This window comes from Planctomycetia bacterium (assembly GCA_016795155.1).
Taxonomy (GTDB): Bacteria; Planctomycetota; Planctomycetia; order Gemmatales; family HRBIN36; genus JAEUIE01.
Genome location: JAEUIE010000029.1, coordinates 115,343 through 230,685, shown reverse-complemented (window position 1 = coordinate 230,685; position 115,343 = coordinate 115,343). Strand labels below are relative to the sequence as shown.

At 52.7% G+C, this 115,343-nt stretch carries 89 protein-coding genes and 1 tRNA gene (2 of these 90 running past the window's edge); 49 read left to right on the top strand and 41 right to left on the bottom strand.

Annotated features, from left to right (window positions below; translation table 11 throughout):
• The 3 genes from JNJ77_12030 to JNJ77_12020 all read left to right on the top strand — a co-directional run.
• Positions 1-115: the final stretch of a hypothetical protein gene (locus JNJ77_12030; protein MBL8823310.1), read on the top strand. 713 nt of this gene lie to the left of the window's left edge; only the last 115 of its 828 coding nucleotides appear in the window; the start codon falls outside the window, past its left edge; it ends in the stop codon at positions 113-115.
• On the top strand, positions 57-872 hold the full coding sequence (locus JNJ77_12025) for a class I SAM-dependent methyltransferase (GenBank protein ID MBL8823309.1): 816 nt from the start codon (positions 57-59) through the stop codon (positions 870-872). Before JNJ77_12030 ends, JNJ77_12025 begins: the two co-directional genes overlap by 59 nt.
• Positions 873-1,011: 139 nt before the next feature.
• The gene (locus JNJ77_12020; GenBank protein ID MBL8823308.1) at positions 1,012-2,037 is read left to right on the top strand and encodes an N-acetyl-gamma-glutamyl-phosphate reductase; all 1,026 of its coding nucleotides are present in this window, start codon (positions 1,012-1,014) and stop codon (positions 2,035-2,037) included.
• A 176-nt stretch (positions 2,038-2,213) separates the two neighbouring features.
• Here the strand turns inward: JNJ77_12020 and JNJ77_12015 are convergent, their stop codons facing one another.
• From JNJ77_12015 to cbiQ, 5 genes are all read right to left on the bottom strand, one after another.
• The gene (locus tag JNJ77_12015; protein MBL8823307.1) at positions 2,214-4,421 is read right to left on the bottom strand and encodes a hypothetical protein; all 2,208 of its coding nucleotides are present in this window, start codon (positions 4,419-4,421) and stop codon (positions 2,214-2,216) included.
• Positions 4,418-5,524, bottom strand: a complete 1,107-nt coding sequence (locus tag JNJ77_12010) for an AAA family ATPase (protein ID MBL8823306.1) — start codon at positions 5,522-5,524, stop codon at positions 4,418-4,420. Before JNJ77_12010 ends, JNJ77_12015 begins: the two co-directional genes overlap by 4 nt.
• Before the next feature lie 67 nt (positions 5,525-5,591).
• Entirely contained in the window at positions 5,592-7,076 is a 1,485-nt protein-coding gene (locus JNJ77_12005; protein ID MBL8823305.1) for a DUF2130 domain-containing protein, read from the bottom strand.
• 89 nt (positions 7,077-7,165) lie between these two features.
• Positions 7,166-7,399: a hypothetical protein gene (locus tag JNJ77_12000; protein ID MBL8823304.1), complete on the bottom strand. Its 234-nt coding sequence runs from the start codon at positions 7,397-7,399 to the stop codon at positions 7,166-7,168.
• A gap of 94 nt (positions 7,400-7,493) precedes the next feature.
• Positions 7,494-8,249 (bottom strand): cobalt ECF transporter T component CbiQ, encoded by a 756-nt coding sequence (cbiQ, locus tag JNJ77_11995; protein ID MBL8823303.1) that lies wholly within the window; start codon positions 8,247-8,249, stop codon positions 7,494-7,496.
• Positions 8,250-8,305: 56 nt separating this feature from the next.
• Here cbiQ and JNJ77_11990 point away from each other — a divergent pair, with 56 nt between their 5' ends.
• From JNJ77_11990 to JNJ77_11980, 3 genes are all read left to right on the top strand, one after another.
• Positions 8,306-9,223, top strand: coding sequence for an NAD-dependent epimerase/dehydratase family protein (locus tag JNJ77_11990; GenBank protein MBL8823302.1), 918 nt, complete (start codon positions 8,306-8,308; stop codon positions 9,221-9,223).
• A gap of 101 nt (positions 9,224-9,324) precedes the next feature.
• Positions 9,325-12,825 carry a DUF1553 domain-containing protein gene (locus JNJ77_11985; protein MBL8823301.1) on the top strand — a complete coding sequence of 1,167 codons (3,501 nt, stop codon included), beginning with the start codon at positions 9,325-9,327 and terminating at the stop codon, positions 12,823-12,825.
• Between the two features lie 14 nt (positions 12,826-12,839).
• Positions 12,840-14,159, top strand: a complete 1,320-nt coding sequence (locus JNJ77_11980) for a DUF3299 domain-containing protein (protein MBL8823300.1) — start codon at positions 12,840-12,842, stop codon at positions 14,157-14,159.
• A gap of 54 nt (positions 14,160-14,213) precedes the next feature.
• Here JNJ77_11980 and JNJ77_11975 read toward each other — a convergent pair whose 3' ends face one another.
• From JNJ77_11975 to JNJ77_11965, 3 genes are all read right to left on the bottom strand, one after another.
• Positions 14,214-15,080: a hypothetical protein gene (locus JNJ77_11975; protein ID MBL8823299.1), complete on the bottom strand. Its 867-nt coding sequence runs from the start codon at positions 15,078-15,080 to the stop codon at positions 14,214-14,216.
• A gap of 105 nt (positions 15,081-15,185) precedes the next feature.
• Entirely contained in the window at positions 15,186-15,404 is a 219-nt protein-coding gene (locus JNJ77_11970) for a hypothetical protein (GenBank protein ID MBL8823298.1), read from the bottom strand.
• A gap of 76 nt (positions 15,405-15,480) precedes the next feature.
• Complete coding sequence (locus JNJ77_11965; GenBank protein MBL8823297.1) at positions 15,481-16,725, bottom strand: VCBS repeat-containing protein; 1,245 nt, start codon at positions 16,723-16,725, stop codon at positions 15,481-15,483.
• A 134-nt stretch (positions 16,726-16,859) separates the two neighbouring features.
• On the opposite strand from JNJ77_11965, the gene JNJ77_11960 reads away from it, so the two are divergent.
• Together JNJ77_11960 and JNJ77_11955 are read left to right on the top strand one after the other, a co-directional pair.
• A complete protein-coding gene (locus JNJ77_11960) occupies positions 16,860-17,126 on the top strand; it encodes a type II toxin-antitoxin system HicA family toxin (protein MBL8823296.1) in 267 nt (88 codons plus the stop codon).
• Entirely contained in the window at positions 17,116-17,361 is a 246-nt protein-coding gene (locus JNJ77_11955; GenBank protein ID MBL8823295.1) for a type II toxin-antitoxin system HicB family antitoxin, read from the top strand. Before JNJ77_11960 ends, JNJ77_11955 begins: the two co-directional genes overlap by 11 nt.
• Positions 17,362-17,363: 2 nt before the next feature.
• On the opposite strand, the gene JNJ77_11950 is transcribed toward JNJ77_11955, so the two are convergent.
• Positions 17,364-17,576 carry a hypothetical protein gene (locus tag JNJ77_11950; protein ID MBL8823294.1) on the bottom strand — a complete coding sequence of 71 codons (213 nt, stop codon included), beginning with the start codon at positions 17,574-17,576 and terminating at the stop codon, positions 17,364-17,366.
• Positions 17,577-17,617: 41 nt separating this feature from the next.
• Between JNJ77_11950 and JNJ77_11945 the strand changes: the two genes are divergently transcribed.
• On the top strand, positions 17,618-17,788 hold the full coding sequence (locus tag JNJ77_11945) for a hypothetical protein (protein ID MBL8823293.1): 171 nt from the start codon (positions 17,618-17,620) through the stop codon (positions 17,786-17,788).
• A gap of 185 nt (positions 17,789-17,973) precedes the next feature.
• Here JNJ77_11945 and JNJ77_11940 read toward each other — a convergent pair whose 3' ends face one another.
• The 8 genes from JNJ77_11940 to JNJ77_11905 form a co-directional block, all read right to left on the bottom strand.
• Positions 17,974-20,037 carry a hypothetical protein gene (locus tag JNJ77_11940; protein ID MBL8823292.1) on the bottom strand — a complete coding sequence of 688 codons (2,064 nt, stop codon included), beginning with the start codon at positions 20,035-20,037 and terminating at the stop codon, positions 17,974-17,976.
• 108 nt (positions 20,038-20,145) lie between these two features.
• Entirely contained in the window at positions 20,146-22,590 is a 2,445-nt protein-coding gene (locus JNJ77_11935; GenBank protein ID MBL8823291.1) for a DUF1549 domain-containing protein, read from the bottom strand.
• Positions 22,591-22,621: 31 nt separating this feature from the next.
• Positions 22,622-23,212 carry a hypothetical protein gene (locus JNJ77_11930; protein MBL8823290.1) on the bottom strand — a complete coding sequence of 197 codons (591 nt, stop codon included), beginning with the start codon at positions 23,210-23,212 and terminating at the stop codon, positions 22,622-22,624.
• Between the two features lie 5 nt (positions 23,213-23,217).
• A complete protein-coding gene (locus JNJ77_11925) occupies positions 23,218-25,722 on the bottom strand; it encodes a PPC domain-containing protein (protein ID MBL8823289.1) in 2,505 nt (834 codons plus the stop codon).
• A gap of 24 nt (positions 25,723-25,746) precedes the next feature.
• The gene (locus tag JNJ77_11920) at positions 25,747-27,093 is read right to left on the bottom strand and encodes a DUF1501 domain-containing protein (protein ID MBL8823288.1); all 1,347 of its coding nucleotides are present in this window, start codon (positions 27,091-27,093) and stop codon (positions 25,747-25,749) included.
• Between the two features lie 512 nt (positions 27,094-27,605).
• Positions 27,606-28,301, bottom strand: a complete 696-nt coding sequence (locus JNJ77_11915; GenBank protein ID MBL8823287.1) for a hypothetical protein — start codon at positions 28,299-28,301, stop codon at positions 27,606-27,608.
• Positions 28,302-28,461: 160 nt separating this feature from the next.
• The gene (locus JNJ77_11910) at positions 28,462-28,608 is read right to left on the bottom strand and encodes a hypothetical protein (protein MBL8823286.1); all 147 of its coding nucleotides are present in this window, start codon (positions 28,606-28,608) and stop codon (positions 28,462-28,464) included.
• 101 nt (positions 28,609-28,709) lie between these two features.
• Positions 28,710-29,867 carry a DUF1559 domain-containing protein gene (locus JNJ77_11905; protein MBL8823285.1) on the bottom strand — a complete coding sequence of 386 codons (1,158 nt, stop codon included), beginning with the start codon at positions 29,865-29,867 and terminating at the stop codon, positions 28,710-28,712.
• Between the two features lie 205 nt (positions 29,868-30,072).
• On the opposite strand from JNJ77_11905, the gene JNJ77_11900 reads away from it, so the two are divergent.
• From JNJ77_11900 to JNJ77_11890, 3 genes are all read left to right on the top strand, one after another.
• Positions 30,073-30,567, top strand: coding sequence for a nucleoside deaminase (locus JNJ77_11900; protein ID MBL8823284.1), 495 nt, complete (start codon positions 30,073-30,075; stop codon positions 30,565-30,567).
• The gene (locus JNJ77_11895) at positions 30,568-30,840 is read left to right on the top strand and encodes a hypothetical protein (protein MBL8823283.1); all 273 of its coding nucleotides are present in this window, start codon (positions 30,568-30,570) and stop codon (positions 30,838-30,840) included.
• A gap of 290 nt (positions 30,841-31,130) precedes the next feature.
• Positions 31,131-32,246 (top strand): zinc-binding dehydrogenase, encoded by a 1,116-nt coding sequence (locus JNJ77_11890; protein ID MBL8823282.1) that lies wholly within the window; start codon positions 31,131-31,133, stop codon positions 32,244-32,246.
• 188 nt (positions 32,247-32,434) lie between these two features.
• Here JNJ77_11890 and JNJ77_11885 read toward each other — a convergent pair whose 3' ends face one another.
• The gene (locus JNJ77_11885) at positions 32,435-33,208 is read right to left on the bottom strand and encodes a PEP-CTERM sorting domain-containing protein (GenBank protein MBL8823281.1); all 774 of its coding nucleotides are present in this window, start codon (positions 33,206-33,208) and stop codon (positions 32,435-32,437) included.
• A 196-nt stretch (positions 33,209-33,404) separates the two neighbouring features.
• On the opposite strand from JNJ77_11885, the gene JNJ77_11880 reads away from it, so the two are divergent.
• The 6 genes from JNJ77_11880 (at position 33,405) to JNJ77_11855 (ending at position 39,368) form a co-directional block, all read left to right on the top strand.
• On the top strand, positions 33,405-34,445 hold the full coding sequence (locus JNJ77_11880) for a DUF1559 domain-containing protein (protein MBL8823280.1): 1,041 nt from the start codon (positions 33,405-33,407) through the stop codon (positions 34,443-34,445).
• Between the two features lie 297 nt (positions 34,446-34,742).
• Positions 34,743-34,826, top strand: a tRNA-Leu gene (locus JNJ77_11875).
• 99 nt (positions 34,827-34,925) lie between these two features.
• Positions 34,926-36,140 carry an AGE family epimerase/isomerase gene (locus JNJ77_11870; GenBank protein MBL8823279.1) on the top strand — a complete coding sequence of 405 codons (1,215 nt, stop codon included), beginning with the start codon at positions 34,926-34,928 and terminating at the stop codon, positions 36,138-36,140.
• Positions 36,137-37,168 (top strand): galactose oxidase, encoded by a 1,032-nt coding sequence (locus tag JNJ77_11865; GenBank protein MBL8823278.1) that lies wholly within the window; start codon positions 36,137-36,139, stop codon positions 37,166-37,168. The genes JNJ77_11870 and JNJ77_11865 overlap by 4 nt, the downstream gene beginning before the upstream one ends.
• Entirely contained in the window at positions 37,168-38,418 is a 1,251-nt protein-coding gene (locus JNJ77_11860) for an MFS transporter (GenBank protein ID MBL8823277.1), read from the top strand. Before JNJ77_11865 ends, JNJ77_11860 begins: the two co-directional genes overlap by 1 nt.
• 32 nt (positions 38,419-38,450) lie before the next feature.
• Positions 38,451-39,368, top strand: coding sequence for a dihydrodipicolinate synthase family protein (locus JNJ77_11855; GenBank protein MBL8823276.1), 918 nt, complete (start codon positions 38,451-38,453; stop codon positions 39,366-39,368).
• Positions 39,369-39,460: 92 nt separating this feature from the next.
• Here the strand turns inward: JNJ77_11855 and JNJ77_11850 are convergent, their stop codons facing one another.
• Positions 39,461-40,063, bottom strand: coding sequence for a hypothetical protein (locus JNJ77_11850; protein MBL8823275.1), 603 nt, complete (start codon positions 40,061-40,063; stop codon positions 39,461-39,463).
• A gap of 29 nt (positions 40,064-40,092) precedes the next feature.
• Between JNJ77_11850 and JNJ77_11845 the strand changes: the two genes are divergently transcribed.
• Both JNJ77_11845 and JNJ77_11840 read left to right on the top strand, forming a co-directional pair.
• Entirely contained in the window at positions 40,093-41,331 is a 1,239-nt protein-coding gene (locus JNJ77_11845; GenBank protein ID MBL8823274.1) for a hypothetical protein, read from the top strand.
• 188 nt (positions 41,332-41,519) lie between these two features.
• Positions 41,520-43,949 carry a hypothetical protein gene (locus tag JNJ77_11840; GenBank protein ID MBL8823273.1) on the top strand — a complete coding sequence of 810 codons (2,430 nt, stop codon included), beginning with the start codon at positions 41,520-41,522 and terminating at the stop codon, positions 43,947-43,949.
• A gap of 81 nt (positions 43,950-44,030) precedes the next feature.
• Here JNJ77_11840 and JNJ77_11835 read toward each other — a convergent pair whose 3' ends face one another.
• Positions 44,031-45,431, bottom strand: coding sequence for a sulfatase-like hydrolase/transferase (locus tag JNJ77_11835; protein ID MBL8823272.1), 1,401 nt, complete (start codon positions 45,429-45,431; stop codon positions 44,031-44,033).
• Between the two features lie 138 nt (positions 45,432-45,569).
• On the opposite strand from JNJ77_11835, the gene JNJ77_11830 reads away from it, so the two are divergent.
• The 4 genes from JNJ77_11830 to JNJ77_11815 all read left to right on the top strand — a co-directional run bounded on the left by JNJ77_11830 (position 45,570) and on the right by JNJ77_11815 (position 49,384).
• Positions 45,570-47,006: a DUF1501 domain-containing protein gene (locus JNJ77_11830; GenBank protein ID MBL8823271.1), complete on the top strand. Its 1,437-nt coding sequence runs from the start codon at positions 45,570-45,572 to the stop codon at positions 47,004-47,006.
• A gap of 104 nt (positions 47,007-47,110) precedes the next feature.
• Positions 47,111-47,482, top strand: coding sequence for a hypothetical protein (locus JNJ77_11825; protein ID MBL8823270.1), 372 nt, complete (start codon positions 47,111-47,113; stop codon positions 47,480-47,482).
• A gap of 212 nt (positions 47,483-47,694) precedes the next feature.
• Positions 47,695-48,393, top strand: a complete 699-nt coding sequence (locus tag JNJ77_11820) for an acetolactate decarboxylase (GenBank protein MBL8823269.1) — start codon at positions 47,695-47,697, stop codon at positions 48,391-48,393.
• A 187-nt stretch (positions 48,394-48,580) separates the two neighbouring features.
• Positions 48,581-49,384, top strand: coding sequence for a hypothetical protein (locus JNJ77_11815; GenBank protein ID MBL8823268.1), 804 nt, complete (start codon positions 48,581-48,583; stop codon positions 49,382-49,384).
• Between the two features lie 91 nt (positions 49,385-49,475).
• Here the strand turns inward: JNJ77_11815 and JNJ77_11810 are convergent, their stop codons facing one another.
• A complete protein-coding gene (locus JNJ77_11810) occupies positions 49,476-50,216 on the bottom strand; it encodes an enoyl-CoA hydratase/isomerase family protein (GenBank protein MBL8823267.1) in 741 nt (246 codons plus the stop codon).
• Between the two features lie 142 nt (positions 50,217-50,358).
• Between JNJ77_11810 and JNJ77_11805 the strand changes: the two genes are divergently transcribed.
• From JNJ77_11805 to eutC, 3 genes are read left to right on the top strand one after another with little or no spacing between them, the layout of a single operon-like run.
• Positions 50,359-51,765 carry an ethanolamine ammonia-lyase subunit EutB gene (locus tag JNJ77_11805; protein ID MBL8823266.1) on the top strand — a complete coding sequence of 469 codons (1,407 nt, stop codon included), beginning with the start codon at positions 50,359-50,361 and terminating at the stop codon, positions 51,763-51,765.
• A 13-nt stretch (positions 51,766-51,778) separates the two neighbouring features.
• Positions 51,779-53,344: an amino acid permease gene (locus tag JNJ77_11800; protein MBL8823265.1), complete on the top strand. Its 1,566-nt coding sequence runs from the start codon at positions 51,779-51,781 to the stop codon at positions 53,342-53,344.
• A 16-nt stretch (positions 53,345-53,360) separates the two neighbouring features.
• Positions 53,361-54,119 carry an ethanolamine ammonia-lyase subunit EutC gene (gene eutC, locus JNJ77_11795; protein MBL8823264.1) on the top strand — a complete coding sequence of 253 codons (759 nt, stop codon included), beginning with the start codon at positions 53,361-53,363 and terminating at the stop codon, positions 54,117-54,119.
• A gap of 2 nt (positions 54,120-54,121) precedes the next feature.
• Here eutC and JNJ77_11790 read toward each other — a convergent pair whose 3' ends face one another.
• From JNJ77_11790 to JNJ77_11770, 5 genes are all read right to left on the bottom strand, one after another.
• Positions 54,122-55,528: an MBL fold metallo-hydrolase gene (locus JNJ77_11790; GenBank protein MBL8823263.1), complete on the bottom strand. Its 1,407-nt coding sequence runs from the start codon at positions 55,526-55,528 to the stop codon at positions 54,122-54,124.
• 29 nt (positions 55,529-55,557) lie between these two features.
• Positions 55,558-55,947: a DUF202 domain-containing protein gene (locus JNJ77_11785; protein MBL8823262.1), complete on the bottom strand. Its 390-nt coding sequence runs from the start codon at positions 55,945-55,947 to the stop codon at positions 55,558-55,560.
• 63 nt (positions 55,948-56,010) lie between these two features.
• On the bottom strand, positions 56,011-56,283 hold the full coding sequence (locus JNJ77_11780; protein ID MBL8823261.1) for a zf-HC2 domain-containing protein: 273 nt from the start codon (positions 56,281-56,283) through the stop codon (positions 56,011-56,013).
• Positions 56,280-56,933, bottom strand: coding sequence for a sigma-70 family RNA polymerase sigma factor (locus JNJ77_11775; GenBank protein ID MBL8823260.1), 654 nt, complete (start codon positions 56,931-56,933; stop codon positions 56,280-56,282). Before JNJ77_11775 ends, JNJ77_11780 begins: the two co-directional genes overlap by 4 nt.
• Before the next feature lie 54 nt (positions 56,934-56,987).
• A complete protein-coding gene (locus JNJ77_11770; protein MBL8823259.1) occupies positions 56,988-57,383 on the bottom strand; it encodes a rhodanese-like domain-containing protein in 396 nt (131 codons plus the stop codon).
• A gap of 279 nt (positions 57,384-57,662) precedes the next feature.
• On the opposite strand from JNJ77_11770, the gene JNJ77_11765 reads away from it, so the two are divergent.
• From JNJ77_11765 to JNJ77_11755, 3 genes are all read left to right on the top strand, one after another.
• On the top strand, positions 57,663-58,067 hold the full coding sequence (locus JNJ77_11765) for a hypothetical protein (protein ID MBL8823258.1): 405 nt from the start codon (positions 57,663-57,665) through the stop codon (positions 58,065-58,067).
• A gap of 17 nt (positions 58,068-58,084) precedes the next feature.
• The gene (locus tag JNJ77_11760) at positions 58,085-58,228 is read left to right on the top strand and encodes a hypothetical protein (protein ID MBL8823257.1); all 144 of its coding nucleotides are present in this window, start codon (positions 58,085-58,087) and stop codon (positions 58,226-58,228) included.
• 253 nt (positions 58,229-58,481) lie between these two features.
• A complete protein-coding gene (locus tag JNJ77_11755; protein ID MBL8823256.1) occupies positions 58,482-58,874 on the top strand; it encodes a redoxin domain-containing protein in 393 nt (130 codons plus the stop codon).
• On the opposite strand, the gene uvsE is transcribed toward JNJ77_11755, so the two are convergent.
• From uvsE to JNJ77_11740, 3 genes are all read right to left on the bottom strand, one after another.
• Complete coding sequence (uvsE, locus tag JNJ77_11750) at positions 58,868-59,785, bottom strand: UV DNA damage repair endonuclease UvsE (GenBank protein MBL8823255.1); 918 nt, start codon at positions 59,783-59,785, stop codon at positions 58,868-58,870. The genes JNJ77_11755 and uvsE overlap by 7 nt on opposite strands.
• Entirely contained in the window at positions 59,782-61,011 is a 1,230-nt protein-coding gene (locus tag JNJ77_11745; protein MBL8823254.1) for a PQQ-binding-like beta-propeller repeat protein, read from the bottom strand. The genes uvsE and JNJ77_11745 overlap by 4 nt, the downstream gene beginning before the upstream one ends.
• A 120-nt stretch (positions 61,012-61,131) precedes the next feature.
• The gene (locus JNJ77_11740; GenBank protein ID MBL8823253.1) at positions 61,132-61,617 is read right to left on the bottom strand and encodes a fasciclin domain-containing protein; all 486 of its coding nucleotides are present in this window, start codon (positions 61,615-61,617) and stop codon (positions 61,132-61,134) included.
• Positions 61,618-61,921: 304 nt separating this feature from the next.
• Between JNJ77_11740 and JNJ77_11735 the strand changes: the two genes are divergently transcribed.
• The 8 genes from JNJ77_11735 (at position 61,922) to JNJ77_11700 (ending at position 70,244) form a co-directional block, all read left to right on the top strand.
• Complete coding sequence (locus JNJ77_11735) at positions 61,922-62,509, top strand: sigma-70 family RNA polymerase sigma factor (protein ID MBL8823252.1); 588 nt, start codon at positions 61,922-61,924, stop codon at positions 62,507-62,509.
• Between the two features lie 2 nt (positions 62,510-62,511).
• A complete protein-coding gene (locus tag JNJ77_11730; GenBank protein ID MBL8823251.1) occupies positions 62,512-63,309 on the top strand; it encodes an anti-sigma factor in 798 nt (265 codons plus the stop codon).
• A 214-nt stretch (positions 63,310-63,523) separates the two neighbouring features.
• Positions 63,524-64,831 (top strand): FAD-dependent oxidoreductase, encoded by a 1,308-nt coding sequence (locus JNJ77_11725; protein MBL8823250.1) that lies wholly within the window; start codon positions 63,524-63,526, stop codon positions 64,829-64,831.
• A complete protein-coding gene (locus tag JNJ77_11720; GenBank protein MBL8823249.1) occupies positions 64,807-65,640 on the top strand; it encodes a DUF1365 domain-containing protein in 834 nt (277 codons plus the stop codon). The genes JNJ77_11725 and JNJ77_11720 overlap by 25 nt, the downstream gene beginning before the upstream one ends.
• A 28-nt stretch (positions 65,641-65,668) precedes the next feature.
• Positions 65,669-66,937: a class I SAM-dependent methyltransferase gene (locus JNJ77_11715; GenBank protein ID MBL8823248.1), complete on the top strand. Its 1,269-nt coding sequence runs from the start codon at positions 65,669-65,671 to the stop codon at positions 66,935-66,937.
• Positions 66,934-67,977, top strand: a complete 1,044-nt coding sequence (locus tag JNJ77_11710) for a class I SAM-dependent methyltransferase (GenBank protein ID MBL8823247.1) — start codon at positions 66,934-66,936, stop codon at positions 67,975-67,977. The genes JNJ77_11715 and JNJ77_11710 overlap by 4 nt, the downstream gene beginning before the upstream one ends.
• A gap of 35 nt (positions 67,978-68,012) precedes the next feature.
• A complete protein-coding gene (locus JNJ77_11705) occupies positions 68,013-68,807 on the top strand; it encodes a DUF1295 domain-containing protein (GenBank protein MBL8823246.1) in 795 nt (264 codons plus the stop codon).
• A 54-nt stretch (positions 68,808-68,861) separates the two neighbouring features.
• Entirely contained in the window at positions 68,862-70,244 is a 1,383-nt protein-coding gene (locus JNJ77_11700; protein MBL8823245.1) for a TlpA family protein disulfide reductase, read from the top strand.
• 13 nt (positions 70,245-70,257) lie between these two features.
• Here the strand turns inward: JNJ77_11700 and JNJ77_11695 are convergent, their stop codons facing one another.
• The 5 genes from JNJ77_11695 to JNJ77_11675 are packed head-to-tail and all read right to left on the bottom strand — an operon-like array spanning position 70,258 to position 79,787.
• On the bottom strand, positions 70,258-71,631 hold the full coding sequence (locus JNJ77_11695; protein MBL8823244.1) for a DUF1501 domain-containing protein: 1,374 nt from the start codon (positions 71,629-71,631) through the stop codon (positions 70,258-70,260).
• Between the two features lie 6 nt (positions 71,632-71,637).
• Positions 71,638-74,928 (bottom strand): DUF1553 domain-containing protein, encoded by a 3,291-nt coding sequence (locus tag JNJ77_11690; GenBank protein ID MBL8823243.1) that lies wholly within the window; start codon positions 74,926-74,928, stop codon positions 71,638-71,640.
• A gap of 54 nt (positions 74,929-74,982) precedes the next feature.
• A complete protein-coding gene (locus JNJ77_11685; GenBank protein ID MBL8823242.1) occupies positions 74,983-76,215 on the bottom strand; it encodes a PQQ-binding-like beta-propeller repeat protein in 1,233 nt (410 codons plus the stop codon).
• A gap of 12 nt (positions 76,216-76,227) precedes the next feature.
• On the bottom strand, positions 76,228-77,640 hold the full coding sequence (locus tag JNJ77_11680) for a DUF1501 domain-containing protein (GenBank protein MBL8823241.1): 1,413 nt from the start codon (positions 77,638-77,640) through the stop codon (positions 76,228-76,230).
• Positions 77,637-79,787 (bottom strand): PSD1 domain-containing protein, encoded by a 2,151-nt coding sequence (locus JNJ77_11675; protein ID MBL8823240.1) that lies wholly within the window; start codon positions 79,785-79,787, stop codon positions 77,637-77,639. Before JNJ77_11675 ends, JNJ77_11680 begins: the two co-directional genes overlap by 4 nt.
• 171 nt (positions 79,788-79,958) lie before the next feature.
• On the opposite strand from JNJ77_11675, the gene JNJ77_11670 reads away from it, so the two are divergent.
• Positions 79,959-80,909 carry a hypothetical protein gene (locus JNJ77_11670; protein MBL8823239.1) on the top strand — a complete coding sequence of 317 codons (951 nt, stop codon included), beginning with the start codon at positions 79,959-79,961 and terminating at the stop codon, positions 80,907-80,909.
• Positions 80,910-80,952: 43 nt separating this feature from the next.
• A complete protein-coding gene (locus JNJ77_11665) occupies positions 80,953-81,882 on the top strand; it encodes a hypothetical protein (protein MBL8823238.1) in 930 nt (309 codons plus the stop codon).
• Positions 81,883-82,322: 440 nt separating this feature from the next.
• On the opposite strand, the gene JNJ77_11660 is transcribed toward JNJ77_11665, so the two are convergent.
• Complete coding sequence (locus JNJ77_11660) at positions 82,323-88,370, bottom strand: hypothetical protein (GenBank protein ID MBL8823237.1); 6,048 nt, start codon at positions 88,368-88,370, stop codon at positions 82,323-82,325.
• A 156-nt stretch (positions 88,371-88,526) separates the two neighbouring features.
• The gene (locus JNJ77_11655) at positions 88,527-90,779 is read right to left on the bottom strand and encodes a S9 family peptidase (protein MBL8823236.1); all 2,253 of its coding nucleotides are present in this window, start codon (positions 90,777-90,779) and stop codon (positions 88,527-88,529) included.
• Positions 90,780-90,949: 170 nt separating this feature from the next.
• Between JNJ77_11655 and JNJ77_11650 the strand changes: the two genes are divergently transcribed.
• From JNJ77_11650 to JNJ77_11640, 3 genes are all read left to right on the top strand, one after another.
• A complete protein-coding gene (locus JNJ77_11650; protein ID MBL8823235.1) occupies positions 90,950-92,053 on the top strand; it encodes a mandelate racemase/muconate lactonizing enzyme family protein in 1,104 nt (367 codons plus the stop codon).
• A 208-nt stretch (positions 92,054-92,261) separates the two neighbouring features.
• On the top strand, positions 92,262-93,413 hold the full coding sequence (locus JNJ77_11645) for a radical SAM protein (GenBank protein ID MBL8823234.1): 1,152 nt from the start codon (positions 92,262-92,264) through the stop codon (positions 93,411-93,413).
• On the top strand, positions 93,394-93,813 hold the full coding sequence (locus tag JNJ77_11640; GenBank protein ID MBL8823233.1) for a hypothetical protein: 420 nt from the start codon (positions 93,394-93,396) through the stop codon (positions 93,811-93,813). Before JNJ77_11645 ends, JNJ77_11640 begins: the two co-directional genes overlap by 20 nt.
• 84 nt (positions 93,814-93,897) lie before the next feature.
• On the opposite strand, the gene JNJ77_11635 is transcribed toward JNJ77_11640, so the two are convergent.
• Complete coding sequence (locus tag JNJ77_11635) at positions 93,898-96,057, bottom strand: hypothetical protein (GenBank protein MBL8823232.1); 2,160 nt, start codon at positions 96,055-96,057, stop codon at positions 93,898-93,900.
• 243 nt (positions 96,058-96,300) lie between these two features.
• Between JNJ77_11635 and JNJ77_11630 the strand changes: the two genes are divergently transcribed.
• Both JNJ77_11630 and JNJ77_11625 read left to right on the top strand, forming a co-directional pair.
• Positions 96,301-96,906 carry an RNA polymerase subunit sigma-70 gene (locus JNJ77_11630; GenBank protein MBL8823231.1) on the top strand — a complete coding sequence of 202 codons (606 nt, stop codon included), beginning with the start codon at positions 96,301-96,303 and terminating at the stop codon, positions 96,904-96,906.
• A gap of 292 nt (positions 96,907-97,198) precedes the next feature.
• A complete protein-coding gene (locus tag JNJ77_11625; protein MBL8823230.1) occupies positions 97,199-100,357 on the top strand; it encodes a c-type cytochrome in 3,159 nt (1,052 codons plus the stop codon).
• A 22-nt stretch (positions 100,358-100,379) separates the two neighbouring features.
• Here the strand turns inward: JNJ77_11625 and JNJ77_11620 are convergent, their stop codons facing one another.
• The 3 genes from JNJ77_11620 to JNJ77_11610 all read right to left on the bottom strand — a co-directional run bounded on the left by JNJ77_11620 (position 100,380) and on the right by JNJ77_11610 (position 106,325).
• Positions 100,380-101,807, bottom strand: a complete 1,428-nt coding sequence (locus JNJ77_11620) for a DUF1501 domain-containing protein (protein MBL8823229.1) — start codon at positions 101,805-101,807, stop codon at positions 100,380-100,382.
• Positions 101,807-104,020 carry a serine protease gene (locus JNJ77_11615; GenBank protein ID MBL8823228.1) on the bottom strand — a complete coding sequence of 738 codons (2,214 nt, stop codon included), beginning with the start codon at positions 104,018-104,020 and terminating at the stop codon, positions 101,807-101,809. The genes JNJ77_11620 and JNJ77_11615 overlap by 1 nt, the downstream gene beginning before the upstream one ends.
• A 64-nt stretch (positions 104,021-104,084) precedes the next feature.
• Positions 104,085-106,325 (bottom strand): DUF1549 domain-containing protein, encoded by a 2,241-nt coding sequence (locus tag JNJ77_11610; GenBank protein ID MBL8823227.1) that lies wholly within the window; start codon positions 106,323-106,325, stop codon positions 104,085-104,087.
• A gap of 370 nt (positions 106,326-106,695) precedes the next feature.
• Between JNJ77_11610 and JNJ77_11605 the strand changes: the two genes are divergently transcribed.
• The 4 genes from JNJ77_11605 (at position 106,696) to JNJ77_11590 (ending at position 113,713) form a co-directional block, all read left to right on the top strand.
• The gene (locus JNJ77_11605) at positions 106,696-107,853 is read left to right on the top strand and encodes a hypothetical protein (GenBank protein ID MBL8823226.1); all 1,158 of its coding nucleotides are present in this window, start codon (positions 106,696-106,698) and stop codon (positions 107,851-107,853) included.
• Between the two features lie 68 nt (positions 107,854-107,921).
• Complete coding sequence (locus JNJ77_11600) at positions 107,922-108,650, top strand: sigma-70 family RNA polymerase sigma factor (GenBank protein ID MBL8823225.1); 729 nt, start codon at positions 107,922-107,924, stop codon at positions 108,648-108,650.
• Between the two features lie 37 nt (positions 108,651-108,687).
• Positions 108,688-111,630 carry a protein kinase gene (locus tag JNJ77_11595; GenBank protein MBL8823224.1) on the top strand — a complete coding sequence of 981 codons (2,943 nt, stop codon included), beginning with the start codon at positions 108,688-108,690 and terminating at the stop codon, positions 111,628-111,630.
• A 124-nt stretch (positions 111,631-111,754) separates the two neighbouring features.
• On the top strand, positions 111,755-113,713 hold the full coding sequence (locus JNJ77_11590) for a matrixin family metalloprotease (GenBank protein MBL8823223.1): 1,959 nt from the start codon (positions 111,755-111,757) through the stop codon (positions 113,711-113,713).
• A 155-nt stretch (positions 113,714-113,868) separates the two neighbouring features.
• Here the strand turns inward: JNJ77_11590 and JNJ77_11585 are convergent, their stop codons facing one another.
• Positions 113,869-115,343: the final stretch of a tandem-95 repeat protein gene (locus JNJ77_11585; GenBank protein ID MBL8823222.1), read on the bottom strand. Its footprint extends 9,922 nt past the window's final position; only the last 1,475 of its 11,397 coding nucleotides appear in the window; its start codon lies beyond the right edge, outside the window; the stop codon is at positions 113,869-113,871.

Genomic DNA, 115,343 nt, shown 5'->3' with positions numbered 1-115,343 from the left:
TGCCATTCAGTCCGAATTAATAACACTTTCACGGCCAACGCAAGGAAGCACCAGCCATGAATCCAGCGAACACGCAGCAACAGACCGATGCCACGAATCTCTGGTTTCGGGATGAAACCGCCCAGGCGTTCTGGGATCAGTATCGTGCGTTGCCCTACCGTGAACTGCTGAACGATACCATCAGCTGGTGCAAACCGGCAGCGGGAGAAACCTGGCTCGACCTTGGTTGTGGCGGCGGACATTTGACTGCAGGCCTTTGGCACTCCAGCCAGGGGCAACTTCATCGCATCCATTCCACCGATTGTGCCGCTGCCAACGCCCAAGCCATTGAGAAACTGCGTCAGCGAATGCAGCCCATGCCTCGCCCCGATCAGATGGTTTTTGGCACAGTCGATTTCAGTCACGGTTTGCCGCAATTCCAGGATGCCTGTGCCGATGGTATTGTTTCCGGACTGGCCATTTCTTATGCAGAATCGTTTGATGAGCAGACCAAACGGTTCACCGATGCAGCGTACAACCGCCTGTATCACGAAATGCACCGCGTGCTGAAGCCGGGTGGCAAACTGGTCTTTTCGGTGAATGTGCCGAACCCCGATTTCTGGAAGATCGTCTGGAAATCGATGGGGCGTGGTTTGAAACTGGGAAAGCCGTTCCGCACGATCAAAAATGTGTTGAACATGCAGAAGCATGGTGCGTGGCTCAAGCGTGAAGCAGCCCGAGGCCGGTTTCATTTCATGAAGCTGACCGAGATTGAAAAGCGACTTCGCGATGCCGGGTTTGTTTCGTGGGAATCGAAGATGTCGTACGCCGGGCAGGCCTATGTCATTCGTGCCCGCAAGGCGATGGCAAATGAACTGAGCATGGTGGCGTGAAAAAGCTATTAGCTGTCAGCTTTCAACAAGAATACTTTGAGTTGAAGCAGTTGTTGTAAATGTGGTATCCATATTATTTATGGTGTATATCGTCTTTCCGCTGACAGCTGAAAGCTGATAGCTTCTCTCGGAAGTTTCCATGAAAATCAACGTCGCGATTCTGGGTGGTTCCGGGTACACCGCTGCGGAGTGCATTCACCTGCTGCTGCGCCATCCGCACGCGAAGATTGTCGCGGTGACATCCCGCCAAGGTGATAAAGACGCTACGCCCACGGTGGCAGAGTTGCATCCACGCCTTGCTAAATGCATTGATCTGCGTTGTCAGCCTTTCGCCATCGAGCAATTGAAATCGCAGAAAGTGGAATGTGCCTTCGGCTGCTTGCCTCATGGCGTGAGCATGGAAACCATCCCGCAACTGGTGGCTGCGGGTATCCGCGTAATCGATCTTTCTGCTGACTATCGTCTGCGTGATCCGCAAGTGTATGCCAAGTGGTATGGCCACCCGCACACCGATACAGGCAACCTGGCTCAGGCGGTGTACGGTTTGCCTGAAGTGTACGGCGAACAGTTGAAAGGCGCCAGGCTGATTGCCAATCCGGGATGCTATCCGCAAACGGGCATTCTGGGGCTGGCTCCGCTGGTCGCGAATAAACTTATTCATCTGAAGGATATCATCATCGACAGCAAGAGTGGCGTTTCCGGTGGTGGCCGGTCACCTTCGCTGACATTCCATTTCCCAGAATGCAACGAGAGCGTATCAGCCTACGGCGTGGGAACGCATCGGCATACGCCGGAGATTGAACAGACGCTCGCCCACCTGGCAGGTGAGCCAGTAGAAGTGATCTTCACGCCTCACTTGATTCCCATGGATCGTGGCATTTTTTCGACAATCTATGCTACGCCGACGAAATCGCACACCCAGGCGGAATTGCTCGAACTGTATCGCAAGTATTATGCGAAGGCGCCATTCATCCGCGTGGTAGATCGGCTGCCTGCCAGCAAGGATACGGTGGATACGAACTTCCTGGATATCACGGTTCGCATCGTCAAGAATCGCATCGTCGTGCTAGCCTGCGAAGACAACCTGGTCCGCGGTGCATCGGGGGTCGCAGTTCAGAACTTCAATCGGATGTATGATTTTGATGAGACGCTGGGGTTGGTGTAGGTGGAACACGATTTCATCTTTTCATTGGACATTATGCGCTGAAGTACCGCATGGCGTTGTCACGATACAATCGTGACCCACGGATTGTGTGGAATAGGCTTCCAAACCTGTTCGCGGTGACAATACGCCATCTCTGCTCGACGCTGTCACGATACAATCGTGACCCACGAAAAACCTCACCCTTGCAATATCTTCTTCAAAATCGGCAACACCAATCTCGCCCTTTCGAGGTCGAGTTGTTGAGCTGATGTTTGCGGGGCAGGTGCGGTTGGTTCACTTCCAAGATGCCTGACCTTCTCCCCCATCGAGCGGCGTTCCGGGCCGGTGAAGTCGGCAAAAGCTCGACGCAGTAACGGCAATTGTTCCTGAAAAGTTGCATCATTCAAACCCATCAGCCAACGATCAAGAATATGCCAGAGTTCATCCTGATGTAGCAATAACATGGCTGAGCCGCGTAACAGGCCTGTCAGCCAGTGGGCAACTTTCACCGGCTCCACGGCACGCGACAGTGACAGGCTGGCGGTGCGGTGAAAATCTTCTTCACTCAGTTTGTTTTTGTCGAGCAGTTGCCTGGTCGCCCAGCCTCGCAGCAGGCCGTGCATTTCGCTCTGCATCATTTTACCCAGCAATGCATGCCATTCTTCCTGCAGATCGGTTCGCTGCAAAAGATGTAGTGCCGGTTCCACTTTCTCCAAAGCATCCAGCATGACCTGGGCAGCCTCATCATCCAGAGCGTGGCAGGCAGGGATGACGCCAACGACGATGCGTTCAAACATTCCTTCGAGGATGGGGATGACAGCAGCAGCCTGGGTTTGCCTGACGTCGCTGTAGCGTGCCATGCTGGCGAGCGTGGGCAAGGACTTCATCAGTTGTTGCACATCGGTAGCCAGGGCAGCCTGGTTCTGCAGCAAATGCAGAATGGGATCAACGGCTTCCGGCAAACGTGCCAGCAATACGTTGTTCAAAAGTTGGGACAGCAACTTGATGTCGCTGCTTTTACTTGCCTGATCGATAGCAAATATGCAGGCAGCCTGCTCCACCGTGTTGCCCCACAGGCTGGCTTCAATGACCTGCACCGCCAGTTCGGGTTTCCAGACCAGTTGCCAGGGTTCATGAAACGTCGAAATGTTGTTCATTCCGTCGAGTAGGCAGGCCCATTCGATGCGGAGCAGATCGAGCCTATGAAACAGGGCACTGCGAGCCTGGTCGTTCGGCTTGCGAAGATCGAGATCATACGTTTTCTTTTCGCTGGAACGCTTCAGTCGCAAGGTGCGTGTCTGCTGTTCCAGGTCGCGTGACAAAGGCACATCGGCCAGTTCATCAGGCACCTCGCCAACGACATCGCCCACTTCCAACTGTTCGCGTATCAGCTTCAGCGGAGCGGCATGTCCCTGGCAAAGCACCGTCTCAATCGCATCGTTCAGTTCAACCAGGCCAGGCGAACGAAGTTCACGCATGGCAGCCAGCGTTTCAGCCAGACGCAGCGTTTCCACCGTGCTGGCCGCAGAAGCCTCCAGGTCTTTTTGTCGCATCAGCCTGGCCGCCTGCGTGATCCAATGCTTGGCGGTTGCATCTGGCGTTTTCCAGACGGTGGCATACCAGCCGGGCGAATGCATGCCTGCACCGTAGCCACTGCGGTAGCTGAGCCGCGAGTACGACCAGGGAATCCAGCTTGCTACCACTTTGGTTTTGGGCAACCCCTTGAGCCGGGCTGCATCTTCTTTCATGGGAAACTGTTTCAATGCCGCTTCCGTAAGCACCGGTGCATGGTAGGCACCGCAGATGATGGCGGCTCGTTCGGGAAACAGCTTTCTGATCTGCCGGAGTGTCTGCCTCATCCAGGCTTCCCGTAGTTGATCACGTGCAGAAGTCTCAGGATATTCTTCCCGAACGGCTGACATCGCTTCGAGAATGCCTTGAAACAGGCCAACGGCATTCTGTCTGCGTTCAATCTGCTCTTCCCACCAGAGTTCGTGGTCAGCAAATCCGGCAGCCTGGGCGAGCACGGCAATAGGATCGGTTCGCCAGGCGGGTGATGCCTCGTCTTCAGTTTCTTTCTTTTCTTGTTCTGCAAGCTGATGCGACTGGGGCAAATCCATCAGGCGGATTTTGACTTGATGCCGATGTGCCCATTGCATGGCTTGCCATTCGGGAGAGAACTCAGCCAGCGGATAATAGACGCCCCGACGAGGTTCATCGGGTGGATAGAGCAGCATGGCGACGGGTGGTTTCAGTTCGGTATGTGCCGCCTGGCTGAGGATGCCTTCCGCATCAGCCGGCCCTTCCATCACAATGAGATCAGGCTGCAATTCGTCCAGGGCAGTCACCAGGCTTCGGGCACAACCGGGACCATGATGACGGATACCCAGGACAGACCAGATCATTCAGACACCTCGCGGCTCGCGCGGTACAGGTCTTTCCAGCCTTCGCGTTCCTTCACCACGGTTTGCAGATATTCATTCCAGACGATGCGATCCTGCACGGGGTCTTTGATGACGGCACCAATCAGGCCACTGACCATATCGCCCGCCCGCAGCACGCCATCGCCATAGTAGGCAGCGAGTGCCATGCCGCCATTGACCACCGAAATAGCCTCAGCGGTGGAAAGCGTGCCGCTGGGCGTCTTGATTCTGGTTTTGCCATCCTCGGTAACACCGCTGCGCAGTTCGCGGAAGATGGTGACAATACGACGGATTTCTTCGAGTGCCGGTTTCTCAGCAGGCAGTTCCAGCGCTTTGCCTAGCTGTGCCGAGCGCTGTTCCACAATCGTGAGTTCATCCTCCAAACGATCAGGCACGGGTAGCACCACGGTGTTGAACCGTCGCATCAACGCGCTGCTGAGTTCGTTGACACCTTTATCGCGGTTGTTGGCGGTTGCGATGACATTGAACCCTTTGTTTGCCTGCACCTGGGAACCGAGTTCAGGAATGGGCAACAGTTTTTCAGAGAGAATGGTGATGAGGGCATCCTGCACTTCGCTCGGAATACGGGTGAGTTCTTCGACTCGTGTAATACGGCCAGATTCCATCGCTACCATGATGGGGCTGGGAACGAGGGCATTACGCGAAGGGCCTTCCGCCAGCAGCCGGGCGTAGTTCCAGCCGTAGCGTATCGCGCCATCATCGGTGCCTGCGGTACCCTGAATGAGCAGCGTCGAGGTGCCTGAAATGGCAGCAGAGAGATGTTCGCTCACCCAACTCTTGGCGGTGCCGGGCAAGCCGTATAGCAGCAAAGCCCGGTCGGTTGCCAGCGTGGCCACTGCCATTTCAATCAGCCTGGCCTGGCCAATGTACTTTGGCGTAATGACAAACCCGTTGGGAAGAGTGCCACCGAGCAGGTAAGTTTTGACAGCCCAAGGGGAGAGCTTCCAGTTGGGTGGTTTTTGTCTGTCATCCGTTTTGGCGAGTTCAACCAGTTCTTCGGCAAACTGCTGTTCTGCCTGCTGCCGCAGTACTTGATTCAAAGATTTGTCCTGAGCTTTCGACATGTAGCTCTCTCGGTGTAGTTTCATCAAATGCGAGAGACATTGTAGAAGAGCAGACGGGAAGGTTCAGCTACTCCTCCAGCGCCAGTTTTTCGATACCATCGGCTTCCAGAATATTAGTCCCTGCGATAGCCTGCAGATCGCCGCTGAGGCCGGTAGTTGCAAAGAGAACCTGTTCCAACTGTTTCTCGCGCTTGGACCATTGTTTAGTGATGGCTTTTTTTTCTTTCAGCAGATCGTCCTGCATGTCGTTGAATGCTTCCACAATCGCCTGCATTTTCTGCTTGAACTGCGTGCCCATCAGGTATTGATAGACCATACCCATCTTGGTCTGCAAGCCTTCGTTCGACTGGCGAACTTCGTGCAGATCGAGCAGAGACTGTCTGAGTGCAAGGCAGACAGGCAGAAATGTTTTCCGGCTGGTGACCCAGACGCCTTCCACCAGATCAAAGGTATCGATGCCTTTGGGAAGAGTCTGCGAAACGATGACTGCTATATCACTTTTGGCGATACGTTGATCTTCTCTGAGCTTGGCAAGCCAGCCATCGCTCCAGGTTTTGGTGCGTTTGGATTCCCAGAGAATGCTGCCACAGGGTTTTCCGAAGCCGTTGAATACCCGTTGCAGGGTGTCGCCGCCATGTTCCCCCTTGGCAACAGGCTCGATGCTATCGTGGGGGAAACGTTTCCGCAAGTGCTCTTCGAGATCGAGTTCCTGCACTTCACCCTGCAACTGCTGCGAGCCTTGTTCCGCCTTGCGCTTCAGTTCCTCGATTTTGTTCTGCATGTCGGCAATGGTCAGTTCTCGTTCCTTGATTTTCAAGTTCAGTTCATCTTCCGCCTGCCGTTTAGCTTTTTCATGAATCTGCTGGGAGGATTCTGTAACACGTTTCTCGATGGTCAATTCCATCTCACGCCTGGCATCCTCCAGGCTGCGCTTCATCCGCTCCAGTTCCGCCTGGGCCTTGTTGGCTTCTTCGAGTTTGTGATCGCGTTCGAGAATCAGTTTCTGCAATTCTTCCAGTTTTGCATCCCGGTCTTTTACCTGCAGGCTCAGTTCCTGCTCAACCTGCCTGCGAGCCTGCTCGCGAATTTCTTTTGCAGAATCAGTCACCCGCTTTTCAATGGTCAATTCCATTTCCCGACGTGCATCTTCCATTTCCCGCTTGAGTTTAAGCAAGTTTGCTTCGGCCTGGGATGCCTTTTCAAGCCTGGCGTCACGATCTTGAATCAGTTCCTGCAGATCGGTCAGTTTTTTCTGCTGTTGTTCGATTTCGTTTTTGAAGAGTTCCTTCAGTCGTTTTTCTTCAGCGGCTGCGATGGCGGTTTTTTCACGCTTGACCAGTTCATCGACCTGGCGCTGAATGCCTTCCTTTGCTGCAGCTAGTTCGGTCTGCTGTTGCTGCAGTTTCTGCTCGCGGCTATTGAACTCGGTTTCCTTATCAGCCAGTCTCTGGTCGAATTGCTTACGGGCCGATTCCAGCAACGGCGCAGCAAGCGATTCAGTCAGTTTGATGGGATGACGACATTGCGGGCAGGGAATAATAGGATCGGTCATCAGCAGCTCGTGGTGAAGGAAGCTAAACTGTTTGACCTATTGTAGCTTGAATGGGCGAGATGGAGTTGGCTGCTGACACTTCTTTTTGACTAACAATCCATATCCTTTGGGCGATGGCGGGTGCCCATGATGCGTTCGATTTCTTCGGCCGAACGGCCTTGAGCTACGAGCTCTCGACGCAAATTCATCTCCGCTTCCAACATGCGGTACTTTGCCGAGGCACCGATGGACGATTTAATGCCCCACATGAGAACAGGCAGGCCGAAGATGAAGAAGGTCGTCAGAATGGCTGGATGACACAACCGTTCGATGAGAGTTTCCATTGCATAGGCCCTTGGCTCAGATACTGCATTTATTCGTACCATGATTCATGGCATTTAGCCAGCAAATCATTTTTTACGCATCTACACGTCGATATCATCCAATGATATTCACCACGATAAGGAGTGCAATTCCCATCAGTATGAAAGAAAAATAGAAGATGTCCTTACCGGTGGTTTGAAAATGCTGTAGAGTCTCAATTTTTCCATGGTAGCCTCGTGCCCGCATGGCATGGATGACGTGCTCGGTATGATCGAAGCCAAGCACGAAAAGGGTGCCTACTACGTTAGCAATGGTACGGTAGGTTTGCCAATGCACGCGGTTGCGAAAGCCTCGAAGACGCAATGCAATTCGAAAGTGATCAATAGTTTCATACATCACGCGGACATAGCGCCAGGCGACGACCATCACCCTCAAGACAGGTTGAGGCAATCCCAGTCTGGTAGCGGCGTGAAGTAATACTTCCATGCTGGTAGTGCCAGTCAGAAACAATGTCAGGCAGACAGCGGCCAATGCCTTGAGCACCATGGTAACTGCCAGCGTGGTTCCTTTTTGCGAAATGGAGACGCCCCAGACATTCCAGTATGGCTCACTCATCGTCAAGGGTAGCACGATAACAAAGAGCAGCAGGAACACCGCCACGGTGAGCAGGCGATCACGCCACCAGGTGAAAGGCAGCCGGGCACTGAGCAGCAACGCAAAACTGAGAACATTTGCCAACCATGCACTGTGCCAGGTAGTGAGCCACGGGATGACAAGCAATGCCATCAGAACTGCCACCAGTTTCCAGCGAGCGTCCATCCGGTGCCAGACCGAATTGCCCAGTGTGGATGGGGGTAGAACCGATTGCATGATTGGTGTACAGTGCTGCCTTCAGGAACGACATACCCAATATAGTGAGGAAGGCTGTGCAGCCTGTACGAATTCTGGTAACTGGTGCTAGGGGCTGCCTGGGTAGGCATTTATGCCAGGCTTTACAGCAGCGGTCTACGTGCGAGTTACGGGCAGCATCGCGAAGCATTCTCAATCTGCGCGATCCTGAGCAAACGCAGCGTGTTGTACAACAGTTTCAGCCTCAGCAAATCTATCACCTGGCGGGCAACATTCATGCAGGTCGGGGGAGCAATAGCAGCCATCGTGATGCCTGGGAGGATAATCTCACAGGCACGCTTAATCTACTCGATACCTGTCTGACACTTTCGGAAAAGCCTCGCGTGTTGTTTGCCAGCACAGGCGCCATCTATGGCGAAACGGCAGGCAAGCTGATTACGGAAACGACACCACTGCAGCCTTTGAATAGTTATGCAGCGAGCAAAGCTGCAGCAGACTTGGTGGTATTTCACTACTATGCCAGTTTTGGTTTACCAACTGTTCGAGCCCGGCTCTTCAATTATTTGGCAGCCGATCAGGATGATTCGACGGCACTCAGCCGGTTTGCCAGGCAATTACGAGAGTTGAAGCAACACACCGTCAGTGGCCCTTTGCCTGTATTAAAAACCGGCAGCCTTGATGCTGAACGGGATTTTCTGGATGTTGCCGACATGGTGGAAGGCATGATGCTGCTGATGGAGCATGGCCAGCCCGGCGAAGCCTACAACGTAGCATCAGGAACGAGTCAGCCGATGCGATGGTATCTTGATCGATTGATCGCACTCTCCGGCATGCAGGTAAAGGTGGAAAGCACGCCTGATCCCTTGCGAAGAGAAGCCAAGCGGCTGAAAGTGGATGTGAGCAAACTGCAAACGCTGACAGGCTGGAAGGTACGGGTGAAGATTGAGGAGGCACTGGGAATGTTGTTAAGGCGTAAATCAGAACCGAAGGATTAACCGCAGAGTGCAGCATATGAGAAGTCCACTTTTTCCCTCCTGACACAGCCAATGGATCGCGGTAGAGTATAATTCCCTCAAGAAGCCTTCCTGCCTGGGTGATGTGTCGCATGGTTCCACTTCGTTTACTTTGCAGCCTGTTGATGATGTTCTGCGTGGTGGCAGCGATGCAGGGTTGGCATGGTGATACACCTGCCTCAAGCAAGGTTGAATACAACCGCGACATCAGGCCGATCCTGGCGAAGAACTGTTTCAGTTGTCATGGCAGCGATGAAGGAAAGCGAAGTGCCGGGCTCAGGCTGGATCAGCGTGATTCTGCCATTACGCCTGGCAAGAAACGGCCAGCAGCCATTGTGCCGGGGAAAGTGGATGAAAGTACGCTAATTGCCCGCATTACCACTGAGGATGCAAGCGAACGGATGCCACCCGAAGAGACCGGTAATCATCTCACTCCATCTCAAATTCAGTTGCTCAAGCAATGGGTCAAGGAGGGGGCGAACTATCAGCAGCATTGGGCGTTTGTCAAGCCTGCTGCTGCTTCGCTGCCAGTTGTCAAACAAACAGCCTGGCCCAGACAACCGCTCGATCATTTCATACTTGCAGGCCTAGAGCAAGCGGGGTTGTCTCCCTCTCTGCAGGCAGATCGCTATGCGCTACTGCGAAGGCTCAGTCTCGATCTGCGCGGGTTGCCGCCGAGCATGGAAGAAATTAACGCGTGGGAAAAGAACACTTCGCCACAGGCATATGAACAATTGGTTGATGCATTCCTGGCTGACCCGGCTTATGGCGAACGCTGGGCACGGGTCTGGCTAGATCTGGCCCGTTATGCTGACTCAGCAGGATATGGCTCTGATCCTCTCCGCCCCAATATGTGGCGTTACCGTGACTGGGTCATTGATGCGTTCAACAAGAACATGCCTTATGATCAATTCACCATGGAGCAACTCGCTGGTGACCTGTTGCCTGGTGCGACTATGGAACAGCGGATGGCGACGGCGTTTCATCGCAACACCATGACCAATACCGAAGGTGGCACCGATGATGAAGAGTTCCGCGTGGCAGCGGTGAAGGATCGCATCAATACGACGATGCAGGTGTGGATGGGACTTACAATGGGCTGTGCCAGTTGCCATAGCCACAAGTATGATCCCATTTCGCATGCTGAGTATTACCAGGCGTATGCCATCTTCAACCAGACAGCGGATAACGATCAGCCTAACGAAGTGCCGACGATGCCGGCTCCGACCGAGGAACAGAAGCAGCGAACGATGCAGTTGGATAAACGCATCGCAGGCATTCAGCAATGGATGGAGTTGCCTTCGCTTAATCTGGTTTATCAGCAAGCGGTCTGGGAACATCGCCTGCGAGGCAACACGACATGGGTTCCGTTCAAACCTTCCATGGCCACCATCGATAAGTTTGCTCAAGTCAAGGAGCATGCGGATGCAACCATTCAGGTACAACCCTATTTCAAGAACATGACCAATGCGACGATCACCGTTACAGGCAATCGTACGCCTGGTGTGGTGACTGGACTGCGACTGGAAACCGTGCCAGGCAAAATTCGCGTAGGTAAAGGCGCTGGCCTGAACAAGGATGGCGATTTCGTCCTGAGCCGGGTGACAGCCAACATTCGCAAGAAAGATGCCAAGCCGCCGGTAGCGAGGTTTGTCCGAATTCAGTTGCCTGGCGGCGATCGTATCCTGTCGCTGGCGGAAGTGCAGGTGTATTCCGGCAAACAAAATATTGCCTTGGGAAGCGATGTCTCGCAATCCTCCACGGATTTTCTCGGCAATGCAGCACGAGCGGTAGATGGCAACACCGATGGTGACTTCTTCAAGAGCAATTCAGTGACTCACACCCGGCAGGAAAGCGATCCGTGGTGGGAAGTGAAGTTACCTGCAGAATCATCCATAGATCGCATTGTCATCTGGAACCGGACGCTGGGTGTCGAGAATCGCCTGCAGGGGGTGATGGTACAACTGCTGGATATGAACCATCAGGTTATCTGGGAACAGAAGTTGCCTGAAGTGCCGTTGCCGGTGGCAGAGATTGAAACGACAGGAAAACGGCTCGACTTTGCGCAAGCAGTTGCTGATTACAGCCAGCCTGAATTTGATGTGGAAAACCTGATTCGGAACAAGGATCTCACCCGCAAGGGTTGGGCGGTGGGTCCTCGGATCGCTGAGCCACACCAGGCACAATTGATTTTCAAGGAACCTGTCAAGCTGGAAGCGGATGATGAACTCGTCATCCAACTGGAACACCGGTTTCATCATCCTGATATGGTGCTGGGCAGTTTCCGACTGAGCACGACGAATGATCCGCGACTGGGACAACGGGCCATCGTACCTGCCAAGATTCTAGCCCTGATTGACAAGACCGGCGAACGCAACGAAATCGACATGCATTCTCTGAGCAGTTATTATCGCAGCATCGCGCCGTCGCTGAAACCCTGGCGGGATGAAATCGCCCGATTGGAAAAATCGAAGCCTACTATCTCGCAGTTGCCAGTGATGGAGGAGTTGCCTGAGAAAATGAGACGGGCAACGCACATCATGCACAAAGGCAACTTCCTGGCTCCCGGCGATGCGGTGCAACCAGGTTTGCCTGCACTGTTCAAGGCGGAAGTTTCATCGGCCAAGCCTGTCAATCGGCTCGATCTGGCTCGCTGGCTGGTGCATTCCGATAACCCACTTACGGCTCGCGTAGCAGTCAACCGCATCTGGGCACAGCTCTTTGGCACCGGCCTGGTCGAAAGCGAAGAAGATTTTGGCACGCAGGGAGAGTTGCCCAGCCACCCTGCCTTGCTCGATTACCTTGCTACTCATTTTCAACATGAGCTGAAGTGGAATACCAAGGCATTGATCAAATCCATCGTGATGTCGGCGAGTTATCAGCAGTCGAGCAAGGTGACTCCAGAGTTATTGCAGAAAGACCCGCGAAACCGGCTGATCAGTCGTGGGCCGCGTTATCGCCTGGAGGCGGAAATGGTGCGTGACCAGGCGCTGGCTCTGAGCGGTTTGCTTTATCCGAAGATTGGTGGCCCTTCGGTTTTCCCCAGGCAGCCTGATGGATTGTGGCAGGCAGCATTCAATGGTGAACGCACCTGGACGACGAGCCGGGGGCAGGATCGATACCGGCGAGGGTTGTACACCTTCTGGCGGCGAACGATCCCTTACCCTTCGATGGCAGCTTTCGATGCACCCAGCCGTGAATTATGTCAGGTCAAACGGGTTCGCAGCAACACCCCGGTACAGGCCTTTGTGACGCTGAATGATCCGGTGTATGTGGAAGCCGCCCAGGGGCTGGCTCGTCGCATTGTCAAGGAAGGGGGTAGCAGCCTGGACGATCGATTGAAGTTTGCGTTGAAGCTGACGCTAGCCCGACCTGCAGATGAAGCACAACTGGCTCCACTACGAAATCTGTTTGAGAGGGAACGTGCTCGTTACCTGCAACAGAAAGATGCAGCAGTGAAACTGGCAACGGAGCCACTGGGGCCACCTGCTGGTTCGGTATCAACGGAACAGATGGCAGAACTTGCCGCCTGGACGGTGGTGGCTAACGTGCTGCTGAATCTGGATGGCGTGTTGATGAAGTAGTTTATTGAGGAACCATGGTGATCAAGCGATTGCGTGGCTTGGCAGCCCTTGTGCTAGGACTATCGTTCGGCAACTTGACAGCCCATGCCACGATACATTATTCAGGTGAGCGATATGCTCCCCTGCCCGCCACATGGAATGGATTCCTGGCGGACCATCGCATGCTCAGGATGATTGCCCAGCCACCTTCGCCGCAGACTCCGCCATCACTGAAAAGACAGGAGTACCAGTCTGCAGTCAAAGGGTTGGAATCGCGACGAGCCAATCTATCAGCCGATGAAGCTTCTGACCTTGGTGCACTGTATCTTCGTCTGGGACAGATTGACCAGGCCATCAGTTCACTGGGGCCTGCAGCCCGGAAGTTCCCGAAACATTTTGCTGTGCATGCCAACCTGGGAAGTGCCTGGCAACTGGCAGGTGACTTAACTCAAGCAGCAGAACACTTGCAGGTTGCTGTCGCACTAGCCTCACCTGAGAACAAGCCAGTGGAAGCTCTGCATTTGAAGCTGGTGCAGTCACGCATGCGGAGGAACAACGGGCTGGATGAACTCTTTCCACTGAAACTGACGACTGCCGATGGGCAATCACGACGGGGACAGTTTACTGCCGAGGAACGCCAGCAACTGCCCGGCAACAGCATTGCCCTGACACAACGGCTGGCATTATCCCTGCCTCACGATGCTCGGCTACTTTGGCAATTGGGAGAACTGGCTGGAGTGTATGGCGATGCTGCCACGGCTGCTCAACTGCTCGAACTCTGCGTGGGGGAATATGCCTTATCAAATGCTGCTCTGAGACAATCACGAGCGACATACCTTGCAGCCAGCGAAAATCGTGGTGGTATTGTTCCCATTGAAAGGCAGGAAAAGCATATAAACCATGCTGCGGGCATGAAGCTGGAATTCAAATCGCGCAGGCCACTGATTCAGGAACCGTTTGATATCAACAAACTGGCCAGCCAGGCAGGCGATGCAGGGCTGTTAGCCTGGCCGGTGCTGGCGGAGACCGCCCGCGATGCACGGGAGTTCAAGCTGACGTTTCATCCATATCTCAAAAAGCTGGAAAACAAACCTGTTACGCTTACCGGCTTTCTGCATCCACTGACCGATGACCTCGATTGCACCAGTTTCGTATTGGTGGAAAACCCGATAGGCTGCTGGTACTGCACTGCACCTGATCTCACTGGCATCGTCTTTGTCAGCATGAAGCCAGGCAGCACGGCCCGGTTTACCAGGAATGTCATTACTGTGACTGGATCACTCAAGTTAAATGCAAGCGATCCGAACGAGTTTCTGTTTACGATTCAGGATGCGAGCGTCAGTACGCCTCAATAAAAAAACTCACGACTCAGCAGAAGCCGTGAGTTGGAAATGTCAGCAAAGTCTTTTTCATACAGTTAAAGTTGGCACAACAGGTGTTGCATCGTTTGATGCAACTGTTTCGGAAGCTATCTCAGTTTTCTTCTGTTCTTTGCTGCTCTTACGGTAAGTGTAGACCGCTCCTCCGAGGAGAAGCATGAGGCCAATCATCATATAAGTGCTCATTTCGGGAACAGCCAACTGCAGGAAGTTGATAGCCAGATCGCCTCCGAGTAATCCACCTGAGTAGCTGGCGGAGAAGCTGATAGCGTCGATATCAGCCCAATTGGGTGCACCAGCACCCACCAGGAAATTGATGCGGGCAATATCGAGTAATACGCCTGACTGATTAGAAGTTACTGAGCCCTCGAAGTAATTGCTGGCGTTATTGGTATAGGCACGAACGGTGTAGGTCCAATCGCGATTATCAGCATTGATAACTGACCATTGGAAGTAAAAGTTTGGGTCGGTCAGGATGGTGTTGAAATCCAGATTCCCCAATCCGAAGCTGGCAGGGTGTGATGTAATTGGGTTAGTGCCCGGTGTGGTGGTATTACCTTGCCAGATAATCTGCCCTCCAGAACGGGTGTCGAAGGGATTATCGATGCTGAACACGCCAGAACCCACTCGGGTAGCATTATTGAGGTATGGTGGCGAACTGCCAGGATCAACTTCAGTAAGGTAGTTGCCCATCACACGGTTACTGCCCAAAACTCCTGTTAATGGGCCAAACCCCAACCAGGCAGCAGTACCATTGATAGTACTGTCATTTACCGCATCACTGGGTGAATTGATCGTGTTATTGAAGGTATCTATAATAAATACACTGACCGGTTGAGCCCAGACAGTTGAGTGAATGCATATCACTGTAAACAAAGCGAATAGTATTCGCATCATGCAAATCCTCTCGATGCCAATCAAGATGTATGAAAGTTAAGTTACGTAAGGTGTAATGCTATGTCAACCAATAAATTACATTCGCAGCATAATTCCTGTCCGAGATCAGGGTTCTTCTTTCTCAACCTGTGCACAAGCTAAGTCTTCAATTCGTTTGATTCCTTCGGGAAGCTGTGCATCTTCGATGACCAGATTAGGATAGCCTTCCCTGGTGAAAGAAAAGACTGCACCGCAGCGAGTGCAGATCAGGTGATTATCTTCCACTTTGAGAGGGGCTTTGCCTAGCGGGCAGACAAGGATGTCGAGGAGTTGCTGATCGATCATGGTGGAATTTCGTAGTTGATGTGGAGTTATCGCGTGAACCCGCCCCCGGCTTGAAGAGCCGGGGGCTAAATAGGGTTTATTTTTTACGAACTTGTTCGTGGAGGGAGACACCCTTCTTGTTGGAGATGACGATATCGAGCAAGCCATCGCCATTGACATCGCCTACCGCAAACTGGGTGCCTACGCCGGAATCGGTATCGATGATATAAGGCGTGAAGTCGATCATGCCATCCTTGCTTTTTTTCGCCTTGAACCAGTAGAGCATGGCGGGCCAGTCTGAGCCTGGTTCGCTGCGGCCATGCGACCACCAGCGTTTGCCGGTAACCAGATCTTTCAGACCATCACCATCGATATCCACAAAATGGGCAGCGTGAGTTTCCGAAGTGTACTGGGGGAACAAGTCGCGGCGTTCGAATGCTCCATCGCCCCGCTGTTTGTGCCACCAGATGCCGAACTGATGAGCGGAAGTGGAAACAATGTCCGCCTTCGTGTCATTGTCGATGTCGATGGCAAACATGTCGGCACAGGCAGGGCCCAAGTTGGCAGCACGAAACTTCCATGGGGTAGTGCCATCGGCCTTCTCAGGCTGTTCCCACCATCCACCAGTGCAGATGACATCGAGCCGACCATCGCCATTGATATCGCCAACACCCAGGCCATGTGAGAAACGCTGGGTCCCGGGAATCATGTGCCCGGTGCCGGGCACCGGCTTGCCATCCTTCATTTTGGGAGCAACGCTTTCACTGGAGATGGGGTGCATGTCCCATTCCTTATACGGATCACCATTGGGAGTGAAGTAGGCCATCCGCCCTTCGTTATCGACGCCAGGCTTTTCCCTGGGTTGAAATCCCATGATGAGTACACGCTTGCCGGTGCCGAACAGATCGACATATTGAGGTGTTTCATTGCAGGCGCTGTGCCAGATGGGATGCTTTTTCCAATGGCCTGACTGCCCTTTGGGGTTTTCGAGCCAGTAGCAGGGGGCGCCAGGGAAATCAACCACGATGAGATCAGTATATCCATCGCCATTGAGGTCTTCACCCCAACAACAGAAGACCTTGCTGTAGCTGCGCTGACCGTCGCCATAGTTGCCTGGCGTCTGCAATTCATGCCGTTTCCAATCGGGAGCTTCGTACCAGAATTCGCCGACGAGGATATCTTTCTTGCCGTCCTTGTTGACATCGAAGAAGGTTACGCCTTCGGAGCGAAAGGCGGTGTCGATGACGGTTTTCTTCCAACTAATGGGACCGGGTTGGGGGGGCTGAGCGATCAGGTACCCGGCACACGAGAGCAAGAGTCCAACGGCAAGGAAACGGTACATCGATCACAACTCCGGTGAGAGAGACGGGCAGAGGGTTAGTATCGCCGGAGAGTGGCAGGGAAGCAAGGAGGGATTGTATTTTCGTGTTATGTTGTAAGAATAGGATTGCTCATAAAGTATGATCGAGATTGCCTGTGAAGAAAGTACTCAAGACATTAATGACAGTTCTCCGTGGCAATGCTGATAACAATATTCGATTCATAGAATTGTGTAAAATGCTGGAGTACCTTGGTTTTGAAGTTCGTGTGCGAGGTGATCATCACATATTCACGATAGAAGGCATCCCTGAAATCATCAATCTTCAACCAAAGAAGGGCAAAGCAAAAGCATATCAGGTGAAGCAAGTGAGAGAACTCATTACAACCTATCGTTTAGTTCAAGAGAACGATCATGAAGAATAAGAATGGGAAACCACGCGCAAGCAGAAAAATTCAGTACGAGATCATTCTCTACTGGAGCAAAGAAGATCAAGCATTTATTGCTGAGGTGCCAGAATTACCGGGTTGTATGTCTGACGGAAAAACCTACCACGAGGCATTGAAGAATGTTGAAGTAATCATTGAAGAATGGATTGCAACAGCCAAAGAACTTGGACGGCCCATACCTGAACCCAAGGGGCGATTGATGTTTGCCTGAGATCAGGCCAGATTAATGAGCGAACAGCCCGAACCAAGGAATTGCCAAGTCAGAAAACTAATGTGCGAGGCAGCGACGAACGGCCAGGGATAATATTCTTTGCCTTTCTCGTAGTTAGCCTGACTGGAATGATGTTGTTCCATCAGTCGGCTTACCAGCATTGGAATAAACGTGGAACAGGCAAAAGAATCGTGTTCGACGAACGGGGCAGACATACTGCCTTCTTGAATGGTGTCTGGGATATCGCTACCAACTCATGGGAGTACTGATCCACGAAGAAGTACAATGGCTCGACCGCGTGGAAATGGCTGGGCTGCCTGGCGGATATATGCCGTGGATGATTGGATTCGGAATCCTGGGCGGCGGGCTCATGAGCGCAGGTGTATGGGTGATCGCATCTCGTAAAGCTGCTGTGCAGGAAAAATAATTCACGTCTAACGACGGAAAAATACCGAATGGGGCAGGTGGTGTATCTGGATGACAGCACTCTCAAAGTAGAAGCGGCATCTTGCCGCTTCTGCAATCGCTGGCGGTTAGACTTGTTAAGCCAGAGTTTCTGGGCTGTAACATGGACTCTCACGGTTGATGACGCGGCAGGATGCCGCGTCTACATTATCGGCTGGCAGTAGTTTTGGCGCCTGCTGCTTTCTGGGCTTCGCTGGCTTTCTGCATGCGGGCGACTGAAGCTTGCACCTGTTGCAGTTCAGCAGTGGCAGCCTGGGCTGCAGCCTGCACGGGAGGCATTTGATCTTGTGCTGCTTTTAAGGCAGCCTGCTTGGCGGGCAGTTGCTGGGCTACCGTGTTATTGGCGACTTGGGCCTTGCCCAGTTCCGCATGAGCTGCAGCCAGGCGATCCTGTGCGGGCTTGGCGGCGGCGAGCATCTGCTGGGCATACTGCTTCGCTGCGATAAGTTCCGTAGCGTGCTTGCTGGCCAGTGCCTGGCTCTGCAGGGCGAATGCCGAGAGTTCGGCACTGTTGCCAATCTTATCAGCAGCTTCTTTGGCTTTCACAGCGGCTTCGTTCAGTTTGGCCACTGCCTGCTCCTTGTTCGGGACAGCATCCTGGGCAGACTTGGCTGCGGAGAGGGTCGGATCGGTGGCAGCCTGGTTGACCGTATCCTGCCACTGCTTGACTGCAGCTGCAGTATCGGCTGCCTGCTTCTGAAGCGTGGTGAATTCCGCGGTCGCTTTCTGCATGTTTGCCGTGGCAGCAGCCAGTTGAGCAGCAGTCTGAGTCTGTTTCACTTTCACCGCATCCAGCTTTTTGACAGCTTCTGCTAATCGTTGTCCCAGTCCAGGCGGGTTGCTGACGACAAATCCTATTTCCTTGCCATCAGCTACGGTGTAGGCATGTACCTGGCCAATCCAGTCGCCGGTCAGGACTTTGCTGCCATCATGTGCCCATGCAGTTTTGAGAGCGACATCGGGTGTCGCCGGGGTCTGCTTCTGCAAAGCACCGTTGCCATCCCATATTTTGGTGACACGATCGCGGCCGGTGCTAACGATGCGTCCATCGTGATGGTAGCGAACGCTGAGTGCGCCGCCACCGTGTGCGCCCCAGGCTTTCACCTGGTTGCCATTTTCCATTTCAAAGAGACGAATCTGGGTATCTTCACTGCTGACGGCGAGCATGTTGCCATCAGGCCGCCAACTGACTTCGCTGACAGCCAGTTGTGGACCACGAATCTGGATGAACTCTTGGCCGGATCCAGCTTCCCATACTGCCAGCCCGCCGTTGCGATCACCCGTGGCAAGCAACACGCCATCGGGGCTGTATTCGAGTGCAGTCACCCAATCGGTGTGCTTCTTCAGGGTGTAAAGAACGGTTCCTTCCCTGGTGGAATAGATGCGTACCATCTTGGAGGAGTTGCCGAGAGCAATCTGCGATTGATCGGGGCTGATATCGGCAGCGAGAATGGCATCCGTTTCTTCGCCCACTTCGATGACACGGTTGCCTGTCTTGACATCGAATACGATGGCTTTGCCTAACTGCCCTCCTCGTCCGCCTGCAGCAAGGAGCATGCTGCCATTGCGACTGAACTTGAGGACATTTACCTGGCCTTCGGGGAACGGCAGGATACCGATGACATCCTGCGAATCGGTATGGTAAAGGACGATGGACTTGGCGCTGGCGACAGCTGCCACCGGAGCCCAGGGGCTGGTGGCCAGTGCAGTGATGGCATTACCTCGTGGGGTTTTGATGGCGGGATCGAGCATCAGCGTCTCGCCGGGCATGGGAGGCGGGCCTTCGGGCTTGCCACGAGCCGCCGTCTTCAGACTCATATCGACTTTGGGCTTTTTGATGTTCGCTGTGCTGCCTGAGCTTTCGAGCGCTCCACCCTTGATCCAGTTGGAAACCAGCACCAAGTCTTTATCGGGGAGCTTGGGCGACTTCGGCGGCATGAAGGGCTGTTCCTGATGTGCCATCAGGAGGTAGAGCGAACTCTGGTCAGGATCGCCTGGCTCAACGATTTTGCCACGCGAACTACCTTCCATGAGTGCGGTGTAGTTCACGACATTCAGGCCACCCTGCTTCTTATCGGGGTTATGGCAACTGGCACATTTCTCCCGCAAGAGGGGGAGAATATCATCCTGGTAGGTGATCTTCTTCTTGTCATCCGCAAAGACCAACCCTGCCAGGGTGAACATCATCGTGATGGTGATTGTCAGACGCATACACAGACTCCGAACCGACTGTTATTCTGAATTCTGTACCCAGGGCTATGCCCTGGGCTAAGTTGTCCTGCTCCTTTGGAGCAATTGCTGATAGCTGACAGCTGAAAGCTAGTGATTAAACAAAAACTCCCGGCTGTTGAGGATGCCCCAGAAGACATCTTCGAGGGCTTTTGTTTTGTCAGCAGCGGTGTTGACGATGGAACACAGGGCGTTCAGCTCCTCACGCGTCGCCTTGCGGTTTAGACACCGAAGATAGAGATCCTCTATGATTTCCGAAGGTGTTTTCTTAACAGCGAGTGCCCTGGTAATGACACCACCTGATACTACACGGCTGGTGACCGTATCGCCATTGAGCAGGTGCAGGGCCTGGGAGAGATTCGGCTCCATTTTCACTTCGCAGGAGCAAACGGTTTCGCGGGTGGCTCTGCCGAAAGTAGTAAGGAAGTAGGTGCTGGCCTGGCCGTCAGCAATCTGCACGGCCCTGGCACCTAGAGGCAGACCTTGAAACTTGTTCTTGGTTTCTGTGACTTGCGATACCACATCGAGCAGCACTTCCGCACGAAGCCGGCGAACTGAGGCACGGGCGAAATTACGGCTATCCAGTTCGTTGGTTTCATTCGGCTGGGTTACCAACTGATAGGTTCGCGAGGTGCAGATATCGCGGATCAGCTTGCGGAAATCGTACTTATTAGCACTAAACCGTTTGGCCAGTTCCTGGAGAAGTTCATCGTTGGCGGCAGGATTGCTGACACGCACATCATCGACAGGTTCGACAATGCCTTTGCCAAAGAAATGCGTCCAGACAATGTTCGCGAGGTTGGTGGCGAAGTAGGGATTCTTGTCGGAAGCGAGCCAGCCGGCGAGCACTTCACGGCGATCTTTGCCGGGCGCATTGGGTGTTTCGCCGCCGAGGAATTTGGGAGGCAACGGTCTGCCCTTAGTGGGGTGATTCAGTTCACCACCACCGGCATTGAAGATGATCAGTTCGCGGGGGTCTTCTCCACCTTTGCGGCCTACCTGCGTAAAGAAGGAGGCGAAGCTGTAGTAGTCGTCCATCGTCCAGCGGTCGAACGGATGATTATGGCACTGGGCACACTGGATACGCATGCCCATGAAGACCTGGGCCACGTTTTCGGTGAGCTTGAGCGTATCGGTTTCCACCTGATAGAAGTTAGTAGCCGGGTTGGCAAAGGTGCCTCCCTTGGAGGAGAGGAGTTCCCGCACCATTTCATCCATAGGCACGTTGTTGGAAATGCGATCCTGCAGCCAGTTGAAATAGAGCAGCGTCGATTTGTAGCTGACATTGATGTTGGAACGAATCTGGAGCAGTTCGGCCCATTTCATCACCCACATTTCGACGAACTCCTTGCGGGTGAGCAGTTCATCGACGAGCTTTTCACGTTTTTTGGGGTCCTGATCATCCAGGAATTTGCGGGTTTCTTCCGCAGTAGGCACGGTACCCACGATATCGAGATAAACGCGACGCAGGAAAGTTGGATCGTCGCAGAGGCCTGAAGGCGACATGCGAAGTTTCTTCAGTTTGTTGAAGACCAGCGTGTCGATGTAGTTGTTTTCAGGCACATTGGGGAAAGTGAACTGCAAGCCCTTGGGCAACACGATGAAGGGCGACCCGACGTTGAAGGTTTCAAACCGGGCGGAGACGAATGCTTCGCCCCGTTCGCCTGCGGTGACAATGCCTTCCTGCGAGACAGCGGCAGAGCGATCATTATTCGACATGAAGTAAGCCAGATGGGTGACGTCGCGATCCGTGCCATCGGAGTACTTGGCCCGTACTGTCAGTTTCTGGGTAGCGCCTTTGCCATCGAGCACGGCAGTTTTGGGGTATAGTTCCACGCTGGTAGGCACCGCCACGGTAGCAGGATCGGAAGGAGCGCCGGCATTGAGCCAACGTACAACTTCGTTGTAGAGTTCGCTGCCCTCTTCCATTTTCTTGCCGCCGGTGTGTGGAACTTTTCCAGTAGCTTTTTCGAGCAGCATGCTTTCCTGAGGCACCGCCAGGTTCAAACGCCTGCCGTTGAGTTCGCGCGTCAGGCGATGATGATCGCCATCGGCATCAAAGCCGAAGAGGGACAGGCGAAAGCCATCCTTGCCACGAGCCGCACCGTGACAACTGCCTACGTTGCAGCCGGTTTTCATGAAGACGGGCATCACATCGAGCTTGAAGCTGATGGGCCGGTCGGCAGCAGCGTCTTTCACGCTCACCGGAACGACGACTGATTTGCCACCGTAGGTGATGGAGAACTCAGTGCTGCCATCTTTGGCCGGGTAGAGGGTGTTCTTATCGAGCTTGACGAGCGAGCCATCTTTCAGGGCTGGTTTGACTTCGCTGGTGACATCACGGGTAATGCCATCACTGAAGGTTGCCTGAACGATGAATGACTGACGATCGCGAGCAGTGTTCAGCTGCACGTTAGCAGGGAACACGGCAAGCTGCGTGAGCGTGGGGGCCGTCGGTGCGGAGACCGGTTCGCCGGCCTTGCTGCAAGTCGCCAGAAAAATCAGGCATCCGTATGTCAAAACGCTTCTCATCATGAATCTCACGTCGTGTACAAACAAGTTACGATCAGATGACGCTCTGAGGGTTATCCAGCAAATGCTGCAAGTTCTTTGCCAACTCAGGCGGATACTTGCTCAGCCAAGAGGCATCGATCATACCCAAATCAATGAAATCTCGCAGGTGTGTACGATCCTTGTCTCGAAAAGCTGTGAGTTTGATCTGCACCAACTTCTCCAGTGTCAGGACGTAAAAACCTTCCGGTGTTAACTTCGATTCAGTTACATCTGGGTTGAGAACGGTTTCATGGGCTTTCACTTTCTCATTGGCAAAGACAACTTGAATGGCTGACCTTGGACTGTCTTTCTCCCCTTCAAGAAACATATCCACACCTGCCACACAGCGGTGATAGAAGCCGATCTTATCCAATGAAGCAATCGCGTGCTGAAGATCGTCACGACGCAGGAGAATATCAACATCCTTCGTTGAGCGGACAGCCTCGGCATCAACAGTAGATACCCATGCCATCACAGCATTTCCGCCTACGACAGCATAGGGAATCTGGTCAGCATTCAACTGAGAAGTTGCGCGCAGCAGCTTTTGCCGAACTTTTTCCACGGCGTTCACCATCCTTTCCAGACTGATGGCCCCAGCTGACATGGCTATTACTTCCCTCCTGCGGCGGCTTTTTCTTTTTCGGCCTGTTCGAGTCTGAGTTTCTCCAAACGTGACAACTTCTTTTCAGTTTTGGCTGGTGCAGCAGGTGGGGGCGCGGCGGCTACTGCAGCAGGCTGATTGGGCTTGGGCGGAGGTGGTGCATCAATGCGAAGCACGGTGCCACCGACCTGGTGCAGCATCTGCTCTCCCTTTTCGGGAATATAGACTTGGGCAAAGATGCCCTGATGCTGGCCGGGCGGGCTGTCCTTCTGAGTGGTCAGTTTTACCACCACTTCCTTGGTGTCTTTGTTGATATCCATCACTGGCGCTTTGACATTGTGAGGCAGTCCCACCACATGAACTTTGCCTACCCCTTCAAAAGGCTTGCTGATAGTCAGCTTGCACAGCAGTTCCGTTTCCTTGCCCTGCTCTACGGCTGGGCGATCCATGCTCATCGCCATGTAGGGTGCAGCGACATCGAGCGTGATGAGCTGCGAGGAAACCCAGGCCGGGCCGAAACCAGTCTCGGCGAAAGCAATCACGCAAATTTTCCATTTGCGTACCTGGGCATTGGGGGCGGCATTGATCGGATAATCGCCTTCGGGCTTGTCACCTGGAATGGTGATGCCACTGGCTGATCCGATTCCAGGTGGGTTCCAGAGCATGTAGACATTGACGGGTTGTTTGAAATCCTTATGGCGTTCCACCTTCACTTTCAGATTCATGGCGCCGTTCTGAACCAGGGGAGCCTTGGGTTCCACCAGAGAAACGGTGAAGGGCACGGCTTGGGTAACCGCTATGGCTGCCTTGTTGGTGAACAAGCGGATGTAGCTGCCGACGTTCTGCACATAGACCAGATCAGCGGCAAGGTTCATGCCGCCATCAATGGCAACCTTGGGATCGACATGCTTGGCCCGCAGGTCGATCAGCCCGCCCGCCACCGGAGCATCAGCAGCAGCACTGAGAACGACGGGTACAGCATCGACATTGTCTGCCATCACATCGCTTTCCAGCGTCATACCCTTGGGCAGGTTAGTGGCGTAGACCTGAAGCGGGCCACCAAAATTGGCCCGGCTGGCATAGGTCAGCACTGCCATGCGGTTGCCCTGAGGAACCGCGACGGCCTGTCTATCCTGATTTGGAAGATTGTTTCCATCGGCTTTAGGAAAGAAAAGGCTCAGGCTGGGCACCACGGGAGTAAATTCGACGCGGTAGCTGAATGCCGGGCCACCTTTCTGCAGATGGTCGTGCAGTTGCAGTACATATTCCTTGTCTTCGGGTGCGGTGAAGCGGAAGTAGCAATCGGGTTTGATGGCATCATCATCACCCTGGAGGTAGCCACCTTCCCCTTTGTGAATATGCATGACCGGGTCGAGGCCGGAACGTATGCGTCGTGCATAACAGTGTACATCGAAGACCTGGCCTTTTTTCGCCTTGAAGCGGTACCAGTCGTTTTCGCCCGGTGCACTGATGATGCCATTGATGGCCTGGGTATTGGGATCGAACACATTGGCTTTGCCGAATTCACTGGGACCGGTTTCGACAACGTTGCTGAGGGTGCTTAACCGGAAAGGCAGTGGTGATGGAGTAATGCCGGTGGCATCCTGCACGAACAGGCCGAACTCAGGATCGGGCTTGGTGGGTAATTTCACTTTCTGCTTGATGGGGCCGGCAGCATCGCCAATGAAAGTGACTTCAATCTCTTCGCCGAGTTTACCGCCCGCGGGAATGCAGGCGATGGGCCGTGGAAAGTTGCCTACATGCAGTCGATAGCGGCATTCGCCGTTACCGCCATAACTGGTTTCACGCACCATGATGGTGTAGGTTCCATCTTCGGGAATCATCACGCTGCATACACCATCCTGAGCACCATAGGCACTGTCATCAGAGGCAGCAATTTCAAAACGTTTACTGTTGAGGATGGCAATGGCGGGATCGAAAACAGTTTGATTTGCCAATCGCATGGCTTCGATTTCGACCGATAGTCTTTGTCCCTTCTTGCAATCAACGGAGAAATAATCGACATCTTCGTTTTCAATGGTTCCGTTAACGGTGACATTGAGCGGAATTTTCTGTGGGGTTTTGAACTCGCTGTTGGGTTCCTTCTCCACGATTTCAGGCAGTGCACCGACGAAGATGGTTTTCAAATCACTGATGCCGGTGGCGGTACGCAAACGAACGCTGTGTTGTCCCAATCGTGCATCGGGAGCGATTTTGATTTTCGCTTTCACGACGTTGTCATTGACGACCTCGATTTTGCCTGCGGTGAAGCCGGGCGAATACCAGAGTATTTCCTGTGCATCTTTCAGTCGGGCTCCGTGGAAAGTAAATTCCACTTCTGTGCCACGCTGTCCGCCACGTGGCGTGATCACGCCAAGAAAGGGCGAAGCAGCCCAGGACAACGTGGGTACGAACAAGGTGAGAAGCAGTGTCAGATGTCGCATGATCAAACCTTCGTGAATCCAACCCGGAACAGCTACCGGTGGTATCGCTTCGCTCCACCACCGGATCACTATATTTCATCCCTTACGGATGATTTAAGCCAGCAGTTCCTTCTTCACATCGCCGCCGTCGACGACGCGGATGGGGCGACTGCCAGGGGCGAGAAGTTGTTTCTTCGGATCAACACCTAGCAGCGAGTAGATGGTGGTTGACCAGTCATCGATGCTAAGGGGATCATCCTGAGGCTCGGCTGCAGTGGAATCGGAGGAGCCAAAGACGCTGCCTCGCTTGACGCCACCGCCAGCCATCACAATGCTGAAGACTTTTGGCCAGTGATCGCGACCGGCGTTGCCATTGATCTTCGGTGTGCGGCCAAACTCGGTGGTAATCATGACCAGGGTGGAATCGAGCAGACCACGCTGATCGAGATCGGTAATCAATCGTGCAAAAGCCTGATCGAACGCGGGCATCTGGCCTTCAGTGCCACCCTTGATGTTGTTGTGCAAATCCCATCCGCCGTAAGTCATGGAGACAAACCGCACGCCAGCTTCCACCAGTCGGCGGGCGAGCAACATGCGCTGGCCTGCAGTGTTGCGGCCATACTCATCCCGCAGCTTGGCAGGTTCAGCATTGATATTGAACGCTTCCTTAGCCTTCTGAGAAGAGAGCAAGCCGTAAGCACGCTGATAGAAGGTATCCATCGCGGCAATGTTGTCTGACTTTTCCTTGGCAGCGAAGTGAGCATTGACAGCTTCGAGCACGGAACGACGGGTCTCGAACCGTTTTTCATCGACACCACCTGGCAGATTCAAATCCTGCACGGTGAAGTTGCCGTTAGCAGGATCGCTACCCAGGCTGAAGGGAGCGTAGGCTGCACTGAGGTAACCGGTGCCTGCGTAGTTCGTCGGCAAGCTGGGAATGCAGACATACGGAGGCAGGTTGTTGCGGACGCCAAACTCATGGCTGACAACCGAACCGAAGCTGGGGTATTCCAGTGCCGGGCTGGGACGATAGCCGGTGAACATGTTATGGGTGCCCCGTTCGTGGGCAGCTTCGCCATGCGTCATCGAACGAATGATGGTGATCTTGTCAGCAATCTGGGCGGTTCGCGACAGTGCGGAATTGATGAACACGCCGGGCAACTTGGTGGGCACCGAACCCATTTCGCCACGATATTCAATAGGGGCGTTGGGCTTGGGATCAAACGATTCCTGATGTGCCATGCCGCCAGGCATGAATATCTGGATAACCGACTTGGCTTTCCCTTCCTTGCTCACAGGCTGGTAATAGCCATCAGCTCGTGCTGTTGATTGCAGTCGCAGATACTGTTCGAGTGTTAAACCCAGGCAACCGAGAAAGCCCACATGCAGGAATGATCGCCTGCTGGGTTTCTTGAAATGTGCAGGATCAGCAAACCAGGTACCTGGTTGAATAACAGACATCGATAAACTCCTTCATGGAGCGAAAAACAGGTTAAGTTTAAATTAGGTGATCTAGCAGGTGGGAATCAAGCAGCTTGGTCAAAAATGACCAATTAATGGGGGGTTATTTCTATCATACATGATGAATGATGAAAGAAAAGGGGAAAGAGTCGATTCCCAGTGCTTACGCCATTCCATGTATACCAGCTAATTGGATACCAACGACGGCTGAATATTCCCGGAATTATGATTTTTGGGATAAGTGCATTACCAACATCAAATGGCATTCATTTTCGGATTCGGAAAACAATTGCGCTCGAGAATGCCCAACGAAATAGGCAATCTGCAATGAATTAGAGCCGTTGCACATCTTCCCTGGTTTGTGCCACGGGCTGCCAATTGCATAAGTGCGTAAGTGCGTATGGTCGACATTCATTAGCCACAAAGAAACCCATCCCGAAAACGGACCAGACCCATGATTTGCATCACGGGCCTGGCCCACCACCACCCTAACTCCCCGAAAGGAGTCTGCTTCAATTCGTTACTTTTTCATCGCCAAACTCGGCACTGGAAGGATGTGGTACAAAGATCCACGAGAGCCGTTCAGCAGTATGACGTACAAATAGTTCTCGGAATTGTGACAGGCTCAAATCTGCATCGGTCATGGGCTTCACGCCGGAAGGAAACCGCATGGAATAGGTTTGTGGCCCCCAGATAGGAATGGCTTCATCCTGCTCGGTGCCGACACGATGTATGGTAACTGCTGCTTCGCAATTTCCCTTGTAAAACTGGGTCCAGCCTTCCTTTTCATAGAAGCTGATGCGACGCAGTTCGATGAATACCACATGGTCGGCACCCAGACCTCGACCGATATCGTAAGGCGTTTTCCAGTCGGGATGTTCGTCCATCCACTGATGTACTTTGCCAGCGAGAATAATATCAGGCTTCTTGCTGAGATAACCTGCCACCTTCATGGATAGCAAGCTGTTGACATCACGATTAAAGTGGCCGACATCAATCTGATGATGCTTGCCCAAATGCACGACGATAGCAACCCGCTTGGCATCCTTCGGGAAGGTGTATTGAATATTGGCTTTGTCACCGACACCCATCATATCCATGGGCAAGAGAATCAGGGCGAGCGGATTGCACCCCACCAGGCCTGCAACCACGATGGCTGACAGAAGGCAACAGAGCGTGGTCTGTCGAATGATTCGATGAATGTGCATCGCAATTTCCCCCGTACTGTGAAAACCTGGATTATGCAGGGTTTCACCCAGACGAGGCGGGACGATAGCGAGAATCTGAAGTGATGCAAGGGCAATTTGGCGTGGAATGAAAATGGCGAGAGCTACTGCTCTCGCCAAATATGAAATGACGCAGCTTGTGCTATTTAGCAGGCCCTGCTCCGCCTCCCATGTTAATGGGTGGGGTTGTCGGGGCAGGCTTGGTGTCCTTGGGAACTTCCAGTTTCTCCTTGGAGGAACAACCTGCCAGGGCACTGAGCAATGCTAACATCATGAAACAGCGTAACATCGAAACTCCAATCGGGGTATGGTGTAAGTATCTGTAGTATCTACAGGGTCGAGCTTTTGTACAAATACGACCCTGTATAGCTACTTGAATTCAAATGACAACTAGTCAAGCAAGCCAGAGGTATCAAGCTGCAGGCCATCGCGTCGACCACCCAATTGCTGGAAGACCAACCAATCGGCAGGCAGTGGAACCACCAACCCGGCAGGTGCTGCATTGTTGATGGCTGCTGAAGTGCCCTTGCGAACACCACGCGTTGAACCATCAGCAAAGGCAAACATGACCGAGGTGGGATGCATGCTGCCAAAGCCCCACCAGGGAGTCATGCGGTTCTGCACTAGACCACCAATGGTGGGGATAGAACCGGCGCCCATCCAGCAGGTTTCATAGTGGCGAGTATTGACCGGCTGGGAAGCAAAGGGGGCATTCAGTGGCTCATTGCCCACATTCGATTCACCAAAAAGCAGAGTGTTGGAGGTGCCATCCTGCACAGCAAGCTGACCCAGCGTGTGCTCGCTGCGATTGGTCATAATGCCTTCGAATCTTGAAATGCTGTAGCCAACCAGTGGTGCAGGCTGGAATGGAGGATTGAAAAAGGGATGTGCAGTGTTGGTACCGCGACCTGACATACCAGCGACACCAGCATAGTTGGCACGTCCGAGATTCGGAATAGCCGGGCTGGCTGTCAAAGGATATGCCTGGGCTGCAATACTGTAGCCGTTGCCTGAGTTGGTGTTGTAGTAGTGAGACGAAACGCCGATCGCTACCTGGGCGTCGCCCTGGGTATCGCTCGGACAGAGGAACATTTTGATCTTGGTTTGCGCGACAGCAAAGTTGGGATTGCTGGGTACGGGCAGGTGCCATGGCAAACCAACGGTACGGAGACCCAATTGCATCAAGCCAAAAGGAGCAACGGGATCGACAACCAGCTTCGCTATGTTGTCTGCTTCCATGTAGGGAAGAAGAATAGTCAACACGCCAACTTGCTGACAATTGTTAGGCAGAGGAGTGAAAACGTTTGGCAAACCTTGTTCATTCACCGGGTATGGTCCGAGGTAGCCTGGAGGCAGTCTGGAAAAGTCGCCATGGTAATTATGTGATGCGATGGCGATCTGACGCAGATTACTTCCACACAACATTCGATTAGCAGCTTCACGGACTTTTTGAATGGCAGGCAGTAACAAAGCCATCAATAGTGCGATAATGGCAATAACCACCAGCAATTCTATCAGTGTGAACCCTTGACGGGTGCGTTTCAACATAGAGAGTACTCCCAAAATGGGTAAAACAGATTATCATCAATTTCTGATGATAGATGAAACCAAGTCTTGATGCAAGCGATGTAAATAATCTGGTACATTATTTCTTGATGAGTGATTTTTGAAAGCACTTCGTACAACTTTGAAATGCGCTTGCTTCATCACAAGGATATATCGACCACCCATGCAATATTACGACCTGCATGACATGCCATTAAGCGATCTGCGTGATCCACGGCATCCGTTTCACCTGTTCCACATGGAGATGGCGCTGGAAGAAGCAGAACAGGCGCGTGAAGAGGATGAAGTACCAGTGGGTGCTGTCATCGTCTCGCTGGATCGGGGTGTGATTGCCCGGGCGCACAATCAGCGGGAACAGTTGCATGACCCGACGGCCCATGCGGAGATGATTGCCCTCACTCAGGCGGCGCAGGCGCTGCAACACTGGCGACTTCTCAACTGCATTTTGTATGTGACACTCGAACCATGCCCGATGTGTGCCGGTGCAGTGGTGCAGGCGCGCTTGCCAATGCTGGTGTATGGAGCCACAGATGCCAAAGCAGGAGCGTGTCATTCGCTGTATGAGCTAACCAATGACGCGAGGCTGAATCATCGAGTGGAAGTGCTGGCAGGCGTGCAGGCGGGGGCATGTGGCGGGATTCTATCAGAGTTCTTCCGCAAGAAACGCTTGCGGATGAACTGAGTGAGTTTAGTTACGTGTCGTTCGCTGGGCGATACGATGACCGACCTTGGCGCTGGAAACTGGTTTAAGCTGAACATCATCCGTCGGGAGTTTCAGAGAACGTCGGCAGCGCGGGCAGGACGAAATGGTCCCGGCGCGTTCCGGACGGAAGCGAATCTTCTGCTGACAATGCTGGCAGCGTACATGCATGTTGACCGGCTCGCTTTCGCCGCGCCACCAGTCGATAAGTTGCTTGACTATCATGATCGAGTACCTCGCTTCTTCACTTACTAGACGAACGTGCTTCAAGTTTCGTTTGGACGAACCTATTTGATTAACCCCGGCAAAGTAGATCAGGTTTCACTTTTCATTTCGATCTCACCACTGCTCTGCAAAGGATAATCTCTCTTCGGTATTTGCCTAGCTCTATTTAGCTAAGGACACTGAGAACCGGATGATAATGCCGTGAAATATGGATGAAAGTAACAGTGCTCCAGATAAAGAGGATGAACTGGAGGACTTGGTTCACCTGATGAGTACAATTTCATTCAGGCCACATCAAAACTCACTCTGGAATTCAGATCATGCCAGAAACCGGATTCGTTGCAGCCATGACAGGAGTACGTCAACCGTTTCAACTGGTTGAGTATCCTGTTCCTGATCCGGAACCTGGCGCGATACTGGTGAAGGTTACGCAGGCCAACATCTGTGGCAGCGATCTGCATCTCTGGCGAGGCGAGTACATTCCTAGCGACACAGGCCGCAGCAACTTTCGCAGTGTTGGCCACGAGATGTGTGGCGAAGTGGCCAGGCTGGGTGAAGGCGTTATGACCGATTCAACGGGCAAGCCACTCAAGGTGGGTGACCGTATCGCATATCGTTACTTTGTCGCATGTGGCAGATGCCGGGCTTGTCTGCGTGGTTTCACGCCACGTTGTCCGCATGGCATGCGGTTTCGTCATCCGCCCGATGTCTGGCCTCACTTCAATGCAGCGTATGGACAGTACTATTATCTGCGCCCCGGGCAGGTGGTGTTCAAGATACCTGAAGGCGTTCCTGAAGATCTGGCAGCACCTGCCAACTGCGCGCTGGCCCAGGTGGTCTACAGTTTCTATCTGGCAAAGGTGGGAGTAGGCGATCATGTGGTGGTGCAAGGCGCTGGAGGGCTGGGTGTACTTGCAGCTGCGGTGGCCAAGGAACGTGGCGCTGCCAGCGTTACGGTAATAGATGGCATTGATGATCGATTGGTACTCGCGAAAGAGTTTGGCGCCGATCATCTCATTGATCTGAAGCAGCACAACAGTTCGCAATCACGCATCCAACGTGTCAAGCAACTGACCGATGGTTGGGGTGCAGATGTTGTTCTGGAAGTGGTGGGTAAAGCAGCAGCAGTTCCCGAAGGTGTCGAGATGCTCGGCAACGGCGGCACTTATGCCATGGTAGGCTGCATCTGTGGTGGCGATGTCTGTTCGTTTGATCCATCGAGCCTGGTGCTGCCCGGCAAGAATGTTCTGGGCATCATGTGGTACGATGCACCGAGCCTGTTGTTTTCACTCGAGTTCCTGGCCAAGCATCAACAGAAATATCCGTTCCACAAGCTGATTTCACATCGTTATCCGCTGAGCGCGATTAATGATGCGTTTGAAGCACAGGATGCGGGGTTGGCGCAGCGATCAGCTTTGTTGCCGTGGGCAAAGTAACCCATTTAGCCCACGGCTCTTTAAGCCGTGGGCGGGCTCTCGCGCTGTGTATTACGTATTTCGCGATGGAATGACGATTGAAACTTGCGGTTTGCTTTGTGCATAGCACAAGCCGGTAACGTAATGGACGATTCAAGTCCGCGCGCACACGCCCCCGGCTTGAAGAGCCGGGGGCTAATTGTTTTATCTTATTTTGCTGCTTTCAGTGACAACTCGCCCATCTTCTTCAGGCGATTGCGGCGATAGCGGTGGGTGGCGTAACCAGCCAGGCCGATGCCGGCGATGAGGACATAGGTAGCAGGTTCGGGCACTGCATTGATGGTGATATTGTCGAAGATGTAACCTTCCTGATTGGAGGTGGCATTGATGAAGACGCGGTCGAACGGCACTGCATCGTGGATGCCATAGTAGAAGGTGGCATCGAAGTTTCGTCCCTGGAAGGGAGTGCCACTGTTGATCAGAAAGTTTCTTGGTGTGCCTGCAACTCCATCCTGCAAGGTGATGCTGAGCACGTTCGAATTGCTCAAGTCGCCTACGTTCACGAAGAAGGCACCGAAGGCATTGATGCGATCGCTGAAGACGAAACTGGTCACCAGATTGGCCCCGATAGGCTGTCCATTAATATCCAGAATCAGACTGCTGGAAAGAAACTGGGGAGCAGAAACCGAGAAGGAACCTTGTTGCTGCGTATCAATACCAACAAACGTGGCATCGGTGGAAACAGTTGTCGGAAGACCAGGGAAACCCATCGCACCGGGAGGCGGCAAAAATGGTGTATAACTGTCGAAGTTGTTGGTACCTGATGCTCCAATGAAACTAAGGAAAGAAGCCTGAGTGGAAAGGGGCACGGTCAAATCGCGGGGGAAGGCATTGCTATCACCATAAAAAGTGGTGACTTGAGCCGATGCGCTGCTTTGGATCAGCAACAAGGTGAGGCTTGTCAGGTATACAAATCGCTTCACGAATACACTCCATGGATATATCGAGACGGACAGAGTATCTGACTTATTCAACATAAAGTGCGAAAAATAGGCAAGATAACATCGACCATAATTTATACTTATGAGTAATAGATGAACTGTGGCCTCTACCTCTTGAACCCCTACGTTCATCGGTCACAATAATTGGAAAGAAACACAACGCAATGAGTTAGATTCCATGAAGCGTCGCCACGGATTTACGTTGATAGAACTTCTGGTGGTAATTGCCATCATAGCATTGCTGATGGCTCTACTGCTCCCCGCCATTCAGCGGGTTCGTGAAGCTGCGAACAAGATGATCTGTGCCAGCAATCTGCGGCAGATCGCTATTGCAATCCACCATTTCCACAATGATTACGAACGCCTGCCACCGGGAATACTAGGGCCCTCGGGCAACATCACCCCAGCACAAGCTCAATATGTAGGTACCCTGCCTTTCCTACTTCCTTATCTGGAGAAGGATAATCTTTACAAGCGGTTTGCGAATGTGCCATCAGCTGGTGTTAACCTGGCATTGAATCAGGGCGATGCATTCTGGTGGACACGGTCTGCCTGTTATGGCGTTGCACAATCGCGACTGAAAATGTTTTACTGCCCATCGGATGATGTTGCTTCATCGGACATTTTCTCTCTGATCCTGATGATTTATGCAGATCAGGGAAACTTCCCGGCCTTCGCCCGTTTTGCTCCCGGTGATGAACTGGTAGGTCGCACGAATTATCTGGGTGTAGCCGGCCTGGGTGGCAGTTTCAATGTTACGGTGCTGGCACCTAATCCTCTGGGACTGACTCCGGCACCAACCTTTGGTGGCTATGAAGGGGTGATGCTTAACCGGGTGAAAGTCACACTAGGTCAGATGACTGTGCAGGATGGCACCAGTAACACGCTGATGTTTGGCGAAGGCCTGGGGGGCAACGGCGTGGGCCAGCGTGGTTCAGCCTACGCCTGGTTTGGTGCAGGCGGCATGGGCACTGGCCTGGGGCTGGGCAAAGGTAACACAGGTGGAGTCGATGCAGGCGGTGCTGCTTACTGGCGGTTCTCCAGCCGACATACCGCCGGTGTACAGTTTGCGTTCGGCGATGCCTCAGTGCGAACCGTGAGGTTTGGCAACACAGCCTGGCTGGGCTTTGGCCCGGTGAAAAATGACTGGGCCCTGCTGCAGCAACTGGCTGGCCGACGTGATGGTTACATCAACGATACTTCGTCAATTCTGGAATAACGCGTTGCAATCGCAATCCACCACTTATTACTGTTTGATTTGCGGAAAATTGCTGAACTTCGCTGGATCGGTAGGAGGCGGCGCGGGTTTGCTGGGAGTGACGACTGCTGCTGAGCCACAACCAGCCATTAGAAATACCAACATGAGTAATCGCATATTGTTGCACTCGCTGGGATCTGCTTATCCGTGCTGATTATAGGGAAATGCAGGTTCATAAATTGAACAGCGAACCTTGCCGTATGATAGTGGTCATTTAGAATGGTATTCCAGTCCTTGATTCATAAGGGCAGACTCCGCGCCGGAGTGGTGGAATTGGCAGACACGCCAGCTTGAGGGGCTGGTTCGGGCAACCGAGTGCAGGTTCAAGTCCTGTCTCCGGCACTTCGTTGTAACGCTTGCGTCTCACAGGTGCAGGCGTTTTTTCATTTCATTTTCGTGTCAGCCAGCATACCTTACCGGTAACACCGGAGTGAAAAACCATTGGATGTAGCCACACCTGAGGGCTGTCAAGCTCTCGCTTCGTTTTACCGTCATGCCCTGCTCGATGATGTAATTCCCTTCTGGCTGAGGCATGGAATAGACCGTGAACACGGTGGATTTCTCTCCGCACTTGACCGCGATGGCACGGTGATCGATACCGACAAGTCGATCTGGATTCAGGGTCGAGGAGCGTGGATGTTTGCAACGCTCTACAACACGGTTGAGAAAAAAAGTGAATGGCTGGAAGCTACCCGCAGTGGCGTGGAATTTCTTCGTCGTCATGGCAGCTGCGGGGACAAGCTTTACTTCACTGTTACACGTGAAGGCAAGCCGTTACGGATGCGTCGGTATGTTTACAGTGAATCATTCGCTGCCATTGCCAGTGCCGCTTATGCACGTTCCACCGGCGAGGCGCAGGCTGCTGAGGAGGCAGTCAGATATTTTGAAACGTATCTGCATCATTCGTTCGATGCAGGTGTGATGCCGCCCAAGGTGGAACCTGCCACCCGGCCGATGATGGGCATTGGCCCGCTGATGATCGGCATCGCCACCGCGCAGGAACTTCGCGAAAACCTGGGTGATGTGGTTGTCAGGCAACGCACGTGTACCGAATGGATTGACTGGGCCATCGACCGCATCGAGCGTTACTTTCTCAAGCACGAACATGAAGCAGTGATGGAAATAGTTGGGCCTGCGGGAGAAATCCTCAACCATTTTGACGGCAGGCAACTGAACCCCGGCCATGCTATTGAAGCAGCATGGTTCATTCTTCACGAAGAGCGACTCCGAACCGACCAGCGTCTCATCCAACTCGGCTTAACCATGCTGGACTGGATGTGGAAGCGGGGCTGGGATGAAGAGCTTGGCGGTCTCTTCTATTTTCGCGACCTGCATCATCTGCCCGTGCAGGAATACTGGCATGACATGAAATTCTGGTGGCCACATTGTGAGGCCATCATCGCAACGCTTCTGGCATGGCAACTCACTGGTGATAAGAAATATGCCCGCTGGCACAACATGGTGCATGCGTGGAGCTTTCAGCATTTCCCCGATGCTGAGTTCGGCGAGTGGTTTGGCTATCTTCATCGTGATGGCCGTCTGTCAACCCGACTCAAAGGCAATCTGTGGAAAGGACCTTTTCACCTGCCTCGGATGTTGTGGTACTGTTGGAGGCTGTTGGAAAATCACAGTAAGCACCTGGGACAACAACCATGAAACCATTCCTGATTCTGTTCACGCTTCTGACAAGTACCTGCATACTGGCAGACGACTGGAAGCAGCTGGCAACGATGCCGGGTAAGGAGGGTTTTGCAGGGACCTTTGCCGGGGTCAGTCAGGGTAAACTGCTGGTTGCTGGTGGTGCCAATTTCCCTGAAGCGAAACCCTGGGCAGGTGGCAAGAAGCGCTGGTATGCCAGCATATTCATACTGGATCAGCCCGATGGGAGGTGGCGGAATGCAGGGAAGCTACCTCGTTCTCTGGGTTATGGCATCAGTGTAACTCATGCAACGGGTATCATTTGTGCTGGTGGCAGCGATGGGCAGCGGCATTATGCCGACGCTTTTCGATTGGAAAGCCATGCTGAGCATGTGATCATCAGCAGCCTGCCGGCATTACCGAAGCCGCTGGCGTATGCCTGTGCAGCTATCGTGGGTGAAGTGCTCTATGTTGCCGGGGGACAGGAGAAACCAGATGCGAACAGCACAGTGAAGAATGTGTGGAACTTTGACCTCACAGCCGATTTTACCAACTGGAAAGAGGTTGAAGGATTTCCCGGAACAGGGCGCATGCTGGCGGTGGCAGCCAGTTTCGATGGAGCATTCTGGTTGATAGGCGGTGTCGATCTGGTCACAGACAAGAACGGCAAAATCGAGAGACACTATTTGAAAGATGCCTACCGGTATGATCCTAGCAAAGGGTGGACGCGCGTCGCAGACCTGCCTCATCCCGTGGCGGCGGCGCCTTCGCCTTGCCCAACTGATGTAAACGGTTTCACCATTCTCGGCGGTGATGATGGCAGCCAGGTCAGCATCAATCCAGAGAAGCATACTGGTTTCAACAGCACTGTCTTGCATTATGATGCGAAATCAGGTACGTGGAGTGCAACAGGCAAGCTGCCTGCACCACGGGTAACCGTGCCTTGCGTCAACTGGAACAAGGCATGGGTGATGCCGAGCGGTGAAGTGCGACCGGGGGTTCGCTCGCCGGAAGTCTGGATGTATTCGCCTGGAAAGAAACCATGATGGGTTCTGCACAACCAAACACCACTTCTGTTTCCCGCACCGCCTGGTTGGTGGTAGTGTTGCTGATGCCGGTGGCTCTGCTGAATTATCTCGACCGGCAGATGCTGGCCTCGATGCAGCCTTCAGTGATGGCCTCCATTCCGAGCCTGGGTGGAGCTGCCAACCGGGAGGAACTCTGGGGCATTATGCTCGGGCAGTTCAAATGGGTGTATGCCGTCTTCAGCCTGGTGGGTGGATATGTGGCAGATCGATTCAGCCGACGTTTTACCATCTGTGCGAGTCTGTTTGTGTGGTCGGGCGTGACATGGTGGACGGGACAGGTGACCACCTATCAGGAACTGCTCTGGGCACGCTCCCTAATGGGTATCAGTGAAGCATTCTATATTCCTGCGGCACTTGCCTTGATTACCGATCATCACACCGGCCATACACGTTCACGCGCTGTCGGGCTACACCAGTTGGCGATCTACCTTGGCGTAATCGTGGGTGGGTTCGGCGGTTATGCAGCGGCTGATCCCAACATAGGTTGGCGGATGGTGTTCACCGTTTGCGGCATCGTCGGGATGCTGTATGCCGTTCCACTGGTTTTGCTGCTGCGGGAACCGCGTCAGGCACAGGAACAACCATCCATGCCACGCCTTTCGCCGTTCCATGCAGTCCGGGAGTTGTTGTCTTCCTTTTCGTTTATCCTGCTGGTTCTCTACTTCACACTGCCAGCGATGGCGGGGTGGGTGGTGCGCGACTGGATGCCTGCCATTCTTCTGAAGCGTTTTTCAATCCCTCAGGGACAGGCAGGGGTAGCTGCCACGCTGCCCTGGCAACTGGCAGCGATCCTGGGCGTGGTGGCTGGGGGTTGGCTTGCCGATCGCTGGATGAAGACCAGCCAGCGTGGCCGGATTTATGTCAGCGCCATCGGCATGTGCCTGATTGTGCCCGCCATCTTTGGTGTGGGAAATGCAGGTACGTTAACTATGGCGATCCTGTTTCTCATTCTGTTTGGCATAGGCTGGGGCTTTTTCGACTGCAACAACATGCCTATCCTCTCGCAGATTGTGCGGCCTGAGTTGCGGGCGACCGGTTATGGCATCATGAACTTTGTCAGTATCAGCATGGGTGGAGTGGCCGACTGGGGATTTGGCATTTTGCATGACCGGCAGGTTCCGCTGAATGTGATCTTCGGAGCGTTTGCCAGCACTGCTATCGTTTCGATTGTACTGGTACTTCTGATCCGTCCGCGGAAGGATTTGTAACTGGCATTTACACCGAAAGAGCGAACAACTGCATGACTACGAAGCTGACGGGACTGGTGGCAGCCACACATACGCCCATGAGTGCCAGTGGTGAGTTGAATCTCAGCATCATCGAAAAGCAGGCTGAGTTTCTGTTACAACTGGGAATCAAATCGGTCTTTATTGGTGGCACCACGGGGGAAAGCCATTCCTTGACGGTGGTGGAGCGATTGGCACTGGCCCAGCGATGGAGCGAAGTAGTCCGCAGCACCGGACAGCGATTGATTGTTCATGTGGGAGCGAATTGCCTGGCCGATGCCCGTATGCTGGCTGCCCAGGCACAGACGCTGGGCGCCTCCGCCATCGCAGCCTTATCCCCCAGTTATTTCAAACCGAAGTCGCTGGATACACTGATTGCCTGCTGTGCAGAGTTTGCTGATGCAGCGCCGCAGACGCCTTTCTACTTTTACGACATACCCGTGCTGACTGGTGTATCGTTCCCGATGTCGGATTTTCTTCGCCTGGCTACCGAGCGTATCCCAAACCTGGCAGGCATCAAGTTCACCAACCCGGATCTGATGGCATACCAGAACTGCCTGCAGGTGGAGCATGGCCGGTATGACATCCCCTGGGGCGTGGACGAGTATCTGCTGGCGGCACTGTCGCTGGGAGCGGTGGGCGGCGTGGGCAGCAGTTATAACTTTGCTGCGCCGATCTATCATCGCATGATGGCAGCGTTTGAACGTGGTGATCTGGAAACAGCCCGCCGGGAACAGTTTCGCTCGGTGCAGTTGATCGAGTTGCTGGCCGGGTTTGGTTACATGGGTGCCGCCAAGGCGGTCATGGGCTTTCTGGGGGTAGAGGTCGGTCCACCACGCTTGCCGAATGTTGCGCTGGATCAGGTGCAGATGAATCAGTTGCGTACGGGGTTGGATCGTCTGGGTTTTTTCGACTGGATACAGAAAGGGTAGTTCACCAGGCCCTGTTGGACCTGGTACAAAGTCGGTGAATCCTTTGGAAACGAAAAAAAAAAGGGCCACGCATTCAGCATGGCCCGTGTCGTTTACTTACTCTTCTTCTTATCTTCCTTCTTCAGTCCTTCGATTTTAGCGCCTTTGAGTGACTCGAGTTTCTTTTTCTGATCTGGGGTCAGCATGGCTTCGATGTCGTTGGCAGCGTTCTTGCGAAGCCTAACTACGCCTTCGCGCATTTTTTCCTGATCGCCTTCTGATTGGTGGAAGACATCGCGCATGGCGTCATTCATGTTGGTGACCGCTTCAGTGATCTTTTTGGATTGTTCTTCCTTGAGGCCGACATCTTTGGCCAGGGTTGTGTCAGTCAATGCCATCGGACCGTTGAGTTGGATCCAGGCTTGTCGCAGGCGTTTGCGCTGAGTGTCGTTCAATACTTTGAGAACATCTTTTTCAACTTCCTCCAAATCCACCTGGCCACGCACGATGAGTCTTTTCTCGCCTTCGACAGTCTGAACCATGTCGCCAAATATGTCATCAATCTGTTTCTGCTGATCTGCAGTGAGTTTCAACTCTTTCACTGCAGCCTCGTTAATGAGCAAAGCGAATTGCGGTGCATTGAGTTTTATTTCCTGAGCATCCAGAGACGAAATGCTTGCGAATAAGAGACTCAGCAACGCGATGCAGGTACGCATGGAGGTGTTCCTTGTATCAAGGTGACAAAATGGGTAAGTTCCTGTGGGAGAAGTCTACACCTAAAAATTTAGGAGTCTATAGGTTTGTCCAGAAAACTGGCTGGTTTCATGAAGATTTAAGAGATGCGTTGAATTCACTACTACTTCTGCTTGCCAAAGTGTTCTCGTTGGAGTATCTGGCCCCAACGAACTACCTGCGGCTGAGTTACTCCATGCAGAGCATCAGAATATGCTTCATTTGTCTGCTTTCGTTGCCTTCTCATGCCTGGTCACAGGAAGAGATCAAGTCGGTGCAGAATGAAGTGTCGCCAACCTATCAGCCGGTGAATGTTTTCGAGAGAGAAACGCGGGACACTACTGCGCAACAACGCGATCTGGGATTTATGCGGCCTGGCGGCAACGAAGGTGGGCCTGGTTATTTTCTTCAATATCAGCCGCTGGCACAAGTTGATGGGCAGAACACGGAACTGGGATTCATCCGGCAGCAGCTTCGACTGGGTGCACCGATCTATCGCGATGATATTAACTCGGTGATTCTCAGTGGCGGTGTGCAGAATCATCTTTTTCAGGGTTCTGCCGTTTTCCCTGATTCGGGACGAGCATTTCCTGAATCATTGTGGAACATTCGACTGAGCACCATGTATATGCGGAAGCTGGAAGATGGCTGGATGCTGGGCCTGATGGGTGGCGTGACGATAGCCAGTGACGAACCATTCACACAGAGCCGGGATGTGAATGCCAACGTGATGGCATTTCTGCGCGTTCCGCAGAGTGATACCTCAGCATGGCTGTTCTCAGTCTTTTACGCACCGATGAGCGAATTACGATTTCCGGTTCCGGGCATTGCGTATCAGTGGCAACCTAACGAACATTGGTCGCTGAACCTGGGTATCCCTTTTAGTGTTACCTATCGGCCTACACAAGACTGGACGCTGGAGGCGAACTGGATGCCGGTTCGCAATTTCCGAACGCAGGCGATGTATCAGTTGGCGGAAAAGGTTTCGCTGTTTGCCCGCTGGCAATGGATCAATGAAAGCTGGTTTCTGGATGATCGCAGCGACTGGCGCGAACGGCTGTTCTATTACGAGATGTCTGTCACCGGTGGTGTGCGGTATCAACTGTTCGATCGAGTGTTTGCTGAACTTGGTGCAGGCTATGCGTTTAACCGTTTTTATTTCAACGGTAGAAACTTTGATGATCGCAACTATGACCGTATTAATCTGGGGTCGGGATTGATAATCAATGCAGCGTTGAGCTTACGGTTTTAGGAGAACTTAAAGTTTGATTTGGTTTCTCATTTTGCATCAGGTGTAACTATTCCATGAAAAGGCACGGTTAGCGTGAAGACACGCAAAGCGTGGCATCCGGCTCATCGAGAATCATTTCCCAAGTGTGAAATTCTTCGATAGGTTTCTAACGCTGCTGGTTTCTCGCGCGCAGCTTCTAAAATAGTCGCATGTTATTTGAATACCTCACTAAAGGTCTGACCCTGAGCATTCTGGGCTGCCTTGGCTGGCATAACAAGATACCAGCGACACTGATAGTTCTCGGTCTGATGCTGCTGGGACTCATTGTTGCGTTCGTGCTGGCTGCCAGGCAGGCGGCCTTGCAGAAGATTAAGCCCAGGACTTCGTGGCCACAGTACCTCATCTACCTGATGCTGGAATACCCACGCATGATCTATGTGGGTGTGCTGGCTGGGTTGCTTACGGGTGTACTGCTGATCACATTGGTTTTTTCCTACTGGTCGTTCCTCGATTTGAGTATTGCACTGGCAGTTGGTGTCGGCATGGGCTGCCTGCTGATTGCTTTACGGCTGATTCCACAGAAACTGGTGCGACGCATCATTATTGGGGCGCTGGTGATCAGTGGCACCGTGTTTCTCTACATGTACTGGGGCAAGCAGGGGTGGAGTCTGGGCGAGGGCACCAGCCCAATAACTCTGGGCGTGCATCTGCTGCTCGCAGTGCCCCTGCTCTATCTGCTGACGATCGCTGGTCGAACCGAAGAAACCGAGATTGAAATCGGTCTGGTGTGTGCGTTGCTGGGAATAGCCCTACTGGTGCTCGTTGGGCCGTCATTCCAGATCATGGCGATTCTGTTGCCTACGGTGATATATCTGGGTTACACCCATTATCTGCTCAAGGATATGCAGGCATTCAAAGCATTGCTTAGAGGCATGGGGCATGCAAAACAGGGTGCCACGGCAGAAGCCCTGACTTCATTCCGGCGAGCACTCCATTTTTCGCCGCAACACCGGCTGGCCAGGCAGGAGCTCTGGAAAGTGCATCGGCAGATTGACCTGCGACAAGTGCATCAGGATGAACGGCTGCTCAAGCTGATTGATTTTGATCTGTGCCTGCAGCGAGCACGTGATTTACTGTTTGCCGATGCCCCCACGGCTGAACAGATTGCGGAAGCCAAACAGTTGCTCGATCTGGTACTGGTGCAGAAGCCCGCGCTGCGGCCTGCCGTTTTTTATTACCGGGCGGTGGCACACACTCATGCCCGTGAATACGACAAAGCAGCGACAGTACTTCGAGAACTGCTGGATGCCAGCCAATTTGGCCCGGATGAACAGACCAGCCGAGATGGCATACTCCTTCCCGCATGGCAACTTGCTCTGATGCAGCATGATGAGCTGCGCAAACGAGTGGGTGATCCGCTGCTGATCTCCGGACAGTTGATGACTGCGATTGCGGTGACCGAGAAGGCATCCAGGGAAAATCCTGACGCTACCGATGTGAAACAACTCAAAGCGCGACTGTACAACGATATTACCCTGGCGGATTACAACCGCGAAGCAGGCGATTCGCCCACCCAGCAGGCCAGCGATTTCGATCACAAGTACGTTTATGAAATGGGGGTGGAACGACTCGATCTTCCCACAGCGTATCGTCGAGGCGTGGAGCTACTGGCGATTGCGGTTCGTGGCCAGCCGAAACATGCACCGGCGGTATGGAAGCTGGCAGCTGATGCTGCTATGAAGCACGATGACCCTGCCCTGCTCAAGCAGGCTCAAAACGAAGTGAAAGCCTGGACTAAACTACTCGGTGTGAAAGAAATGAGCGAAGAGAGTAAGGTGGCCTATTTTGCCACGGTCAAGCAGATGGGTGAGCAGGCCTATCATGAAGGCAGGCTGGATGATGCCTTGGAAAACCTGATCCTGGCGAGCGAAGCACCGCAAAGTGGTGCTGATACGCTGCGCATGATTGCTGAGCTGTACGAAAAGCAAGGCAACGTCGTTCAGACGATGCATTACAACGAGCAGTGCCTGCTCTACGATGCCAAGAATCCGCAGTACTTGGAACGGAGAGATCGTTGCTACATTTCGCTCACGCCGGATGACATTAATGCACATCGGGAAAAGCTTGGCAAGTTGATCGACCAGTCGTATCTGCTGAAAAAGTCGCGTGAAATTCTCGATGCCAAGAACTCCGGAGTCGAACAGTATGAATGGGCTAAGCATCTTTCGGAGCTCTTGACCGCCATCGCTCCAGAACGGGTAGCAGGCTGGGCGCTCATCGGCCGCTGTTTCCTGCGAATGGGGCAAAGCGAAAATGGCGTAAAAGCTCTGGAATATGCTTATCATTTGGGAACGCAGAACAAGCCGAGCGGTGATGATCTGGAACAGTGGTATTTAGCCAGCAGAATTCTGGGTGATTTTTATCTGAAGGAGCAACGTTTCGCGGAAGCAATGGAATGTTTCAAGTCTTTCAGTCAATCGACCAAGAGCGGTGCGGATACGCATTACAAGCTGGGCCAATGTGCTGAAGGCCTGGGACAGCTTGCCCAAGCGAAGAAGCACTACCACAGCGCCAACATGTTCGATCATCCGCAAAAGTATGAAGTAAGCCAGGCGCTGGAGAGGTTGGGAAGTAGTTAAGCCATTCAGTTTACTGCCAGGCTGAATCGCTGATTGATTCCAAGCAGGCACATCATGACAATGAGTTAGCGCATTCGGATCTTATTTCCTGTTGGCATTTCCAGGTACAAGAGGAGACCATGCTGCAGGCAGAGGCTTTTCAACCTGCAAAGGTTCTTTGTCATCGAACGCTTTCTGCAGCCTGGCTAATTGTGCTGACATACCGGCAACACGCACTGCCTGCTCAGGTTGCAGCGACAGATTGTGTTTTTCATCAGAATCGGTTTGAAGATTGAACAGTTGAATGATATTGACCTTTGGATAGCGGATGAGTTTCCATTGTCCCTGCCTGATGGCACGTTGATACTGGCGGTAGGCGAAGAGTAATTCTGAGCGAGCACTTTGCCTGGGATCACGCAGTACCGATAACAGTGATATGCCCTGGCTGGTGAAAGGTGCTTTCACCCGACAGAGTTCGCCCAGGGTGGGAAACACATCGAAAAGATAGCACATAGCCTGCGTTTGCTGGCCGGTGGCAATCCCCGGACCGGTGATGATAAGTGGCACGCGAATGGAATGCTCGTAGAGGTTCTGCTTGCCGATCAGCCCGTGGCTGCCACGGGCTACGCCGGAATCAGCAGCGAATACCACAATGGTGTTGGATGCGTGAGGCGATTTTTCGAGAGCATCGAGAATGCGACCTACCTGGGCATCGAGATGCGAAACATAGCGATAGTACTCTGCCAGCATCTCCCTGATCTGCTGTGGTGTGCGTGGCCAAGGTAACAGCTTTTCATCACGCACCACCATTTCCCCATTATCAAAGGGATGCTGAGGAAGAAAGTTGGCAGGTACTGGCAGGCTGGCGGGATCATAGTGAACTGGAAAATCATCGGGCACGATGTGCGGATCATGAGGTGCATCGAAGGGCACATAGCAGAGAAACGGACTACCCTGATGCTGTGAAATGAACCGGATAGCTTCATCGGCAAAGACTTCGCAGGCGTGTTTGGGTGCCAACTGAGGCGCTGTCATTTTTCCCTGTTCCAGATGAATGAGCTTTGCCTGCAAGGGATTAGTCATGCCGCCTGCAAAGATGGAACGGGCCTGCTGAAAACTGAACGGGATGGAATCAGCGTTGTTGTGCCATTTGCCGGTGATGAATGTGGTGTATCCTGCCTGCCCGAAGGCATAGGGCCAGGTCGGATGTTGTTTCAGACGTTCATCGATGTGAAAGAGTGACCTGCCGGAAAGCAGCATGGCACGGGACGGAATGCAGGTGGCGCCATGCATGCCTCCCTGCATGTAGGCCTGATCAAAACTGATGCCTCGCTGCACCAGCCGATCGAGGTTCGGTGTTTTGATATGCCTGTTGCCCAGGGCTGCAATGGTATCGGCCCGCTGATCGTCGGCGAAGAGGAAGAGGATGTTAGGCCTTGTGGGTTCCCCACTCTGCACGGTTTGCAAAAGGAGCAGCATGATAACCAGGGAAATCATTCGCATTTTCGGGCTTCCATCGGCTTCAACTGGAACAACAGAGTCTGCCATCCCACCGATAACAAAGCAACAGTTTGTTGCATTCAATGCTTACCTCGTGTAAGCTTGCATACTTCCCTGCCAGTTTTCCCGCCTTGATTGGTTATGCATCAGCATGGTCATGCTTTCGGGTTGTTCGATCCCCATACGCGGGAAGGGTTGACGTATTCCACCCGGCGGAATTTTCTGAAGGCAGGTTTAGCCGGCTTGGGTGGATTGACGGTACCAGGATTGTTGCAGCACCGGGCACAAGCCATCGAAAAGGGCAAACGCAGTCCAGGGCAGAAAAGTGTCATACTGCTCTGGATGACGGGTGGCCCCAGCCACATTGATACGTGGGATCCCAAACCGACGCGGCCACTGCAGAACCGTGGGCCGTTCGGCGTCATCCGCACCAATGTGCCCGGCGTATTCATCTGCGAACATCTGCCTAAACAGGCGGCGATGATGGATCACTTCACGCTGATCCGCTCGGTGGATGCTCGCAACAGCAATCACGAACCAAACCGCGTGTTTCAGACCGGGCACCTGGAAGCGGAGCCTCGCTTGAACCCGGTCGGGCATCTTTATCCTGCTATCGGTTCGATTATTTCGAAGTATCGCGGGGCCAATGCACCGGGGATGCCTGCATATGTTTCGTTTCACAAATCACGGTCGCATGTTGCCTTCGGCGGCTACCTCGGCATGGAGTTTGATCCGTTCCCCGGCAACCTGGCAGCGAGTCTGCCTATCTATACAGATGTGGGCAAAGATTCCGGCAAGGTAACGCAGGCTAATCTGTTTCGAGGAGCGAAGGGGATTACTACGGCGGACATGACGCAGCGGCTGAGTTTGTCGCAACAGCTAGATGTGCTTCGCAGGGAGATTGATGATAGTGGGGCCATGAGTGCGATGGATCGCTATCAGCAGCAGGCGGTGGAACTGGTGCTGGGCGGCAAGGCACGAGCCGCGTTCAATCTCGATCTGGAGCCTGCCAAAGTTCGCGAGCAGTACGGCAAACATCTCTGGTGCCAGCAGGCACTGCTCGCTCGTCGACTGGTGCAGGCTGGGGTTGCCTTTGTCACGCTCGATTTGAGTTACCATTCCGCTTCGGGCACGTGGGATACGCATGGCGACAATATTCCGCCGTATGGAGGCATTAGTAAGGGACTCAAGCCGCTTTTGCCTTTATTTGATCATCTGCTGACGACGCTAGTCAGCGATTTGAAAGCCCACGATCTGCTCGATGATGTGCTGGTAATTGCGATGGGCGAGTTTGGCCGCACTCCAATCATGGGTACGCAGGAAAGTACCGATGGGCGCGACCATTGGCCTGTAGTTGCATCCATGTGCTTGGCAGGAGGCGGCTTGCGGCATGGACAAGTGATTGGTGAGACAGAACACGACGGTGGAGCTATCAAGAGCAATCCGGTAACCCCCGGCGACCTGGCCGCAACCATCTACCAGTACATGGGAGTGCCACTCGATGCGACCTATCTGGATAACACGGGGAGACCGCGGCCGATTATTGAGATTGGCAAGCCGGTAAAGGAGTTGTTTTAGTAGTCATCTCGCTCCGAGAGATGACACGGCGATGAGTGTTTACACGCGTTTTGAATGCAGGTCTCCGGAGACCTGTTGATACCTGCGACCAAATGAGTGATAGCATGAATCAATTTGGACATAGGGACGATAATCTTTTTGACTTCGAGGCACGGCATGTAAGATTTCTTGGCCCGCAGGAAGGTGTAGCCGAAACAGTATTTACAAGCAAAATAGCTCACCTATTCTCAAAGCACAGCATCAAGTGTCGTGCCTATCTTGCAAGAGTCGATTATGACGACGGATCCGGAGTAAATATAGCCTTGTGCATTTTCCTCGGTGAAAGTACAGATTCAAATTTGGTAGAGGAATTAATTGGAATCACTTTTAGCAATATGTTCAATTCAAACGAACACTTGGATACATACATGATTACAAAAGAACGAGATCAGGAATTGCATGAAATGGCCGATCCGTTTTACGATAATATTCAGTAGCAGCATTGTTCCAGTGACATGCCAGATAAATCACTGAACAAAAGTCAGCCTACTCCGAGGGATGACACAACAATGAGCGACATCGCCTCTCTATAAAAGTCTACAGTTGAATCGGAAGTATCGAGACGGGCACAAGTCACCGTGTCATCTCGCGGAGCGAGATGACTACAATCTTCACAGGTTGATCTATACCCCGCGAGTAAGGATACAGAATGGCATTCCTCTTGTTTTCAATAGTGACAGTATTCCTGCAGGATAGCCGCACCTCCGGTTATGAAGTGCATCACGTTGGCGAGATGCGCAAGGTGATGCGTGAAGGCGACCTGACTGGCACTATCGAGTTGCAGAAACTGGCCAGGATGCCTCATCTGTATGCATTGGGGCCGCTGGAAAATCTGCGTGGCGAAGTCACCATCTGGGATAGTACTCCTTCCATTTCCTCGATTGATAAGAGGAAGATCAGCATCAGCGAAACGCTCAACCACAAAGCCTGTTTCCTGGTGTATGCAAGCGTGAAGGAATGGAAGTCCATTCCTTTTCCGAAGTCCGTCAACGACGAAAAAACTTTCGAAGCATGGCTGGGGAAAATCGCAGCGGAACAGGGCATTCAGGTGAATCGACCTTTCCCTTTCCTAATCCGGGATACGCCCGGCAAGTTGCAGTTTCACATCGTCAACAAAACCGATGACAGTCCGCACACGCCAGCCAAACATGAGGCTATCAAGGTGAAATTCACACTGGAGAAAACAGCCTGCCAAGTGCTCGGCTTCTACTCAGACAGCCATCATGGTGTTTTTACGCATCATGATTCCAACATTCATATGCATATGATCACAGCGGATAAAAAGCAGTCGGGACATGTAGAAACCGCGCAGTTCAGTCACAATGCTGTGTTATTGCTGCCTCGTTGAGAACGACTCATTAAATCTCATTTTTTGAGGACTTCGTAAAAGGTTCAATTAGCCTGAAATGCATAGTTCATAATCAGAAGAAGTCAAAAATAATTTTCCGGAAAAAGTTTGACTGTGTAGGTTCAAGCCAGTAAATTTGTGACATCGCCTAAAACCACACACTCTTAGACAACAAGAGGAGATGGCTATGCAAGCTCGAGGATGGAGTGCAGGAGGGTTGAGAAGCCTTCTGCTGATTACTGGTTTTTTAATCAGTAGCTCGTATGTGACTGCAGGTGACGTGCACTTGGACCATAGAAGCGTTCAAGGTCAGGTAGGGACAGCAGGAAAATACACTTTTACTCAAATTGGTGGATCACCGACTCTACCTACCTATGGAAATTACGGAGGTAGTGGACGGGTTGAAACTTTTTGTATCAGTCTTGCAACCACCATCCTTGATCCAGGTTGGTATACCACCACGGATGATATAACCAATCTCCCTACTCCTAATGGGCCTATGGGGTTATTGACGGCACGCAGGATCTCTGTGCTGGTCAATGAAGTTTTAAATGGTAACAAATTTGGAACAGGTGATGACTACAATGATGCTGGTACCCCAACTAACGGTTGGGCTTCTGTACAAGGCGCCATCTGGAGGTTAATTAATCCACTTGCGAACATACCTGGTGGTCTGGCTGTATCGGATGTCAATAATCTAATCAGTGGAGCAACTACCATTCTTGCCGGGTATGGTAACGATTTAGCTGCTTACTATGCTGGCACTGGTTACCTCAATAATTATTACATTCATGGTTTGGATGCATATAAGCTGAACAGCAATGGTTCTAAGAATTACCGTCTTGGGCAAGATCAGATTTACTGGGATACGAATCCTAATTTCATCATTCAAGTCCCCGTTCCTGCTGGCGTAGTGTTGGCTGGTATGGGCATGATCTGCCTGGGTGGCTTTAACCTTTATCGCCGTCGCAAGATAGTAATTGCTGCCTGATAGAGTGAACAAAAAAATAAGCAGCGGAGACTTTCGGTCTTCGCTGCTTTTTTGTCGCCTTAAAGATTCTGAAATGGAATACTGAACTAAGTCATCTTTTCATCCTGTTCGCTAACTCGATCAAGCAGCCACGGATGACTTCGAGGGATACGCCCAGCGACTTGCTGGTATCGGGTACTGTTGCCAGGGTGGCTCGTTTGGCGCCCCGGAGTACCGTGGCGGAGCGTTTCAGTAACACTGATACCAAGACATCTACACGTTGTTGCAGTTCAGCACTGGGAACTACTTCATTGAGCAATCCCCAGCGGAGGGCTTCCTGAGCGTCGATTTTTCTCGCGGTGGTGATCAAATCCATCGCGCGGCCATAGCCCACGATTTCGGGTAACAGCGAACAGCCACCCAGATCGGGGATGATGCCGAACTCTACTTCAGGCAAAGCGAATATGGAGCCTTCGGCGGCCAATCGCATATCGCACCAGAGGGCAATCTCCAGGCCGGCGCCAATGGCATATTTCTCGATGGCAGCAATGGTGATGAAGCGATCGGAGCGCAGCCAGGAGAAGGCAGCCTGTATTTCTCTGCCATCGACATTGCCGGAGAGCAGCTCGCCGGTGGTGAAGATGGAGGTATCGACGCCGCTGGAGAAGCAGCCCCCTGCCCCGCTGACGACGATGACTTTCAGTTCGCCGGGATTGGTGCTGAGTTGCTGGCCAAGCTCGGCAAGTTCCCGCCACATCTGCAGAGTCTGGGCATTTCGTTTATCGGGTCGGTTCAGAACGAGGTGACCTACCGCACCCTGTTGATCGAAAGTGATCTGCGTTGGTTGGCTCATAATATGTAACTCCACAGTTATCACTATGCTATGAAACCCATCGAGTCGTCAAAAAGCAATTTGATTTCAGCTAATCGGGTTAACAGTAACAGCTAATTCTGGTTACACTGGGTACGAACACTGCTGTCTATTCCATTGCCACATGCCTTATTCCCATGTTGTTCGTCAAGAACGGTTTGTCTTTGCCACGCTCGCTGAGCTGTTGGCCAAAGCCAATGAACGCAAGTCAGGCGATGAGTTGGCAGGGCTGGCAGCAGGCAGCGAGCAGGAACGAGTTGCAGCCAAATGTGCCTTGTCGGATGTAACACTGAAAGAAATCGCAGATCAGCCTGTGATTGATCCTGATCGGGATGATGTCTCTCGATTGATACTGGAAAGCCATGATCAGAATCGTTTTGCAGAAATCTGCAGCCTGACAGTGGGTCAGTTTCGAGAGTGGCTGCTGGAATCGATCCCTGAGCCACAGAAGCTGCAAGAGGTAGCATGGGCAATTACTCCGGAGATGGCTGCTGCTGTTGCCAAGTTGATGTCTAACCAGGAACTGGTTGCTGTCAGCTCGAAGATTCGTATCGTGACTCGCCTGCGAAACACGATGGGGGAGCATGGCGTTCTAGGTATCCGTGTACAACCCAATCACCCCATGGATGACCTCAAAGGAATCCTGCTTTCAGCATTGGATGGACTACTCTTTGGTTGTGGCGATGCAGTGATTGGCGTCAACCCGGCTACTGATTCGAAAGAAACGGTTTCCAGCATATTGCATGGACTGGATCGCTTGATTTCTCACTATGCCATTCCAACACAAGCGTGCTGCCTGGCTCATATCACAACACAACTGGCATGCCTGGAGCAAGGCGCACCGGTGGACCTGCTCTTTCAATCAATTGCGGGCACACAGGCCGCCAATGCAAGCTTCGGAATCACTGTGGAAATGTTACGCGAAGGGCAGCAACGTACACAGGAATCACATCAAAACAGGCCTGGCCCCTGGCTGGGCAAGCAAGTGATGTATTTTGAAACCGGCCAGGGCAGCGCACTCTCTGCTGATGCACATCATGGCATCGATCAGTTAACGCTTGAAGCGCGTGCCTATGGACTTGCCCGCTTGTTTGATCCGTTTCTGGTCAACAGCGTGGTCGGATTTATCGGGCCTGAATATCTGTTCGATGAAAGACAGATTATCCGGGCAGGCCTGGAAGATCACTTCATGGGCAAACTGCTGGGATTGCCCATGGGAGTTGATGTCTGTTACACCAATCACGCGGAAGCAGATCAGAACTCAGCTGACAACCTGATGATGCTGCTGGCGCTGGCGGGCTGCAATTACTTCATGGGCGTGCCCTGTGCTGATGATATCATGTTGAATTATCAATCGACCAGTTATCATGATGCAGCGCAAGTGCGTGATCTGCTGCAGCTACGGCCTGCCCCAGAATTTCACAATTGGCTTGAAGCACAAGGCATCTATCAAGAAGGCCGACTGGCACCATTGACAACTGATTCACGTCCGTTGTTACTTCAATCGTTCAACACATTACTGAAACTCTGACCTGGAAAAGTGCATGGAGAATTCTTCGCCAGAAAAGACCTCTTCAACAATTACTGAGGATATTCAGATACTGCACCGACTGGGATATGCTCAGGAACTGGCGCGGTGCCTGAATGGCTTTTCCAACTTTGCAATCTCTTTGTCGATCATCTGCATCCTGGCAGGCGGACTGACTTCATTCCATATCGGCTATGGCAGCGTGGGTGGAGCAGCGATAGGTATTGGCTGGCCCCTGGCGTGTCTGTTCTCGCTCGCTGTGGCGTTAACCATGGGTCAAATTGCATCAGCCTTCCCGACAGCAGGTGGTCTCTATCACTGGGCAGCCATTCTAGGTGGAAGGGGTTGGGGTTGGCTGACCGCCTGGTTCAACCTGGCTGGGCTGGTCACGGTGCTGGCAGCGATTAATGTTGGAACCGTTCAATTCATGTTTGGAGCATTCTGGCCTGAAGTGCCCTGCACTCCCATGATTCAATTATCGCTCGTCCTGGCCATCACCCTCACCCAGACTGTTTTCAATCACCTCGGCATGCGGGTGACCAGAATACTGACTGATTTCAGCGGCTACTGGATACTGATCATCTCACTGGCACTGACCGCCTGTCTGCTTTTCAGTTGCGATACCTGGGATGTTTCCAGACTGTTTACTTTCTCGAATATGAGTGGTCAGCCTGCAGATGCACCGGTCTGGCCGAAATCGGAATCGCAGTTGTGGCTGTTCGCCTTGGGCTTACTGTTGCCTGCATATACCATCACGGGCTTTGATGCATCGGCCCATGCTTCGGAAGAAACGATTGGAGCAGCACGAAATGTGCCTCGGGGTATTGTTCGTTCGGTGCTGGTATCCGGCTTATTTGGCTGGGTGATGTTGATAGCTGTGGTTCTTGCCATGAAAGATCCAGCACAGGCGATTGAGCAAGGGGATAAGATCTTTTTCGGAACGCTTTTGAAAGCGTTGCCTTCTGCATTGGCAACTTGGCTATGTGTCGGGATCACGATTGCGCAATATTTATGCGGATTGGCTACAGTAACTTCGGCATCAAGAATGACGTTTGCCTTTGCACGTGATGGTGGTTTGCCCTTTTCATCAGCCATCCGCACAGTTTCGCCACGATTTCGCACGCCTGCAATTGCCATCTGGCTGGTGGCAACCGTTGCAGTCGGGTTCACGGCATACACACCGATTTATTCGACCATCACCGCAGTGTGTGTCATCTTCCTTTACATTTCGTATGTTCTTCCCACGGTGCTTGGCATGCTCGCACTTGGTAACCGTTGGAAAACTCTCGGCCCCTGGCATCTGGGAAGCTGGTTCAAACCGTTGGCGCTAGTAAGTATTTTGTGGTGCGTCGGGCTTATCGTCATTGGCATGCAGCCGCCAAATGATAAGGCAGCGATCGTTGTACCCGGTGTACTGCTGTTTCTGGGAGCCTACTGGTTCTTTGCTGCACGCCATCATTTTCCCGGACCACCAGTGGGAGTACTGACTCAGCAACAGCGGGATGCGATTACTGCAGCCGAGGTGGCTGTTCACGAGCCCACACATGTGCCGGTTGAAGCAAGGGGAACAACCAGTGAATGAAGCCGCGAACCAAGTAATGCCTCATGAACTGGATGAAGTTGATCAGACGCTACAATGCACTTCAGCCCGGTTATTCACAGGCCGTGCAGGACTGGGATATCGAACTGCCACCGCATTGAAACTGCGTGCTGATCATGCTGCAGCACGCGATGCGGTTTACCAGTTCATCGATCTGAAACGAGATATTGGCGAAGAGCGTCTTCAACGGTGGGGATTGTTCGGAGTAACTACGCAGGTACGTTCACGAACTGAATACCTGATGCGACCTGATCGCGGCAGGGTATTCGATGTCGAATCGCAAGAAACCATCAAGAAAGAATGTACCAACTCGCCCACATTGCAGATTGTTCTGGGGGATGGACTATCAGCAGCAGCAGTGATTCATCATGGAGTTGAACTGCTGGATCTTCTCCATGACAAGGCAAAAGACCTGTCCTGGTCAGTAGGCAAACCATTCTGCATTCGCTTCTGCAGAGTAGGCATCATGAGCGAGATAGGCCGACTACTCAACCCTGAATTGGTAATATTGCTGATAGGCGAACGCCCTGGGCTTGCTCATGCTGATTCTCTCTCCGCCTACCTGGCATACCGGCCACAAGCAGGACATACCGATGCCCAGCGGAACCTGATATCCAATATTCATGCCCAAGGTATTCCAACAGCAGTAGCCGCTGAACGGATCATGGAACTGGCCATTCGCATGCGTGAAGCACAATACAGCGGCGTGATGCTGAAAGAACAAGCAGGGAACAAGCTCCTGAGTCAGCAGAGTTGAGTTCAGACGACAGGTAACTCCGCAGCTTTCCAAGCTGTCATGCCACCTAGCACATTGGTGACGTTGGTCAAACCTTCCCGAAGCAGAATGGAACCTGCGATGGAACCACGGTAGCCTGTGCCACACACCACTGCAACCGGTTTCTTGCGATTAATCGAATTGATATTCTTCTGCAACAGGCCAGCATGAATGTGCTGTGCGCCTTCGATGTGCCCGCTTTGCCATTCGCGAGGAGTTCGGACATCGAGCACGGTCAACTCGCCAGCCTTGCTTTTCAGTTGTCGATGCAGATCGTGAACGCTTTGGACGGATAAGGTAGCTACAGGCAGGCCTGCGTTTTCCCAGGCTTCCATGCCACCATCGAGTGTGCCTTGGATATTATCAAACCCGATGCGGATCAGGTGTGTGATGGCTTCCTGCACTTTGTTCATGTCTTCCATCACCAGGTACAGAGGCTGATCGTAGGGGACCACCCAGCCTGCCCACGAGGATACATTACTGGCCAGCGGAATGCTGAGGGCATTGGGAATATGTGCCGCTGCAAAGGCTTCCTTGCTGCGCAGATCAAGTACCAATCCACCTTTGCTGGTCTGCATTTGAAACTGTTTGGCAGACAAGCGGCGTTGGCCGGGCCATTCGTGTCCCAGTACCTGCGGCCCGGCAGCATTGACCGCTTTCATCTTGAGAAAGTAAGGCGGCGCAGTGGGCATGCCTTCGAGCAACTGGTTGATCCAGGCCTGTTCGGTCGATGTTTTCAAAGCATCGTTGAAACGGCGTTCGAAGCCGAGCGTCGATGAGCCTCGTGTGCCGAGAGCTTTGCCACAGAGTGAACCAGCACCGTGACCAGGATAGAACTCGGTGAAGTCTGCCAGTGCAGGCATTGTTTTGAAGACGCTCTGGTAGAGCTGGCTGGCGAGTTGTTTGCGGGCTTCTTCGCCGAGCAAATCGGGACGGCCTACATCACCCACAAACAGGAAATCGCCGGAGAACATCATCCAGGGAGTATCCTGGCTGCGCGTGTGATCGAATACCAGCCAGACCAGATGTTCTGGTGTGTGCCCTGGTGTGTGCATTGCTTTAATGCGAATGGAACCCATGACAACTTCATCGCCATCCTTAACCACATGATCGGCATAGGGTGGTGTCCATTCTTTGCCACCCATGCCTGAGGCATGGATCTGTGCTTTGCCACCGGTGCGGTGTTTGACTTCGACGGAGCCGGAAACATAGTCAGCATGAACATGGGTTTCGAGAATGTGATTGATCTGCATACCTTCTTCGTGAGCCATCTGAAAGTAGGCATCGATATCACGTGCCGGGTCGATGACGGCACATTCGCGAGTCTTTTCATCGCCGATCAGGTAGGAATAGATCGCCAGCCCAGGAATGAAGCGTTGTCGGAAAAACATGTGAACAGCCCTCGGGAGAGTTAGAGTTGTCAGCCTGTCATGCCGAGCAGATGCACGGTCATGACGATACCGATGATGGCAACGCACAGGGCAATCACCATCACCAGTGAAAAGAGTGACGGCTTGTACGTGAATCCTTTTTCCAATCGTCGCAGCAGCCTGAAGTGCCCAACGGCGGCCAGGAGGTTGATGGCAATGCCCAGAATAACCATGCCGGCACCGATATAGAGCGACTTGCTGTACTCCGGATGCTGGGCATGATCAGCGGGATGCAGTTCGCGGAGAAATACACCGAAACGTGCGACGACGAAGCCGAAGCCCATCATGGCCAAGCCAGTGCGAATCCAGGCGAGCAAGGTGCGTTCCGCCGCCAGGGGAACGCGAATATCATCGAGTAGGTTGCTGTTTTCGCCTGGCATATCTGTTACCCTTCCCGATTCTGATTATCAACTGTTGAAGATGAATATGTGCAATCGAACAGATCATCTTGCTGCATGAAATTTCTCACGCCAGCGACTGGCCAGGGCAGCATTGAGCCGTTTTGCGAATTCTGGCGGAATGGGGTATGGCTTGCCATTCTGAAACAACTTAATGGTGTTTCGGATGTTATCGACGACAATCTGACAGGGATTACAACCCGCCAGATGTTCAGCAAATGCCTGGCAGGCAGCTGAAAGCGAATCGTTATCAACATAATCATTGAGCGCTTTCAATAACTCGTCGCAGGACATGCCTTGATGTGTATGCTCGTTCATGATGCGTAACCTGTGTTTGCAGCATGATGTTGATGATCAGGTATGACACGCAATGCCTGATCGCCCAGAACTGCAGTCAATCGTTCACGCAGTGACAATCTGGCTCGGAGCAGGCGAACTTTAACATTAGCCTCACTGATCCCCAGTAGCTCTGCTGATTCCTTCACTGAAAATCCTTCTATATCGCGAAGCACGAATACTTCCCGTAAGCCGGAGTTGATTTCGCGCAGGGCCTCATGAATCAGTTTGCTGGTTTCGGCCTGTTCCGCCAGCACACCCGGTTGCTCACGCCAGGGCGCAATAAACTCCGGATGAGGCATGCCGCCTGAAGGCTCCACCGGCAAACCTCTCCTTTTACGAAGTAGCTTCAAGGCATGATTGGCAGCGATTCGCATCACCCAGGTGCTCACGCGGGATTCGCCTCGAAAACTATCCAGATGTTCGATCAGGCTCAGGAACGTTTGCTGTGTGATATCTTCGGCATCATGTGTTTCTCCCAGCATGCGATAGGCCAAGCCGTAGACCCGATGCTGCAATTGATTGATCAATTGTCCGAAGGCCGAGAAATCACCCGTTTGTGCCTGCCTGAGCAAAGACAGGCACTCATCGGTTGATTCGGTGGCACCAGCATGTGGCTGATCAAGTTGCATGATCCTGAATCACGAAGGAAACGCTATCAGCATAGCCGAACCTCCCACCGGATACTAGGGTGCATTCTCAAAACCGGCACGAACCAAAGCTTCGTAACCTGGCTTGAGTGCTCTGACGTCTATTCCCTGTTTCTTCAGCAAGTCAGCAGCTTTCAGGCACCGACCACCGGCAGCACAGTACAGATAGATGATTTTGCCTTCAGGCAGGACCTGCTTCAGTTGTTCCTTATTCACGCCCTTCTGCAGTTGTGATAAAGGCAGATGCTTTGCCCCCTTGATATGTCCCTCTTTCCATTCATCGTTTTCACGGACATCAACCAGCAATGCTTTCTGGGATGCTACTCCCTGCTTGACGGTCTGCAAAGAATCCTTGGTATGATCACCCGCTCGACTGGTACCTGTCAGACTTAGGAACAAGATTGCACAACTACAGAGGTAACGCATTACCATCCTCCTGATTGGAATTTTCCATCAGCACCTGTCTGATGCAGAACTTTTGATCCCGTATACGGAAAAAGGTTACAGCGCGTTTCCCGAAATCACTTGTAACTTTTACCAGGTAACTGGATCAACGCTGCGGAAGATACCAACGAGGATTCAAACATGCGAAGAACGATGGCATTATCCGTGACGACTACCTGTATGCTGTTCCTGGGTGCTCATACAGCGACCCTAGCACTAGGGCCGACATCCGAAGGAATGCCCAGACAAGGTCGGAAAGATGAACGGATGAAAAAAGATCAGGAAGATTTTCAATTCCTTCTATCTCATCACACCGAAATTACGCGGGATGTTACAAAACGGAAAAACGGCGTTGAGACAATTACTGAATCCACCAAGCCCCAGGTTGCCGAAAAAATTAAAGAGCATGTGGAAGCGATGCATCGTCGCGTTAAGGAAGGACGTGGCATTCACCTGCGTGATCCACTGTTCGCCGCTGTCTTTCGAAATAGTTCTAAAATAACGATGTCTGTGGAAAAAACGGAAAAAGGTGTAAAGGTGATTGAAACTTCTGATGATCCGTTTACTGCCAGGCTGATTGAGGCTCACGCAGATGTAGTAAGCCTCTTCGTTAAAAACGGGCATGCTGAAGTACGCAAGAATCATGCAGCACCCGAGCAACCAAGAAAATAATCTCAGGAAGCAAAACGATGGATACTTCACCTGATCAGAACACAACGATAACTCCCAAACGGAAAAATCCGATGATGGACCTGCTGATGCTGGCTGGATTAATCGGTGCTTACTTTGCCCTGCAACTCTGGATACTGCCGAGCATGGGTGTTCAGACCTGACTGAGTGGAGCATGTACGCCGCGGTCGCGGCCTGTCGAGAATCCGGTCATCGAAACCCATCCAGTCCCCCCTGCAGCAGCAACTAAAGCTGTAGAACACTGATATGATCAAACTGGGAGACATGGTAACTGACCTCGTATTTCATCAACCTGATGGAACACAGGTAACCATATCGCAGTTGTCCCCCGGATCAGCTCTGCTAATATACTTTCGCCATCTGATGTGAATCCTCTGCCAGGCACACCTCGGCGAGGTGCAGAAACATCTGGAAGAGATTCGTTCACTCGGCGCAAAGTTGATCGTCGTAACGCAAAGCAAACCACAGAACTTAATAGTCTGGCTCGAAGATAATCCAAAGCCGTTTCCTGTAGTATGTGACCCGGAACGAATGACTTACAAGGCACTGGGGTTGCAGCCAGGCAGCGTCTGGATGTTCTTATCTCCCAAAGTGCTCGGCAGTTATTTTTCCCACATGTTCCGTGGCTGGAGAATCAGGCGACCAGTGAAGCAGGAAGATTTGCTGCAACTGGGTGGCGACTTTATCGTCGACCGATCTCGTAAGTTAATCTATGCCCATCGCAGTACTGATCCGTCAGACCGCCCTACGGTAACAGATATTATGTTGGCATTGCGACGCAGTCAGTGAGTAGCGACTTGGATTTTCCTCACAGTAAGCTGGCTGCTTAATTTCAGAACAGCTTTCTCCTTGGCACGGGCTTCCACTTCAACGGTCAGGTTATGTTTCAGCCAGCAGCGAGGAAAATCGCTGATGTTGATATAGTCGTGATGGCGCTGTGGCTTTGGTCCCTTCCATCCTTCACAGGGTGAGGAAATGTGGAACAAGGGTTCCCGATTCCAGGTGGCAATCGCCTGTTTGGTAGCCTCCTCCACACGTAGGTTATCGGGGTGACAGCGATGGTGATGAACATCGTACACGAGTGGAATCTGATACGACTGACACAGAGGCAGAAGGTCAGAAGGAGAATAGATCCTGTCATCGTTCTCCAGAGTTAAGCGTTTTCTGACTGCAGGGGAAAGTCGCTGCAGGCATTGGGCGAATGCATCGAGCGCCCTGGGCTTGTCGCCAAACGCACCGCCGCCGTGAATGTTGATGACATCAGCGCCAATCCACTCTGCTACTTCAGCCTGGTATTCCAGTTCACGAATGGAAGCATTCACCACTTCGGGTTTAGGCGAGTTCAGAACGACGAACTGATCGGGATGAAAGCAGGTTCTGATGCCCAACTTACCTGCGAAAGCACCAGCCTGCAGAAACAGCAATTTGATCTCCTTGCCCTGCGGGAGATCGGCAATTTCATAACCATGTGTCGGATGTGTTTTGAGTGGAAGTATCTGGCTCAGCACACGGAAACAACCGATTCCATTTTCGCTGCAATAGCTGAGAGCGGCGATCAGTGAGTGGGCATTAGCAAGAGCCAGATTGCCCAGTTTCTCCAGTGCCGCCTGGCGTGCCAGTCGACTGATGGCAGCAGCAGTTGTCGTGGAGAAGCGTATAGGCTCATCAGAGAAACAACAGCATAAGCCCAGGCGAATCATTTGCTTGCTGCTGCGGTAGGCGATTTCCAGCGATAGGCGGTAATACCCTGGAGATCGCGAATATAGATTTCATCACCGCAGACAGCCAGATGGGCCCAGCATTCCTGTTCAGATACCTTTCGAGTATCGAGCAGTTCAAACTTTTCCGGGTTTGCCTTGATGAGCAGCAGATCGCCCCGTTCATCGAGAGCCAGCATTTTGTCCTTGGCGGCGACCATGCTCCAGTATTTGCCAAATGTCTTGGTGGTCGTCCAGGTCGGATTGCCGGTTTTAATATCAATGCAACTGAAGCGCTGGTTTTTCATGTGCAGATAAGCGTAATCACCAATAACGATTGGTGAAGACATGTATCCTTCATATCGTTTTTTCCAGACTTCCTGAACGGCATTGTTGCTGGCAGCGGCACGAAACAGAAAAGCTCCGCCTGAATGACTCGCGGTGAAGATCGCATCACCCACCAGTGTAGGTGGCAGGATATTCATGCCTCGGAAAGCGGGGATTTCCTGTGACCAATTGACTTTGCCGGTCTCCGGCTCCACCGATGCCAGTTTGGTACGTGTCTGTACCAGCAACTGAGGCTTTTGATTCAGCGTACAGAAGATGGGCGATGAGAAGGCGCTACCCATCATGCCACCGCCATCCTGGAGCGTGCGCCAGAGGATTTTTCCGGTTTTTTTCTCGAGTTTGACGAAGCCACCGCCTGCCTGCACGTAAACATGATCGCCTACAACGAGTGGAGAACAAACGAAGCCGAAGTCAGGCAATGGAGTATTCAATTCCTTGACAAAATCAACTCGCCAGCGTTCGCTACCAGTGTTGACATCAAGACAGACCAGCACATCGCGCATGCCAGCTACATAGAGAGAGTCACCGTCAAGGGTGGGTGTACTGCGAATCCAGTCGCCATTGGCACGTGCAAAAAAGGGAACCGTCATGGCTCCTGCCCATTCCCGCGACCAGAGAATCTTGCCTGTTTTTCTGTCGAGAGCACGGGTTGTTTCGGTCTTCTTATTCAGTGTCTCGGTGATAAAGACCTTCTCTCCAGCAATGATTGGGCCAGAGTAACTTGGCCCCAGTTCAACCCGCCAGAGTTTTTCAAGTACGTTGCCCTGCAGAGTATCAGGCCAGGTAAAGTTACCCGAAGCCATGCCATCACGAGTGGGACCACGCCACTGCGGCCAGGTCGCAGGTTCCTGGGTCATCGCACTTGATATTGTTAAAAACATGCAGAAAAAACAACAGCCAAGTCGTCGATACATAGCTGAATACTTTCAGGTAAATCGGATTCCGATAATGCAGAAAATCCAGCTTCACAGTTGAAGCTGGATTTCTGAAGAACAGTTTGATTAGCTCTTGGGCAGAATTACAGTGTCAATTACGTGAATGACGCCGTTGCGGCACTTGATATCGGTCTTAACAACCTTGGCGTCACCAATCCAGACCTGACCATCTTTGACCTTGATGGGGAACTTGCCATTGAGGGTTTCAACCATTTCGCCATCGAGTTTGACGACGTCAGCGGCCATGACATTGCCTTTGACAACGTGTGCTTTAAGAATGCCAGTCAGCTTGGGCTTATCAGCGAGAACGGCCTTGATCGTATCTTCACCCAGCTTTTCGAAAGCAGCGTTAGTGGGGGCGAAGACTGTGAATGGGCCATCACTATTAAGAACATCGACGAGTTCAGCAGCTTTGACAGCAGCGACCAGTGTGCTGAAATTCTTGTTGCCAGCAGCAGTAGCTACGATAGTCTCATTGTCGACGCGAGCAGCAGCAACAGTAGTTGCAACAATCAGGCCTAAAGCCAGCATACCAATGGTGTAACGAATCATGCTTGTTATCCTTGATGTAAACGATGTGGTGCTGGCACCATGCCATCACCTTTCAATATGTCAGTTGCAGGAAGCCGATCGTACTTCCTACAGGAGCCTTGTACGGGAGAGGGAGGATATCGGATTCAATTCGAGTAACGATTTTGCAGAATGTTTTTGAGAGTCAACAATTGAGTCTGGAATTTGTCAATTTTGAATCTGTGTTCTTCAATAGGTTGAATATAATGAGTGACTGTACGTGCATCTTGCCTGGCAGCAATGCTCGTCTTTCACGTTAACCCAACCTGTACGGAACCAGACCTGGATGGTAGTCAATCCGTTACTTCCACGAATAGCCCGAGGAGAACAATCTGCAGTGGCAGAGTGTCTTTCGCGTTATGGTGGAATGGTGTGGTCGCTGGCCCGCCGCTTTCTGGGCGATGCGACTGAAGCGGAAGACGCCGTCCAGGACATCTTTGTTGAACTGTGGAAAAACGCAGATCGATACAACTCGGCATTATCCAGTGAAGCAACGTTTATCACGATGGTAGCTCGACGTCGGTTGATTGATCGTCGGCGGAAACTGGGTCGCCGGGCAGAACATGTGACACTACCCGAATCGGTCCCCGAGCCACAATCAGGTTCGGTGAGCACGAGAATGGAAATCGCGGATGAAGCAGCCAAGGCCATTGCTGCCTTGTCGGAATTACGTCCCGAACAACAAGAGGTACTGAAACTGGCCGTTTATCATGGGATGACCCATGAACAGATTGCCCTGTCAACCGGATTGCCGCTGGGAACGGTGAAAACCCATGCCCGGCGAGGCTTGATGCGATTGAGAGAACTTCTGGGAATGCACCGCGCTGGCATGCTTTCCCCTTTGCCTAACCCTGCTCTGGCGGGAGGGCTTTAACCATGCAAGAAAAATACACTCCTCTGGAACATATACAGGCACTGCTGGCTGACCGGGCTTTGCAGGGTGCTGATCCTGCCGAACAGGCCGGGATTGACTGCCTGCTTCAACACCACCCTGATCTCAGTCAGGAAAGTTTTGAACTCACCGCTGCTGCACTCGATATGGCTTACTCAACCACCGAGCATGACCCCATTCCTGCTCACCTGCTGAGCAAACTTCAGACGCAGGGTGAAGCGATCGCTGCAGATAACTCGCAGCGCAAGCGTGTGGAACCGATGGTCACTGCCGTCGGCAAACCGATGACTGGCTCGCGATTGAAATGGTCGCAGGCTCTGGGTTACGCAGGCTGGGTGGCTGCAGCAACACTCCTGGTAGCATTCTTCATCCCCAAGCCTGATATCAGTAACGAGTCAGCTTACCTCAACTTGAAGCAAAAGGGCGCCCTGGAAGTGAGAGGGCAGGCTGGTCCCGGTGATGAGAAGAAGCAGATCGCCGGTGAAGTGCTCTGGGATGACAATCTACAGACAGGCTACATGAAACTTCGGGGCATGCCAGTAAACGATCCCGGTAAATCGCAATATCAGCTCTGGATTTTCGATTCCAAACCTTTCTCCAAGGAAAATCCGACTGATGGTGGCGTATTTGATGTGAACAAGGATGGCGAATTGATTATCCCCATCAAGGCGAATCTGAAGGTAACCAAGCCTGAGTTGTTTGCCATCACCGTGGAACAGCCTGGTGGCGTGATGGTATCCAAACGCGAAAAGATTGTGTTTATGGCTTCGGTTTCGAAGTAATTGAAATCTGGTTTTCAGACAGTGGGGTTGTTCGGCACCCCGAATGACCTAGGCTGATGTACAATAATTGCTTGTACCCACAAGTCCACACAAGAATTCTTGCATACCCTCCCTCATCATTCCAGATTGCACTAGATACTTCCAAGTGCATCCAGGTCTATGTACCAGACGAATATCTGACTTCATCAATGTCTTTGGCTGACAGGAGTTGCACTTGCGACTTGCGATAATTGGATCGGGAATTTCGGGGCTTGTCTGTGCCTATCGATTGCATCAGCAACACCATGTCACCCTCTTTGAAGCAAATGATTACATCGGCGGGCATACGCACACGATCAAGACGCCTGCAGGGCATGAGGTGGATACGGGGTTCATCGTGTTCAACCGGGAGAATTATCCCCATTTCTGCAGATTGCTTGACGAACTCGGCGTTACGAGCCAGCCTACTTCAATGAGTTTCAGCGGACGCTGTGATGCAACCGGGCTGGAATACAGCACGGCATCAGTCAATGATCTGTTTGCCCAGCGCAGGAATCTGGTGAAACCGGCGTTTTACCAGATGCTGCGTGATATCCTCCGCTTCAATCGACAGGTTGCCACCCTGGGAAATACCCTGAGTCAGCAGGTGACGGTTCGCGAGTTTCTTGAAAGCCAGCGTTATTCCAGATCGTTCACACGGAATTTTCTCTATCCCATCAGTGTTGCTCTGTGGTCGTGTCCGCAGGAAACTATTGACCGGTTTCCCATGCGGTTCATACTGGAATTTTACCTGCACCACGGGATGCACAAGCTGCTGGGTCAGCCGGGCTGGCATGTCATTCAAGGTGGATCACATCAATATGTCAAGAAACTGATTCAGCCTTTTGCAAATCAGATACGTGTTTCCTGTCCGGTGCAGAGTGTCAGGCGGTTGGCTCATGAAGTTCGCATTCAGTCTCGTGCGGGCAGTGAAGTATTTGATGAAGTGATCTTTGCGTGTCATAGCGACCAGGCACTGCGGATTCTTGGGAACGATGCGAGGCCGGTGGAACGTGAGTTGCTCGGTGCATTCCCATATACTTCCAATGCAGTCACACTGCACACCGATACCAGCGTGCTGCCTCGCAACCGCCGGGCGTGGGCATCGTGGAATGCCAGCATTGATGCCACCCCTGCCCCGTGTGCACGGGTGACGTACCATATGAACCGGCTGCAGGGCCTGAAAACCAGCGAGCAGTATTGCGTTTCTCTCAATCAGGATGAGAAAATTGATCAGAAGAAGATGATTACCCGATTGCATTACGATCACCCGCAGTTTAACCTGCAACGGAGCGAGGCCCAGAGTCGGCATCGCGAGGTGATCCGGCAACACCGGACCTCTTTCTGCGGAGCTTACTGGGGCAACGGTTTTCACGAAGCGGGTGTGGTCAGCGCCCTGACTGTATGTGAAGCGTTTGCAGGTCATGAAGTTCCTGTGCAGACGATCATGCCGGTTTCCAGCAGAGAAACTGAAGGGGCATGGGCAGGATATTATCCGGTATGAAATCTTCCGCCAAGTCTCTGAACAGTTGCATTTACCGCGGCGTGGTTCAGCATGCCCGTTATCAGCCGCACGTACATCGCTTTCAGTATCAGTTGTTCATGATGTATCTGGACCTGGATGAACTGGACGTGGTATTCCGCACCCAGTGGGCCTGGTCGACGCGATGGCCTTCGCTGGCATGGTTTCGCCGTCGCGATCACCTGGGTGATCCGACTCGTCCCCTGGCCGATTGCGTGCGGGAACTGGTACTGATGCAGACCGGCATCAAGGTAGAAGGCCCGATCCGCCTGCTAACCCAACTGCGGTATTTTGGTTATGTGATGAACCCGGTGAGTTACTACTACTGCTATGATGATACAGGTACGGAACTGCAGGCAGTGGTAGCGGAAATCAACAATACACCCTGGGGCGAACGACACTGCTATGTCATTCCGCAGCAGACAGGTACCCATTTCGGAGAAACAGCACGTATCAGCTATGAGCATGCGAAGGATTTTCATGTTTCCCCCTTTATGCCGATGGAGCTGAATTACCGCTGGAATTTTTCAATGCCCGGCCGGGAACTGTCGGTTGATGTCGCTCTGCTGCGTGAAAGCGAAAAAATGTTTGATGCCAGGCTTTTGCTGCAGAAGAAGCCAATTACTTCGACTAACCTTATGCAGACCCTGCTGCGGTTCCCGTGCATGACAGCATCTGTTATTACCGCTATCTACTGGCAGGCGCTCAAGTTGTGGCTGAAAAAGACGCCTTATTATCCACATCCAAAAAGTGAAATAGAGCGAATCACACCCCATGGGACATCGGTATAATGAAATAAAGGATACTGGTATCCAGAATATGACTACGCTCAACAGCCCCGGACAGCTTTCACGCCCAACAAGCATCAGCCAGGCAACCGGCAACATCAAGCCGGTAAGCTGGTATGAAAGGCAACTGCGCCATCGCATCGTGCGACTATTTGATCAGTTGCCCGGCGATCTGGCATTGATCTTCCAGGATGGCGATGGCCAGCATGAGCTCGGCAACCCGTTGCGTGCCAGCCATGTTGGTTCCATCACCGTGCATGATCCCAGTCTGTATCGCATGATGGTCTGGCAGGGAAGTCTGGGTGCCTGCGAAGCGTATCTGCAAGGCAAGTGGACGACACCGGACCTGTTCAAAACGCTGTGTCTGTTTTCACGCATTTTCGATACCATCAATGCCATGGACACCGGCTCAGCCTGGTGGTTCAATCGCCTGCAGAAACTGCTCGAAAGCCTCCGCTTCAATTCCAGAAAAGGCAGCAGGAAGAACATTGCCGGACATTATGATCTGAGCAATCAGTTTTTCGCCTTGTTCCTGGACAGTACCATGATGTACTCCAGTGCCTGCTATGACGAGCCGGATATGACGCTGGAAGATGCCTCAAGGAACAAACTTCGCAAGATGTGCCGTAAGCTGCAACTGGAATCTAATGATCACTTGCTGGAGATCGGAACAGGCTGGGGTGGCATGGCGATCCATGCTGCACGCGAGACAGGTTGCCGTGTTACCACGACAACGATTTCCAGTGCACAGCATCAGTTTGCGTCACAACGTATACGTGAAGCAGGTCTGGAAGATCGCATCAAACTGCTGCAGCAGGATTATCGTGACTTGCGGGGTTCTTTCGACAAACTGGTTTCCATCGAAATGATTGAAGCGGTTGGCCAGAAGTATCTGGTCGATTATTTCCGCTGCTGTGATCGTCTGCTCAAGCCGGGCGGACGCATGGTCATCCAGGCAATTGTCATTCCGGAACAACGTGAAGCAGTCTACGCCCGATCCGTTGATTTCATTCAACGGTATATTTTCCCCGGCAGTTTTCTTCCCTCCATCGCCCAGTTACAGCATGCTGTGGGAGCAGCGACCCGCCTGCGCATGGTGCAACTGCAGGATTACACTCCGAGCTATGTCTTGACTCTCCGAGAATGGCGGAAGCGCTTTCATGCCCAGCTTGCGGAAGTCAGGCAACTCGGCTTTGATGAGCGGTTCATCCGCATGTGGGATTTCTATCTTGCCAGTTGCGAAGCGGTCTTTCACGAACGGGCCGCCGGGCTCGTCCAGATTGAGTGGGTCAAGCAGTGAGCACGCTGTTTCGCACCGGACTGAAACTGGCAGAAACAGGCTGGCTGCCTGATTTTCTGATCCGCTGGGGGATTCGCCGCGTTGCCGGCAAAAGGTTGCAACAGATTGAGCAGAGTTCCTGTGAAAAGCTGCAGGAGGAGTTCAACGAGTTTTTGCAGATGTGCAGGTCCAGCCCGCTGGCAGCGGCGCCTGTCGAATCCAACCAGCAGCATTATGAAGTGCCCACCGAGTTCTTTCGCTGGGTGCTCGGAAAACACCGCAAATACAGCAGTTGTTTCTGGAATGCCTCCACAACAACACTGGATGAAGCCGAGGCGCTGGCCTTGCAGATCACTTGTGAACGGGCCGAACTGGCAGATGGGCAGTCGATCCTGGAACTTGGCTGCGGCTGGGGTTCGCTGTCACTATGGATGGCTGAACATTATCCACGCAGCCAGATTACTGTTGTCTCGCATTCGCGAACTCAGAAAAAGTACATCGAGGAAACTGCCGAAGCGCGCGGGCTGACCAATCTGACTGTGATCTGCTCGGATATCAACGATCTTCGTCTGGATCAGAGCTTCGACCGCATTGTTTCGGTTGAGATGTTTGAGCATCTCCGCAACCATCAGCAACTGTTTCACCAGTTGTCGCATTGGTTGAACGAGGCTGGCAAGGTGTTTATCCATGTCTTCTGCCAGGCTCAACAGCCTGCGCTGTATGAAAGCCATGGGCCGAAAGACTGGATAACCGATTATTTCTTCACGGGCGGCATGATGCCAAGCGATCATCTGTTTGTGTACTATCAGGATGATCTGCGTCTGCTGCGCCACTGGCGATGGAGTGGCACGCATTACCAGCGCACCAGCGATGCCTGGCTGCAAAACCTCGATCAGCGTCATTCCGAGGTGATGCCGATTCTGGAACAGACTTATGGCCAGGCACAAGCCAGGTTGTGGCTGCAGCGGTGGCGCATGTTCTTCATGGCGTGTGCAGAAACGTTCGGCTACCAGTCGGGCAACCAGTGGTGGGTTGCTCATTATCTGTTTGAGAAACGGTAGGTTGCATAGCATTCTGACTGCAGGGATATCATCTCATGGAATTACCCAGCCTGCTGTTGATCAATGCGTTACTGGTTTCCGGCTGGCTGTTTCTGTTCTGGCTGATGAGCATCCCCCTTCGCAACGTCGCTATTGTTGACATTGCCTGGGGCATGGGGTTTGTGCTGATCAGCTGGTGCTCAGCATGGTGTACTTCACACGAAGGCATCAATCGCTGGCTGCTGCCTGTCCTGGTGACGCTTTGGGGGTTGCGGCTGAGCCTCTATCTCTTATGGCGAAATCACAACAAGCCGGAAGACAAGCGTTACCGAGCCATGCGGGAACATCGGGGCCAGACATTTGTCTATTCCAGTCTCTGGATCGTGTTTGGTCTGCAGGCGCTGCTCATCTGGATAGTCTCGTTGCCGGTGCAGTTTGGTATTTTTCATGCATCCCCAGAGTGGTCTGTTCTGCATATCATCGGAGTCGTGTTGTGGTTGATCGGTTTTCTTTTTGAAACGGTGGGCGATTATCAACTGGCCCGTTTTCTGGCGACACGGGAAAACAATCAGGAGGTGATGGATCGGGGATTGTGGAAATACACCAGACATCCCAACTACTTTGGTGATTTTCTGGCCTGGTGGGGCTTTTACTTCATCAGCCTGGCTGGAGTTGCCGAGTTCGTCTGGTGGACAGTCATCGGGCCGGTGATCATGTCGATTCTACTAATGCGGGTTTCGGGCGTGACGCTGCTGGAACAGACGCTGCGACAAAGCCGCCCGTCTTATGATGCCTATTGCCGACGCACCAGCAGTTTTTTTCCGTGGTTTCCGCGGACGGGGATTGAGTGAAGTTTGACGGCGTTTTGACCTTTCCACAAATCCGTTGATTGATGGAACAACAGATTGTACGATGCATTGTTCCTCTATCAGGAAGCCAGGGTCATATCGATGCTCCTTCTGATGCTTGCCGTCTGCAGTTTTCCAGTTGAAACGCCTCAGTACAAGCTCGAACCAGGGCTGGAACTGAACTACCAGGCAACCTACCAGATTCCCGCGGATGAAAAGAACAAACAGCAGGCCAGGGAGCATCACACCGCCTGGCAGATTTACGTGCTGAAGAAGAACCCGGACGGAAGTTATCAGGTGGTCCTTCTCTCGCAGATGGGAACTGAACCGAACATCCAACATGAAAGTCGCCGAGTTGATCTTTTCCCCGATGGCCGGGTGAAGCAGGAATCCGAACCGCTGAATTCCTTCATGCCATTGCTTCTGCCACCGCTGGCTGGCCCGGGTGAAAAAGAGTGGATTATGAAACTGCCTCGCGACAGTGTCACTTCGCGGTTTACAGTCCTGCCCTCCACCGGCGATAAGTACCTGTTTCGAGAAGAGCGAACGGGCGGCATCCTTACGATCTACGATGCGATGGGCACCTTCGATTACACCTTCGATCCTGCACAGGGCTGCATTACTTCGATTACAGGCAAGCGCAAACCCTGCGATGATCCTGATCATGTGCCTTACCAGCACAGTTCCAGCACGAATGCAACCTACACGGTGCTACTGAAGAAACGGCACGTGCATCCGGCAGATCGGCTGCAGCAAATCATCCGGGAAAGTGATCTGTACTTCACCTTGAAGGATGACAACCTGAAAAACTATGTCTCAGCACGACAGAAACCAGTGGAAGAAGCCAAAAAGATGATGGAAGCCATGGCTGCACGCTGGGAAAAAGCCAAGGCGGATTTTACCATTCCCGGCTATGTGGGGCAGGTGGAAAATGGCATCAAGAATGGAAAGAATTATGTTCGGTGGGTCACACAGGATGCCCAACGCTGGTCAGAACTGATCGGCAAACCGGTGCCCGCGTGGGAAGCACGGGATTTCGAAGGTCAGACCTATTCCTCGGAATCGCTCAAGGGCAAAGTAGTCATTCTTGATTTCTGGTACCGAGGCTGCCTGTGGTGCTTGCGGGCGATGCCTCAGGTCAACGAGCTGGCGTCTGACTTCAAAAATCAGCCCGTGGTCATAATCGGAGTGAATATTGATGAAAATCCCGAGGATGCCCGATTGGTTATCCGCCGGTTTAAATTGAATTATCCCAACCTTGATTTCAACAAGGTCATGAAACAATCGGAGAAACACCATCCACTGCTGACCTGTACGTTTGGTTACCCCACGCTGCTGGTGATTGATCCGCAAGGCAAACTGGTTGACATCCATGCAGGCTATTCTGCAACACTGCGGGAAGAGGTGACTGCTTCGATCAAACGGGCGATGGGGAAATAGGCAGCAGCCTTAGTCACGCCAGCACTTCTCTGATGACTTTGCCGGAAACATCGGTCAGACGCATATCGCGACCCTGGTGGCGGTAGGTGAGTCTGAGGTGATCGAGGCCGAGAAGGTGCAGAAGTGTAGCATGGAAATCGGGGACGGTGGTTTTACCGGCGATGGCCCGGTGGCCAAAGTCATCGGTTTCACCATGCGAAACGCCTGGTCTGGTGCCGCCGCCACACATCCAGGTAAGGAAACCATGCGGGTTGTGATCGCGGCCGTTGCCATCCTGCGACATGGGCATGCGGCCAAACTCAGCGCCCCAGATCACCAGCGTGCTCTCAAGTAATCCACGCTTTCGCAAATCGGTCAATAAGCCTGCAATCGGTTTATCCGTTTCTTCGCAGAGTTGGCGGTGGTTCTTTTCCAGATCCTGATGAGCATCCCAGTTCAGACGAGTACCGCCGCTGTAAATCTGAATGAAGCGAACGCCCTGCTCGACCAGTCTGCGGGCAATCAGCAGTTGTGAACCAAACGGTTTGGTCTTATCGCTGTCCATGCCATAAAGCTCTCGCGTTGCTGCGGTTTCCTTACTCAGGTCTACCACCTGTGGAGCCTCCATCTGCATCCGGAAAGCGAGTTCATAGCTGGCGATGCGGGCTTCGAGTTCAGCCGCTGACTCGGCACTCTGCGATTGCAGGTGATGCTGATTCAAATCGCGGAGCAGATCGAGTTGTGCCCGCTGCCGGTTTTCGCTCACCTCAGGCAGACGTTGTGAGTAGAGCAATGGTGTATCACTAGGACGGAACGTCACGCCCTGATAACGGGCGGGCAGAAAGCCACTGCCCCAGTTAGGCGGGCCAGCGACTGGTACACTGCGATGATCATACATCACGATGTATCCCGGCAGGTTCTGGTTGGCGCTGCCCAGGCCATAAGTGACCCAGGCGCCGGCGCTGGGGTGACCAACACGGGTGATGCCAGTGTTCATCTGCAGGCAGGCGGGGGCATGGTTGTTGGAATCGGCAGTGCAACCCTTCAGGAAGGTCAATTGATCGACTTGCTGAGCCAGGTGGGGGAAGAGTTCCGAGACCCAGCGGCCTGTCTGCCCATACTGCTTGAACTGGAAGGGTGACTTCATCAGCGGACCGGGGTTGCCAAAGAGCACTTCCGGCGGATTGGGCAGCCTTTCGCCATCGCGTTTCTGCAGTTCGGGCTTGTAATCAAACGTATCCATGCCGCTGGGAGCACCATACATGTAGAGCCAGATAATGCTTTTGGCTTTGGGAGTATGATGAGGCTTCTTCTCCTGTGCCTGAAGATGGAGCAGATCGGCCAGGCCGAGCATGCCCAGCCCGCCTCCGGCCTGTTTCAGAAATGTTCGTCGAGTAGCAGTCATCATGGCAGACTACTCCACATAAAGAAATTCATTGGTCATGAAGAGGGTGTGACAGATATCTGTCATAGCCTCTTCGAGAGCGACCGAGGAACTGATTGGTTCACGCGATCTGATAAACTGCAGTACCCGCTGCAACTCAACCGTGGTTACTTCCCGGCTCAATAACTGGCGATAGACCAGCCGAACCGCTTCCGCAGGATTGATGGCTGTTTTCTCGAGTGCCTGGCGGGCAGCATGCCGGGCTTGATGGCGGATGAAGGGATTATTGAACAGCGCCAGCGACTGGGTGGGGGTAGTTGAAGATACCCGGCAGGCACAACTGCTGGCTGCATCGGGGGCATCGAAAAGCTGCAGGAACGGGACAGGGTTAGATCGCTTGCGGTAAATGTAAAGACTGCGTCGCCAGACATCGGGTTGTTCAGGAACGACAGCAGGCCAGACCTCGCCATGCTTGGGGGCGGTGGCGAAAATCGCCTCGGCAGGAATAGCAGGTTTGATGCTGGGGCCAAACAGTTCGCGATTGAGTTGCCCAGTCAGCATCAGGATGGAATCGCGCACTTCTTCAGCAGTGAGCCGTTGCATGATTCGCCGACCATAGAGCATGTTATCCGGATCAGCTTTTTTCAGCTCTTCACTGGGCAGCTGGCTCAACTGCCAGGTGTGGCTCGTGACGATGAGTTGATGAATCGGTTTGAGTTTCCAGCCATTCTGGATCAGTTGCCGGGCAAGGTAATCGAGCAGTTCGGGATGTGTTGGCGGGGTGCCGGTGATGCCGAAATCGTTGGCGGTTTTGACCAGGCCGACCCCGAAGTGCATTTGCCAGAGGCGGTTGACGATGACGCGGGCAACCTGATGCCCTGCCCCGGCATCGGTATCGGTAAGCCAGTTGGCCAAAGCGGATCGTGGAGATATACCCCAGGCCTGCCAGGTTGCCTGTTGCCAGACTGGGCGAGAAGGTGTCAGCGCTGTCAGAAAACCGGGCGGTACCGTGTGCCGGGCACGGTCGGGATCGCCACGATCAAGAAAGCTGGCAGGTTCTGTCCTGCTGCCGAGGTAGATCAGCCCCTTGGCGGGTGCCGGGGGCAGTTTGCTTTCTTCTTCCTGAATTTTCTGTGCCAGTTCATCCCAGGCCGCTGCATGCTGTTCCTCGCAGGCCTGCCTGGCTTCATCGGTAGTGACCTGCAGCAGATAATCGTAGCGCCTGAGTAAGCTTACCTGAAAGCCGTTGTCCGGATCGTGCGGCAACTTCAAGACCGCTTTTTCACGAGGTTCAATCATCAATGCAGCGATTTTCTGATGCCTTACTTTTTCACGTGCCGGTGCGGTGAGATCAGCAAACTCTTGCAGCAGTTTGGCGAGGGGTTCCCGCTGCTGGTCATACATTCGCCCGGCTTCGGTATCGAGATAATCGACTTTTCGACGACTGCCGTGGAACACGCTGACCATGCGATAGTATTCGTGCTGGGTGACAGGATCATGCTTGTGATCGTGGCAGCGGGCACAGCCAACGGTCATGCCCATGAAGGCAACGCTGCTGGTGGTAACGATGTCATCGAGTTCATCGTAACGATCCTTCTTCTTGGCAAAGAAAGTCTGAAACGGACCAGCCGCCAGGAAGCCAGTGGCAGCGCGGGCGTCGGATTGCAGCGGGGCAAGTTCATCGCCTGCAAGCTGCCAGCGCAGGAACTGGTCGAATGGCAAGTCATCGTTGAATGCCCGAATGAGGAAATCGCGATAGTGATAGGCTTCCGGGCGGTTGTTATCGTCTTCGTAGCCATCGCTCTCGGCAAAACGAACAAGATCGAGCCACATGCGGGCCATGTGTTCGCCATAGTGGCTGCTCTTCAGGAGTTGTTCCACCTGTTGCTCGTGGGTCCCCTGTTGATCGGCGGCGGGCGGCAAGCCGGTCAAGGTGTACGCCAGGCGACGGCGAAGAACGGGTGCAGAAGCATCAGGTGCGGGGGACAGTTTTCTGCTCTCGAGTTTGCTGAGGATGAAGGCATCGGTATCGTTGCGTTTCCAGTCAGCTTGCTTGATGTCTGGCGCTTTAACTGCCGACAAGGGCTGGAAGAACCAGTGGCTGGCGATGAGAAGAGCATGGTCTGGTGCGGAGGCCTGCTGTTTGCGAAGTGCATAGTCTGGTGGATACTCTGCACCGTGGTTCAGCCATTCTGTCAGAATGCGGATTTCCTCGGCATGCAGTGTTGGGCCTTTGGGAGGCATGCGCTGATCATCATCTGCAGTAAGTCGATGAAGCAAAGCGCTTTTGAGTGGATCGTTGGGGAGAAAGACCGGGCCATGTTCTCCCCCTGCTTTCAAACCGGTTGAACAGGTCAGATCGAGTTGGCCTTTGGTGGATTCTCCACCGTGACATTTCCAGCAGTGCTTTTTCAGAATGGTTGCAGCAGAGGCGAGTACAGCCTGGCGGGGCCAGACCTGCTGCTGCAGGATCGCCAACTCGACGGGCTGCTCCATTTTCACCAGCGATAGTTCATCCTGATGCACCACCTGCACATTGAGAATGGTGAGCCTGGTTTCGGGAGCATTGCTGCCATCGACCCGCGGCGCGGTGCACAAACGCTCAACAACTTCCATACCTGCTTCGACTTCGCCGAAGATAGTATACTGCCCATCAAGATGGGGTGCATCGCCCAGGAGAATGGAGAAGGAGGTTCGGGCACTATCGGGTTTGCCATCGTCGCGGCCCATGGAGAGGACGCCTTTGCGGTGTTTCAGCGTGGTACTGAACTCGCCGGGAATGGTGCCCAGGCTCTGCTGCTGTGCTGGCGTGAACGGTATGATCCGATCCTCTGCCAGTGATGTCTGCAGCACAAAACCTGGTTCAAGCCGGCTGAAATGGGTGGTGTCGAAAACGCCAAGCCTGGCCCATGTCAGTATCTGTTTCACGGTTTTGGGTGCAACATCGGGATAGAGTGCCAGAAGGATATCACCTCCCACGGTGTGCAGCAGCAGCATTTCTGGAGCCAGGCGATGAGGCGACTGTTTCGGCTTGGAAGGCATACGTACAGACTGGTGTGCAGTAGTTGCAGGTGAAACTGTTTTTGTCGGCCCATTTCCCACTTCGTTAACTGGTTCCAGAAGCAGTACGACAGGTGCTGCAGCCTGTTCCACCTGGAAGCCGGTGTTCCGGGTGGAATGGTCAATCATCGTGTTGAAGTAGCTGTAAATGTAGCGTATGCCGAGCCAGAAGAGTGCCAGGAAAGCGAACGAAGCGAGCCAGATTTTCCAGGCTGATTGCCGGCGAGGCTTCTCGGGCGGTGTAGAGATGTGCGCTTTCATGGATGAACTTGATGACATGGCCATCACAATCAAAACATAGCTCAGTATTTGAGGTTATTTGATTCCATAGAGCATGTTCTCGGTGCGTATGAACAGCATACCCTGGCTGGCCGCCGGAGATGCGAGGGTTTGTCCGGGAAGTGTGTTTTTTGCTTTTTCCTGATATTTTTCGCCTGTGCGAATGACATAGCAGGTACCATTTTCATTGAGACAGTAGAGATGCTGATTAGCCAGCAGTGGCGAAGCAGAGAAGTTACCATTCAAGCGTTGTTGACCACGGTATTGACCAGTTGCTGCATCGAGAGCACTGAGTATACCGTTATCAGACAACACATGCAGTGTGTTTCCTTCGAGCACTGGCGTGGGAGTCAGTGGCATATTGCGTGTGGCTTCCCAGGCCAGATGCGTTTTGGTCACATCGCCTTTTCCATCGGTGCGGATGGCGAGCAGTTTGGGAGTATCGAAGCCGGTACAGACATAGATGAGGCCATTGCCTGCTACAGGCTGTGGAGTCTGTGAATAGCCGGTGTATTTGAATCGCCAGAGTTCCTGACCGGTGAGCGGATCAAGCGACATGACCACGTCACTGCCTGCTGAGACGACCTGTACCTGGTCTTTCACCTTGATCGCCAGCGGGGTACCGAAGGAAAATAGTCTGCCGGGCGAGGCGTTGCGATCTGTTTTCCATCGTGTTTTGCCGGTGCTTACATCGAGGCCGACTACCATTTGTTTGTCATCGCCATCACAGGAAAAGATAACGACATCCTGCACGAGCAACGGCGTGCCTCCATTGCCATGCACCGGCTTATAGCGGTGTTCCTGATTACGCCAGAGAATTTTCCCCGTGGTATCGAGGGCAGCGGTGCCCTGATGGCCGAAATGCACGATGATGCGGTTACCCGCGATAATCGGCGTGGGGCTGGCGTGGCTGTTTTTATTGTGTATGGCAGGTGCGTCACTGGGCTGCTTGAAGACTTCGACATTCCAGAGGATCTCACCTGTCTGGGCGTTCAGGTACAGGCAGCGCAGCGAGTAGCCATCGCCATCGTCAGGGTCGGCAGCGGTGGTGAGCGCCACCTTACTTGCTGCAACCACGGGTGAAGACCAGCCTTTGCCTGGAATCTCAGCAGACCAGACGATGTTTTTCTCTTCGCTCCATTCCAGCGGCAAGGAACCAGTTGCGTGCCCCTGTGTTGGCCCGCGGAAGACGGGCCAATCATCAGCATGGAGCATCGAACTGAAAGAAAGTCCCCATGCCAGGAAGCAGAACAGGAAGCGTACCATCATGCAGAAATTCCATCAAAGGAGAAGCGAGTTGACCAGTTTGCCTCCCTGGTCAGTCAGGCGATGATTGAGCCCACGAAACAGATACGTAAGCCGGGTATGGTCGAAGCCGAACAGGTGCAGCAGCGTGGCATGAAAATCATGCAGGTGAACGGGATCCTGCTCGATTTTCCAGCCCAATTCATCGGTGCTGCCGAGGGTGATACCGCCTCGCACGCCGCCACCGGCCACCCACTGGCTGTAGGCAAACGGATGATGATCGCGGCCTGCGTGCGGGCCGGGGGCGACATTTTCGGTAAACGGCGTCCGGCCAAACTCGGTAGCAAAGACCACCAGCGTTGAATCGAGCAGACCACGGGTTTTCAAGTCTTTCAGCAGGGCGCCGATGGGCTGATCGATTTCCCGGCACACGCCCGGATAGAATTCGTTCAGATCTTTATGATGATCCCACTTGCGGTGTAGGATGGAAACAAACCTCACGCCCCGTTCCACGAGTCTGCGGGCGAGCAGACAGTTGCGGGCGAAGTGGCCTTCATCTCCCGAACGCTGTGTGCCGTAGGCTTCGCGGGTGGCTTGCGATTCCTGACGGTAATCGGTCAATTCGGGTGCGGATCGCTGCATGCGAAAGGCGAGTTCATAGTTGGCGATGCGGGCATCAATGGACTGATCGCCGGTGCGTTCCTTCTGCATCTGATCGAGTTTGGCCAGGGCATCGAGTTGCTCTCGACGAGCCTCGCGGGAAACACCTGGCATGTTGCCCAAGTTCAAGATGGGTTCGCCTTCGTTGCGGAACAGCACGCCGGCATGGGAAGCAGGCAGGTACCCGGCACCCCAGGTTAAGGAACGTGCCACCGGTGCAGCACCAGTCACCAGTGTGACATAGGCAGGAAGTTCCTGAGAACTGTTGCCCAAGCCATAGCTCAGCCAGGCCCCGTTGGTGGGGTGTCCTGCCTGATCCCGACCAGTGAGCGTGAACAGTTCAGCCTGTGCGTGGGCGAAGGCATGATGATGCATAGACCGAATGATCGCGATGTCATCAGCACTGTCCGCAATATGGGGCAGCAGTTCCGAGATTTCCGCTCCGCACTTGCCCCACTTTTTGAAGGCAAAGGGGGAACGCATCAGAAATGATTTCTTCGGATCGGTAAAGGCAAAACGTACGCCATCGACCATGGAGGCAGGGACCGGTTTGCCGTGCAGGTCGTTGAGTTTGGTCTTGGGATCAAACAAATCCACCTGGCTGGTGCCACCTGCCAGGAAGATATAGATGCAGTTTTTGGCTTTGGCGGGGAAGTGAGGTTTCAACTCCGTGCCAGGTTTTTCCTCGGCTTCCAGCAGTGTGGCGAGCGAAACCATGCCCAGAAACCCGGCAGCACTTTGCAGGTAGCTTCGGCGATTCAGTGATGTTGGCCAGGATTGCATGCTCATTCCCGCGTGGTAAATCCTTCCAGATTCAGCAGCACACTGGCGAAGCCAAGCCAGGGTGCATCAGCCATGCTTTTTTCCAGTCGCTTTACCAGATCGAGGAGGATTGCGACTTCCTGTTTTACAGGCTCCCGCCCCAGACAGAGTTTGAACCCGAATCGAATGCGTTGTTCCGGTGCATCGGCATGTTCCCTGATCCGGTTCTGGAGTTGCTCACAGCATTCCTGGAAAATAGGATCGTTCAGCATCATGAGAGCCTGTGCCGGGGTACGTGCCTGTTCCCGCATGGCACAACTGATACTGCTGTCGGGAGCATGGAAAGTTGCCAGAAACGGATGCTGGTAAGTACGCTGCACCTGCAGGTAGATACCCCGGCGGTAGCGATCATACGTTTCTGAAGTTTCCATCAGTCGATTATTTTTGATCAGGTTCAATTCGAGTTGTGTCGGGAGAGGTGGCTGAAAAGATGGCCCGCCGATTTCTTCCAATTGCAGCATGCCAGCCACCTGCAGCGAGATATCGTAAATGTTTTCCGCATCGAGTGGAAAACGATTCTGCCTGGCCAGCAAGCGATTCAGCGGATCAAGCTGTTTCAGTTCAGGTCGGATATGGGAACTCTGACGATAGGTGGAAGAGAGTACCATCTTCCTGATGATCGGCTTGCGTTTCCATCCATTATCACGTAGTTCAAGAGCAAGCCAGTCGAGGAGTTCGGGATGACTGGGTGATTGTCCGTGGTTACCGAAGTCATCAGGTGAGGTCACCAGACCGCTGCCGAAGAGTTGTTTCCAGATGCGGTTGACTTCCACGCGGGGTGTGAGCGGATTGTCTTTCTGCACCAGCCAGCGGGCCAGATCGAGCCGGGTGGCGTGTTTGTCCGCAGGCTTCCATGCAGGTAATGCTGCTGGTATACCAGGCCGCATCTTCGGGCCGGGCATGGCAGGGTTGCCTCGCTGATGCAGAAAAGCATCGCGAGTGATGTGCTCGAACGTGGCAATCTGCTTGTCTTCGGAAAGTCCGACCACACGTTCCTGGGCATCGTTGAAAACTGCATAAAGCCGGTAGTAATCTTCTTGTGAAACGGGATCGTACTTGTGATCGTGACATTCTGCGCAGCCAATGGTCATGCCGAGCCAGACCATGCCGGTGGTGCTGACCCGATCCTTGACCGTGGTGATCCGAAAATCTTCCGCGAACATTTCAGCGGTGTTATGCCGCATGGTCTGGCGATGGAAACCGCTGGCAATCCATTGCGATTCGGTGGGAGCAGGCAATAAATCTCCCGCGAGTTGCTCCAGGGTGAACTGATCAAAGGGCATATCCTGATTGAAGGCTTTGATCACCCAGTCGCGAAAGTGATAGGCATGCGGGCGCGGTTCATCGTGTTCGTAGCCATCGCTATCGGCATAGCGGGCGAGATCAAGCCAGGCCCTGCCCCACTTCTCGCCAAAGTGTTTGGAAGCAAGAAGTCGATCAACGAGTTTTTCATAGGCATCAGGCCGATTATCCTCCCGGTAGGCTTGAACTTCTTCCGGTGTGGGCAGCAAGCCGAGCAGATCGAGATAGAGCCGACGCATTAAGATTAGACGGTCTGCAACGGGTGACGGGGTAATACCCTTCTGTTCCAGCCTGGCAAGGATGAAGGCATCGATGGGGGAGCAGACCCATTCAGCCTGGCGAACTTTCGGGATGCCGGGTTTTGAAATGGGTTGATAAGACCAGGGTACCGGCTTGCCGGAAGTATTCGACGAGATGCTACCTTTTTCCAGAGCGAGAATCCATTGCCTGATGGTATCCGCTTCCGCTTTAGAGAGTGCAGGCTTTTCGGGAGGCATGCGTTCCTGATCATTAGCGCTGATGATGCGCTGGTAGAGCAGGCTGGCATCGGCATTGCCGGGCGCGAGCACTCCGTGTTTGACAGATGTCACCTCGGTGGTGAGCTTATCCAGCCGCAGTCCTGCTTTGGATTTGGTTTCCAGGTGACAGGCCAGACAATGCTGGTTGATGATGCCCTGAACCTGCTGGCTGAGTGAAGGCTGGCTGCGTGGCTTGTCCTGTGTGAAGCTTGCAGCGTGCCCAATCAGCCCGAAGATAACTGAGAGGATAATCAGGACGAATCCTCTCCGCCTGGGCACTTGATTAATGTTCATTACTGGGCAACGTAATTCCATACCTGACTATAGCTTGCGGTCAGCTAATCTCAAAACAGGAATATATGGAAAGCCAGGCAATCTTTCAGAAATAGTGCTAATCAGGAATTTTCTGAAAGAAATCGGATAGCGATGGATACCTGATGTAACGATTTCTTCTGGGAGTGCGTGATGACTCGACGTTCTCTACTTGTCGTGATGTTTTGCTGGATTGGTTCCACCCAGTTATGGGCACAGGAAAATGATCAAGCTATTCTTGATCATGCTGCACGGCTCAAAGAGATCGGCAATGCACTACAGCGGCCTGAGACCATTGCATCCCAGCCTGAAAAGCATTTGGAAAACTTGCGCGTGTTGCGACAGTACCGTCTCAATATAGATGAACTGGGCAAAAAGTATGGTGTCCAGATGCGTACCAACCAGAGGCCGTGGAGCGATCTTTCCACTGCCTGGAATTATGCTTCCAGAGAACTGAAAGAGTATGAGCGTTATGCCGGGATGTTTGCATCGGTTCCCGAAATCGATGCTTTGCTGATTCGTATCTTGGATGGTGCAAAGCGAGGAGTGGAATACAAGGCACCAGCTTATTTCAAACCCGGGAACGACATCCAACTTGGCTTTATCAAAGCAGAGCAGATGCTGCTTGCACTGGAAGCACTCGACCCGGAAAACCGAGAACTGGCCAGACTCAAAGCCGAGTTGATAAAAATCCGCAGCGAAGTGAACTCCCTCGCTGCGACTATGCGAAACGACATCATCGCAGGCAATACTCCGCCACCCGATGAATATCGGAATTCAGATCGAGCCGCACTGCTACAACTGCTTCAGGAGAAGTGGAGCAAGGAAGGAAACGGACAAAAGGTACTGAAAGCCGGTATTATTACTAGCCAATGGACTCGCAGCATTACCTGGCAAAGGGTCGGCAGCGAATGGCAGAGATCTGATAAGAGCAGGATTCAGGGCTATGTCATCACCCAGCTTGATAATCAACTTGCAGTGCGACATACCTTGAACCTGTCGAAGGATCATCTCTCCCATGATAAAATCAGCGTGTCGTTGCTGAATGACCCGAAAGCAGAACCTGAACTGATCAACCTGTTGTCAATCAGCAAGGTTAAGTGATACCCCAACCCGTAAACGTAGGTACTGAAACCAAGGAGCTCAAATGTCCCGTTTGCTATGGAGTCTGGTTCTTTGTTTAATCCCTCAATTGACTGTGGCACAGGAGGCATCATTGGCCACCGTGGAAGAAGCAGCCAAGCTGCTTGATCTGCGAACCGTGCCAATGCATAGCAAGGCAGCTGGAACTATTATCAGATCAGTGGCGACGCAGATGTATGAACTGCCAGCCACCGAAGATGCCAAGGAAGTGTTTGGGTTTATCCAGAAGGAATTAGCTGACCGTGGCTGGAAGGATACAGCTAATCCTCCTTTTCTGAGTCCCAAATCGTGTTCGGCTACTTTTACCAGAAATGGTTATTCACTGGCGGTAACCGTTTTTGAAGCAAGCGGAAAGGATGGCAAAGTTATCAAAGTCGTGATGACGAATCAGGGCAACCTGGATGTGAGTAAGTTGTACGTACCCAAGACGGGCAAGAAGCTGATTGGTGCGCAATCCTCCATGGTATATGCAGTTGAATCGTCAATTGAAGACGCCAGGAAAGAAGTACGTGATGCTCTGATCAAGGACCAATGGGAACCTTACGGCATGGCGGGCAGTACCCAAATTTTCCGAAAGAACGCAATCAAACTCGACGTTGGCATTTACGCTGGTTCTCGAGACAAGAAGACTAATGTTTCGTACATGACCCGATTGCTGCCTTTTGAACTTCCTGCACCAACGGAGGCTCGCCTGGTCACTGTCAGCGATTCGCCTGCCCAGCTATTTGCTGTAACCAAAGGCAACTCGCAGGAAATTGCATCCTGGTTTGAAAAGAAGCTGACAGCGATGGGCTGGAAATCGCAAGGTGCACCGAAGGCCAACGGTATCATGCTGACTCAGCAATTCGAAAAAACCAGCGGAGAAAAACTCACTGCGGAATATGCTTACTTGAAAAATAAAGAAGAGACCAATGCGACGCTGAAGCTGAAGTAGAAGTCGGTCAATTGTGGCAGGGTTATTCGGTACTCCGAATGACCCTGGCACAACTTAAGAGTTTCGTTTGACGCGCTTAACCCGGATAAAACTTCTTTGTGTTCTGATGGCGATGCACAGGACAGACTGGAGCAGTCTCGTCTGGTTCAGAACTTTCATGTTGACAACAATCACAACCAGTTTCTGTCTTGTTGCTGGTTTCGTTCGATGGAATCGCCTGACAGCAAGCATGCAGTCGACATGCCGGCACATGCATGTGCAGGATGGCAAAAATCAACAGACCTCGAAGGAACTTGGCAGACATGATTGAATTATACTTCATACAGGTCTTTACACAATCCCATCTCAACTGTTTTGAAGCGTGCCAGAACTATTCCGGGGCAGCAAAAACACTGACCGGAGTAGTGGTGATTCCCAAAGTGAAAGCTGAATAAAATGCCTTACTTCACCTCCAGCATGATGCTTTCCGAATGGCTGTTGAACTCTGGAGCATACATGCATTCGATGTGTGCCATGCCGGTAGGGTATTTACCCTGATGCTGGACACGAACAGCGTATTCAAAGACATAGGTACCCTTGGGCAGGTAGTCGATGAAGAAGTGGCTGGCAGTGTCTTTGGTTGATTCATAGTATCCCAGGCCATCCTGGTACTTATACTGGCTAAGGACATTAGTGGGTTCGGTGCCGCTGCCTCGATGATCCTTCATGTGGACAAACTCCATGTCGCGATCGGTTCGGAGCACGATACGGACGACGATTTCATCGCCTACGCTGACAGTCCCCTGCACCGCTTCGAGCACTGGTCCTTTTTTGGTGTAGGTGCGTTTGAACAACTGCTTCTGCAGTTTCAGAGGCGTGCCTTCGTGTGGTGTTACCTTGCTGATGTCTTCCAGGTATTGCCAGTGGATGCTGCCCCAGGCAACGCCGGCGTCTGTCTTCTTGAGTTCGATTTTGCCGAATTCAGGTTTGACTTCGCCACGGACAAACTTCTGTTCATAGAAGCCGGTGCCTGCTTCCACTTTCTCCGGCTTGATGGCAGTGCCAGCCAGGGACATTTCTACCAAAGCATCGGATGCAAGCAGGTTGTCGCCTCGGAGCAGAAGGCTGTAAACGGCATCGGCGGTAGACTTGGTCGTCTTCCAGTTTTGTGTCTGCTTCTGCTTAAGTAACCAGACTTTGCAGTCTTCTACTGCCTGAGCATCGTTCATCACTTCATCAAAGGCTTCAATCATGAGTGCCTGGGTTTCGATGGGTGCGTGATACCACCAGTAACTGAGTTCGGTGTCGCGCCAGAAGCGGCCCAGTTCCTCATTGGTGACCGAGCGTTCCTTGATCGAGTTCATGATAGCTTGCGGTGTTTCCCTGTCGCCCCAGCGTTTGAGAGCTATAGCCAGGTGAGCCTGCGATTGGCGGTTGGCTAGTTGCAACCAGTATTTTTTTGCCTGGGCCAGCCAGTAGTTGAAGGCTTCCTTGTACGGGTCTGCCACCTTTTGGTCTTCGACGAAAAAGCTGCGCCCATAGAGATAGAGTGCCACGGTCGAGGTGAGATGGTTCTTGTCTTTGTTAGCAGCATCGTGACGGAGAATATCGCGATACATGCGATCCATCCAGGCGTCCAGGCGGTTGAGCGATTTGAGGGCTGGCGCCATATCGGGCTTCAGCCCCAAATGCCGCATGCGGCCAAAGCCGGTGGTGATGTAGAGCGTGATGTATTCGCTATCCGGACCGCCGGGGAACCAGCTCCAGGCGCCGGTGGCGTTCTGCAGTTCGGAGAGTTTGCGGAACGCTCGGTTCATCTCATCCTGCAAACGGTTATCGTCGAAGAGAATGCCGACATTGCGACGAGATTCGCTTTCCTTGTTGGCCTGCCGGAGCCAGGGAGTTTCCTCGATCATCACCGCTTTAAGGTCCTGGTTCTTTTCGAGCGGACTATCGAGAGCTGGAGTGTTCTTCCACTGGTCGAAGACTTTACGGATGCGAGCATCTGAGAGGGCAATGTGTCTGGCCAGACTGTTGGCATAGAAGCGATTAAAGGTCTGCTCGGAACATTCGTGAGGGTATTCCATCAGGTAAGGCAATGCCATGACAGCATACCACGATGGGTTGGAAACCATCTGTACAGTGAGTGACTGATGCTGGAGGGTATTCGACTTGCCTGATTCGAGGAGTTTCGTGAAGTTTAATATTTTGTCCTGTTTGCCACGAATCGGTAGAGGCAGCGATTCCTGAACCAGTACTCGTCTGGAAAGGACCGGCAGCATGCCTTCTTCGCCATCGGAAAGTCTGTCGGTAGCGCCGACAGCCTTGTAGGTGATGGGGCCGAGGTTATCGGGCACGGACAACTTCCAGGAGAAGCTGCGTGATTCCTTCGATGCAATATCGAATGCCTGATCGAGGTCTTTGTTGCCCAGATCAGCATCAATGGATTTGCCGGTGCGGGAATCGGTCAGGGTCAAACGCACTTTGCCGGCCTGACGGGTGGCAGACTGGTTGCTTACCTTGACGGTGAATTCGAGGATGTCGCCTTCGCGGAGGAAGCGAGGCGGGTTGGGCTGCACCATCAGATCTTTGGCAGTGACGACAGTATCTTCGAGATAGCCTGACTTCAGTTCCTTATCGTGTGCGAAGCCCATGAATTTCCACTTGGTAAGCGCTTCGGGCATCGTGAATTCGAGCTTCACCGTGCCATTTTCGTCAGCCAGCAGATGTGGAAAGAAGAAAGCAGTTTCGTTGAGGTTGGTACGGGTAGCAACATTTTCAAGATTTGGGCCTACCGATGGGGCTACAGGTTCGCCTGGCACTCGCTTGTCGAATTTTTCGTTCATCCTTTCGGCGCCCCAACTCATGGCAGAATCGGCTTTGCCTTCCGCTATACCTGCTGCAACTGCACGCATTGCAGGCGCTGGCGACCCTGGTGCCATCCGTCCACTTGAAACACGCATGACTTGTCCGGCTTCCAGGTAACCATATTGCCACAAGTTGACGGTGATATCCTGCGGGTATGCTCGATAGCGGAAATCTCCAGACCGGTATTGGTGTGGGAACATGCCGACGTAATGATGCATCTGCAACTGATAATTCTGGAACTGCTGGCTCCAGTAGGAACGATCCTGATAGAAAACGTTGATGGCCTGCTGCCAATGGTGAGGCAGATAGGCATCAAGCGAAGCGTCGTAGCAGGCTGCTGCCATCTCTGCGACAGCTTTCTTCGCATCGGGACCGGTGATGACTGCTGTCCAGGTTTCCTTTTTCCCCGGTTCGAGCTTCGAGACGAAGTGTTCCCACTTTACCTTCAGCTCCTTGTTCGACCAGGGCACATCGACATGGCGTGATTCGGTGTAGACACGGTTTTCACGGACATAGGTCACGCGGACATTGAAGCCGCCCCGCATCTGTTCGTTAACGGCCTGTTTGATGAGTTGCTGCGTCTTGTCGCCACTGGTCCAGAAGCTGGAAATGATGTTCTGGCGATGTTCAATTTCGACGTAGGCTTTGCCTGAATCGTAGCCGGTGCCCCAGAGCGCGGAGAATTCCTCGCCCGGTTCGAGTTGCCATTTCGGGGCGGCAAAGAAATGGGGGATTTTCAGGGCAAGTTTAATGGCACTTGGGTCAACGACCTGGAACTGCAGCATGGCTTTCACCGGTTTGCCGAACCGATCCTGCGTTTCGAGCATGGCCCGGTAGATGCCAACACCCAGTTTGACTGGTGATTCCAATTCCCCTTTATCAGTCGTGGTAAACTCGGATGTTGCAACCTGTTCGCCCAGTTCCCAGGTGCGTGGATCGGCAGGATCGGGCGTGGGCTGTGTCGAGGTGGCGGGTTGCGGCCGACCCGGTGCACGTCGGATTGGCCGGGGGCTAGGGCGACCAAATAGCCCTGCACGCATTACTTTTTCAGGCTGCTTCAACTGATACACCTTGAGGCTGCCTTTGGCTGTTGTGCCCTGGCCATCGATGGTACTGGTGCCAATTTTCAATTTGACGGGTTCGCTCGAAGTTTGCCACTCGTTAGCGGTGAGACTGGCCTGCAAGGCGGTGTAGCCTACCTGCAGAGAACGTGAACCGCTACGGGTTTCACCTGTAGTATCGGTGACATCGACCGATGCAGAATAGGTGAAGACCGGTTCATCCTTCTCAGCGACTGTTGGATCGGGCTTGGCAGTGAAAGTGATGGAGAATGTGCCATCTGGTTCGGTGGTTGCAGTTCCGTGAGCAATTTCCTGGGCAGCACCGAGATTGGGAGGCATCCGCCACCAGTAGTAATAGCCCCACCAGGCAGGGAAACGTACCTGTCTGGTAATACGATAACGAAGCTTGGCATTGCTCACCGCGGCACCGGAATAGCCCATGGCCTTGCCGGTGAGTTTGACGGCATCGTTGAGTTTGGGTGAATCCTTCGGAGCATCTACGGTCACTTCAAACTTGGGTCGTTTGTATTCTTCCACATTGAAGTGTGACGAGCCATGCGGGCCTGTGGCTTGGATCATCATTTGTCCCATCAAGCGGTCGCGGGGTGCAGTGAAAGAGCCGCTGAATGAACCTACCTGGTTCGTCACCAGTTGCAGCTTGCTGATTTCCTTGCCGTTGGGATCGTTGAACTGAACCGTGATGGTTCGATTTGCCAGCGTCTGATAGTTCAGTTTTTCATTGTCACCCCGGAGCGCGATGCCTTTGAACCGAATAGGCTGTCCGGGACGATAGAGAGAACGATCCGTGAAGAAGATCACCTGTTCAAATGCCTGCTGAATCTGGCCGCCGCCCTGTCTGTGCATCTCGTTATCGTTGGAGATGGCATGGCCGTTTGACTTGGCAAGGAAGATGACAGGCTGATTACTCGGACCGGTGTACTGAAAGAGGCCGTTCTTGTCGGTGGTCAGTTCGGCACCAACATCCAACCGGTTCTGTTGATAATTGCGGACGTAAGGAGTGACTCTGGCACCGACAATCGGTTCGCCGGTGTTCGAGTTGAGGACAAACCCTTCAAGCCTGCCGCGATAGTGTTCCTGCCGGAGAACCAGCGCCAGATCACTGACCCAGAAATGGGATTGCGTAAGAGGCAGGCCGTTGATCTTAAATCGGTTATCTGGACAGGCAACGACAAAATAAAACCCGGCTGGCAGGTTGTCTGGTGGCGTTACTTCTTCGCTTCGTTGCTGGTAATCTTCCGTTGCTGGCAGATCGACTGACCATTCCGCAACGGGCTTATGCCCAAGCATTTCACTGCGTTGGTTATCATCCATCTGCGAGGGGTGGCTGTGGACGTTTCTCTTCAACTGCTTTTCCCAGTCAGCCTGGTAAATGCGGAAATAGAGTCTGGTCAGATTCTTGTATTCGACATGCAGCTTGGCCAGCGGATTGGCCCACACTCGCTCAATCTGCACCTGGTAATGAGGCTGCTCAATAGCCACGACGATGTTATGACAGTTGATACCTCCCTGACTTTGCGGGAACTGATTCTTTCCCTGAATTGCAACCTCGCGTGCTTCGACCAGTTTGTTTTCGGACTGGTACACACCGGCCAGGGTAGCCAAAGCCAGGGCGCTGAGTTCATGCTGTTTGTTTTCATCGGCAAACTGTTTCAATGCTTTCTTGTAGAGTGCGTTCTTCTCTTCTCCAAAAGCGTGTGCAAACCCGAAGCGCAAACGATGCAAATCAGCATCCAACAGGGCTGAACCGTCATCATCATTCTGATGGATCTGAAGCAACTTCTGGTAGAGCTGGATGGCTTTCAGCTTGGGAGAATCGGCATCTGATGTATCGGGCTTCCAAGTCAGGAATGCTTCACGACTGCCGAGCACTGGACTGTTCGCCTCAAATTCAAACGCATCCTCAGCCTTGGCTGCTGCCAACTCGCCGGAGCCATAAAAGTTCAATGCGTCAAAGGCGAGGAAATCGTAGAGCGTTGGCCGATAGCTATCGGGTAGCGTTCCTTTATCGATCAGAGAGTCATAATCCTTAATGGGAATCTTTTTGAGTTTTTCTTCATGGCTCAGTGCTTTGGTAAACTGGCTGTCGATTTCCTTGAATAAGCGGGACAGATCCCAGGTGGTAAAGTCTTCTGAAGGGGCTGCTGCTGTTGCGGTTCGCTGCATGAACCGCCAGCGATTCTGAAGAAAATAATGCCAGTACCATTGGGCCAGCACTGATTCCATCACCGGCTTCATTTCGTCGGGCGCTTTGGCTATTTCAGCCTTCATCCGTGTAATGCGTTCTTCAGGCTTGTTTCCCTGGACCATGGCCTCGTAGGCGATTTTCTTGGCGATGGCCTTGATGGCTTCGGGATAAGCCTTTTCGTCGATAGCTGACTTGATGATCGGTTCGATTTCCTTGATGGCTGATTGAGGCAACCCCTTGTTGATGGCATCATTTACTTTGGCCCACTGGGCATCGCGTTGCTTCTGATCCATGTGTATTGACCGGTTCCATGCAAACAGAATACCGAGAAGGCACACCAGTAGTGTAACAGAGAGTATGATCCGGTTTCGCATGGTATTTCTCTGGAAAGTGATATCTCTCAACATAATCTGAGTACCGTTCTGTTGTCAAAGGTTGAGACGTACCAACCCCTGATATGGTTGTAACTTAAAGTTAATTTTATTTTCAGACGTGGGATTACCTATTTTGGCTAACTTGTATTTACTGACTCACGGTTTGGGTCCGGCAGGCAGGTGTTCATTGAGAAAGCGAGTGAGCAACGTGTAAAGATGCCTGGTGGTGTTTTTTCTTTCATGAATGGAGTGAGAGCGGTTGGGATAGGGCATGACTGTGAATGCCTTGTTCAGTTCAATGAGTTTATCAAGCAGTTTTTCTGTCCCCTGGTAATGGCAGTTATCATCGCCTGTGCCATGTACGATCAAAAGGTTGCCTTTCAGGCCTGCAGCGTGGGTGATGGGTGAGCCTTGTAAGTAGTCTTCGGCATTCTCTTTCGGCAAGCCCATATATCGTTCCTGATAAATGGTGTCGTACAGGCGCATGTCCGGGACTGGCGCCACGGCCATACCAGTGCGATAAATTTCGGGATGCCGAAACATCAGGTTCAGCGTCATCGAGCCGCCGCCACTCCAACCCCAAACGCCAACACGGTCCGCATCGAGCCAGGGTCGCATGAGCAGTTCGCGGGCAGCAACTGACTGATCGTGCGAAGCGAGTGTGCCAATTTTTCGATAGACACTTTTGCGCCAGTCACGGCCACGCGGGCAAGGCGTTCCGCGGTTATCGACACAAGCCACCACATAGCCTTGCTGTGCCAGCATCAGGTGCCAGAGGTACTGGCCTCCACCCCAACGGTCGGTAACCGTCTGCCCCCAGGGTTCACCATAAACATGAAACATCAGGGGATATTTCTTTGACGAATCAAAGTTAGCAGGTTTGATCATCCAGCCATCGAGTTTGATTCCCTCTCCAATCTCGGTGCGGAAAAATTCCGTAGGGGTCCGTTCGAGTTGTGCGAGTTTTTCTCGGAGCTTGTCATTGGTTGCCAGCGTTCGGGCAACTTTATGCTCAGGCAGTGTGATCACTTCCACGCGGGGCGGCTTACCAAATGAGGAATAGGTGTGCAACGCGGTAGTGCCATCCTCAGAGATATCGTAATCATGCCAACCTGGTTGATTGGCGGGTGTGAGCCGTTCGGGTTTGCCGGTACCGGAGAATGATGTGCGGTAAAGATAATGTTGCGTTGGATTTTCGGGTGAAGCGTAGAAGTAAACCCAGCCAGCTTTTTCATCGACATGGAGAAGCTTGATCACATCGTATTCGCCTGGTGTGATGCATCGCTGGTTGCTTCCATCGCGTGAAACGATGTAGAGATGCCGCCAGCCATCCCGTTCACTGATCCAGGTGAATGCCTTCCCGTTCTCCATCCATTGCAAAGCATCATCATGAATATCGACCCAGGTGCTGTCACGTTCAGTGAGAATGGTTTTGACCGAACACGTAGCGACATCAGCCAGCATGACATCAACGGCATTCTGCAGGCGATTGATCCGGCGAATCACCAGTTCCTGCGAATTGCCTGCCCATTCCATGCGAGGAAGATAGAAATCCGTACTGGTATCGCCGGGAATCTGCATCCATCGGGTATCACCCCCCTGCACTGCTACTACGCCGATACGGCAGGATGCATTACGCTCCCCTGTTTTCGGATACGCAAATGTCTTCATCGTCTGGTACTTGCCTGCGGTGTTATCTACCAGGGTGAAGGTTTTGACATCGCGGGTATTGAGTTGCCAGTAGGCAATCTGCTTGCTGTCTGGGCTGAATCGCCAGCCGACTCTGCAGAAGAATTCTTCTTCATACACCCAATCGAAGGTGCCGTTGATAATGTCGCTGGAACCATCGCTGGTTAGTCTGGTTGGTATACCGCCTTCCGCAGGTTCGACGTAGAGATTGTTATCCCGGACGTAGCCGACAGTAGCGCCATCGGGGGATAGTTTGGCAAACATCATGGTGGAAGGCTTGGTATCGCCACCGAGTCTGGTGAGTTTTCCGGTAGATCGACGGAAGGTCCAGTAGTCGCCTCGGGTATTGGTGCGCCAGACGCGGGCAGAGTTGGTGTAGATCAGCACCAGATCGAAGTCTTTCGAGAATTCGAACGCTTCAATGTTGAGAGGTTCTTTAGATTGAGGCGGTATGAGTTTATCGGCAGGGACCAAAACCTCGCTCTGGCCTTGGACATCGGTACGCACGATATCCCTTCCTGAAGTATGTGCTTTCGAAGGCTGCAGTGACAGGTATGCACCCCCAGGCAGCCACTTATCAATCGGCACTGCTTCGGTGCGAAATTCATCTGAAGCAAAGATGCGATCAACTGTGAGACGGGACTGCTTGGCAGTCTGCTGCTGGGCAGCCAATGGTGTTACAGCCAGCAGCAATAATAGAAACGAGGGGCAGCGAAGCATATCAGACTCCGAATGTTATGGAGTACATACTGTTCAAGTTGAGAGTGATTGACAAGCATTATCATACCGATGTTGCAGAATCATTTTTTACCGGCAAGAAAGTAATTGATCATGTATAACGAAACTTGCTAGAACACTGGTTCAATTTATCCCTGTTGAATGATGTCATCATGAAAATAAAACGCATTTTTGCCCACCGCGTGGAATTGCCTCTGCATGAGGGAACTTACAAGTGGTCGGGTGGCAAATCGGTATCGGTGTTTGACAGCACCATTGTTGGCGTGGAAACCGATACCGGCCTGATCGGTTACGGCGAAGTCTGCCCACTGGGGCCTTTCTATCTGCCCGCTTATGCCGAAGGAGTGCGAGCAGGTCTGCGAGAACTGGCTCCCCATGTATTGGGGTTCGATCCACGGGAACTGGCTAAGCTGAATGATCGGATGGATGCAGCCCTTAAGGGCCATTCTTATGTGAAATCAGGCATTGATATTGCCTGTTGGGATATTCTTGGCCAGGCTACCGGATTGCCTGTCTGCGTGTTGATGGGAGGTCGTTTTGGTGACAGGATTCGACTCTACCGTGCCATTTCGCAGGAATCGCCTGAGGATATGGCGAAGAAAGTGGCAGGCTACCGTGCTGAAGGCTACACTCGATTTCAACTCAAAGTGGGCGGCGACCCTGATGTGGATATCGAACGTATCCGTGCGGTCCGAGCGATGCTGCTCCCCACGGATCGATTGGTTGCTGATGCCAACACCGGCTGGAAACAGCATGAGGCAATGCGGGTGGTGCGTGCGGTTGTAGATGTAGATGTCTACATCGAACAGCCTTGCCTGAGCTATGAAGAGTGCCTGGCGGTGCGGCGAAACTGCACCCACCCGTTTGTGTTGGATGAAAATGTTGACAGCCTGGACATGCTTCTCCGTGCCCGGAGCGACCTGGCCATGGATGTGGTCAATCTGAAGATCAGCAAACTGGGCGGACTGACGAAAACGAAGCAGGCACGCGATCTCTGTGTGAGCATGGGAATTGCCATGACACTGGAAGACAGTTGGGGAGGTGACATTACCACGGCTGCGATTGCTCATCTGGCCCACAGCACACCGGAGGAGTTCCGCTTCACGAGCACCGATTTCAACAGCTATGTTACGGTCAGCACGGCTGAAGGTGCACCTCAGCGCCAGCAGGGGTTCATGACTACCACATCCAAACCAGGCCTGGGCGTTTCTCCGAGGATGAGTGTTCTGGGCAAAAGAGTAGTTGATGTTTCGTAGCTGCTGGTAAATGCGTTATGGACTTGTTCTCGACCATTGTACAGTAGCGTGCTGGGAATTCACACAGCGAGCATCAGTGGCTCACTGTTCTTATCGAATCGTTTACTTCAGAGAGAAATCCGGATAAGCTTGCCTGATCGATAATCTGATTCATGAAATACCTCTGTCATGCTGGTGCACCATCAAGCCTATCATTTCACGTTTCAACATGGTGGTCTGGGAGTTAACACTTCGCTGTAACCTGGCGTGCGGTCATTGTGGCTCACGGGCAGGCAAGGTCAGACAACGGGAACTGACGACAGAAGAAGCATTACGTGTTGTGCAACAACTGGGTGAGTGCGATGTTCGTGAAGTGGCACTGATCGGAGGCGAAGCATACCTGCGACAAGACTGGGAATGTATCGCCCGCGCGATCAGCGAGCATGGCATGTATTGTTCGATGGTGACTGGTGGTCGCGGTCTGGATGCAGATTTGGCAAGACGAATCAAGCAAGCGGGAATAGTCAGCGTTGCAGTATCGATGGATGGATTACAGAGTGCCCATGATCTGCAGCGGGGGATGACGGGCAGTTACCAGGCCGCCCTGTCAGCATTGGATCATCTGCACCGTGAAGGAGTTAAGGTTTCCGTCAATACACAGATCAACCATCTTTCACTGCCTGACCTGGAAAGTCTGCTTGATGTATTACTGGAGCAGCATATTTGGGCATGGGGGGTGCAGTTAACAGTTGCCATGGGACGTGCTGCCGATCACTCTGACTGGTTGCTGCAGCCTTATGATTTGCTAAACCTCTTTCCCCGACTTGTTGCCTTGAAACAACGTTGTGTTCAATCCGGCGTTCGATTTGTTCCGGGCAACAACATTGGTTACTTTGGCCCCTTTGAACAAATACTCCGCGGTGGGGCTTCTGGAAACGGATATTGGGATGGTTGCCAGGCAGGTGAGCAGACATTAGGTATTGAGGCAGATGGAACGCTCAAAGGGTGCCCTTCCCTTCCTACCACTCCTTATGCTGGTGGCAGCTTGCGGGAAAAATCATTGAAAGAACTCCTGCGTGAACCGGCTTTACGTGTCATTCAGGAACGCAGCATGGCCGACCTGTGGGGTTTTTGTCGAGATTGTTATTATGCCGACGTTTGCCGAGCCGGCTGTACTTGGACCAGCCATGTACTTTTCGGTAAGGCAGGCAATAATCCTTATTGTCACTATCGTGCATTACAACACCAGAAGCAGGGACTGCAGGAAAGACTGGTCAGGATCAGTCCTGCTCCAGGTGTCCCATTCGATCATGGAATCTTCAGCATCGTAGTGGAACCTGCTGGAACAAGGGAGGCATCACATGTTCCCTCAAAAAGATGATTCTCTTAAGTCATGTCCAAAGTGTGGTCAGCATTATCGAGTAGGAGAAGATTCATGCCCGCACTGCAAAGCATCCTTGGATAGTTCGAACTCCACACCACCCGGAAATCAGTCAGCCTTACAAAAACTTGGACGCGTGATGTATGGACCCAGCCGAATCGACCTTGATCAGGAGGGTGAACCTGATGATAGAAAATCTGCAATGGAAGATAAGCAAGACGAGGACCGCAAGAAATGGACGCAGAAGTTATCTGAAGATGATTCAGAATTGCGTGTCATGTATGGCCCGCCATCATATATACCGGGGAAGGAAAGCGCCTCTTGGCATGGGATAACCTACTTTTTCTGGGTTGCAATTGTTCTGCTGATCTCGCTACTAGTCTGGTTCTTGCTGAAATAATCCGTTGATTGTTGAGCTAGACTATGAGAGTTACTGAGTGATGGGCCATCACAACAAACCTGCCACTATTCTGCGCAGCAGAATTCACTCCTCTGAATCTTCCTCCATGCTGACGGGATCCACCGTATTCAGGTCGTTCTCTATGGTTGCTGTTTTGATGAGAATGGAATCGAATAGTTCACATAGAACGGAAAGTTCCTCTGAGTAGCGTACTGGTTGCGTGTTCTTGTGAGTAAGAAATCGGTTGATGCCCCACTTATGTTTTTCAAAGAGTTCTTTCGGTTTTAACTCAGGATGAACCTGGGCATACATTTCGATTTCAGGATGGCTGGAGGCAATCCACGAGTTCGATGTGGTCAGATGTGCATCATTCTCAAAGTGGCTGACGAATTCGAAGGACAGGTAACCCATGGCAGAGGCAGTGATTATCGCATAGGTTTGCTTATCCTCGCTGAGAAAATAACGTAGCACATAGTCACGCAGCTTTTTACAGACGAAATCTCCTATCCACTTGAAACCGAGTTCGGCTAAGGCCGCTTCGAAGGCTTTGCGAGGAGCAGCTTCCAGCACCGTCCAACTGGCCATATCCGATTTCCAGTAGGTACTGGCCTTGCCTCGGTAGATAACCTTTGATTTGTCTATGGGCGGCGAGCGATCCTTCCGATTTTTGACGAGTGCTCGCCGCATTTTCTGTTCTTCTTTTCGGCGTCTGTTGTATTGCTGTTCAACAAACTCCAGAACAGGCTTGAAATCCCAGATGTGACTGTAACGATGACGCATCATCAACACAGCCAGATTGCCGATATCCAGCTCACAAATAATATGATTGCCATTGCGTTGAACTTCCATGTTGTAGAGATAACCATCGCGAGACACGGCATGCATGATGGCATCAGCTTCCGCCTCATCACGCAGAACCCATTCCTCATCCTCCCGATTTCGCGCGAGATCCAGAACCTCCTGCAGGGTATCCCGGTCTACGGCTGGCCAGGCTGATTCGATCAGCCATTTACCCTGTGCAACAGGTCCTGAGAAGCGTAATTGTGTGCTGGGATAATCGGGATGGCCTGTACGGTAATCAAGATGGCTTCCATCAGGTGGAGAACGTAAGATCGCAGCTAGTGGTTCGCCCAGGTACGTTCTCAGCAGATCTTCTCTCCATGCTGATTCCTCTGACTCTGGAGCAAAATAATCGAGTGTTTTCAAACCGATCTGCCAGCCTTGCGGACAGGGTCGGACTTCAATGTCGGTGCAGTGGGATATTGGAACCTCCAGTTGTGTGGGATCTGTGGGAGACGGGAAGATTAGTGTCAAAACTGAGAAGGGCTGAGAGCCAACTGTGAGAGAATCCTTGATGAAATCCAGTAATGGAATGTCGACAAACTCGCATTCGAGCGGGCCGTTTTTAACAGGCAGCAACGAACAGGATTCTGTAGCCTTGATGGCTTGCGAGATGAATTCATCGCTGCCGTATGGATTACCCGCCTTGGCAGATTCTGCAGTCTGTTCCGAATCTTCCAGCTCAACAGGGTCGGGATTTTTAAAAAAATCAGCTATGGATCCGTGCAGGCCCAATGCGAGAAGAACCCGAGGAAGATTACCTATATCCGCATCGTCTTCCCGGTCCGTGGTGGATTTCCAAAGCAAGGCATCGAGCAGAGGCTGCCTATCAATAGCCAAGCCTGCCTGTGTAAACGCATCAGCCAAACGATTGGCTTCGTAAAGTCGAAATGCATTGACAGCCTGGCCATAGGTCATGTGTTGAACTGAGTCAAGAAAGGCATCAGCAATTGGCGCGCCCATCTCGGCATAGGAATTTGCAACCTGATCAAATGGTGACCAGGGACGACTTGGCTGGGGGTCTGGATCTGGCTGGAGAAATGCCAGGCGAGGATCGATTTCTTCCTCCTCAGATGGTTCCACATTCTGCTGCGGATCACATTCCCTGCGGAAGATATAGAATTCGTGCAGAAATCTGAGTGGTGGCTGGCGTGGCTGCATAAGCGTGAGATGCCAGCGCGATGCGTCTTCCGTTGTAGCTAGCAATCCTGTGTGGTGTAGCTTTTCGAGCCCTTGGATCAAATTGGCACGATCCACACCCCAATCATTGGCAGTGAAAAAGCTCCAAGGCGGCGTCGATTCAATCCTGATTTTTTCAAATACATCTCCAAGTATTTCGCGGAAGACATTCCTGATTTCCTTTTCAGTAGCCACGGTTGCTGCCACATGTATACGCACTGCCATAGTTGCCTCAATTCAGAATTTCAGGGCAAGTTCTGGTGGACAACACCGTGATCTCATCTGCTTTTGGCCCAGTAAATCCCATATTGTTACCATGGAGGTTATTGGCGATCAAGCAGTAGCATGGAGATTGTCCACAACTGAATTGTCTTTCATGGCTTGCTTCCCCACTAAATTAAATTATCTTTTCTGCCTTAAGCTTGAATCATACACGGTAATCCAATGGATCAGATAAACAGAGATTCCATGGTCGATTTACTGGAGAAGATCAAGCAAGGTCGTGATCAGGCTGCAGAACAGGAACTCTGGAACAGGTATTTTGATCAATTGATGGTGGCGTCCAGACAACAACTGCAGGCGCGGGCTCGTCGTGTCAGAGATGAAGAAGATATTGCACTGAGTGTTATGAACAGTTTCTTTCGAGGGGCAGCTGAGGGAAGGTTTGTCCAGTTGAATGATCGGAGCGATCTGTGGCTCATCCTTCGTGTACTGACTAAACGGAAAACTGTTGATCACCTTCGACGGATTCATGCTCAGAAACGGGGTGGCGATGCCGTTCGTGGCGAATCGGTGTTCTTCAATTCAAATGAATCTTCACCGGGCAGCCCAGATGTGATGCCTGGCAAACAGGTCGAGCCTGACTTAGCTGCGATCTTCACTGAAGAGTGCGAACGACTATTTGCAGCATTGCGCGATAAGGAACTCTCCCAGGTTGCTTTGCTTCGACTGGAAGGTTACTCCAATGAGGAAATGGCTCAGCAACTCGGTAGATCGGTGCGTTCCATCGAAAGGAAACTGAAAACCATTCGGGCAATCTGGTTGATGAAGATGAAGGAAGATGAGGAAGATTGATAATTCTCTGGGATAAGGAGAGAAGAGAGGTAATCAAACCCAATGATCATCATGTCCATTCATATCCATTGGATGACCCTGATTTTCACGTAGGATGCCACTGGCTACTAGATGAGTAGCGATAAATGAACAGGCTCGTCTCAGCTGTCCTGTTTTCACAGTGATGCCATGTGCGAACATTGGTGATGGTCAGGGTAGTATGATCCTTTGCATGAAAGCGCTGGATACTATCTAAAGGATAGATTAGCATCTTTAACTTAAGACATGCACCAGGGCTGATTCGGAGAAATGAATGCACATGGGAAGGCTGTTTGTCGTTAGCTTGATGCTGTATTCCACTTCTCTGGTACATGTCGATGATCAGCCCACGCTGCAGCAGAAACTGAGCAAGGAACCCCTCTCCAGCCTGATCAATGACGTTAAGTCTCGTGGCGATGCAGCCCGTGGAGCAGTATTGTTCTTCCAGCCGTTTCTCACTTGTGCCAAATGCCACGATGCCCAAGCAGGAACTCAACTGGGGCCAGACCTTGCCAAAATCGGGAAGGATGGAACCGCAGAGCATCTCATTGAATCCGTGCTTGCACCATCGAAGGTTATCAGAAAGGGGTACGAAACGGTCACCATCACCACCCGCGATGGCCGAACCCACACGGGCCTCTTCGTGAGTGACAAGAACGGCGACATTACCCTCATCGACCCGGCAGCGCAGGGTAAACAGATCCAGGTTGCCAGTGCTGAGATCGACGAGCGCAAGATCAGCCAGCAATCGCTGATGCCCGATGGTCTGGTCAATCTGCTTTCAGACAGGCAGCAGTTTCTGGACCTGGCGAAGTACCTCATCGAAATCGCAAAACAAGGGCCTCGTCGTGCCAGTGAACTGCGGCCTGCCCAGACGGCACTCGTGATTCCCGAGTATGAGAAGGAGATCAATCATGCCGGGTTCCTCCGCTCACTGGATGAGAAAGCATTTCGCCGAGGCGAAGCCATCTATACCCGTGTTTGTGCCAACTGTCATGGAACCAAGGATGCCTTCGGCTCCATGCCAACATCGCTACGATTTGCTGTCGACAAGTTCAAGAACGGCAGCGACCCCTACAGCCTGTATCAAACGCTCACCCACGGCTATGGCATGATGGCCCCGCAAACGTGGATGGTGCCTCGACAGAAGTATGATGTCATCCACTACCTCCGCGAAACGTATCTCAAGAATGACAACAAGTCTCAATATGCGAGCATTGATCAGGGTTACCTAGAGAAACTTCCGAAGGGAACAATCTTCGGTCCGCCGGCGGCAACGGTGGAACCATGGGTGACCATGGACTACGGCCCCAGCCTGATGAACACTTACGAAGTTAGTGGGACGGGACCGAACATCGCCTACAAGGGTATTGCTGTACGGCTTGATGCAGGACCGGGTGGTGTATCACGAGGCAACCGCTGGGCGCTCTTTGATCACGACACCATGCGATTCGCAGCGGCCTGGAGTGGCAACGGATTTATTGACTGGAAAGGCATCCACTTCAACGGTCAGCATCAAGTCCATCCCAAGCTGATGGGCGATGTTCAGGTGGTGAATCCAGTCGGTCCCGGTTGGGCCAATCCTGAAACGGGTAGTTTCGACGATCCACGCCTCACTGGTCGCGATGGCAAGCCTTATGGGCCACTACCGAAATCGTGGGCGCAGTACCGGGGCACCTACCAGTTCGGCAATCAAACGATCCTCTCATACACCGTTGGTGGTGCCAGTGTATTCGAGTCGTTCGGTGTAGAGACGGATGCCAAACAACCAGCCACAGTGATCTATACTCGTACGCTGGAAATCGGTCCATCCTCCAAAGAACTGTTAGCTCGGATCGCGCCAGCCGATATTGCAGTAAAGGTGGTGGGTGATGCCCAGGCATCGCTCATCAAGCGAGATGGCTTCACGCTGCTCAAGATACCTGTCTCGACAACAACGATGCGCATCAAGCTCCTGATGGCTAAGACCACCCAGCAGATGCTTGATGGCTATGCCAGCACTGCCCCAAGTTCCTTGAAACTACTCACTGAAGGTGGGCCGAAGCGTTGGCCAGAGATTCTGAAAACGATGACAACGCTAGGCAAGAACGATGGGCCGTTTGCAGTCGATACCTTCGTACTTCCAGAAAAGAACCCATGGAACGCTCAATTGCGACTGACGGGGTTCGACTTCTTTCCCGATGGTAAACGGGCAGCAGTCTGCTCCTGGGATGGCGATGTCTGGATGGTCACCGGGTTCGATCAACCAGCTAGTGGGCTAACCTGGCAGCGCATCGCAACTGGGCTCTTTCAGCCACTTGGCCTGAAGCTGCGCGAGGGGAATATCTATGTCTGCTGTCGCGATCAAATCGTGCGGCTGCACGATCTAAACAACGATGCCGAGATGGATTACTACGAGTGCTTCAATAACGATCATCAGGTGACCGAGCATTTCCATGAGTTTGCCATGGGCTTGCAGACCGATCCGGAAGGCAACTTCTACTACGCCAAGAGTGGTCGTCATGCACTGCCTGCACTCGTTCCTCACCATGGTACGCTTCTGAAAGTGAGCAAGGACGGCTCCACGACGGAGATACTCGCGACCGGCTTCCGGGCAGCCAATGGCGTGTGCTTGAATCCCGATGGCACCTTCTTCGTCACCGATCAGGAAGGATTCTGGACGCCGAAGAACCGTATCAACCTGGTGGAGAAAAGTGGGTTCTATGGCAACATGTGGGGATACACGGACATCACCGAAACCTCCAACTCTGCCATGAAGCAGCCACTCTGCTGGATCACGAACAACTTTGATCGTTCGCCGGCTGAGTTGCTGTGGGTGAACAGTGACAAGTGGGGATCACTTGCAGGTTCGCTGCTGAATATCTCCTACGGGCATGGGAAGATCTACGTCGTGCCTCATGAGAAAGTGAATGGACAGGTACAAGGTGGCATGTGCTCGCTGCCTTTGCCGCCGTTTCCGACAGGCATCATGCGTGGCAGATTTCATCCTGTCGATGGCCAGCTTTATACCCTGGGCATGTTCGCCTGGGCGGGGAATCAGACTGGCTCAGGCGGCTTCTATCGGGTTCGATATACCGAAAAGCCTGCCGACTTGCCTGTTGGTCTGAAGGCCAGGTCGGGTGGAGTGGAAGTGACCTTCACTGATCCGATCGATCCATCCAGTGCAGCTGATATCAAGAACTACGAAGTCACTGTCTGGGGTCTACTTCGCAGCAAAAATTATGGCTCGAAGCATCTCAACGAACATGCCCTGATGATATCGAAAGCTGTGCTTCTGCCCGATGGGAAAACGGTGCGCCTGGAGAGTAAAGACCTGGCACCCACCTGGGGCATGGAGATCAAGTATCGTCTGAAAGGAACCGACGGACGTGCCATCGTTGGCACGATTCACAATACCATTCATGCCATCAGTGACGCACCAGCTAAACCATGAGGTCTGCGGCACGGCAAGCTAGCTAGCCGATCAATTCGGGAATCGCTTTGCCATGATCAACGATGGGTGTGGGGCGACCGTTGAAGTCTTTGATCATCGTCTTGGCGTAGTCGATGCCGAGGTGGTGGTAGATGGTGGCGAGGAAATCGCCTGGTCCGCAGACACGATCGATGGCATTTTCGCCTCGCTTATCGGTGGCCCCAACAAAGCGGCCGGTCGAGATGCCTCCACCTGCCCAGATATTGGAGAACCCTGCAGGCCAATGGTCGCGACCTGGTTGGGTGGTGCCTGCCGGTGCGCTGGCATCGCCTGCTCCGGTGCTGGGGGCGTAGCTGATCTTGGGAGTGCGCCCGAATTCACCTGTGACGACGACCAGCACTCGCTTATCCAACCCACGCAAGTAAATGTCCTCGATCAGAGCGGATACGGCCTGATCGTAAGCCGGCGAGCGGAACTTCATGGCATCGAACACATGCTGGTTGACGGCATGATCGTCCCAGTTGCCTACTCGTCCACAGAGCGGGCCGCTGAGGCTGGTTGTCAGCACATCAACGCCTGCTTCCACCAGTCGTCGGGCCAGTAATAGTTGCTGTCCCCAGGCGTTGCGGCCGTAACGGTCTCGGGTCCGGGGGTCTTCACGGTTCAGATCAAAGGCAACCTTGGTCTGTGGGTTCGTCAGCAAGGTCATGGCCTGCGATTCAAACTCATCAAGTGCAGCCAGTTCCCGGGCATGATCGAAACTGCGTTCCAGGGTGTCAAGCTTCTGACGGAGCGAAGAACGTCGACCTAGCCGTTGCACTTCGTCAGCATTGGTCAAGCCAATATTGGGTACAGAGAAAGTAGGGGCGTTGGGATCACCCGAGACGACAAACGGTGAGTACGAATCACCCAGGTAAGCGGGGCCGTTGTATTCAAGAGGCGGATTGAGGCCGACATAGGAAGGTAGCGGATTCTGCCGGGGGCCTTGCTGGCCCAGCATGTAGTTGGCAACAGTCATCCAGTCGGGGTATTTGGGCTTGGGCTTATCGCGAGTGTCGGGGTCGCCTGAAAGCAGTTGCATGGAACCAGCGGGGTGACCGCCTGCAGACTGCCGCATCGAACGTACTACAACGAGCTTGTCTGCGATCGCAGCCTGCTTCGGCATCAATTCGGTGAACTGCATCCCCGGGACTTTAGTGGGGATGAGTTTGAACGGGCCACGGTAGTCGCTGCCTGCGTTCGGCTTGGGATCGTAAGAATCAAGGTGAGACAACCCGCCGGGCAGCCAGACCATGATCACCGCTTTCTTCTCGGTGTTGTTCTTCCCCAACGAAGCAGCGCTGGCACGTTGCAGTTTCAGGATGTTGGGCAGGCTCAGCGAAGCGAACCCGGCCAGGCCCGCTTGCAGAAACGCACGACGACCGGTGGCACCAAACTGAATCGGCCCGCGACAGTTGTAACCGTGTGACATTACTTCTTCTCCGCAGGCTTGATGCGAATCGTGAATGGCTCGCAGACCACAATATCGACGATATCTCGTGGCTGTGCTGCCTGCTTTACCTGATTGAGCTGCTGTCTGGTAGCATTCAAAGCTTCGGTCGCAGCTTTCATCCTGGCACTGACTGCAGCCAGGGTCTTGGTCATTTGTTCTTTCTTCGCTGCGGGTGCTTTCTGGGCATCGGCTGTTACCTTCTTCACCTCGTCTTCGAGTGCCTTCACTTCAGACAACTTCTTTTCAGAAGCAGCTTCTACCGCAGTGACCAGTTCAGGCCGATGGCGATACTTGACAACACCACCACCCAGGAACGACACTCGATACTCGCCTGGTGGAACATTAAGGGCTTTCAGATCGAGCACCACTTGGGAAGTGTCTGCTTTGACGGGTAGATCAAAGGTAGGGGCCTTCTCAAAGCCAGCACCGATGGCTTTCATCTGGATCGTATCGCCGGAGAAATCGCTGGTTCGCTTGTGCAATAGGGGAACGGTCAGCTTCTGGCCGACGGTTGCTTCGATCACCGGAGTCTTCGTCGTGATGGTCAGCGGAGCCACATCGCTGCCACCGACGGAAACGGGCACATCAGCCAGCAAACGCGGACTGGGAATCTCGCCCCAGGAATCGGGGATGGGCCAAGAGACCGAAGCGAGGTGACAGGGGCGTGTCACTGCTTTGCCAGCGACTGTTGCTTTGCCGATGAATGCAGCATTGGCGTAGCCCCTGGGTGCATTGGCCTGAGCGGTGATCAACATCATGCCACGTGATTGGCCGGCGGGGATTTTCAAACCATGGGCGATGACCCCTTGAGGCAGCCCTTCCATCACCAGTTCAATCTCGCCATCGAACCCATCACGTCGAAATGCAACCACTTCGAGCGCCATCGTAGCGCCACCACGCAAAGCAATGGGCTTGGACAAAGCATTACGATCACCATTTCGAAGCTCCATGTGCAACGCCCAGGCGACCAGAGCGAAGTCAGGAGCAGCCTTGCGGATGATGAGACGATAGTGGTTGCCTGGTTCACTGCGTGTGCCGCCGAACAAATCGGAGACTTGCACACGATACAGGCCATCTTCCTTGATCACTAACTTGCCCAACAGGTCGGAAGTGCCAGCGTTGTAGGGTGGGCCATCGTAGGCGTAGCCGTTACTGGAAACTTTTACCGGACTGGGAATGTCGCTCAACTCGAGAACATCGATCAACTTCTCGGCTGCATCTTTCTCGCCTTTGACCACCCGCTGAACCAGGAGTGTTGGATCAGTGCGAAGTCCAAACCGTTCGGATGCCATCTCGATCCACCATTCCTCACCTTTCCTGGCAGCGAACTCGTAGACATCAACATCAGCAGCAGGGAAGAACTTGCCTGCCACATCGCAAGGCAGGCTGATCTTCTGAGCGTGCTTGCTATCATTGTTGGGTTCCACTTCGTTCTGTGCTGCCTGTGCAGGCAATCCTGTGGGTGGCCAGGAGAAAGCATGAACAGGCTTCGTGGAGGGCTGCCTGACGATAGCGGTGCCGGGCGGCTGTTCCCAGATGCCCAGGCGGTAGTAGAACGCCGGGCCACCTTTGAAGGTCAGTTCATGAATCTTGATGACGTAAGTACCATCGCTGGGTGGAGTGAAATCGATCACGCCACCTCGACGTTCAACGACAAGATCGCGACCTGCTGCATCACCAATGATTACGGTGGCATGCAACTTGGAATCGATGCCAATGGTGGCACAATCGACGATGAGGCGTTGCCCTTTCCTGGCTTTGACGGCGTAGTAGTCGATGGAACGGTCAGCAGTAGCGCCGTTGCAGACGCAGTTCACTGACAGTTCCTGTGCTGTGGCCAATGTTCGGTTCGGTTTGGTCTGCACCACTTCGTTCAGTGTGCCCACCGCAAATATGCGTGAGGACGAGATGCCTAGCCGAGTCATCACTCGAGCTTCATACAATCCAACGGGACAGTCTTTCGCGATGGCGACCGTGTACTGATTGGCTATCGGTGTGCCTGCTGCATCGAGCTTGCGCTTGGCAGTGATGCGAGGATCGGAAAAGATCAAGTCGCTCGCATCATCAAGATGTTCGCCGGTGATGGTGACATCGATTGCTGTTCCCACCTTGCCACCCATCGGCATCGTGGTGAGCAGCCGAGGTGCAGGCAGACCGACTTCTTGTGCATGGACGAACGTGAGGCAACCCAGGACTAGTGCCCAGGTAACCGCAGTTCGAGAGTAGTGCCGAGTGAGGAGCATGAAGGGCATACCCTTAATGGTTAAAGAGGAATTCCTTGGTGGAAATGATGGCCCAGAGGAGGTCTTGGAAATTCTCACGGGCTGCTGTGTGGGGATCAAGTTTCTGACCGGCTGCATTCACTCGTGGCTCGTTCAAGTAGGCCAGCGCTGCCTTCAGTTCATCAGCACGAGGTTCGCGAGCGAAAGCATGTAGGTACAACTCTTTGACCTTGGCTTCCGCCGGGCGGGGATCCTTGGCGAGCAGTTCGGCACGACCATTGGCGTGAGCGAGCTTGCCACGGATATCACCAGCATTGATCAGGTGCAGGCTCTGGGCCAGGTTCGATGACTGCACCCGTTCGCACTCGCAGACACTTTCCCCCTCAGGCCGACCGAATACCCGCAGGAACGGGGACGAACGGTTGTAGCTGTTGTCAGGCAGTGCCACCGCACGGGTACCTGCAGGCAAATTCGCGAAATCAGTCTGCGTGCCCGCCAACTGGTCGATGGCATCCAGCATCACTTCCGCAGAAAGGCGGCGTGGATAATAGCGTGAATAATTCTGGCGGTCGCCCACATTGTACTGGTTAGGAATCGCGCTCAACTGATAGGCGCTGGAGCGAGTGATAGCACGCACCAGTTCTTTCAAATCGTAGCCGCTTTCAATGAAGTGCTTCTCAAGTGCAGCCAGCAGTTCCGGATTGGATGCGGGGTTCGACTCGCGGATGTCATCTTCCGGTTCGATGAGCCCACGCTGGAAGAAGTGCTTCCAGTACCGGTTCACCAGGGCCTTGGCGAAGAAGGGATTCTTCGGCGATTTCATCCAGTCGGCCAACTTTAACCGGGGATCTTCATCGGGTGCAATCGCAGAAACCTGATCGCCGAACGCTGCAGGCTTGAGTGCTGCACGAGTCTTGAGATTGGTAGCGGTCGCCATGCCCCGCTTGTGGAAGATCAAATCCTCACCACGAGTGCCAGAGGGCTTTCGTCCGACCTGCCCGAAGAATGCAGCCAATGAATAGTAGTCGTCCTGGCTCCAGCGTTCAAACGGGTGATGATGACACTGGGCACACTGCATCCGCACGCCCAGGAAGAGTTGTGCGACATCCTCAATCTGATCCTTCGGCTCCTTCACCCGCTTGTACCAGGCTACCGGCGGGTTATCGATGACGGTACCGGTCGCTGCCAGTAGTTCACGGACAAACTGGTCGTAAGGCTTGTTCGAAAGCAGACTGTCACGCACCCAGGCATGGAAAGCGAAGTTAGAAAGCAGGTCGCTGGTATCATCCCGCCGGTTCTTCAGCACTGCTGTCCATTTGCTGGCGAAGAAGTCAGCATAGTCCGGACTCTTGAGTAGTTCATCGATCCACAGGTTACGCTTGTCGGGGTTCTTACTCGAGCGAAACGCTTGTGCTTCCTTCTCGGTGGGGATGCGGCCCGCAATGTCGAGGGTGACACGGCGCAGGAAGGTAGCATCATCACACACGGGGGATGGGGGTATCCCCAGTTCTTTCAGATTGGCAAAGACCGCGGTATCGACGAAGTTGTTTGAACGAGGCAGACTTTCGACAGTAGCTCCCAGAGGAATAGCTGCATTGAACACCGCCACCAGCCCCTGATAGCGAACCATGACCGAAACCTTGCCGGGCAAGTCGGCCACCTTGACCAGGCCAGTGCTGGAGACTTCAGCCAGTGCTTTGTCGTTCGATTCGAAAAGAGACATATTGGTGACATCACGAATGCTGCCATCAGAGTAACGTGCCAAGGCTTTCAGTTGTTGAGTAGCCTGTCGGTGCAGCACGCCCTTCTTTGGTTCAAGCTCGACCGAGACCAGTTTCGGACTCGTCGCAGTATCTTTCGGCACCCCCTGGCTGATCCAGTCGCGGATAGTCGCATATCCTTCTGAAGTCTTAGGCAATCGGTTCCCGCCACCATGTCTCACCTGACCGGACGCTTTGAGTAGCAGCAGGCTCTGGGAGGGATTACCGAACAACAGTCGTCGACCACGACTCTCGTACACGATGTGTTCATAGTCTTCCGCTGGTTCAAATCCTAACAGCGAGAGTTGAAAGCCATTCTGACCACCACCAGCTTTGGCGTGGCAGACGCCGGCATTGCACCCCGCCTTGGTGAGGATGGGTACGACATCGTTATTAAAGCTGATGAACCTCTCGTCAGCTCGAATGGATGCAGTTGAATTGAGCGCCATGAACAGCAGAATGAGCCGCGACAAATTCAGGAATAGGTGCCTGAATCGGCACGAAGCACGTTTCATCTCGACATCAACTCCGGCAACGTGTCTCAGGTGGGAAATAAGCAGGAAGCAAGGCAGGAAATAAACTGACAGATGCTTGAGTATGATCTAAGCCCGCGCCTTATGCAACCCTGAATGTTAAAAAAGTACGAAGGAAACAATCGCAGAAACAAGGTACTTTATTTGATTGATAACCTTTTATGATTGCCCAAGAGAACCGCTGCATAATTCGGAAGGACACACTCATTTCCAAGGAAATCTGAGCAAAATGGGAATCTATCCAACATTGGTGCATTAACTGCAATTGTGGAATTTCACAAATTATTCTGGCGGACGCTGGTTGCGGATTCTACTCCTCCCATTGACCGGATAACCATCTCAGGAGCTTTCCATGAAACGATTAGTAAATTTCTTACGCACGAAAATTGACCGTTCTGCCGGCAAACCTCGTCAGACACGCCTTTCTGTTGAATCTCTCGGTGAACGTATCGTTCCCGCAACGGGCATTCTTCGCAATTCGCTGGGCATCGTCACTATTGAAGGAACAACCCAGGATGATAGCTCCACAATCTCTGTTTCTGGCAGGGATGTGACGATCAGTTTGAACAGTACTTCCGTCACCTTCCCTCTGTCCAAAGTGCGCGGTTTGGTCTTCAAGGGATTGGATGGTAATGATTCCTTCACTAACAACAGCAGCATTGGCTCAACCGCTTATGGCGGCAATGGTAACGATGTGCTGACTGGCGGTGCAGCAGCCGATACATTCTTTGGTGGCTTGGGTGATGATCGTCTGACTGGAAACAGCGGTAATGATCGCATGACAGGTGAAGCTGGTGATGATCGACTGCTCGGCGATTCAGGAAACGATCTGATACGCGGCGGTAGTGGCAACGATGATGTCAATGGCGGGTCAGGCAACGATTCGCTCTCAGGTGAAGACGGCGATGACCGTTTGAACGGCGATCTGGGAGTAGATCGCATCAGCGGAGGTAGAGGCCTGGATAACACTATTCGCGACAGCCGCGACAGTTTCAATGACTGTGATCGCAACGAAGGTATTCAGCAGGTCGATGGACTGGTCAGAGTGGAAGGCACGCTGACTGCCATCGATGGAAACAGCGTCACCATTCAGACAGTATCGGGTGTCGATGTCCAGTTCTTCGTAACGGCATCTACGGTACTCGAGAAAAATGGGGTACATGTACCCCTGAGTGCTTTCACCATTGGTGATCCGGCTGAAGCCCGTTTTGATGGAACTACACGAAATGCCTTCAAGCTGGAATCAGGCGAAGATGGTGATGACCATGGTGGTGGCGGCAGCCAAACGGGCCAGTCCCGCGTGGAAGGCATCATCACTTCTGTCACATCGAACAGTGTTTCGATCCGTCAGCAGAACGGCAATATCGTAACCGTACTGGTGGATGGCAATACGAAAATTGAACGAAACGACATCCATGTGCCGCTTAGCGCCTTCCAGGTTGGAGACCGCGGAGAAGCTCGATTTACCGCTTCAACCATGGTAGCCAGCAAGGTAGAAGCCGTCGGTTAACCAGGATGGTTCAACCGGAATCAAGGCACGATAGTGGTATCGTGCCTTGTCTATGGTGACTTAACCAGATGCAAACGGTGCAGCATCGAATACCAACTGAAAACGAAAGAGGTGGCCGAGAACGGGCTGGATACACCTATACTAATCGACATGGAACTGAATGGGTGCGCATCCAGACACCGGAGTTAGCCATGTCGCAGGATGAAACGGAGTTGTCGAAGAAAGCAACATCCGACCGTTCTCTGCTGATCGAACTGCATCGTGGACAGGACGATGCAGCAACCCAGTTGTATCTCCGCTATGCCGATCGACTCCGCAACCTCGCCACTCGACAAACCGCTGGTGATCTGCGAACACGCATTGATCCGGAAGATATCGTACAGTCCGTCTTTCGCACCTTCTTTCGGCGAGCCGCTGAAGGCCATTACCATGTACCCGAAGGAGACGAACTCTGGAAGCTGTTTCTGGTTATTGCACTTAACAAAATACGCAGAACCGGAGCCTGGCATCACGCTTCCAGGAGAGACAGTAGAGCGACCCAGGGGAGTGATGTGCTTCAGAATGCAGTGCAACAGCCTGGCGAAGGCGATGAGGTCTCGCTGTCCATCCTGAACATGGTGATCGACGAGACTCTTTCAAGCATGCCCTCCACTACGCGAGACATCATCCAGCATCGCATCGAAGGACATGAAGTTCAGGATATTGCACAAAAAACAGGACGATCCAAGCGATCGGTAGAACGAGTTCTTCAGGAATTCAGAGCGAAGCTGGGAACCATCCTGATGGAAGAAAACTGATCGTGCTGGCTCAATAGGGCTGGATGGAGAACCAGTGATGATGGCTGTCACAGCATTGGACAGTGTGATCGAATCCTTCGAGAAGCAGCGCGCACGTAATCGGAATGTGAAGCTTCAGGATTTCCTGCCAACGCACCAGACAGCAGAGTCTTCAGCGATTTTGACCGAGTTGATTCGTGTCGATTTGGAGTACAGTTGGGAGGAAAAACAACCCAAGAGTCTGGATCAGTATCTCCAGGAATTCCCCTCGCTCCGCCAAGATGAATCAGCACTCACTGCGATTGCTTTTGAAGAATACCGTCAGCGGCAACGAGCAGGCGAAACTCCCTCTGCTGCAGAATATCACAGACTGTATCGCATCTCGACGCGAGAATGGCCAGTATCCCAATCTGCTGCAAGTGGTTTTGATCAGCACACACTGAAGCAACCAAGTACAGAATTCGGAAGTGCCCAAACAGGATTCACCGGCCAAGAGATGCCTGCGATTGGCAGTGAGTTTCTGGATTTTTCACTTGAGTCAGAACTGGGACAGGGAACTTTTGGCAAAGTGTACCTGGCCCGCCAGAAAAGCCTGTCGGATCGTCAGGTTGCGCTGAAACTCACATCGCGCAAGCTCCAGGAGCCGCAAACACTGGCAAAATTGCGGCATACCAACATCATGCCGATCTACTCGGTGCATGAAACACGGACGTGGCAGGCCATTTGCATGCCTTACCTGGGGAAGGTTACCCTGAGCGATGTTCAGAAAACGATGCAGCAGCGGCCGATGCCACATGATTCGACGGTGTGGACAAAGTTTCTTGACGAAAACTCTCCCGCGTCTGATGCATGGAAACAACTTACGCATTCCGGCATCGTGCTGCTCCTTGCTGAAAAAATAGCTGGCGGTCTGGCACATGCTCACGCCAACGACATTGTTCATCGTGACATCAAGCCAGCCAACATCCTTCTGAGTTTCGATGGCGAACCATTGCTACTGGACTTTAACCTGGCGGTTCATCTTGATGAACAGGGAACCCTGTCAAGCATGGCCGGCACCTTACCCTACCTGGCTCCAGAACAACTGACTTCACTGGTCAAAGGGAAAGGCACTACCGGATCCAAACAGGCTGATGTTTATGCAATGGGATTGATTCTGTACGAACTATTCAGTGGCAAACCAGCTTACCCTCACCTCGATGAGAAAAACCTTCTTGAATATCTCACGCAGCTGGCCAGACAGCGACAACACGCACCGCCATCATTACTGGAATCCTGTCTTGCTATCAGTCCTGCTACTGCCAGCATTATCTCGCGGTGTCTCGCTATTGATCCAGCAAACCGCTACGCAGATGCAGCTCAATTACATATCGATCTGCAGCGACAACTACAGCACCAGGTTTTAAAATATGCACCGGATCGATCCATTCCTGAGCGCATTTTCAAATGGAGGCAGCGGAATCCCGGCATGATGCGCCGCGGCATACTGTTATTCTGTCTGCTGCTTACACTGGTTGCAGGATACATGGGTTATCGCCGCTGGCAGAGTGACCAACGGCTGATGTTTCAAACCAGTTTCGCAGATGCAGAACAGCAGTTACAACAGGCAGACCGTATTGCGACATCGGTGTGGCCAACGCAACTGGGACCAACTGCCACTTCACTTGATGCGGCTTTGCAGACCAACTGGAACAAGACATTCCTCACTCCATTTCAGCAGAACAAGTTACCTCAATTGATGGTGCACGGCAGGCTCCTTCAATCCAAGCTCTACCAGCTTCAAAGTGTGCGAGCTGAAAATGAATCAGAAAAACTGGCTCTCCATGAGAAGGCCTTACAAGCCAACAGCAAGGCAGTTCCCTGGTGCGATAACACTGGATTATCATCGCTGGTTGAATGGCAGCGTCGATTACTGGAGCAAGGCCCTACCCAAGCCGTTATGCAATCGCTCCAGCAGATACCGATAGATTCATTGCATTCGCGGGAACTAGGTCTGCTTGCCAGTTTTCAACTGGATCAGGGGCAATGGAATGATGCACAGAAACTGGTACAGCTACTGATAGAGCGTGAACCGGGCTGGTCTGGTGCATGGTTCCTTTCCGGATTGCTGCATGCACGTGGAGGACAACTGCAGGATGCGTTGCATGGATTTGAAACGGCATTAGCACTCGACCCTGCTGATGCGGTCACCTGGCATTATCGAGGCAAAGTTCGACTGCAACTGCAGCAATACCCGCAGGCACTGGCAGACCTGAAGCATGCTCTGTTTCTGGGAGCAGCCTCTGCTGAAGTGCTGCCTGATATGACACTGGCTTATTGGAACTTGCGGGATCTGCCTGCCGCGATTAAAACTCTTGACGAAGTACTCTCGGATAATCCTGACCAGCAGCGTCTCTGGTTTCTCAAGGCAGACCTGAAACGTCAGCAGGGCGATGTCAAAGGTGCTGAGGCAGATCGTCGGAAGGGGTTTCAACTGCCTTCACGCAATGAAGTGGAACATGTCGTTCGTGGGGTAACACTGCGTGTAGAAGGCAAGTTTGATGAGGCACTGAAGGCATTTCGTGAGGCAGAAACCATCGCACCGTTCTATCTTCCTGCCTACGAGAATCAGTCAGAGATTTTGGGAGAACAACGGCAGCAACCTGCAGCTGCAGTGGAAGTGCTGACTCGAGCGATCAAGCACATTCCAGAATCCTCACTTCTGTATGCTTCGCGTGCGGTTTATCACGCCAGGCTTGGCCAACGAAATCCTGCCATCCAGGATGTGCAACAAGCCTTAGCGCTGGAAGCGGCCCCGAAGCCATTGACGTTGTACCAGATAGGTTGTGTTTATGCTCTTACAAGTAAGGTAGAGGCATCCGACGCGTTTACCGCTCTGGCTTACCTGACTCTGGCATTGGAGAAACAATTTGGAAAAGAGTATCTGAATAGCGATCCAGACCTGAATTTAATACGTTCCCGCCATGATTTTCAGCACCTACAGAAACGATATGCAAAATAATCTATTTTTATCCAGTTTTCGGTGTTATCAGCCTTGTGGCAGGGAATAAACTGAAAAATAGATGGCGGATCGATTGCATCGTTTCGACTACTCTTAGTGTGCCATTATTTTTTGAGGCAATAGCATGGCTCGTAAGGTTCGTCTGAATGTGGAATCTCTTGAAGATCGCCAGGTACCAGCTACCTTCGGGATTCCCCTATCAGACCCGATGCATACGACGTTGAGCTTCGTGCCGGATGGCACTGATGTTGGTGGCACACCCAGCAACCTGTTTCAGACACTGAACCAGTTGATGTCCACCTCTACCTGGCAAAATGAAATTTTTCGAGCCGTCCAGACCTGGACCAGAGTGACCAACATCAATGTCGGCCTGGTAAGTGACAACGGTACTGCACTGGGAACGCCTGCACCGCTGGAAGGTAACGCCCCTTTTGGCACTATCCGAATTGCTGCCAAGCCGATGGCAAGCAATGTACTGGCCATTGGCATTCCACCACACAGTTATGGCAACAGCAGTTGGGCAAGTGACATCATCTTCAATAGCCAGGCGAATCTCCAGTTGCAGCAGACGGACCTCTACACTGTTTTTCTGCATGAAGTAGGGCATGCATTCGGCATGGGCGGATCGACTGATAAGCGCTCGGTGATGTATCAAACCATTCAGGGTAAACGCTCTGGACTGGCAGCCAGCGATGTCTCTGCCATTACTTTTCTGTATGGATCACGCCTGCCTGATCTGAACGAAAAGCCCGGCAAGGGCAACGGAACTACCAAGCTGGCCACCAGGATTGAATATGAAGATTCGGGTGATGACGCCTGGACAGGTTCCACTCCACTCGTTGCATTTGGAGATATCGCACGCAGCACTGATATCGATGTTTTTGAATTCAGAAGCCCGCAAGATTACACAGGGCCACTCAGCTTCAGAGTGCTGACCCGTGGAATATCGCTTATGAATCCACGACTCAGCGTGCTTGATGAACGTGGCAGGCTGATTCAGACTACCGTGCAGGCTGCATCAGGTGGCACTGAATCTGTTATCACATTGCCTGCGTCGGTACCTGGCAGCAAATACTATGTTCGGGTGGAAGCAGCATCTCCTGTGGGAGTTTTTAATTCGGGCAGATTCGGGCTGGCGATTACACTCGATTCCGAGTTGACCACTTCGCTGGATTCCATCAGACAGATTCTCGCCGGCCCATTTGATCGCTTCAGCCAGGATGATCTAAATGATTTCTTTGATGATCACGAGGACGATCTTTTTGATGAAGATGACCTGACCAACGAAGACCAGGCCACTGCAGAAAAACTGGTCAGCATCAATTCGCTGACCACCAGTTTCCAGCAGATTGGCAGTTTACAGGCACAGGAAGATGTCGATTTCTACCGCGTCCGTGTTCCAAGACTGAGCAGCACCAACCTCGCTAATCTGGTTCTGACGATAACCCCCTACACCATCAACGGCGTCATGCCTGATGTGCAGCTACTGGATAAGCAGCAGATTCCAGTTCCTCTTACCGTACTGAGCAACGGCAATGGAGTCATGGTTCTGCAGGTTACTGGCTTGCGCTCCAACAATGATTATTATTTCCGTCTAGCGAATGCTCCCGGCCAATCAGCGACGGGAAATTATCAGTTCCAGGCACAGTTCAGCAGATCAGCTACCACGCTTTCTACATTGTTGCAGGGGACAGTTCCCGTCTCTGGAGCAACCAGTACACTTTACCTGGCACGACCACAACTGTTTCACCTTCTGCTTTCCACCAGCAACAACGTTGCTGCCACTTTAACGATTGAAACTTTGAGTGGCCAGGTGCTCTACTCTCTCAGCACGTCTGGACCAGCAGCCAGCAATGCTCCCCTGCTCCTCCAACCCGGCGAGTATCGTGTTCGAGTGAATCCCAGCAATCAGCCGGCTGATATCCTGCTTCGAGGCGACAATATCAGCGACCCTGTCGGATCAGTTGTACTCAATCCCAACCAGGCACCACTTTATCCCACACCCGGCAATCCTTCGACCAATACGTATCCTAATGGAACAACCACCAGCCAGCAGTACCTCTGGTTGTCACTGGCATTGTAAGACACACTGGTATTCCTGCCTGTAGTGTATATTGTGTCAGACTTGTCACAGAACCTCTTCCAGATTTCCAATATCCGGAAATCCAAGCTTATTATGCCCGAATTCAATACACCTTTCATTCAGCAACAAATGTGTTGAATGGTAACTCGGGACAGCTACGGTACAATCCATGCCTGTTGCATGCAGATTATAAATTCAGCATAAGTCTGCCCCGGCAAAGATGGCAATCCCAGGAGATCGCCACCAATACCAAAGCCAAATCGGAGCAGACACGCTGCCTGCTTGCCATTGATAATCTGTCTGCGCAAATAATGGGCCTCCAACGCTTTGAGCTTCTGGATGTTGCTGTATTCAACCGTGGCTGTCAGCCCAGTGGGATCGGTGAACGACAGCGGGTTGTTTCCCACATACCGATAGAGGTTCGCATCGCCGCCCTTGAACTTGATGGGATCCTGGCTGATGAAGCGGCCCAACTGGGGATTGTAGAATCGGGCACGATAATAGTAGAGTCCTGTGTCAGCATTGTATTCACGCCCGGTGAAAAGGAAGCGATCGCTTGCAGAGGGATTGGTTTGCGACAACACATTGCCAAAGCTGTCGTAGGTGATGCGATTCAGCAGTGTGCCATCTGAACTGACCATGTCGCGAACGCTTCCCAGCGAATCGCTCAGGTACCAGACGACTCCAGTTCCTGGTCGATAGCGGGCTAACATCTGATCCAGTTCACTTCCTGTCAGGTAGCGAGCAAGAACCTGGCCGTCTGCGGCATAATCAGCCCATACATTCAGGTCGTTAAAGGATGTAAATACCGTGGTGCCGTTATTGATCTGTGCAAACCGCCGATCCAGTGCATCATATCGGTAGGTCACTGTCGACAGGATGATGTTTCCGGCAGAGCGCGTGGTGACATCGATTAATCGATGGCGATGATCGTACGAATAGGTCGTGACATCACCGTTGGCCAACGTGGTTTTTGTCTGCAGTTGGCCTTCCAGGTCGTAGGTGTAACTGTAAACGCCATCGGAGAGTACCTGGTTGTTTGAGCCAGTCGAGTAGGTTCCATGCAGGTGAGACTGCACTCGGTTGCCATTGCTGTCGAAAGTGTAGGATTCATCCTGTCCGATGGAACGATCAGCGCTGCCGAGTTCCCCTATAGAGTTGTAGGAATAATTTGTCTGAATGCCGTTGATCATTGAACTGACTAAACGGCGACCAGCATCGTAACCGTAGGTATAGCTGCTGAGAACTGCATCAGTAGCATTCCGATTCGTAATGCCGGTGAGATTTCCAACACTATCCCTGGTGAATTGAGTACTGCTGATCGGCTGCGTCGCCAGTAGTTGAGCATAGCGATTAATGTGTCTGACACGATCGGTTGAATCGTATTCAAAATCCATTCTTACTGCATTGATTCCGCCGCCCTGCCATTGCAACTGCTCCACTTTTCTGCTTGGAGTAAAGAGTGCATCCACAACCACACCCCGGTTATCACTGGTGCTGATGCGATTGCCTACTGCATCGTAAGTGTACTGCAGTATGGTTTGTGGTTTACCGTTCAGGCTGCCATCATCGGCACGAACCATTCGGTTCAGAGCATCGTATTCAAACTGCAGGTAGGCATCGGTATCGA

What these genes read in the sequence shown, in the direction of transcription:
- JNJ77_12025 (MBL8823309.1), top strand. Translation starts at nt 57, where the DNA reads ATGAATCCAGCGAACACGCAGCAACAGACCGATGCCACGAATCTCTGG.
- JNJ77_12020 (MBL8823308.1), top strand. Translation starts at nt 1,012, where the DNA reads ATGAAAATCAACGTCGCGATTCTGGGTGGTTCCGGGTACACCGCTGCG.
- JNJ77_12015 (MBL8823307.1), bottom strand. Translation starts at nt 4,421, where the DNA reads ATGATCTGGTCTGTCCTGGGTATCCGTCATCATGGTCCCGGTTGTGCC.
- JNJ77_12010 (MBL8823306.1), bottom strand. Translation starts at nt 5,524, where the DNA reads ATGTCGAAAGCTCAGGACAAATCTTTGAATCAAGTACTGCGGCAGCAG.
- JNJ77_12005 (MBL8823305.1), bottom strand. Translation starts at nt 7,076, where the DNA reads ATGACCGATCCTATTATTCCCTGCCCGCAATGTCGTCATCCCATCAAA.
- JNJ77_12000 (MBL8823304.1), bottom strand. Translation starts at nt 7,399, where the DNA reads ATGGAAACTCTCATCGAACGGTTGTGTCATCCAGCCATTCTGACGACC.
- cbiQ (MBL8823303.1), bottom strand. Translation starts at nt 8,249, where the DNA reads ATGCAATCGGTTCTACCCCCATCCACACTGGGCAATTCGGTCTGGCAC.
- JNJ77_11985 (MBL8823301.1), top strand. Translation starts at nt 9,325, where the DNA reads ATGTGTCGCATGGTTCCACTTCGTTTACTTTGCAGCCTGTTGATGATG.
- JNJ77_11980 (MBL8823300.1), top strand. Translation starts at nt 12,840, where the DNA reads ATGGTGATCAAGCGATTGCGTGGCTTGGCAGCCCTTGTGCTAGGACTA.
- JNJ77_11975 (MBL8823299.1), bottom strand. Translation starts at nt 15,080, where the DNA reads ATGATGCGAATACTATTCGCTTTGTTTACAGTGATATGCATTCACTCA.
- JNJ77_11970 (MBL8823298.1), bottom strand. Translation starts at nt 15,404, where the DNA reads ATGATCGATCAGCAACTCCTCGACATCCTTGTCTGCCCGCTAGGCAAA.
- JNJ77_11965 (MBL8823297.1), bottom strand. Translation starts at nt 16,725, where the DNA reads ATGTACCGTTTCCTTGCCGTTGGACTCTTGCTCTCGTGTGCCGGGTAC.
- JNJ77_11955 (MBL8823295.1), top strand. Translation starts at nt 17,116, where the DNA reads ATGAAGAATAAGAATGGGAAACCACGCGCAAGCAGAAAAATTCAGTAC.
- JNJ77_11950 (MBL8823294.1), bottom strand. Translation starts at nt 17,576, where the DNA reads ATGTCTGCCCCGTTCGTCGAACACGATTCTTTTGCCTGTTCCACGTTT.
- JNJ77_11945 (MBL8823293.1), top strand. Translation starts at nt 17,618, where the DNA reads ATGGGAGTACTGATCCACGAAGAAGTACAATGGCTCGACCGCGTGGAA.
- JNJ77_11940 (MBL8823292.1), bottom strand. Translation starts at nt 20,037, where the DNA reads ATGCGTCTGACAATCACCATCACGATGATGTTCACCCTGGCAGGGTTG.
- JNJ77_11935 (MBL8823291.1), bottom strand. Translation starts at nt 22,590, where the DNA reads ATGATGAGAAGCGTTTTGACATACGGATGCCTGATTTTTCTGGCGACT.
- JNJ77_11930 (MBL8823290.1), bottom strand. Translation starts at nt 23,212, where the DNA reads ATGTCAGCTGGGGCCATCAGTCTGGAAAGGATGGTGAACGCCGTGGAA.
- JNJ77_11920 (MBL8823288.1), bottom strand. Translation starts at nt 27,093, where the DNA reads ATGTCTGTTATTCAACCAGGTACCTGGTTTGCTGATCCTGCACATTTC.
- JNJ77_11915 (MBL8823287.1), bottom strand. Translation starts at nt 28,301, where the DNA reads ATGCACATTCATCGAATCATTCGACAGACCACGCTCTGTTGCCTTCTG.
- JNJ77_11910 (MBL8823286.1), bottom strand. Translation starts at nt 28,608, where the DNA reads ATGTTACGCTGTTTCATGATGTTAGCATTGCTCAGTGCCCTGGCAGGT.
- JNJ77_11905 (MBL8823285.1), bottom strand. Translation starts at nt 29,867, where the DNA reads ATGTTGAAACGCACCCGTCAAGGGTTCACACTGATAGAATTGCTGGTG.
- JNJ77_11900 (MBL8823284.1), top strand. Translation starts at nt 30,073, where the DNA reads ATGCCATTAAGCGATCTGCGTGATCCACGGCATCCGTTTCACCTGTTC.
- JNJ77_11890 (MBL8823282.1), top strand. Translation starts at nt 31,131, where the DNA reads ATGCCAGAAACCGGATTCGTTGCAGCCATGACAGGAGTACGTCAACCG.
- JNJ77_11880 (MBL8823280.1), top strand. Translation starts at nt 33,405, where the DNA reads ATGAAGCGTCGCCACGGATTTACGTTGATAGAACTTCTGGTGGTAATT.
- JNJ77_11865 (MBL8823278.1), top strand. Translation starts at nt 36,137, where the DNA reads ATGAAACCATTCCTGATTCTGTTCACGCTTCTGACAAGTACCTGCATA.
- JNJ77_11860 (MBL8823277.1), top strand. Translation starts at nt 37,168, where the DNA reads ATGGGTTCTGCACAACCAAACACCACTTCTGTTTCCCGCACCGCCTGG.
- JNJ77_11855 (MBL8823276.1), top strand. Translation starts at nt 38,451, where the DNA reads ATGACTACGAAGCTGACGGGACTGGTGGCAGCCACACATACGCCCATG.
- JNJ77_11850 (MBL8823275.1), bottom strand. Translation starts at nt 40,063, where the DNA reads ATGCGTACCTGCATCGCGTTGCTGAGTCTCTTATTCGCAAGCATTTCG.
- JNJ77_11845 (MBL8823274.1), top strand. Translation starts at nt 40,093, where the DNA reads ATGGGTAAGTTCCTGTGGGAGAAGTCTACACCTAAAAATTTAGGAGTC.
- JNJ77_11840 (MBL8823273.1), top strand. Translation starts at nt 41,520, where the DNA reads ATGTTATTTGAATACCTCACTAAAGGTCTGACCCTGAGCATTCTGGGC.
- JNJ77_11835 (MBL8823272.1), bottom strand. Translation starts at nt 45,431, where the DNA reads ATGCGAATGATTTCCCTGGTTATCATGCTGCTCCTTTTGCAAACCGTG.
- JNJ77_11830 (MBL8823271.1), top strand. Translation starts at nt 45,570, where the DNA reads ATGCATCAGCATGGTCATGCTTTCGGGTTGTTCGATCCCCATACGCGG.
- JNJ77_11825 (MBL8823270.1), top strand. Translation starts at nt 47,111, where the DNA reads ATGAATCAATTTGGACATAGGGACGATAATCTTTTTGACTTCGAGGCA.
- JNJ77_11820 (MBL8823269.1), top strand. Translation starts at nt 47,695, where the DNA reads ATGGCATTCCTCTTGTTTTCAATAGTGACAGTATTCCTGCAGGATAGC.
- JNJ77_11815 (MBL8823268.1), top strand. Translation starts at nt 48,581, where the DNA reads ATGCAAGCTCGAGGATGGAGTGCAGGAGGGTTGAGAAGCCTTCTGCTG.
- JNJ77_11810 (MBL8823267.1), bottom strand. Translation starts at nt 50,216, where the DNA reads ATGAGCCAACCAACGCAGATCACTTTCGATCAACAGGGTGCGGTAGGT.
- JNJ77_11805 (MBL8823266.1), top strand. Translation starts at nt 50,359, where the DNA reads ATGCCTTATTCCCATGTTGTTCGTCAAGAACGGTTTGTCTTTGCCACG.
- JNJ77_11800 (MBL8823265.1), top strand. Translation starts at nt 51,779, where the DNA reads ATGGAGAATTCTTCGCCAGAAAAGACCTCTTCAACAATTACTGAGGAT.
- eutC (MBL8823264.1), top strand. Translation starts at nt 53,361, where the DNA reads ATGCCTCATGAACTGGATGAAGTTGATCAGACGCTACAATGCACTTCA.
- JNJ77_11790 (MBL8823263.1), bottom strand. Translation starts at nt 55,528, where the DNA reads ATGTTTTTCCGACAACGCTTCATTCCTGGGCTGGCGATCTATTCCTAC.
- JNJ77_11785 (MBL8823262.1), bottom strand. Translation starts at nt 55,947, where the DNA reads ATGCCAGGCGAAAACAGCAACCTACTCGATGATATTCGCGTTCCCCTG.
- JNJ77_11780 (MBL8823261.1), bottom strand. Translation starts at nt 56,283, where the DNA reads ATGAACGAGCATACACATCAAGGCATGTCCTGCGACGAGTTATTGAAA.
- JNJ77_11775 (MBL8823260.1), bottom strand. Translation starts at nt 56,933, where the DNA reads ATGCAACTTGATCAGCCACATGCTGGTGCCACCGAATCAACCGATGAG.
- JNJ77_11770 (MBL8823259.1), bottom strand. Translation starts at nt 57,383, where the DNA reads ATGGTAATGCGTTACCTCTGTAGTTGTGCAATCTTGTTCCTAAGTCTG.
- JNJ77_11765 (MBL8823258.1), top strand. Translation starts at nt 57,663, where the DNA reads ATGAAAAAAGATCAGGAAGATTTTCAATTCCTTCTATCTCATCACACC.
- JNJ77_11760 (MBL8823257.1), top strand. Translation starts at nt 58,085, where the DNA reads ATGGATACTTCACCTGATCAGAACACAACGATAACTCCCAAACGGAAA.
- uvsE (MBL8823255.1), bottom strand. Translation starts at nt 59,785, where the DNA reads ATGATTCGCCTGGGCTTATGCTGTTGTTTCTCTGATGAGCCTATACGC.
- JNJ77_11745 (MBL8823254.1), bottom strand. Translation starts at nt 61,011, where the DNA reads ATGTTTTTAACAATATCAAGTGCGATGACCCAGGAACCTGCGACCTGG.
- JNJ77_11740 (MBL8823253.1), bottom strand. Translation starts at nt 61,617, where the DNA reads ATGATTCGTTACACCATTGGTATGCTGGCTTTAGGCCTGATTGTTGCA.
- JNJ77_11735 (MBL8823252.1), top strand. Translation starts at nt 61,922, where the DNA reads ATGGTAGTCAATCCGTTACTTCCACGAATAGCCCGAGGAGAACAATCT.
- JNJ77_11730 (MBL8823251.1), top strand. Translation starts at nt 62,512, where the DNA reads ATGCAAGAAAAATACACTCCTCTGGAACATATACAGGCACTGCTGGCT.
- JNJ77_11720 (MBL8823249.1), top strand. Translation starts at nt 64,807, where the DNA reads ATGGGCAGGATATTATCCGGTATGAAATCTTCCGCCAAGTCTCTGAAC.
- JNJ77_11715 (MBL8823248.1), top strand. Translation starts at nt 65,669, where the DNA reads ATGACTACGCTCAACAGCCCCGGACAGCTTTCACGCCCAACAAGCATC.
- JNJ77_11705 (MBL8823246.1), top strand. Translation starts at nt 68,013, where the DNA reads ATGGAATTACCCAGCCTGCTGTTGATCAATGCGTTACTGGTTTCCGGC.
- JNJ77_11695 (MBL8823244.1), bottom strand. Translation starts at nt 71,631, where the DNA reads ATGATGACTGCTACTCGACGAACATTTCTGAAACAGGCCGGAGGCGGG.
- JNJ77_11690 (MBL8823243.1), bottom strand. Translation starts at nt 74,928, where the DNA reads ATGAAAGCGCACATCTCTACACCGCCCGAGAAGCCTCGCCGGCAATCA.
- JNJ77_11685 (MBL8823242.1), bottom strand. Translation starts at nt 76,215, where the DNA reads ATGATGGTACGCTTCCTGTTCTGCTTCCTGGCATGGGGACTTTCTTTC.
- JNJ77_11680 (MBL8823241.1), bottom strand. Translation starts at nt 77,640, where the DNA reads ATGAGCATGCAATCCTGGCCAACATCACTGAATCGCCGAAGCTACCTG.
- JNJ77_11675 (MBL8823240.1), bottom strand. Translation starts at nt 79,787, where the DNA reads ATGAACATTAATCAAGTGCCCAGGCGGAGAGGATTCGTCCTGATTATC.
- JNJ77_11670 (MBL8823239.1), top strand. Translation starts at nt 79,959, where the DNA reads ATGACTCGACGTTCTCTACTTGTCGTGATGTTTTGCTGGATTGGTTCC.
- JNJ77_11665 (MBL8823238.1), top strand. Translation starts at nt 80,953, where the DNA reads ATGTCCCGTTTGCTATGGAGTCTGGTTCTTTGTTTAATCCCTCAATTG.
- JNJ77_11660 (MBL8823237.1), bottom strand. Translation starts at nt 88,370, where the DNA reads ATGCGAAACCGGATCATACTCTCTGTTACACTACTGGTGTGCCTTCTC.
- JNJ77_11655 (MBL8823236.1), bottom strand. Translation starts at nt 90,779, where the DNA reads ATGCTTCGCTGCCCCTCGTTTCTATTATTGCTGCTGGCTGTAACACCA.
- JNJ77_11650 (MBL8823235.1), top strand. Translation starts at nt 90,950, where the DNA reads ATGAAAATAAAACGCATTTTTGCCCACCGCGTGGAATTGCCTCTGCAT.
- JNJ77_11645 (MBL8823234.1), top strand. Translation starts at nt 92,262, where the DNA reads ATGGTGGTCTGGGAGTTAACACTTCGCTGTAACCTGGCGTGCGGTCAT.
- JNJ77_11640 (MBL8823233.1), top strand. Translation starts at nt 93,394, where the DNA reads ATGTTCCCTCAAAAAGATGATTCTCTTAAGTCATGTCCAAAGTGTGGT.
- JNJ77_11635 (MBL8823232.1), bottom strand. Translation starts at nt 96,057, where the DNA reads ATGGCAGTGCGTATACATGTGGCAGCAACCGTGGCTACTGAAAAGGAA.
- JNJ77_11630 (MBL8823231.1), top strand. Translation starts at nt 96,301, where the DNA reads ATGGTCGATTTACTGGAGAAGATCAAGCAAGGTCGTGATCAGGCTGCA.
- JNJ77_11625 (MBL8823230.1), top strand. Translation starts at nt 97,199, where the DNA reads ATGCACATGGGAAGGCTGTTTGTCGTTAGCTTGATGCTGTATTCCACT.
- JNJ77_11620 (MBL8823229.1), bottom strand. Translation starts at nt 101,807, where the DNA reads ATGTCACACGGTTACAACTGTCGCGGGCCGATTCAGTTTGGTGCCACC.
- JNJ77_11610 (MBL8823227.1), bottom strand. Translation starts at nt 106,325, where the DNA reads ATGAAACGTGCTTCGTGCCGATTCAGGCACCTATTCCTGAATTTGTCG.
- JNJ77_11605 (MBL8823226.1), top strand. Translation starts at nt 106,696, where the DNA reads ATGAAACGATTAGTAAATTTCTTACGCACGAAAATTGACCGTTCTGCC.
- JNJ77_11600 (MBL8823225.1), top strand. Translation starts at nt 107,922, where the DNA reads ATGCAAACGGTGCAGCATCGAATACCAACTGAAAACGAAAGAGGTGGC.
- JNJ77_11595 (MBL8823224.1), top strand. Translation starts at nt 108,688, where the DNA reads ATGATGGCTGTCACAGCATTGGACAGTGTGATCGAATCCTTCGAGAAG.
- JNJ77_11590 (MBL8823223.1), top strand. Translation starts at nt 111,755, where the DNA reads ATGGCTCGTAAGGTTCGTCTGAATGTGGAATCTCTTGAAGATCGCCAG.